Here is a 115,343-nt window from a genome sequence, read left to right on the forward strand (position 1 = left end):
TCAGTCTATTTTTCAGGTGGGTGGTAATGCAGGACAATCACTAGCTCCCCTGCTCACTTCACTGATCTTTGTACCGTATGGTCAATTCGGAGCTATCGGATTTACCGGAGTTGCAGCGGCAGGAATTATTGTTCAAATCTTTATCGCACGCTGGTATGGACGAACGATTCGTAGTGAAAGTTTTGCCAAAAAGCATCGCAATGCTGGAAAAATTCGCCCTGAACTGAAAAATCGAATTGCATTTGCAATGATTATTTTAATTTCACTTGTTTTTGTGCGCTCTTGGTATTCGTCTTCGATTGCAAGTTATTATAGTTTTAATTTAATCGAGGGTTTTGGACTAAGTGTAGGCGATGCACAGATTTACATTTTTCTATTTTTAGCTGCTGGGGCTTTAGGTACTTTTTTCGGTGGTACACTAGCAGATCGTTTTGGAAAACGAAATCTTATTTTTGCATCGATGGCAGGTTCAGCACCTTTAGCTTTGATTTTGCCGTATGCTAATTTATTTTGGAGCGGCGTATTGTTAACGATTATCGGATTTATTCTTATTTCTAGCTTTTCAGTCACTGTCGTCTATGCTCAAATGCTTATCCCTGGCAAAATTGGTACTGTATCTGGATTGATTACAGGATTGGCTTTTGGATTAGGCGGACTTGGAGCCTTAGTCGTAGGTAACTGGATTGATAAAATAGGGATCTCGCCTGTGATGCAGTTATGTAGCTTTTTGCCATTACTTGGAGTCATCACGTTCTTACTTCCTTCTGATCGCAAATTAAGTGAATGGACAGAAGGTGCTTCTGAAGCGTAATCACTATATAATCGTGCTTTTAGTAAAATCATATATATAGAAAAAAGCCCACCCTTTATACAAAGGATAGGCTTTTTTTGTTGAATAGATAATACTTAACCTGCGCTAGAAGCAGATGAAGCACCGGAAGCAGCAGCACTAGAAGAAGCTGCAATATATCCGTTTTCCATAGCTTGTACTTTAGCTTGTTGTACATAAAATTGTAGTTTAGCCAAGTCTTGTTTCACTTGATCTACATGTACTTGATATTGGAATTTATCAAAATCGTATTTTGTTACTACGCCAGCGTTGTAACGAATCTGCATATTGGTATTATCCAGAGTCACATCACTTACTGTACGTTGCGCTGTTACAACACTTTTATATGCTGTATCTGCATCAGTGTAACTTGATTCGATAGATTTAGCCAAATCAATTTTACCTTGAGTCAATTGTTGTCTAGCAATTTCAGTATTTGCTTTGGTTGCTTGCTCATCAAAGCTGTTGGCTGCATTTTTATCTTGGTTATCTTCTTCCCATTGAGCTTGAACAATGCCATTAGCAAGCGTCTGTACTTGGTATGAAGAAGACAAGATTGTATCTACATTTTTCTTTGTAACCGGTTCTACAGTTACATCAATATCTGTTAATTGAATATTTGGATTGTATTCAATACCTAGATCAAATGAAATAGTAATCAATGCTTTTTGGTAAGCATCTTCAAGATTAGTTAAGTTATCTTTTTCTGCTAACAAAGCACGATTTGCTTTATCGATATCTTCTTGTGTACCTGATCCTAGAGACTGTAATGTTTGAGCACGTTGTACATCACGAGTCAATACATCGATATAGTCTTTAGACAATTGAACTTGTTTTTGACTTGCCAACAGTTGTACATATTGACCTGTCATACCAAGTTTGATACCTTCTTTAGCTTCATTGATTTGAAGTTCTGTATTTTCTTTTTGAGTATCCAAGCTGTTAATATTTTTTTCTAGTGTTTTACGAGAAGTTTCAAGTTGTGTGTTTTGAGCGGCTGCACTTTTATTTAGTCCATCCGAAATTTTACCTACAGCATCTTGAAGTTCTTTTAATTGTTGCTCGTAAGCATCACTTGGATCTGGCTTTGATGGTTCAGGAGTAGGTGCTGGTGTAGGATCAGCAGCATCTGTAGCACTAGCAGATCCAGAACCACTATTGTCTGTTGTTGCAGCTGGCGTAGCATCTTCTGCTTGAGCGCTCACTGTATTAGCAGCTTTTAGTGAAGGACTTACTGTAGTTACAGAACCACTTTGTGAATCATCACCGTTAACACCTGAATCTGTACCACTATTATTATCAGATGGAACATGCAATACAGGAGAACCATTACCTGCTTGAATATTAAAGCTATTATTCAAGTCAACTAGATTTACACCTAGACTCGCATTTTGTTGATCTAACACTTTATATTTTAATTGAAGAAGTGCAAGGTTATAAGAATCATTTAGTGCTAGATTGATAACTGTATTTAGATCCAAAGTATCAAGCTTTTTCAATTCGCCTGCTCCAGAGATCGTTAATTGTGATGCTGGGGTAGCTGTTGTGTCTGTTACAACTGGAGTCGGTATTGCATCCGCAGCATGAGCCATAGTTAGTGGTTGAGATGCTACAAGTACCATAGCCAGAAGAGAAGCGCCGACCATTCCTTTTTTCATATCCATATTACCTCTTTTCATATATTCAAAAAAATACTTTCACTCGCAAATGAATGCTTCTGCCAAAAACATTTAGTATAGCTAATAAAATTAATTTAGCATTACTAACAAAATAAATCAACTACAATTCAATAAATCATTTATAATTAAAAATAAGTTTGATTTAAAAAATCGTTTCTTCTACTTATATAAATGTATGAATACCCTACCTCTATATTATATACCTTAAATGACATATACGTAATCCTTGTTCAAACATTATTTTAAAATAAAATCATACCTTGAGATATCCCTTTCCTTAAGTCCACTCTAATAAAATAACCACCAGTGCTACCAAAATAGACGCAGCAAGTAAAAGATGTATTTTTTCTCGCACCATAGCAGGCTTTGTATTTATATAATGAAGTTTGTGATTTGGCGTATTATTGTTCCTCTGATCTGGATCATAATGATCTGTCGGTCTCACAATGAATCACCTTCTCTTCCATATATTGTATATATTATGATACTACAATCTTACCATTCGTCACACAATATTCACAATCTTATTCTGCATAAATGAAGCATCCACTTTTAGATTTAATTTATCTTATCCAAATCTACATCCAGAGGTTGAGGTCGGTTCAAATTTAGTTTGATACAATTGACAAGCACCGTAAAAACAATCTATAATTCAGCCATGAACTATAGAGTATAAATTAAACTGGTGAGTTCAGAGGAGGATACTGTAACTATGAAAAAAAGCTGGCCAACGGCCTTTACAGCAATTCTGTTAGCTGTTAGTTTGACAGCATGTTCAACAGAGAAAGCTGCAGTGGAGCCGGCAAGTAGTAGTGTCGAAGTCACAGCCGTCAAAGAAGTAACATTAGATGCGGTCTATGACTTATCAGGCACCCTACAAGCATATGATGAAACCCCTGTTTCTTTTAAAATCGGTGGAACAGTCACTTCAGTGAATGCCGATATTGGAGATCAGGTTACAAAAGGGAAAAGTTTAGCCCAACTAGATAGCGCAGATTTACAACTTGATCTCGACAATGCCAACCAAAGTGTTGCCGCAGCTCAAGCATCCCTCAGCAACGCACAAGCTTCTCTTACCAGCGCACAAGCTTCTCTTAGCAATGCGCAAGCCGCCAAACAAGCAGCTCAAGCAGGTATCGCATCTGCGGATGCACAAATTCAAAGTGCGAAAGTTCGTGAGCAAGGCGTAGCCGCTGGAGCTCGTACACAAGAAAAAGCACAATCACAAAATGCAGTGAACAAAGCACAAACTGCTTACAATCAAGCCAAAACAGCAGCTGATCGTGCCAAAACACTATTTCAAAATGGTCTATTAACGCAACAAGAAAATGAACAAGCTCAAACGACTCTTGCTACAGCGCAAGACAGTCTGAATGATGCCAAAGAACAACTTTCTCTTCTATTAGAAGGAGCAAGCGCATCAGATCGTGCAGCAGCTGCTTCTACGGTTAAAGAAGCTGAAGTTGGTCGTCAAAGTGCTGTTGCTAGTGTAGAACAAGCCAACTCAGGAATTGAGCAAGCAAATGCAGGTATCGAACAAGCGAATGCAGGTATTAGCCAGGCACAAGCAAGTTACGAACAAGCTGTTATTGCTAAAGAAACCGCTCAATTGAATTTATCTAGAGTAGGACTTGCTGCTCCTGTATCCGGTGTCGTATTAGAAAAAACGATTTCTAATGGACAAACGGTAACTGCGGGTACAGCTATGTTTACACTGGGTGAAATTAATAAACTTAAAGTGTTGCTTCCTATTGCAGATAGTGAAATCAGTAAGTGGAAAGTTGGACAACAAGTTAGCTTAAACCTTTATGATGAAGCACGTACAGGCAAAGTCACAAAGCTTTATCCTGCCACCAATGAAAATACAGGTTCTATCAATGCAGAAGTAACGATTGATAACCCTAAATTAGATTGGAAACCAGGTCAGGTTGTCAAAGCTTCTCGTCAAGCTGCTTCATTAAAAGGAATCGCCATTCCTGTAGAAGCGGTTGTAAGTACAGGCTCTGAACCGTATGTATTCAAAAATGTAAATGGTAAAGCTGTCCAAACCCCTGTTGAAATTGGTAATCTATACGACAATCGTTATCAGATTACTAAAGGCTTAAAAGTAGGCGATCAGGTGGTGACTCAAGGAGCCGACCGTTTATTTAATGGAGATGCCCTTACAGTAAGTGAGGCGACCACTAAATGATCAAATATATCGTCAAAAAGCGTAAAATTACGCTTGTCTTCTTTATCATGCTTATCCTTTTCGGTATCGTAAGTGCATTGCAGTTGCCTAAACAATTAATGCCAGATATCGTTGTAAAAACAGCAACAGTTACCACTACTTATCCTGGTGCAACTCCAGAGTTAATGGAACAAACGGTCACCAAAGTGTTAGAGCAGAAGATTAAAGAAGTTACCAATCTGGATACGATCTCTTCTACTTCCAGTAACGGAGTATCCAGTATCGTGATTCAAGCTCTTCCCTCAGCAAACGCTAAAGACACATGGAGTGAGTTACGCCGTAAAGTGCAAGATGCTGAAGGCGAACTTCCTTCTGATGCTAACACGCCTGTCGTTAATGACAATTTAACACAGACATTTGTTCAATCATTTGCTGTATATGGCAAAACCAAAGAAGATATTTATGCTTTAAGTGATCTTATGAATACATGGCGTGACCAACTTCGCTCTGTACCGGGTATTACCGATGTAGCGATTAAAGGTATCCCGGATCAGCAAGTTCGAGTAGACGCTGATATGGCGAAGTTAAAACAGTACAATATTTCGTGGGAATCGGTTATGCAAGCGATCCAGTCTGAAAATAACCGCGTACCTACAGGTGATATTGCCTACCAATCACGTACTTATCAATTAACTGTTGATGAATCTCATAATGTAGATTCCCTCAAAAATATTGTTGTTTTTCAAACAGAAGCCGGTATTCCTGTTTATGTTAAAGACATAGCTAATGTGCAATTGGTAACGGATAAAGAAACGTACTTAGGATATTACAACGGTGTACCTGCAATTTCACTCGATATCAGTAGTGAAACAGGTTCTGATGTACCTACAATGCATGAGCGTGTAGCAGAAAAAATGTCTTCACTTGAAAAAACATTGCCTGCTAACATCAAGATTACTTCCCTGTTTGCTCAAAAAAATGAAGTGGATCGTATTTTCAATGATTTGATTCGTGAAATGTTAATTGCGATTTTGGCGGTTATTATTATCTGTATGCTTGGATTGAACTGGTTAACAGCTTCTTTTGTAGCTTTGGCTATTCCAGTCTCAATCGCACTCGGTCTGATCCTTTTGCCTACTCTGGGAATATCGCTGAATCAGATTACGATTGTAGGATTGATTATCGTACTGGGGATACTGGTCGATGATGCGGTTGTTGTGAATGATAACATTGAACGACGATTAACCGTACTCAAAGAAAGCCCAACCGATGCAGCTATAAACGGTACCAAAGAAGTATCGATCTCTATTATTACTGCTACATTAGCAACAATCGCAGCTTTTGCTCCATTAATGTTGCTTGAAGGCGATATGGGATCATTTATTCGTCCGATTCCAACCATTATCTCGTTATGTATGTTAGCTTCGATGATTATGGCATTAACGATCATTCCTATTTTCCGTGAATGGTATGAAGAGCGTCGTAATGAACAAGGTAAAACACATGGCACAGAAAAACCTGCTGGACTATTAGGTAAACAAATCCAATCGTTAACGAATGGCTATGCTAAAAAATTAATGCCTAAAGTGTTAAAACGTCCATTAATTGTCGCTTTAACAGGACTTATTGTGAGTACACTTGCTTACGGGTTAGCTGCTTTTACACCAATCGAGCTATTCCCAAGTTCATCTGATCCTCAGTTAACGATCAATGTATCGTTGCCTACAGGTACTTCTTTACAGAAAACAGATGAAGTCGTACAAGGCGTTGCGAAATGGGTCAAAAAACAGCCAGGTGTTGAAAATATAGCTTATGCTTCTGGTGGCGGTGCACCTCAGTTATTTACCAACCTTAGTCTAGGTGGCGGTGGTGTAACGACTGGACAGATTCTAGTCACCGGTGAAGAACATAAGCTCGATGTAGCTACAGCGTCAGAACAGTGGTCTGATCAACTTAAAAAAGATTATCCAGGTATCAGTATCTCTGTAAAAGCTACAGATTTGGGTGTCTCTGTAGGTAAAGCAGTATCGATCCGTATTCTAGGTGATGATCTAGAAGAAATTCGTAGTTTGACAGATAAAGTGAAACTTGCGATTGCTGATACACCAGGAACATATGGTATTACTGATAGTATCGGTGTCGAAAATTATGCTTTGAACTTTGTCGTTAATAAACAAGCGATGGATCAATATAAAGTGAGTTATGAGAACTTAACACGTACACTATTGATGATGGGTAGCGGTATTAGTGTAGGTGACTTTGATAACGGTGAAGACCTGATCGATATCAAGCTTTATATGAAAGATTCTACAAACGCTAGTCCAACAGCACTATTCCAACAAGTCAGTATTACTAACTCTGCTGGAACTCAGATTCCATTATCACAAGTGGTTGAAATGAAACCATCATTTGCGATTCAACAAATCGATCGTTACAACTTAACACGAGTGAATACGATTGAGGCAGATGCGAATGGACGTACAGCTACAGAAGTTATGCAGGAATTAGAACCTAAAATACAACAAATTAATTTCCCTGAAGGATACACATGGGATGTCGGTGGAGCAACGTCCAGTCAAACAGATACCTTTACTGATTTGGGGCAACTGTTTGTAGTCGTTATCTTCCTGATCATTATCTTAATTATGATTCAGTTCTACTCGCTTTCGATTCCGATGATTATTATGACTACAGTCTATCTAGCGGCTGCGGGCGGTATATTAGGATTATTTATTACTCGTACACCAATCGGATTTATGTCAGTCATGGGGATTATAGCACTCGCCGGAATTGTTGTAAGGAACGGTATCGTATTGATCGAATTTATAGAAGATGCAAGGCATGAAGGTATGGAACTAACCGATGCTATTATCTCTGCGGCATCTGCTCGTTTCCGCCCTATTCTTCTTACCTCGTTGACAGCGATTGTGGGTATGATTCCTATCGCTACTGTCGGTGAACTATTGTTCCGACCGCTTGGGGTTACTATTATTTTCGGTCTTGTATTCTCGACGATTTTGACATTGTTTGTAGTGCCTTCCTTATACATGGTTGTTGCTAGACGGAAAGATAAAAAAGCAGCCCGTAAATTAGAACGCAAGCAACAACGTCGTGAAAAGTTGAATTTAAGTAAAAAAGTGTAATCGAATTATTCTGTAGATATGAATGTGTACTGGATAAGAACAGGCTTCTTTTCAAAGAGCCTGTTCTTATTTTATAATGACGTGATGACGTAGCGGTAAAGGAGATGTGCACTTGAAAAACAAAGAAGATGAAATTATTGAAGTAGCACTTCAACTCTTTTCCGTAAAAGGGTATACAGCTACTTCCGTAGATGAGATTGCGAAGGAAAGCGGAATAGCCAAAGCTTCTTTTTATAAATTTTTTCAAAGTAAAGAAGATGTGCTAGTGGCTACCGTAATGATGCATGGACGCAAAATCGATGATGCGATTCGTATCATGTATTCTGATACTCAGCTAGCTTCCGAGCAAAAAATTGCTGAATTTGTCCGTATTTATTTACAAAATTCGTTAGATACCAAATTCCATACGATGATGATGTCGATGCATGATAAAAGTTTATTTCATAGCGAAAAGCTAATCGAAGCTTTTTTGATTGTAGAATTCAAACTAAGCAAATGGACTACCGATTGTCTGGTAGATATCTATGGTGAACAGGTTGAACCTTTTGCTTATGATGTTATTTTTATGATTCGTGGCATGATGATGCAGTACTTGATTTTACCGATGATGGGTCTCAAACCGAATACTACAGATGAAGAATTTGCTGCCCTTCTGGGGAATACAATCGATATATGGATCAAAGGCATGATAAAATATGATTATGTACCGATCTGGGATTGGAAGCAGCTTAAAGTAGATCCTGAACATATTAAAGAAAGCCCTGTTTTTAAAGGGATTATTATTCATGATGCCCTGCTAGACCTCAAAAGATTACTGCATCATCTGCAAGTCTCTGATGAGCAAAAAGAAGATTATCGTCAGGTTCTACACGAGCTAGAACAAGAAATATTAAGTACTCATCAACGAAAAGGAATGCTCAAAGCGATGTTCTCTTTTCTTTCGCAAGAATCTTCGCTTGTAGAAAAATGTACTCTTTTGCAATCTGTACTGGATATCTAATCGTATGGATACCAAAAAGCTGCTTCCTGTTATGATGACAGAAAGCAGCTTTTTGTTTTATATTTTAGTAATGTGTTAGATCATTTTTTTGTTATCACTATCACGCAAGCGAACTTTGAGCTGATCAATCGTTCTCTCCAGTGTTCCAATAGCATCGGTTACAATACTGCGATCTACTGAATCTTCAACCTCTTTCATACGTGCAGAAGCTCGCTCACTTTCATACGTCTGACGACGTTGAAGTTCATTATATTTATCAAGCAAGTCTGTAATGACTTTGTAAAAACGCTCATAATCTAAAATAACATCATCTAGAAAAAAGTCGACTTCTTCTTGAGAATAGCCACGCATTTTGGTCGCAAAATCTTTTTCATGAATCGTAAGTGCATCGAACTTAATCCCCAACTGTTTAAATAAACGCTTTTGATCTTCTAGCTTACGCTGATAATTCTCATCTACAGCCATGATGATGATCCCCCTATTCCCGTAAGAACTTATACTCACATACAGTTCTTTTTTATAAATGTACCATAAACATAGCATAGGGGAAAACAATCTGCTCAAAGATATTTCGCCTGAGGATACAGATGATATCGAACTTGTCAGAAGATACGTTATAACATCAGGGCATAGATGATGTTGACGATTGTGCTGCTCTCCACAAATCCAGTTGTTTTTGCTCTTCTGCTATTAAGCGTTCGACGCCTGCTGATTGTAATTTTTGCAAAAAAACAGGCAGTACTTTTTGCGGATTAACAGTTCCATTGATAAGCGGACGATAATACTCTGCCAGTACATTATTAATTGCTGCTACTTCTGTAGATACCGGCGCAATATTCATATTAAATCCGAGTGCTGGTGCTGGAATATTGCCACTATTAAATGCTTCGTATTGTTCATACGTATCTTGAGGATACGATTTATCAAAATAAGAAATAAAAATATTGCCCCACATCCAACCATATCCATAATCATACTTGGGATTCAGCGGATCGATTCCAGGAGCAGGCTCAATATGCTTATCGTCTACTTTGACATAATGAACTCCTTCAATACCATGCTTCAATAAATTAGCAAGATACGGATCAGTGTATAACAATTCCAAAAACATCATCGCACGTTCAGGCTGCTCAGAAGATCGAGGAATGGCAAAGGCGCCACTTTGTACATCGCCTGTCTCAATCACACCCTGCCCGATATTAACATAATCCAGATCATAACCCAATTGACTGCTACGCTCATATACATAGTTAGGTGCATAAGATAGGGCTCCTGCGAATATTTGACCTGTTTTCCAATCATTTTCCGCATCATACATCGGATCTTTTGGCAAATAGCCTGCTTGATTCCAGCGATACATCGTTTCTACAAAATGTTTAAATTCGGGGGTAGCATACTGATTGAATACGTTCGTATCATCACGCTTAAAAGCAGGCGATTCTCCGATATTGATCGCACCTGGCAAATACCAATCTCCTGCAATATGATTCATTGGAATAGAGCGGTACAACATTTCAGGTGTATCAAGCGGTCGTAATTGAGGTTCATGTTGATGAACGATCTGCAAGAATGGCTCTATATCTTGCCATGTTCGAATATGATTGATCTTCAAATGGTATTTATCTACAATGTCTTTGCGCATCAGTATACCGTATTGATGTCCGATTTCTTTGTTAAGAGGTACAGCATACGTCTGATTATCAACCAGCATCCCTTTCCACAAAATAGACGGAATCGATTTTTGCATACCTACACCATATTCCTTTAACAAATGATCCAGCGGCAAAAAAGCTCCTTTAGACACATTGGCCAAATAATTATTTGTCCAAGAGCTGGTGAATACTAGATCGGCTGGCTGACCGGAAGCTAGAATAGCCGGTATTTTCGCTTCAAATTCGGTTGGATTTAATGTAATAATTCGAATCGTGGCATTGATTTTGCGCTTTAGATATTTATTCACTTCGTCCATCACTTTGGCTTGATCTGGCATTGGATTCGCATAATTGTAAAATACCAGTTCCGCAGGTGGAAGATTGCTTTGCGTGACCTCTTGCCCTGTCTGTGATGATTGTGAAGTCGCTGAATATAAAGTGATATCTGGCTTACCCTGCTTCTGACAACCTGCTCCAATAAACAACAATACAGATACCACCAGAATCAAAATAATTCGGTGATACCTGTATCTGGAATGATTCATAAAATCCTCCTTACCTTGTGTTAGCCTTTGATACCACCAATCGTTAATCCTTTAACAAAGTACTTCTGGAAAAACGGGTATGCACAAAGAATCGGTGTTAACACAATGACCAGAATAGCCATTCGTGCGCCTTCTGCTGGAATCTGTGCCATCAGCATATTGTTGGTGGCTGAAGTCGCGTTACTGGTCACAAAATCAATATTAGACTGCAATTTCATTAACATGTATTGTAGGCTGACTAATTTGGGATTGGTGATATACAGTTGTCCAAGAAACCAATCGTTCCAATACGTCACTAAAGTGAACAAACCAACTGTAGCGAGACCTGGCTTGGACAATGGCAGTACGATACGGGCAAAAATATACCACTCTCCTGCGCCATCTATCCTTGCCGCTTCTAAAATCGCTGTTTCGATAGACTGCTGCATAAACGTTCTCAAAATAATAACATTAAAAGCACTCAGTGAATACGGTAAAATCAAAATCCAAAACGTATCTGCTAGATGTAGTACATTTGTATTTACAATATAAGATGGAACCAACCCACCGTTAAATAACATTGTGAAAAATAAGAAAAATGCCATCACATTACGATAACGAAAATCACGTCGTGACAATACATACGAGAATAACGCAGTGACCAGTAAGCTGAATAATGTTCCAATAGCGGTAACTCCGATCGTAACATATGCTGATTGTAGAATCTGATCTCCGTTGCGGAACACATAACGGTACGCATCCAGACTCCATTCAGATGGTAAAAACTGATAACCTTTTGCCGATAAGCTAGCTTCACTGGTGAATGAGATCGCATAAACCAGAATAATTGGAATAATACAGACTACACACAGCACAATCAAAATCAGGTTAAATACAAGATTCCAACTTTTTGGAAGCTGATTGAATTTACTAGATGTTTGCTCCATCGAAATTCCCCCTTTTCTAGAACAGCGCGCTGTCTTTGTCCATTTTTTTGACGATCCAGTTGGTAATAATCACAAGTACGAATCCGACAAACGATTGATATAAGCCTGCTGCTGCCGTCATACCGTAGTTCCCCATCGAAGTTAGACCGTTGTAGACATACGTATCAATAACCTGTGTAACAGGGTACAGAGCGCCCGAGTTATATGTCACCTGATAGAATAGTCCAAAGTCAGCGTAGAAAATTTTACCGATACTTAGAATGGTCATAATAATAATGATAGGCTTTAGACAAGGAATGGTGATAAAGCGAATTTGTTGCCATTTACTAGCGCCATCAATCGTAGCGGCTTCATAATACTCCGGTGAAATACCTGTGATCGAAGCAAGATAGATAATACTGCTGTACCCTACACTTTTCCAGAAAAAAACGAAGATCAAAATGTACGGCCAGTATGTCGTCTCGGAATAGAAATTAATCGGGTGCATCCCCATGTAGGTGAGTGCTTGATTGATAATACCTTTGTCTGCGCTAAGAAAAGCGTAAAAGATCAAGGCTACAATCGTCCATGATAAAAAGTAAGGCATAATGAGGATCGTCTGATAGGTTTTGGAAAGGAATCGGTTACGAATCTCATCGAGTACAATCGCTAGGGCGACTGCGAGAATCAGTCCGAAAATAATAAAAACGAAGTTATATAACAATGTATTACGGGTAATCAGCCAGGCATCGCCTTTGAACAAATATTCAAAGTTTTTGAATCCAATCCATGGACTGCCTAGAATCCCATCGTAGAAATTATAATTTTTGAAAGCAAGGATGACTCCGAACATCGGCAAGTAGTTAAACAAAACTAGCAAAATTAATGCAGGTAATGCCATCAAAAAAAGAACTTTGTTTTTACGCAATTCATACAAAAAGGTCATGATTGAAGTCCCCTTTCTCTCCGGTATCTCTCTTATATGCTTATACTTTTATTATGAGCAAGAGACGGTAAGGAAACTACGCTAAGTTCTTTAGGTTATGTGTACTTTTTTTAGGTAAGCGTTATCAAAATAGAATTGTGGGATCAAGAGCAACTTCACTATGTCAGTTATAGTTACATATTTAATGAAATTGAAGATAACAAGAAATAGAAATGTCGTAGCGATAGACCGCTCCGATAAAGGATTACCCTGTCGATCGCTGGTAAGACTTGGATATCTTGATTTGACCGCTTAACGGTCGATATCCAAATCTTAAAGGCGAACGCTTCGCTTCTATCGGGCAATTCCTTTATCTCCGCTCTGTGCTAGGATCATATTTGGGAGACGATTAATTTAAAAACTTTTGAATAAAGTTAAGCATAATAATGATATGAAAGTAAATGTAGTATGTTTGGAAATGGACACAGCATGGGGTTGAAAGTTTGAGGTAAAGAAAAAGGATACTATTTGTAGTAAATAGCATCCTTTTTCTTTATTCTTTATTCTTTATTCTTTATTTAACTCTGACCAGAGTAGATAACCTATACCTATGATCACAAAAATGATAGGTATAGCTAAGTTGTATGGTGTAAGCGTCCAAGTTAGCATCTCTTGTATAGCTGTATTAGACATGCCATTACTATGAAAAGTCATTGCGGTTACCACTATAAAACGTAAACTTTGTTGCTCGATGATAATGATTAATCCTAATGATAAAAATATAGTTCCTGTAGCTCTTTTATTCAAAATAATTCATCATGTCTTATAATCTACTTCCTTAGCAGATTATAATTTAGAACCACTTTCAAATTGTTACTTTATGCTGTTCATAAAACTTTGCAAATCATCTGCGATAGCTTTGGATTGAGTGTAATGCAGATAATGAGTACCGTCTAATAGAACCACTTTGCCATGTACTGAATTTTTGATCTGTTCTTCATGTTGAGTTGTCCAGTTTTTAATATCAGGATCATTTTGGACTAGAAAGAAAATAACAGGCAAGTTTTTAGGGAATTGTAAGCCTTGTACCGCTTTGAAATTTGTAGGTAATAACTGTGCTTCGCTGACAATATCAGGATTCATCAAGTTTTTGAGCGTGATCATTTTAATTTGTTGTTTGGTATTGTCATCGACATCCGGTGTCATGATCTGAGACGGATTCAATTTGACTAATAAACGGTAAAAGCCTGATTTTTGCAATAAACTTACCGATTCGGTATCCATCACTTCTGTCGGCTGCGTAGGGAAACTAGAATCAATTCCGGCAAAAGCAGTCACTTCATTAGGATATTTATTGACATAATCTAATCCATAGATGCCTGAAATCGAGTGACCCATCAGAATGTATTTATTGATTTTCAATTGTTGCAATGCTTCATGAATCTCGTTCGTAATATTGTCTACCGTACGCGGTTTGTCGGTGACATCACTTAATCCATAACCGAATGGTTCCACAACGACCACTTTGTAATGTGGAGATAGTTGTTCGATTAATGGTTTGAAATCAAGTGCTGGCGATGCTGTACCGAAGCCTGGCAATAACACAATCGTTTGCTTGCCTTCTCCTTGAATCATAACATTCATGTTTTTCCCATCGACCACAACAGATTGTCCGTATGGTTGAATTTTGCTTTGTTCTGACTTGCTAGCTACTACGTTAACAACATAGACTGTCGCTAGAAAAATAACAATTAACAACACAATCACTGCGACAGCTTTGAGCATAAACTTAAATACCTTTTTCATAAATTCATTCCTTTAATTCTAATTTGATACATATGTATATCATTATTTAATTATAAAGCATTGTATAATGTTTATCCAACTTCGTGTTATACGAAGCTATTGACATATACTATATACAAAAAGAGATTACCTTTACAGGTAACCTCTTTGCAATCGATATCATCATTATCCTTGTTGATGATTCCTATAGCTTATTTCGTCACATCAATATTAACTTCTTCCGGGCGATAGATCGTAGTAATCGTCCCTTCAATATCAGTGGCAAACATCACCGTACGTTCTGCATCCAATAGGAAATTATAGATTTTGGCGCTGATCGGATCTTTCACTTGAATCTGAGCATTAGCTCCGTATTCAGATACAAAGATATACAGATTGCCTTTTTCGAAAGATAATTTGCGTCCATACACTCCAGATAATTCATCACCTTGTATCCATTCCAATTCAGACGATACGTCTGCTTCAGCTAATGCATATTCGTAGAGGGCAATCTGTGTTTCTGTACGATCGCTTAATTCTATCGGCAATGGACTCCAAATGATTTTACCTTTACCGATATTAACATTTTTCACTTGAGAAATACCTGTTAACGGTGCTTGTTTGACCAATTCAGCAATACGCTTACGACTGAACGATACAGGTAAAATCTCTTCACCTAACTGCAACGCTTCTTCGCGGCGTACATTAGATAAAGGAGCGCTCTCAGTCACTTCACTAAGGCGATCGGTATGTTGCCAGTATTCATCCAATGCTAGTGGACCTGTAAATAGTAAAGTACTGCCATACTCTTCTACATAATCTAACAGTTGTTGGAGCGCTGCGCTCTGGAAGTTATGAGGACTGGATACGATAATTAATTTGGGTACATCACCTGTCGTTAATTCATGTAAATGATATTCGCCAAAAGCACGTGCATGTACATTTAATTCATAAGATAAAGTACGAATCAATTTGGTAGTCGCATCATGAGCGAATTTACGATTAGACAGATCATTAGAATAAGGGAAAACAACAGCCACTTCTTCCAATTGACGATTTTCAAATAGATCACGAGTCGCCGCCATAAAGCGTCCAAAATCATAAGATACATCGGCTTCTGGTTTTTCTGTGCCATCGGCTCGCACTGCTCCGATATGAGATTCATTGACATTGTGCATATAGAAATTAATATTCCAGATCCACTGTACAGCCCCTGCTCCGCCTGTTGAAAAAGCATACGCATATTTGCGTTCTAAAATATATTTCAATTCATTTTCGCTACGTTTGGCTTTACCTTCCGGTGTCTCAATATACATAATGCCTGTTTCTTGAATCAGATTCGGCTTTTGCGGTGTCTTGGTGAAAATGCCGTCCCACACCAGATCGTCCATTTCCCACCATGAATGTACCGTTGTATAATCGACTGTCTCTGCATACAGCAATGGCGATGGTCGTTGTCCGGCTAGACCTTCATCTTGTCCAACAGTAACTAATTGCTTGGGCTGAATACTTTGGATCATACGGGTAAGATCCGTCGCCCAGCGGTTATGCATATCCATCGTAAACAGATTATAATCCAGCCAACGAGTACCTTTTTTCGGATGAATCGATGTAGGATTGTAGCTAATATCATTCACATGAACTGGATATACTGCATCAAAGTTTGGTAATTCTTCCGGTGTCATATTCCAGCGCTCTTGCACTTTAGTAATATCGCTATCATAACGCTTTTCGACCCATTCTTTGTAAGCGGCAATCTCAAATTCATCGTATACCGGTTGTGGACCTGAAAATGGAATATCTGGATTGAACATCGATGGTTCATTGATCAGATCCCAATGGATATTAGATGTGTGACGATGACGGGTCACAATTGCTGAAATAAAACGCTTCTGCGCTTCTACACTACGTGGATCAAGATACGGGTTAACCCCTTCCCAGGCTTCCGGTGTAAATGCAAAAAAGTTAAATGTCAGTTCATGACCATGCTTTTTACTTGTCAAAATAAACGCATCGATCGCACGCATCACTTCTTCATACGGATGACCATCGACAAACATCACATGACGCCAAGCGCTCCATACGCCTGTGCGCAGATAGTTAATCCCTGCATGCTTCATCTGTGCCATATCTTTATCCCAGACCGCCGCATTCGGTAAAAATAAAAATTTACGCGCTACATCTGAAGTCATATATGTCATGCCCACAATAGGTAATGGGCGACCTTCTTTGCGGAAATAATCACGATCGGCTGTTAACATTTCCCCTGTTGCCAAAAAGTCTGCATCAAATCCCCAGAATCCTTGATGAATATTACGAATCTCATCAGACGGAGACGTGATCGTTCCTTCCAGACGGTAATATCCAGCTTCAATTGTGATCTCAACAGGCAAGCGTACAATATCCAGTTCACGCGAAGATGAGATATTGAATTCTTTTGCCCAGACATCTGTAAATTGACCGGATAAATCCTGATCTTCTTTAGCCACTTGTAGCTTAAATGTCCATTCTCCACTAATATCTGCACTTGTAGAATGACGTTGTAAAGATTGTAATTGAATCGTTAGTGTTGGACGTTCTCCTGGTTCATAACTGGCATAGTTAGGCTTTACCCAGATTTCTGTCACGCCTTTAGCAGCGAATTCTCCCCACTTAGAAATAGCTTCTACTCCTTTTTCCCAGAACGAAGCTCCTGCTAGTTGATTGACAAATATCCAGCGTCCACCTGCATAAGCGCCTTTTGTATTTTCGAGCAAAATAGCAGGCGCAGCTACTTCACGTCCGTCTTTGGAGATTCCTTTGAGCAGTGGATAAATATGAGCATCCATCGGTCCACTAGATCCACCCTGTGCAGGATGATCGTTGGCTTTGGTTACATGAAGTGCGAATCCCCATGTGCTCTGACGCTCAAATAAAGATTCTTGTCCTGCAAATAACGGAAAATCTGTACTTGCTTTATAATGATCAATCGGTGTTACTTCTACAGGCAACACTTCATTTATATTCAAAATTTGATGATACGCTGTTTGTTCATGTTCAGCTTGCCATCCATCTGCGGTTTCATTTACAGGATTGCGGAAAGGAATACCGCCCATATGTACAAACCCTTTACTGTCATTCAAATGATTATGAATAGCTGTCCATGCTTGTTTGGGAAAATAACTGCCATGCAGATGAATAAACAAATCTGCTTGCGTAAGCGCTTTAGCAAGTTCGTTCGCATTAACAACCGTACCTTGTTTTTGTAAATGAGTCAGTTGTTGCTCATTCGGACGTTGCCCATCAAATGGAAAAGCAGGATCATAAAAAATAACAGTATGGAGCTTAGAAATTAGAGTCATAACAATCTCCTTCATATACATTGGATTGGAATACAACTGGATTGGAAAGTTTCGGACACTTGGAGTTAGACCGCTATGAGAAGATGAATGTTCTTGTCGCCGCTGTTGGACATGAATCCTATGTATCACTGCTTTGCAGTAAAGATTCATGTCCAAAGGCGATCGTAGTCTATGCTTCCGAAGTACCTTGTTTACGAAAGCTTGTAACTCTTTCAGAACAATCATATTCCCTTCGCTCTATGCTCTTGCATCCTCATTTCTAAATCATTTTGTTCGTAATGAGGGTGAGTAAAGGGAAGCCTTTTACAGATAACTTTAGTTGAACATGCATACATGATAAAGATTGGTTAGTTATAGCTAAGTGTTGTTATATTCTTTTACTATAACTTTCTTTTACTATAACTGATTTTATTAAGTTACGCATTAAGTAATTTTTGAAATAATTAATTTCAACTTTATTCAACTTTTTAATATGTTTTAAGATAATGAATTTGTCAGTAAACCTTTTTGCATCGCTTTATAGATCAATTGTGAAAATAAGCTATTCGACCATGCAAACCACGGACGGGTAAAAACAGTTGGATCGTCTGAATGGAATCCTTCGTGCATATAACCTGTATTGGCATCCGTACTTTCTAATAGATGGATCATCTCTAACATTTCAGCATCATTGTTGGCTGTTAATCCTTGCATCGACAATCCCATATGCCAGATATACCCTGCTGGTGTATGAGGACTACCCATTCCTTTAGCCGCTTTCCCTTCAAAATAATACGGATTTTCAGTACTTAAAATAAATTTGCGTGTATTCAGATACATCGGATCGTTCACATCACAATATCCTAGATAAGGCATCGATAATAAGCTTGGTGTACCTGCATCATCAACCAGACAGTAATTGCCAAACCCATCCGTTTCATACGCATACATATTGCCATGTACCGGATGTCGATAAATGCCATACAATTCGATTCCATGCTGAATTTCTTCTTCCATTTCGGCTAATTCTGCGCAAAAAGCTTCATCCCGATAAACAGCTCGCACCATTTCTTGCATTTGGCGTAACGACACGACCGCGAACATATTGGAAGGAATACTATAATGAAATTCGCACGCATCATCACTTGGACGGAATGCTGACCAGATCATCCCTGTATAGTTCACCGGCATCCCTAATCCTTTGTTCCGAATCGTATCAATAGCCGGACAATTGCGTCTGGTAAAACGGTACGATGATTCTTCCATATGACGTTGTTCTGTTCGCCATAATTGGAAAATTGTACGCAACCCCTGCTTAAATCCTGCATCAAAAATATCGGTATTCCCGCTTGTTTTCCAATAGTGATACGCTAGCCGAATCGTAAAACAAAGTGAATCTAACTCGAACTTGCGCTCCCATACCCACGGACTCATCTCTGTTTCATCTGCCGGGTCCCAGTGCCAATCATTCGCTGTTTCGTTAAAAGAATTCGCGTACGGATCAATTTCCAGATAGAACATATGTCGCTTTATCAATCCGCTAATCATACGTTGCAAATCTTTATCTTCTTTACAAAGCGGAACATAGTGTATCAACTGTTCTACTGAATCTCGCAACCACATCGCTGGAATATCTCCTGTAATCACAAAAGTAGTCCCATCATCCATCAATTTGGTAGTCGTCTCTAACGTATTGGGAAAGCAATTGCGGAACAGTTCAGCTAACTTGGGACGGTGAGCTAATGTTTGCTCTGCTTCTGCTAGCACATCCTGAACTGCCTGTGGCAGCTCGAATGTGGACATTTGAACATGTTCTAACTTTTCTAGCATGATGATTCCCCCTTATTCCATTTCAACGTTTTGATCTCATACGGTTTGAATGATAGTTCTAGTTGATTATCTATCACAGGTAATGTTCCAACATGATCTTCCAGTATATTGACCAGTGTGATTGCATGATCGTCTGTTATATTGGTCTGTACAGGCCATTGAATACGAGCGGTGCCACGACTACCTGAAGATTCATACAGACGGATAATCGTACCTTGTCCATCTTCTGCTGGCTTGATCGTATCGAGAATAATATGCTCACTATGATAGGAAAATAGCGATGTAGATAGCTGATGATCTACAACTGTCGATATTTTTTTATCCATAGTGGATGTGGTTTCAATGATTCTATAAGATACAGGTTGATTGAGCTCTGCTGCTGCACGTACAATGTGCGCTTCACGCCAATCTCCACCATGTGGTAATAGTGAATAAGTGAACTCATGATGACCTAGATCGGCACCTTTATCAGGCCATTTGGGCGCCCGTAGTAACGAAAGACGCATATTGCAATCTTTGATATCATAGCCATATTTACAATCATTAAGCAGACTTACTCCATAATTACCTTCTGAAATATCTGCCCAGCGATGTCCACAGACTTCGTATTGAGCTTTGTCCCAACTGGTATTGGTATTCATTGTGCGTTGCAAAGCACCAAATGGAATCTCATATGTCGCTTGCTCTGCTATCAGATCTACAGGGAACGATACTTTTAGCAACTTATGACTTTCATTCCACTCTATTTCTGTTTTAAAATCGATTCGGCGATTGTCATTATACAGATATATATGTTGGGCAATGATCGACTGTCCGATCTGCCAGCGGAATTGTAATATATCTCCTGTCTGTCCACTCATAATTACCTGAGAAGAAATACACACAGCTGTATCAGCTATCTGCTCGGCAAAATGAGGATCAATATCCCACGCATCCCATAGCAACGGACGATCATGATAAAAGCCAAATACATTACCATGCTGATTTTCTTTTAATACGTTGCGTTCATATTGCTTATCATACAAAGCAGCAATCTCGCCTTGCTCGCTAAACTGAATACGATAAAAAGGAGTTTCCCAAACTGAAGGCACTGCTTTTCCAATTTTTACTTGAGATTGGAATCGTTTATCAGTCTCCAGACTGCTAGCAGATGCAACACTATGATTACTTTCTGAACGCAACCAGATCACGGTATAACCGAATGCAGGAATCGATGGTATATAGACTCTTAAAGTGTATTTATTTTCCAATTTAGACTCGTTTTCTGTGGATAACTTTGTTGCATTTTGCGCTGTAGATAGATCGGTATTGGTTGTATGTCCTGGTAAAACAGGCTTGGCTGATGTAAATAATAACTGTGGTACTTCAGTTGTTGTAGACGGAATCGATGTGGGTACAGTCTGCTCAACAGTAGCTTGTGAGACCACATCACTGCGTAACAATGTTCCTGCTTGATCATATACATGAACATCGGCTAGCTCGGCGCCACCTTCAATCTCGATCCATTCTCCACGTTCCCAACTTAGACTATTGAACACAGCATACGCTGTACCTTGTTGATCAGACTGTGCTAACTGCTGTCCAATCCATGCTGTCCACGGAGTAAGCGCTTGATCCAGAGCACTTGATCCAATCTGTAAAATCTGAGCATATTCGACTTCAGACGTATCGTACACTTCTGGAATCGCCGAACCCGGGACAATATCATGAAACTGATTAAGCATAATACCAAGCCATCCATTTTTGAATTGTTGTCTGGTAATTGCTCCATCTTGTTGTTGTTCAAAAAGAGCAGGATGTACTGATAAACCCTTATCTGCAGATTGTTTCGCTAGTACTTTTATACTTTCAGATATGGATGTATCTTCTTGTCCTATAGATATTTCGGTAGGTTCACTATTCGATAGACTGCTTTGATTGAAATAGATCGTGGTGAGTCGTTCCCATACTTCAGCTTCACGATACAGTAATTCTGCTTTGCGGTTATGACGTTTATTCCATGCTTGCGTCGTATACGTTCCGCGATGTAATTCTAAATACAGATCACCACGCCATACAGGTAGCTCGTCTGCTGATTCCAAAGTTTGTTCAAAAAACTGCTTGGCTGTTCCAAATTCTGCTTGAGGTAATCCCACCATTAAGTCGGCATGTTCTACATATTCAATCATCTCATGGGTGACTCCGCCGCCGCCATCTCCATGTCCGTAGAGTAGCATCTGCTGAGGATGGATATCTTTTTGACGGAAATATTCCCAGTGTTCTGCGATGTCTTTAGGTGTAGTCGATTCATTCACACCATGATTCAGATAAGAAAGGATCGGCGTACCATCAATGCCTACCCAGTGGAACAGATCATACGGGAAAATATTGGTGTCATTCCAATTCAGCTTGGTCGTCATAAAATAATCGATTCCGGCTTGACGCAATAATTGTGGCAATGAAGCACAATAGCCAAATGTATCAGGTAACCATTCGATCGTAGAAGTGATACCAAATTCTTCACGGTAAAAGTGCTGTCCATACAATAGCTGACGAGCTAATGACTCCCCACTTGGAATATTCAGATCAGGCTCGACCCACATTCCTCCAACTAATTCCCAGCGACCTTCCGCGATTCGTTCTTTCACTTTGGCATATAGCTCTGGATAATGATCTTTCACATAAGCAAACAATTGCGGTTGACTCTGAGAGTAAATAAAGTCAGGATATTGCTCCATTAACGTACACATGGTTGAAAATGTACGACTGGACTTACGAACAGTCTCCCGCACAGGCCATAACCATGCGATATCAATATGCGATTGTCCGATCATGTACATATAGCCACTTTCGGATGCATCGGGAGCAAATACGACTACCTGTTCTCGTAGTATTTCTTCCAGTTGTTGCCACGGTTCTTCCAGTTGCCATGATTCTTCCGGAAGTGCATATGCAGCATGCATCGTTTGTTCTAACGCTTTTTGGATTTCGATTCGGCGCAATTCATTTTCAGGCAAACGGCGCATACTATGTAGCAATATCCGTACACTATACATCAGACTACGCAGTCCACTGTTGATACTGACCAGACTAGCCTGATACCCTCTCAATGGAGCTACATATTCGGGTTGTCCATTTAACGGATCATGAGGTTCAGGAATCGGATCGTATAATTCAATATCAAGCATTATGTCTGTACCGATATATGACTCTCGCAAAGGAATAAATGTATGATTTTTATCCAGCCCATGATAGAACTCGCCATTGATTTTCAGTAATCCTTCTCCACCGCCTGCGTTAAAAACCAAGCCGACAGAATGGGCTGACCATGAAGCTGGAATCTGGATATTGGTTTGTAAAAAGTAGGTGATCCCATACTCTTCTTTCAATCTCATATCACTGTTCTGACGTGGCACTAAAATCTCATAATGATCAGGTGTAATATAACGAGCTTCTTCTACCGTCCATTGATTCAGTTCTTGCGTATCCAACCATTGTTTTGTAGATAAAAGTTTGATAAATCGTTCGATCCGGTACATATACAGCCTCCTCGAATAATCATTGTTTTGAGATACAATAATACATGTTGATATCAATACTCAGATAACCTATTCCAGACTAGCGTACAGTCAACGTTACAACCTGACCTTCTACTGAATTACTGCCTACTTGTATATGGAAATCACCAGGCTCTACAATACGGTCTAATTGAGAAGTGACTAATTCTAAATGTTCTGGTGTCAAAGTGAATGTAACAGTTGTAGTCTCTCCCGGTTGTAAAAAGACTTTTTGAAATCCTTTGAGTTCTTTTTCCGGACGAGTGACAGAAGCGAACAGATCGGTCAAATACAATTGAGCGACTTCCCATCCAGCTACTTCTCCTGTATTAGTAATCTGTACACTGACTTGAGCATGTTCATCTGGTGCAATAACCGCAGGAGTAACAACAGGTGCATCATAAGCAAATGTGGTATAACTTAGCCCATGTCCAAAAGCATAAGCAGGTTGCAAATCCATTTCAAGATAACGCTTACCACGTGTACGCTTGCTATTGTAATACACAGGCAATTGTCCCACATGTCTAGGCACAGAGATTGTCAGACGACCGGATGGATTCACATCTCCATACAAAATTTCTGCCAGTGCATGACCACCTTCTTGTCCCGGATACCATGCTTCTATAATCGCATCCGCATGTTCATCAATCCACGGTTCTGCTACAGGTCGTCCATTGATATAGATAACAATCAGCTTTTTGCCAAGCGCATAAATCTGCTGACACAATTCGAGTTGTACCCCTGTCAGATTCAGATTAGAGCGGTCAATCCCTTCACCACATTCCATATCACTTTCCTCTGAATCATGCACTAATGATTGACCTGTGCGCAAATCAATCGTTCCTTCGCCAAAATCACGAGCACTTGATCCACCGAGTACGAGAATAACTGTATCTGCTTGCTTGGCGGTATCTAAAGCAAGATCAAATCCTTCGCGGGAGTCGTCTTTGATCCGGCAACCCGGTGCATATAGTAGTTGATCACTATCCGCTCCTAACTTTTGACGTAATCCTTCTAACACGGTTATCACTTTGCCAGCCGGTTGTGGAGAAGTATAATCACCTAATTGGTTATATGGTTTATTCGCATTTGGGCCAATAACTGCTATTTTTCCAGTAGATGATGGTTGTAATGGTAATGCAGATGCTTCGTTTTTGAGCAAAATAATTCCTTGTCTAGCGACTTCACGAGCCAATTCAATATGTTCTGGACTATGGATCACCCGAGCAGCACGTTCTGGATCGACATAAGGTTGATCAAATAATCCTAACTGAAATTTCACTTTCAGCAGACGACTGACGGCTTGATCCAAATGAGCCTCTTGAGCAATTCCTTGCTCCAAAGCAGATTTGAGGTATTTGCCAAACATATACCCTGACATTTCCAGATCGATTCCTGCTTGGAGCGACAGTGCTGTCGCTTTTTCTCCTGTCTCTGCCACATTGTAACCATGCACCAGCATATTCATAGCGCTTGCATCGGTAATAATAAAGCCATCAAATCCCCACTGTTGGCGAAGCACATCATCCAATAAATATTCACTGGATGTACAAGGTACACCATCAATTTCGTTATACGCAGTCATGACCGAGATGGCTCCGGCTTCAATTGCTTTGCGAAACGGAACTAGATCGATCTCATGCAATTCTTTCATTCCCATATGTACAGGTGCGGCATTGCGTCCACCTTCTGAAGCTCCATAACCGACAAAGTGTTTTAAGGTGGCAATCACTGTATCCGGTGAATCTAATCCTTTGCCTTGTAGACCGATCACAGCAGCAGCGGCAAGTTCTCCTGCGAGGTATGGATCTTCTCCATACGTTTCTTCTGTTCTTCCCCAGCGTGGATCACGCACAATATCGAGTACCGGTGAATAGGTAGCCACGCCACCTTGACTGCGGGTTTCTATCGCTACCGCTTCACACATTTGTTGATACAAAGCTGGATTCCATGTGCTTGCTGCAAGTAGTGGAACAGGATAGACTGTTGCACCGATGGCCATATGTCCATGTGAACATTCTTCGCCAAACATCAGCGGAATCCCTAATCTGGAATGTTCGATCACAAATCGCTGAATATCATTTAATGCAGCAGCGCCTTCGGCTGGGGATAAGCCCGTTTCCAATGTGACTTCTGTCCATGGATCAGCACGTAAAGTGGCATATAAGGAACCGATTTTACCTTGACGAATATCTTCTTTAAATTCTTCAGTCAGGGTAACTGTTCCATCTTCATTTTTGGTAAAAGTGCGCCAGCCAAACAATTGGATCAGTTGCCCTACTTTTTCATCCAGTGTCATTTGAGCAAGCAGGTCTTGCACGCGTTCTTCGGTAGAAAGTGCTGGATTTTTATAACTAGTCATAGTGATCATCCTTTCGATTGGAGTTGCAGGGTAGGAATAAAGTGGAAAGTTTCTGCACGTCTAGGGACACCGCTGCGGGGGAAGAGAGGCTATTATCGTCGCTGTTGTAAAGCAATCCCTGAATAAACCGCTTAGCGGTAGGGATTTCTTTACAAAGGCGAGCGCTTCGCTCTTTCATAGCCTCTCTTCCCCCTCCGCTCTGTGCTAGGTGCGAATTCCTCACGTTTATTTCTAGCAACTTGGGTGGGCAGTGTAGGGACATGGTAAAGATAGAATAGTAGTGATGATAGGGAAATATGAGTTTTGGTTTGATGTTTTGATTTAGAGTTCATTTTAGGTTTGTTTTATTTTTTTAATTGTTTTGGTTTGGGTGCAACGTTTTTATTTTTATTGGTTAGTGTATTGGTAGTTTGATTTTTTATTTTTTTACTTTTAGTTATTTATTAGTAATTGGATATGGATGGTTTGATTAGTTTTAGAATGGTTCTTTTGGAATGATTATAGGGTTTTAATTTTTTAAAATAGGAATGATTATTTTTTGATATTTTAGGTTTTAGTTTTTTGAAAAAAATGGGCTATAGTAATTACTTCTGTTCTTGAGGTGGGATACCTGTATGAATTTGTTTATTATTTGATTTGTTTAAAAAGAAAAGGACGGAATTGGGGTTCCGTCCTTTGGTGTTGATATGGAATTGCTGATGGTGCTTTTGGAAATTAGGAACCGGTTTGTTGGGATTTCCATGTATCGTATTGAGTTTGCATTTCAGCGAGCATGTTGTCTACACCAGCGTCTTTTAATTTCTGAATAAATTTAGGTAAATATTCATCTGGATTGACGGTTCCGGTGACAAGTGGTTTGTAGTATTCGCTAATCACATTATTGATTGCAGCAATCTCGGTCTGTACCGGTGTAGTATCAAAGTTAAATCCTAGTGCCGGAGCAGGGGTATTGTTGTCTTCGAATTTTTTGAATTGTTCTAATGTATCTTTAGGATACGATTGATCATAGTAGAATATATTCACATTTCCCCACATCCAACCATAACCGTAGTCATAATCAGGATTTGCAGCGTCTACACCTTCAGCAGGTTTGATAAATTGATCGTCTACTTTGGTGTAATCTTGTCCTTCGATTCCATGTACAAATAAGTTAGCTAAAGTTGGATCAGTGTATAACAAGTTCAAGAACATCATCGCGCGTTCTGGATTTTTGGATGAACGTGGGATTGCATAAGCTCCACCTTGCACATCACTTGTTTCTACTACACCTTTGCCAAGATTTTGATAATCCAGTTCATAGCCTAATTGAGCGCTACGTTTGTATACATAGTTCGGTGCGTATAGTAGGGAACCGGCAAATACTTTACCTGCTTTCCAATCATTTTCACTTTGGTAATCGACATCTTTAGGCGTATAGCCTGCTTGATTCCATTTGTATGCTGTTTCTACGAACTCTTTAAATTCAGGTGTATCGTATTGGTTGAAAATTTTATCGTCAGAACGTGCATAATAAGGCTTGTCGCCTACATTGATAATCCCTGGTAAATTCCAGTCACCTGACATATGTTGTACAGGGAATGAGCGATACATTCCTTCGGTTCCATCTAATGCTAGAATACTTGGATCTTTTTCATGCAAAGTTTTTAAAATAGGCTCCATATCTTTCCATGATTGAATGCCTGCTACATTTAATTTGTATTTATCCACCAAGTCTTTACGGAACAACACGCCTACCTGATGACCAATTTCTTTGTAGATCGGTACAGCGTACAACTCTTTGTTGACTGTCATCCCTTTCCAAAGCGTATCAGGCACTGTCTTTTTCAAATCCTGTCCGTATTGATCAAGTAATGAAGTTAATGGTGTAAAAGCTTGCTTGGAGACATTGGATAAGTAGTTATTTGTCCATGAACTAGTAAACACGATATCCATCGGCTGACCTGAAGCCAACATCACAGGTACTTTGGTTTCAAAGTCACTGCCTTCCATCGTAACTACTTTGATCGTAGCATTGATTTTTTTCTTCAAGTATTCGTTTACTTTCTCCATCACTCGATCTTGACCTTTCATCGGTGTTGCATAGTTATAAAAGACCAATTCGACTGGAGCGAGCTGACCATCGGCTGTGGTTCCGTTACTTTCTTTGGAACCGCCACATGCAGACAACACAATAGACAACATCATAATAACAGCTAGACTTAAAGACCATGCTTTTGGTTTACGTAACATAGACCCATCCCCTTTTTCGTTCATGATTCATCTTTACCGACAAATTAGTATTGTCTACACGTTGTTTAAAGAATAATATGTACTATTTTCTAATGATAGTGTACAGAGATTATTCTTTAGCCACTCCGTAGATTGTATCTTTTGGAATGGCTTAGACTTTGTATCCTTATTATCCGTCAGGCTGTCAGAAAGGTGTACCGTATTTTCTTTAGATTAGGTGGATATTTTTTCGGTAAGCGTTTTCTTACTTACTTTATACGGAATAGTGATGACAGATTTCATTACACTATCTGTATAATAAAACCGTAAACCAAACATCTCATCTGCATAATGTAACTTAATTCGTTGATGAATATTACTAATTCCGATTCCATCTGAACTGTGTAATACTTCTTGCTCGCGATCCAAATAATCATTTAATAATTCGGTATCTGCTCCTGGTCCGTTATCTTCTACAATAATTCGTACTACAATTCCATCGGTATACGCACGCAATACAATGTTGCCATGATCGGCAATCTGTTCAGTTCCATGCAAAATCGCATTTTCAATTAAAGGCTGAATAATAAATTTTGGCAATAGATAATCATATAATTCAGGTTCGATATCATAACTAATGTCAAAGTTATCTCCATAACGAAGCGATTGAATATTAACGTAATTCTGTACATGTTCAATCTCTTGTCGTAACGGCACTTGTTCATTGGGTTGCTTGATACTGTATCTCAAAATATGAGCCAGTGACGATACCATAGTCACAATGTCTTCTTCATTTTTACTAAGTGCCATCCAATTGATCGAATCCAGTGTATTATAGATAAAATGAGGATTAATCTGCGCTTGCAAAGCTTTCATTTCTGCTTGTCGTTCTCGTTCACCGCTTTCGATCACATCGTCTACCAATCCGTTGATACGTTTCATTAGATTGTTGAACTGACGATACAATACTCCGACTTCATCTTGCTCTGGTGGTTCGATAAATACATCCATCGTCGAACCGTCTTTTATATTTCTCATCACATTGGCTAATGTAATCACCGGCTTGGCTATGCTGTTGGACAATAATAACGTAAAGCTGATTCCTGCTACAATCACTGCGACGGTAATTCCAACGATAATATCGAAAATAATCGACAAACGATCTGTAATATCACTGTATGGAATAAGAGCAATCAGATTCCATCCCCATTTTAAAGGATACGTATCGGCAATATACTGTGTCTGGTTGTACTTCAGATCACTGGTTCCACCAATATCAGTATATTGTAATACAGGAGCTAAGTCGGGTGTATGACTGATATCTACCCCTTTGAGTGCAGGATTGTTACTATATAACACTTGATTATTCTGATCTGCTAACAATAATTGTGTTCCCTGTGTAAGCCTTGAGGCTTCGATTTGCTTTCCAAATTCAGCCGTATCAATCGCAATAACTATAACGCCCATTTCATTCGTCGTATTCAGAATTAAAGGATTGCGAACTTGCTTGGCAAAATAGACACGATCACGATTTTGATCCGCATAAAAGATATTCAATGTTCCACTTAATTCGACTGTTCGCTTGAACCATTCTTCATTTTCCGCTTCATTGGAATTGAAAAAGCGATTTGATCCTGTGCCACCAGGCAATTTATTTAATTGCTCCAATTGAATAGTAGGCAATTCAGCAGCAACTGGAAATGTATTTTTGACAAAAAAGGTAGCCGAATACGTACTGACTACATTGCTTAGTGGCACATCCAGATATTTAATAAACTGCTGATTGATCGTATTAAGATCACGATAACTTTCAATATCGTCAAATGTAGTTTTGTTCAGAATATCGGCTATCGTTTTGTCTGTCGAAAAATAATAAGTCGCCTGATCGATGCTATTCTCTACATTTTGCACATTACTACGACTTTGAAGCATAATATTCTGCTGATCTTCCAGCAATTGTTCTCGCATAATGTTCATAAATACAAAGTACAGTATTCCATTAGACAACAGCGCCGATAAAGTAATCAGCACAATAAAAAGAACAGCAATTTTCACTTTTATACTCGCTTTGGGGATCAAAGAAATCGATTTGTTTTTGAACAATATTATTTCACCTCAGCATCCGCGCGTACACTATGGTTCAGATACAAGTTACGGTATTCTGAAGGTGTAATACTTTCGACTTTTTTGAATACACGGGCAAAGTAATGTGGATCTTGAAATCCTAATTTTTCTGAAATGCTATAGATCGGTAGTGACGGATCAAGTAACAATTGTCTGGCTTGGTCAATACGCTTCTGCGTGATATATACATTTAATTTCACCCCGGTATTCTGGCTAAATACAGCACTTAGATATGCAGGCGAACGCTCCATATGATAAGCAATATCAGCGAGGGATAGATTCACATTGTAAATATTATCATGCACATATTGCTTCACATACTGTACTAATGAATGTTGGCGATCTTCCTTTTTCTCTGTTGCCAGTTCATTCACCTGACGGAACAGATCATACGTAAAAGCAATCGCTTCATGACGGGTCTTGAGACTGAATAGATCATCCAGACGGGCAGATTTGGATTGCAACAATGTAGAAGCTCGATCCCCACCTACACCTTGATAAAAATCAAACAAAATAGTAAGTAGACGCATACATAATTCTTTGATCTCATTAGCATTGGCTGTCGATAAAGCTAACTCGTGTTCAAATAGCTCTTCGAAAAAAAGCCTATTGCCTGTTTTGAGCGCTTCATAACAATTGATTTCAAGCTGACGGTTAAAAAGCGAAGAATAATGATGAAGCTTTTCATTTTTACGACGAGAGACTTCTTGAATATACGTGGTTAATTGACTGATTTCTTTACGTGCCATCGGCTTGACAATATAAGTATCGACACCGTATTGCATCGCTTGACGAGCATAATCGAATTCTTCATGAGCACTAAGTAATACGATCGCTGTATCTGTCATCAATTCACGAATACGACAACATAATTCAAGACCATCCATAATAGGCATTTTGATATCGGTAATGATTAGATCAGGATGTAGACGCAGTGCAATCTCCAACGCATCTTTGCCATTACGTGCTTCTCCAATCACTTCTGCTCCTAATTCCTGCCATGGAATAATATTGCGAAGTCCGCGGGATACTATGACATCATCATCAACAAGTAATACTTTCATGATCCAGCCACCCTCTGTCGAAAATTGTGAAATTGTGTCGTGAGTTATTATGCTTATCTTACCGTTATTCTTTACTTCATGACAAGTCTTCTTACATGTTATTCTCATTTATTTATTTTCATATTTTACCTTTTTAAAATGATAGCGTTACCAAAATTAGGTATTCTAAAAAAATGAAAAAGAAAAAAGGGCTTAAAAAGCCCAATTTCCTTGACGGAATACAGGTTCTATCGTTCCATCTTCCAATTCTCCATCAATATCCAGTTGATCTGAACCAACCATGAAGTCTACGTGAGTTAAGCTTACATTTGCACCTTTAGCTTTCAATTCTTCTTTGGTCATTTGTGTACCGCCTTCAAGATTGGTCGGATACGCACTACCAAGAGCGAAATGACAAGAAGCATTTTCATCTATGCCTGTATTGTAAAAAACACGTTTTAAATGCGAAATAGGTGAATCATATGGTACGAGAGCAATTTCTCCTAAATAAGAAGCCCCTTCATCTGTTTCTAACAATGACGTTAAATGTTCACGTCCAGATGTTGCTTGATAATCTACAACTTTGCCATCTTTAAATGTAAGTTCGATTCCTTCTACCAGACGACCGTTCAAGTTCAGCGGTAATGTACTTCTCACTGTTCCATTCACGCCTGTACGGTGAGGCATGCTATATACTTCTTCGGTCGGCATATTTGCTACAAAGTACACCCCTTTTTCATTTTCTCCACCGCCACCACGCCATAGGTGACCTTCTGGTAATTGGACGTGTAGATCAGTTCCCGGGGCGCGATAATGAAAACTTTTGTATCGTTTATTATTCAGAAGATCCTGTCTTTTTTTCAAATGATCGATATGTTCTCTCCAAGCAGCTACCGGATTATCTGAACCTACACGATTCATCTGGAATACCGCTTCCCACATCGCAGGTACACGTTCTTCTTCTGGCAGATCAGCAAATACTTTATTTGCCCATGCTTGCGTTGGTGCTTTGATTAATGACCAGCTAATCCGGCTATTACGGGTATACCCTTGATAATTTTCGCGAGCTATAGCTGCGGCTTTGACAGCTGTAGACACTTTCCACGAGTCAATGCCTTTGAATAATTCAGGATCAGGCACTTTGATATGTAAAATCGCTCCGCCTTCTTCAGCGAATTTTTCCAACATATCAGCATGCCATTGTGGATAATAGCCAAACGAATCATCGGTCGCTTTTTCATAACGAATACGAGTTATCTGTTCATCATCCCAATCGACCTGTACATATTTAGCTCCTGCTTCATAAGCTTTGCCTACAATAAGACGGGTCAAATCTACTGTTTCTAGTGGTGCTTGTACAATCAATACTTGACCAGGTTGAATATTTACACCGACTTTGACTACAAGTTCTGCATATTTTTCTAACATCAATTTGAATTCGCTCAATTTCTTCGCCCCTTATGTGATCTATTTTGAGTAAAGTTACGAACAAGTAATGCCAGAATCAATTAAAACAATTATTTTGTGCTCAATATAATTAAATCTTAATTAATTCTTCATGTTTAAATGTTACAAAATGTGTTGAAATAGACGATATATTACTTAGCTACTTAGCAAGCATGATCCTTTCATCTTGAATCAACGCTATCTATTATACTCTTTATCATTACAAACCACACTATTTTCACCTAATTGATCTTTCGATTACCCATCTTATCTGAATTTAGAGGAGCCCCACACATGTACGCGAAAAATAAAGTTATGAATATGTTATGTTTGATTACTGTTCTTTTATCTTTTATTGTATTTGCTCTACATCAATACACCCATCTTATCCCTGTAGACCGTATGGCAGGTATGGATCACTCTGCAATGAGTCATTCTTCGATGGAACATATCACTATTTTTCGCTATATTTTGTTAGCGGTTCCACTTATCCTTTTAATATGGTCAGCTTCGCTATTTCGTAGTCGGTCAGATCATGCTTATCTTCCTGTCATCAATACGTTGGTACTTACTTTAGGAAGTATTGGCTTGATCGCAGCAGGTAATGGATTGGTTGAATATCACTTTTCTGTTTTCATGGTAGTTGCTTTTGTCGCTTTTTATGATTCAATCGCTTTGGTTTTACTCAGTACTGCTATTTTTGCTTTTCATCATTTAGCTGGCTTTTTCTTATTCCCTGAACTGCTGTGTGGCGAACATGCTTATTCTTTTTCGTTACTTCTGATCCATGCTATCTTTTTGTTATTAACAAGTGGAGCCGCTATCCTGATTATTGTTGCCAAAAAGAATACCACTCAAGCGTTACAATCCCAAAATGACGAAGCTTCCGCACGTAACCAGCAATCATTAATTAATTTACAGCATACTGAACAATATATGGAACAATCTGCTGGGTCGTTACGACTTCATTCACAATCGTTGGTCTCATTATCTGAACATATTGCTGATGCTGTTCAACTACTACGTACACAAGCAAGCGATGAATTGTTACCTTCGCAACAGGTGAGTGAACAACAGCTCACACAAGTCGCCGATGCTATCTATCAAATAGCCGCTTCTCTGGAACAATTACATCAATCTTCTACGATTACACTTGAACGTGCGCAATTAGGGCAACAATCTCTGACTCAAATAACCGATCAAGTGTCTTCATTACAAGTCGATGTAGACGATATGGCTTCAGGTATTCATGCAATGTCTGATCAATCTTACGAAATCGCTCGCTTTGTCGATATTATTGCTAATTTGGCTGAACAGACCAATTTGCTCGCATTAAATGCTTCTATTGAAGCGGCTCGTGCCGGACAACATGGACAAAGCTTCGCTGTTGTTGCTCAAGAAGTCAAAAAGTTATCCCTGGAGACCAGCTCTGCTCTCAAAATGATCTCAGGTATTATTGCACAATTTAGCTTGTCGACTGCTTCTGCTATTCAATCGTCTGAACGTGGAGCCGCTAAAATGCAAGATACTTTACAAACCGCTACACAGACACATTCAACATTCGGAGTTATTTTGACAGCCACAGGAAGAAACCAGTCTTCAGATCGCACATATGTCCAGTCAGGCACAATCTCTTAATGGTTCTGCTGAAAAAATCAGTCAATCTATGAGCTATGTCACCCATATTATTCAAGATTCGATGAAAAGTCATGAAACGGTAAATCATACCGTTCAACAGCAATTAGAAAAAACACGTCTGGTTAATGAAGAAGCAGATCTTCTCAATCAAATGAGCGATAAATTGGGTCAACTGGTTCACGATCTTGAGCCTGTGGCTGCTAATTTATCTGCTGATTATACACAAGATTCATTCTCTTCTTCAAACCGTACTGTACCTGCTATAAGTTAATATAACTGTATACAACAAAAAGCACGATCTGCGACTCTTTTATCAAGTCATATGATCGTGCTTTTGAATATTTCAGAACCGCTGAGAAGATAGTATAAATTATTGCTTAACCTGTATCAAGAATATCATTATCGTTAGCTGTGGCTGGTTAACTGGCTTGACGTGCTGTTTTGGTCACACTATGACTTAACCAGCTTGTCCGCCATTTCATTTGCATCACAACAAGCAAGCTCAAGCAACATAATACAATAATACTTAACATGATAAATCCAATCGTATAAGAACCTGTAGCTTTGTACAGATTGCCTAGAATAAGGGGTAACGCGTATCCACCCAATCCACCGGCTGCACCTACAATCCCTGTCATTAATCCAATCTCATTACCAAATCGTTGCGGTACTAATTGGAATACCGATCCGTTCCCTGCTCCCAGACACATCATTCCGACGAACAGCAAGCTTACAACAACCGGAAGTGGTGGCAAAAAGGAAACACATGCCAACATAATTCCTGCGCCCGAGTATAAATACATTAACATTTTGGTTCCCCCAATACGGTCTGCCAGAAATCCACCAACCGGACGGAAAAAGCTTCCTGCGATAACACAGATGGTAGCAATATCCGCCGCTTGTACTGCTGTTAATCCATATTGAGTATTAAAGAAAATCGTTAAGTAATTGGCAAGCCCTACAAACCCGCCAAATGTCACACAATAAAATGCACAGAATACCCACGCATCTCTTTGTTTAAGTACGGTAGCATATTGCGATAATTTTTTAGGTTCAGGACGATTAGGGCTATTTTTGGCAAAAATCGTAAAGAAAATAAATACCAGAATAATCGGAATCATCGCTATTCCAAATACAATTTCCCAGCTACCAAAATGTTGAGCTAACCGATTCGCAAATAAGGTCGCTATTACGGTTCCGCTATTACCTGCTCCTGCAATCCCCATCGCTAGACCTTGATGTTCTTTGGGATACCATTGTCCTGCAAGTGGCAAAGCCGCCGCAAAAGATGCTCCTGCAATACCTAGCAAGATAGCTACCACATATAACTGCTCTAACGATTGTACCCATTGCCAGCCCAGCAGTAGAGGAATTAGAGTAAGAATCATGCCAATCTGCGCGGTTAACTTGGGCCCTATATAATCAGATAAGAACCCTAACACCAATCGCAAAATCGAACCGCCCAATACAGGTAAAGCAACCAGTTGTGCTTTTTGTACAGGGTCCATAGGATAATCCAGTGCAATAATGACACTAAGTGGTCCAATCATTCCCCAGATCATAAAGCTGATATCAAAGTATAAAAAAGAACCGAGTAATGTAGGCTTATGCCCGCTTTGCCAAAAACTTTTTTTGTCCATCATTGTGTATCATCCTCTCCACAGTTGGTTTATTTTTGTCTATAGTTATAATAAAAAGCCGCAATTTGCCCGTATATTACATTCGGGACAAGTTGCGGCTTCATTGCCGTTAGGAAATGGTACACGTCATTGTGTGCCATCTTATAAATGTATGATATTGTTGTGCAGTTGGTTGCCATCACAAATATGAATTTGATTCAAATTATATGAACGACAGACTAATATGTCAATATAATTAACTCAAATTCTAAATATTTTTATTTTATGTTAATTATATTGACATTAAAAGCATCATCTATTAATGTTATTGATAAGATTTCACACAATGGAGTGTGATTACGTAACGGCAATGATGCCCTTTTCCTGAATATGGAGAAGGGCTTTTTCTGTGCAAATGACGATACACCTTTGAAATAACACCAAAGGAGGAACTTGTTATGCGACAACAATTAGTCATTATCGGTAACGGCATGGCAGGTGTACGCTGTGTCGAAGAGATCATAAAGTTAGCACCTGATATATTTGAGATTACGATTTTTGGTACAGAAAAGCATCCAAATTATAACCGCATTTTGCTATCTAAAATGTTACAAGGTGAACATACATTTGAACATATTATTCTGCATGATTGGTCATGGTATGAACAGCAACAGATCCAATTATATACGACAGAAACAGTGACTCATGTTGATCCAGATACTCGAATATTAACTACTGCTTCAGGTCTACAACACACCTATGATATCCTGATTTTTGCTACCGGTTCGGTTCCTTTTATTCCTCCTATTCAAGGTGCGGATAAAAAAGGAGTAATTTCTTTTCGTACTGTAGAAGATTGCGAACAGATGAAAAGATATGCTCAGCATTATCAACAGGCGGCTGTTATCGGCGGAGGATTGCTCGGACTGGAAGCGGCTCGTGGTCTGCTTCATTTAGGAATGGACACTCATGTGATTCATAATGCACCTTACTTGATGAATCGTCAGTTAGATCTACTATCTGCGCAATTGTTACAACAAGAACTGGAGCAACAAGGAATGACCTTTCATCTCAATGAGAATACGACTCGCATTACAGGCGCTACTCGTGCTCAAGGGTTACGTTTTGCAAGTGGAGCCAAATTAGCAGTCGATCTTGTAGTATTCGCTGTCGGAATACGACCTCATATTCGTCTAGCAGAGTATGCAGGATTGCATGTTCAGCGCGGGATTGTTGTGAATGATTATATGCAGACCAGTATAGAGGGCATCTATGCGGTGGGAGAATGTGCAGAACATCAAGGTATTACATACGGTCTGGTCGCTCCACTTTACGAACAAGGCAAAGTGCTTGCACAGCATCTTTGTCAGCAAAATCCTTTACCTTATCAAGGCTCTATCCCTTATTCACAGTTAAAAATATCCGGTGTATCGGTATTTTCAGTAGGCGATACCAATGCTTCTGATTGTCAGCAAATCGTACAGCAATATGATGGTGTACGCAAAACGTACAAAAAAGTCAGTGCTGTTGGAGATAGAATTACAGGTGCTATTTTGTACGGGGATACCGCCGAAGGCATTTCATTATTAGAAATGATCAAGCAAGGCACTTCTGCCCATTCTTATCTTCAACAGTTACAAGCGGTAGATACTTCAAGTGCCAAATCAATAAACAATCCTACAGATATAGCCGCCGCCAAACTAGAACATACTTCTACCGTTTGCGCTTGTAATGCAGTTACCAAAGCGACCATTTTGCAATCTATACAGACACATGGATTACAGACCGCAGACGAAGTTCAGCAACATACCCAAGCATCCGGCTCATGTGGAGGTTGTCGCCCAATCGTTGAAGCGCTTGTTCGTTATAGCTTATCTGGCACCATCGAGGAAGATCAAGATCATATTCTCGATACTCCTCTTCATGCTTCGCTTGCTACACATCCTGATCATATCCCTGTCTGTTCATCGATATCTTTAACGCATACGGCTCTAAAGCAACAAATTCAACAACATTCATGGAGAACAGTTACAGAAGTGCTAACTCAATTGTCATCTACTGATATACCTATTGCATACAGTCCTCTCGATATCAAAGATGAAGATAGCTTTCATGTAGATGATTTGTCTATCTCCGATCAATCAGAGCATTATGGTTGTGACACCTGTATCACAGCAATTCGTTATTATCTACAATTGTATTTAGACAGTTCTTTGGCAATAGATCAGGCAAATCTGTTACCTCATCTACAGATATTGTTAGATCGTGAATGGCTAGCAGGGTATCCTGACCATCTTCATACTGTAAATGGAGCAAATGTGATCGAGCAGATACAACAATGGCAGTCTACAGTACAACATCTGATATTCCCTTATCCTACACGTATAGCTGTAGCGCAGAATATCTATTCTCCTATTAGTGTTCGTGTGCAAGATATCGGCATATTATATTCACCGGCTGGTTGGGAAATTTATATTGGAGGATGTGCTACAGATCGTATTCAAGAAGCGCATTTGTTAACTACAGTAGATCATTTGCCAGACGCGCTATATCTAATCTTTCTGTGTCTGGAATTGTATCGTTATCAAGCATATTACAGTGAACCGATATGGAAGTGGGTACAACGGACAGAAGTATTGCCTTTGCGGGAACAGGTATTATCTTTATTTTACAACAATGCGATAGCAGATGCTTATGATCGAGATCGTAAAGGAGACGGAACTTATGATGCAGACGCAATGTCCTTTTTGCAGCGTACAATGTAAAATCACTCTTCATTCTTCTGAATCTTCAACGTTGCACCCTACTCTACCTCTCGTGACTTATCAGGCAGAAGGTACACCAAATGAGGCTTCACAAGGTCGTCTATGTATCAAAGGTATGAACGCTCATCAACATGTATTTAACCGGGAACGCTTGAAATATCCTTTACTTCGTCGTCACGGAAAGCTTGTACGTGCTTCTTGGCAAGAAGTTACCGATTATATCGCAGAACATCTACAACAATCTATTGATCAATCAGGGCGTGACTCTATTGGCATCTATGGCGGCGGTTCGCTTACAAATGAGACCGCTTATCTATTGGGCAAATTTGCACGAGTCGCTATCGGTACCAAGTATATTGATTATAATGGACGCTTTTGTATGTCAGCCGCGGCGTCTGCTGGAAGCAAAACATTCGGAATTGATCGCGGACTCACCTGTCAGTTATCCGATATTCCATTAGCCAAATGTATTATTCTGGCTGGCACTAATATTGCAGAATGTCAGCCTACATTGATGCCTTATTTGAATCAAGCCAAACAAAATGGCGCTCAGATTATAGTCATTGATCCTAGAGTTACCGCTACTGCGGCAATCGCAGATATTCATTTACAGATTCGTCCAGGTACCGATGCTTTGTTAGCCAATACGATGCTCAAGATTATGTTAGATCAAGATTGGATCGATCACGACTTTATTGAGCAACGAACCAATGGATACGAGCAATTAGGTGAGCTGGTGCAGGATATCGATATCGAACAATCAGCAGTTATCTGTGGTATTCCTGTTGAATTGATCTATCAAGCCGCTCAGGTGTACAGTCAGGCAAGTACTGGTATTATTTTTACTGCTCGTGGCGTTGAACAGCAGACCGATGGACATTTGGCTGTACGCTATTTTCTTAATCTGGTATTAGCGACTGGTAAAATTGGCAGAACCGGTTGTGGATATGGAGCAGTAACCGGACAGGGCAACGGACAAGGTGGACGCGAACACGGGCAAAAAGCAGATCAATTACCCGGCTATCGCTCAATCGAAAATCCAGCAGATCGGGCGTATATCTCTTCGATCTGGAATATCGATCCCGAAGATTTACCAGATAAAGGCGTGTCTGCTTATGAAATGATGGAACTGATTGATCAACAACAAATCTCCACGTTATTCGTTATGGGTTCTAATCCTGTCGTATCCAATCCAAATATCCCTCTAGTGCGTGCCGGATTAGAAAAGTTAGACATGCTTATTGTTGCAGATTTATTTTTGTCCGAGACCGCGCAATTAGCTGATGTTGTTCTGCCAGTCACAGCTTATTTAGAAAATACAGGCACATTGACCAATCTGGAAGGCCGAGTATTATTGCGAGAAGCAGCCCGTCCGATTCCATATGAAAGTAAACACGATTGGCAGATTCTATGTGAATTAGCACAAGCTCTTGGCAAAAAAACTGGATTTGATTTTGCACAGGCAGAAGATATTTTCAACGAATTGCGGATCGCTAGTCGCGGCGGATTGGCTGATTATTATGGGATTACATATGATCGACTACGCAACGAAGAAGGCATCTACTGGCCTTGTCCATCTATTGATCATGCAGGTGTGCCGACGATGTTTGAACAATCTTTCGCTCATCCTGATGGTCGTGCGGTATTTACTTCGATTACAAATATAGCGATCAAAGATACTATTTCTTCTGCTTATCCACTGATTATGACCAATGGACGTGTGCTTGCTCATTATCTAACAGGTGTACAGACTCGTCGCAGTGCTACACTTACCGCACGTGAACCAGAGAACTTTATGGAAATTCATTCTCAGACTGCTAAGCAGTATCATATTGAAGATAACGATTGGGTCGAAGTCGCTTCTGCTCGCGGTTCATTTACGATTCGTTGTAGGATCAAAGATCATATTCGTACCGATACGATATTTGTCCCGATGCATTGGGGCGGTGAGCAAAATGTAAATCAAGCTACTGATCCTACACTGGATGCTTATTGTAAAATGCCCGGCTTCAAAGTATCTGCTGTACGTATTCAACCTGCGACGATGCACTCGTCATTAGCAACAACTTCTTCTGCTTCACTACATTATCTATAAACGCTAACCTTCTCTAAATCTGATACATTCAGGTTTAGAGATTTTTGCATATATACATCTAATCTTGCCCTTATGAACCATCGTATTTGCTCTATAACTAATGTATGCTAGAACTATTCAACGATACTTGATAGGTTGCAGATGATTTTACATTTGACTTTATTATTCTCAATAGGAGGACTACATATGCAAATTAGACGTGTGCTTACCGATGAACTGAAACAAGCTGCTTTATTAGCCGAAGATGTATTTTGCGCAGATGGGGATCGATATATGGAATCTTCTTTTCCCGCTCTTTTTCAAGCAGGTATTAGTCATTCGTACGGTGCTTTTACACCGGAAGGTACACTGGTTTCTTTTATGGGAATGGTTCCGGTACAAGTTCAATCAGGCACATTTACTATATCAGCTTATTCAATCGGCGCAGTATGTACACATCCTGATTATCGGGGACAAGGATTGGCAGGACAGCTATTAGAATTATGTAGACAACATGCACGTTCAGCAGGAGCTTCTGTGTTATTTATTTCAGGAGATCGTTCATTATATACACGAGCAGGCAGTGTGCCCTTTGGACAAGTCAGTACGTTTAAATTATCTTCAGATATCGCCAAAACATTGCATGATGACAATACGCATCTCACATATCGGGATCTATTACCACAGGATATTTTTGCTATAGCTCATCATATCCAAAATCAATATGCTCATATTCAGTGGGGACTTGGAGATCTTCAACAATTTATCGCTTCTCAACCCATCGCTAACATCAACAAACAGCAACAACAGATTCGAGTAGCCGAAAATGCCGATCATCAAGTGGTCGGATTTGTAGCTCTTTCTATACCATACGCTGAAGATTCGTCTGCTGAGCCAATCGGTAGTGTTATTGAGTATGGCGGCGATCCTGAAGTTATTCAGCATTTATGTGTAGAGGCTATGACTCATTATGCCCTATATTCACTTACTGTACGTGTTCCATGGCAAGATAAAGCGTTGAGCGATTTACTGGTTGAAGAAGACGTTCCTGTAACGATCGAACCAAATAGCGGTACTTTACTTGTATTGGATGATCAGCTTTTATTAGAGCAAACAGGTGTAGCGTGTTTTCTAGCTTCTTATGATATAAAGTTCCAATTAGAAGAGGATTACGTGCTACATACACCATCTGGTTCGTATCCACTGAAAGATGCTTCGGAATTGTATACGCTATTATTCGATCCCGATGCTAAGCTTGCAGACCGTCTAGATTTTTCATTCCCGACTGTTCCTTTACCTTATATGTATGGATTATATTTTATCTGAACTGTTTAACAATCGGAATTCAAGGGTTGTAAAAAGATATACCGTTTAAGAAAGAAGGAACATATAAATATGAAAGATCGGAGTATTCTAACTGATTATGTCCAAAAGCATTGGCGATATTATTTACTCGCTGTCAGTTTGATCATTCTGTCTAATATCGGGCAAGCTGCTATCCCCCGTGTACTGGGACAATTTACAGATGCTCTGCTGAATGGTGGAATACAATATCAAATGATTATTGAATATAGCGTAATTCTGGCTGTGATCGGGATTATGTATAATCTCTTTTTCGGTGCAGGGCAATTCACAGTCATGCGATTAGGACGCAAGTTCGAATTTGAAATGCGTCAAAGTCTTTTTAGCAAATTCTCTACACTCAGTGAATATTACTTCTCCAAGCAAGGAACAGGTAAATTACTAAGTTCGATGACCAATGATGTCAATTCTGTTCGTGAATCGATTTCAAATGGGGTCACGATGACCACCAATGCTATTTTTTTGTTTTTATCGTGTATTGTAATGATGTTACTCAGTCATATTCCATTGTATTTGATACTGGTAAGTGTTATTCCGATGGTAGGGATTCCTTTTCTAGTTATTTACTTTGGCCCACGAATCCGCAAACGTTCGCAAAATGTACAGGAATCATTAGCCGTTATGACTGAATCAGCAGAAGAACAATTGAGTGGTATTCGAGTGACCAAAACATTTGCGATTGAACCTACAGCACGTCAACGTTTTGGCACAACAGTCAATCATATTCGTGATAACCAGTTACACCTTGTTCGCATGTCCTCTTTATTTCAAGCGGCTGTTCCGTTTTTAGGCGCATTATCGCTTGTGATTTCGCTACTATATGGAGGATACTTAACGATTCAAGGTACGATTACGATCGGTAATTTTATCGCATTAACGTTGTACTTGCGAATTATGTCAGGCCCTCTACAGCAAATTGGTAACGTGATCAATATGATGCAACGTTCAGGAGCTTCGCTGGATCGCGTGAATCGTTTACTTGCTGAAAAGCCAGATATCGAAGATCATCCTAATGCACAACCGTTAGCTTCAACACCTGATCTCAAAATAAAACATTTATCATTTGCTTACCCTGGTAGTGAGCGTTACGCGCTGTCTGATATTAATCTGCATATTGAAGCCGGACAAACTGTCGGGATCGTTGGCAAAACAGGTTCTGGCAAAAGCACGTTGGTGAAGCTGTTACTCCGTCTATACGATCCACCTGAAAATACAGTCTGGTTAGGCGGTACAGATATTCGTCAGATCTCATTGCAAAGTCTACGCTCACGTATCGCTTATGTGCCTCAAGATGGATTTTTATTTAGCACGACGATTCGTGACAATATTGCTTTTAGCGATCGAGATACACCGCTTGAAAAAGTAGAAGATCATGCACGTCAGGCGATGATCTATGATCCTATTTCTAATTTTCCAGAAGGATTCGATACGAAATTAGGTGAGCGTGGTATTACTCTATCCGGTGGACAACGTCAGCGTACCAGTCTTGCACGTGGATTGGTGAAAAAAGGGCCCATCTTGATTCTGGACGATAGTATGAGCGCTGTCGATGCAGTCACCGAGACAGGGATACTAAATAACCTGATTCGTGAACGGAATAATTATACGAACTTGATTATTTCGCATAGGATCAGTGCAGTAAAACATGCTGATCTTATTATTGTGCTGGACGAAGGTACGATCGTACAACAAGGAACCCATCAACAATTGTTGCAACAACAAGGCATCTATTCATCCTTGTATCAATTACAGGAAGAAGGGTTGCGCGCATGAGCAAACTATCATCGACTACCAAATCCAGTACGCCTATCCGCTACGAAGCATTGCGTGCAATCTTAGCTTATGCTCGTCCTCATCGTTGGACATTTGTCGGTATTTTCTTTGCAACAATGCTTGCTATCGCTGCGGATCTATTACAGCCATATCTGGTCAAAATTGTGATTGATGATCATATTGCTGCCGGACAAAATGGATTACCTTTTTTAACAGGAATGGCGGCTATTTATCTAGGGTTAGCCGTAGTCAGCTTTCTATTCTCTTATTTACAAAGCAATCTGTTGCAATATGTCGGTCAACATATTGTCGCCAGTATTCGTAATGATCTATTCGCTCATATTACCAAGCTACCGATGAGCTTTTTTGATCGCTCTAGCAGTGGCGGATTGGTAACAAATGTATCCAGTGATACTGAAACGATCAGCCAATTTTTTACACAGGTGTTATTAAGTCTGATTCGTGATGGTATGATGCTTGTATTTATTATTTACTTTATGTTCCGTCTGGATACTACATTAGCATGGTATTCGATGATCACTTTACCTGTTATTGCTACACTAGCCATTTTATTTCGCGGTAAATTGCGACAGGTCTATCAGTATACACGCAGTCGCTTATCCAAATTAGTTGGATTTACAGCAGAGAACTTATCTGGTATGGGCTTAATCCAGATTTTCCATCAGGAACAAGAACAGAAAAAACGATTCAATGAATACAATGCGGATTACTGGCAAGCCAATGTCGAGCAATTAAAATCGAATGTATTTTTCAATCGTACTTTTGATATTTTAGGCAATATTGCTCTGGTCTTGATGGTCTGGCTTGGAGGCGTAGCTGTATTTAACAAACAGATTGAAGTTGGTGTACTGTATGCTTTTATCAGTTATATCCGTCAATTTTTTCAACCGATTAATCAGATTACGATGCAATGGAATACGTTTCAATCTACCACTGTCTCTATGGATCGAATCTGGCGTATTCTCAAACTCCAACCAGAGATTCAAGATCCGACACCTGATCAAGCGGTAACGATAGATCTAGACAAAGTAAAAGGAAAAGTAGACTTTAACCATATTTCATTCGGATATAATCCAGATCAGACAGTAATTCCGCATCTGGATCTGCATATTGAACCTGGTGAAATGATCGGTGTAGTAGGTACAACCGGAGCAGGCAAAAGTACATTGATTGCTCTACTCAATCGTTTCTATGATGTCGGTCAAGGTTCTGTCGCTATTGATGATATTGATCTACGACAGATGCCCCAAGAAACACTTCATCGTATTGTAGGACTGATTCAGCAAGAACCTTTTTTATTTTCCGGTTCGATTATCGACAATGTACGAATATTCCAGCCGAACATCACTGATGAGCAAGTCATCGAAGCTTGCCGATTTGTAGGTGCCCATGAGATGATTACACGCTTACCGCAAAAATACGATACTCGTCTATCAGAGCGAGGAAGCGGATTGTCTGCTGGTGAACGTCAATTGATTTCATTTGCCCGTATCGTCGTCTTCCGCCCTAAAGTATTAATACTTGATGAAGCTACCGCTAATCTGGATTCGCATACTGAACAACTGGTGCAACAAGCTCTTGATACGGTATCCGAAGGACGTACAGCGATTGTGATCGCTCATCGTCTCTCGACCATTATGCATGCAGATCGTATTCTCGTTATGGAACATGGTGAAATTATAGAACAAGGTACGCATGCTCAGTTAATTGCTCATCATGGTACGTATGCCAAGTTATATCTTCATGCTAGGCAATCCAATCAACACGTTATTCAAGCATAGAACAAAAAATCCCTTTGGTGCATACTCCTACAGGATGATGGTCGATATTGACCTAATCCAGTATGCATCAAAGGGATTTTTACATCGTTCTATCATATAATACCTATTACTTCAAAAGTCCAAGTACATTTTTAGTAGATGTACTTGTTGTAGAAGTTGTAGTCGGAGCGGTAGTCGTTGTTGGCGCTGTTGCTGTTGTAGTTGTTGGAACAACAGTAGATGTAGATTTTGGCGTTAACAACGGACTTGTCACTGATACTAAAGGTGCTGACGTTGTTGATGTTGGTGTAGAAGTGGATGATACCGGAATAGATGTGCTTACGGTAATAACGTTAGGAACAGTGACCGGAATATTAACTGAAGTAGAACTGGTTGTTGTATTGTTACTAGTAGAATTTGTTGTAGTGCTCACCGGTGTACTAATCGTGTTTGTTGTGGATGGTGCTGGTGTCGGCGTACTTGTTGGCACTGGTGTTGGTGTTGTCGCTACTGGCTCTGGTGCTGGCGTACTTGTTGGTGCTGGTGTTGGTGTCGGCGTTGTTGCTACTGGCTCTGGTGCTGGCATACTTGTTGGTGCTGGTGTTGGTGTCGGCGTTGTCGCTACCGGCTCTGGTGCTGGCGTACTTGTTGGCGCTGGTGTCGGTGTCGGCGTTGTTGCTACCGGCTCTGGTGCTGGCTTAGTTACTTCAGATCCTGGTACAGATGGATTCACTGTTGAAGGGATCGAATCTGTAGCTGTACCTACTGGAGTCAATATCGGCTTCACCATAGAAGCTGGCGGTGAATATACACCTGTTTTGATCATAGATGGATCAGTTTTTGGTTTAGAAATCTGATCTGATACAGGATTCAATTGTCCATAGACAGCTTCTACATATTTATCATATGCATTTTTGCTAATTTCCATTTTCATCTGATGTACTTTGGAAGTCAGCGTCATTTTATTCTCATTGGAATCCACTTGAAATCCTTTGTTAAATAAACTCTTGATCGTCTCATCTACATTTTCTTTTGTAAGCGCCATTCCGTTTTGTGCACCAATTTGATAAAAGCCATTGTCTGTTAATGTCTCAATCACTTGCTTATGAATTTCTTGTTTACGTTGCTGTTGATTATCAAAAAGTTCATCTAAATCTTTATCTCTGGTTTCCTTTTTTTGTAGTTCTTTTTTGTATTCTTTATTGCTTTCTATTTTTTGTTCAGCTGGTGTTTTGTCTGTACCATTTTGGTCAGTTGTTGTAGTCGTATTGGTAGAAACAGGGCTTTTTACAGTGCTAGCTGTAGATCTAGTAGTAGAATCATTAGAATATATAGAGTAGTATGAATTCTGGCTAGCCGTCGAAGAGTAACTCGCATTAGGTGTAATATTCATAGGGCAGTCTCCTTCATAATATTGATATTTAATATCGATCGAATGGCAAATATTCTCTTTCCATCAAAGAAACATAATAGTAATATTTATCCAAATTAGTATAGTAATAATTTACTGTTTAACAACTTAGTTAGCAAGGGTAATTTGAACTATAATTTTTAAAAAATACCATAAAATGTAATCACATTTTGTCGAATATATGTACTTCTACAAAAAAAACTCTTATTCGACATTTCTATCGCATAAGAGTAAATAAAGATATTTATTTCACTAATCCGCCAGTCAAAATAGAGCCGATACCATTTCCATTATTTGATGAGTTATTGCCAGAAGATGAGGTGTTATTTCCAGATGATCCACTTGTAGAAGTTGTAGAACTGCTAGATTGATTCGTACTGGATTGATTAGTTACGCCTGTAGTAGAGCTGTTATTATTGCTATTGGTTGTTGGCGTAGTCTGCGTTGGTGTAGCTGCTGGAGAAGGCTGTGAGGTTGATGAGCTATTGTTGGTTGTCGTGGCTGAAGTTGGTTCATTAGCCGATGATTCTGTTTGTGTTGTCTGTGTTGAAGGTGCAGTCGCTGGAGATGAATGAGTTGCACTTACTGGTTCGGATTGTGGCGTAGCTGATGGTGCAGATTGATGTGTTGTCGAGGATGGTGATGTTGTTGTAGCACTTCCTGTTATCGTATTGCCGGAATGGGCTGGAGCAGGAAATGATGACTGATCTGTATCTGTATACTCATCCGCAATTTCTTTACCATATACTGTTTTGACATATTGATCGTATGATTCTTTGCTAATTTCTAATTTCAGTTGATGTAGCTTAGAACTAATCGTTAATTTTTGCTCATCTGTATCAATTTGAAATCCTTTGGCAACTAGACTTTTAACAGTATCCCCGTAATTGTCTTTGTTCAATGCTAGCTGGTTGTCTATCCCAATTTGAGCAATTCCTTGATTGGCTAACATCTCATAAGCGATTTTGTCGATCTCTTCTTTATGCTTTTGTTGTTCTTCAAAAAATTGATCAGCTTCTTTCTTTTTTAATTCTTTTTGCTGATCTTCTTTTTTGTATTGCTTGGCTTCTTCCAATTGCTGTTCCTGTGGACTTTTTTCGTTAGGCGATATTGTTGCTGGTCTAGCGTCACGATCTTGAGCAGATAATGAATCGGTTGATGCGCTTTTGGCGATTGGATCATTGCTAGCTGATGAATGATATCCCAGATTACTTGTTCCGGCATAGCTTGCAGATGAAGAAATGTTCATACACTGTACCCCTTTTTTGAAATAAATACCCATTTTTTAGTAAGTTAGTTAGCTTTAATAATAGTTCAAATTTACTATTAAATTAAATATTACTCAAGGGTATTAAGACCTAAACGAAAAAAAAGATACTTCCACTAAGGAAAGTATCTTTTTAAGATTTTCATTTATGTTGTAAAATAATCGATCTGCGTTTTGCCTAGCCAGTGTTCGATACGAAGCAATACTTGCTGCATTTCTAGTGGCTTGCTCATATAGTCAGAAGCTCCCGCTTGAATAGCTTTCTCGCGGTCTTCTTTCATCGCTTTGGCAGTTAAGACGATAATCGGAACTTGAGCATATCCATACAGATTACGAATTGTACGCATCGTCTCATATCCGTCTAATTGGGGCATCATAATATCCATAAGAATCAGATCAATATCCTGTGTCATATGCAAAATTTCTAAAGCATCCCGTCCATTTTGCGAAATTAGAATATTCACACTATGACGCTCCAACAGACTGGTCAATGCATATACATTTCGAATATCGTCATCTACGATTAGAATTTTTTTGCCGTCTAGACCTTCGTACTGCTCTTCTGTCATCACCTGCTTTACCACATCGGCTACTTGTTCATTGCTAGCTGTTGTCATACGATCCATCTCTGAATACGATGTAGCTAGACGTGAAGATTGAATCGATGTGTTGGTATGAAGCTCCGACTCGGTATTTGTTGATGTGAGTTGATCTTTTTCAAAAAAGACAGTATGACTGATCGGTTGCTGAACAGTAAATAGTTCACTTTCATCATTCGGATCTGATTCCAGACAAGGAATATAGAATGTAAATGTACTGCCTTCGCCTACTGTACTTTCTAGCGTAATTTCTCCACCTAACAAATGAGCCAATTGGGAGGAGATCGATAAGCCTAATCCTGTACCGCCGTATTTGCGAGCTGTCGCTCCATCCGCTTGTCGGAACGCTTCAAAGATCAAGCGGCTATTTTCAGGTGAGATTCCTATACCTGTATCACGAACAGTAAAAGCAATCATCGGTTGATCGGATTGATACTCTTGTGTCTGTACCTGATCTAACTTCTCGATCGTTAACGTGACACCACCGGCTTCAGTAAATTTGAACGCATTCGATAATAAGTTACGCAAGACTTGCTGTAGACGCATATCATCGGAATAAATCATATCCGGCACATTATCATTGACCTCAATATTGAAATAAAGATCACGTAATGCTGCACCTTCTTTGAAGTAACGTTCCATTTGTTCAGGAATCGCTTGTGTACTAACCGGATCAATCTCGATATGCATTTTGCCTGCTTCTACTTTGGATAGATCTAGAATATCGTTGATTAGATTCAGTAAGTCTTTACCGGAATGATGAATAATAGAAGCATATTCTTGCTCTTTTTCTGTCAACGTATTGGCACTATTTTCAGATAGGATTTGTGAAAGAATCAACATACTATTGAGCGGTGTACGTAATTCATGAGACATATTTGCCAAAAATTCTGATTTGTAACGTGAACTGACTTGTAGCTGTTGAGCATATTTATCAAGTTCAATCGCTGTACTTTCAGCCGCCATCTTGCCTTGTTCCAGACGTTCGTTCAGCATTTGCAATTCTTCTGTCTGCATATGCAGTTCATCAGCTTGTGTCTGAAGTTCTTCCGATTGAACTTGTAATTCCTCGGATTGAACTTGCAACTCATAATTCATATTTTGAGAATCATGATACATTTGCTCAATCTTTTTACGAATCAATAACGAGTTCATCGTAACCGCAAAAATATTTAATAAATGCTCAAACAAATCCGATTGTTCTATTGTCATCGGTTCGATAAAAGCAATTTCAACAACAGCTAATACTTTACCTTCAAACATAATCGGAGCCGCTACTAATGCTTTGGCTTCTGCACTACCTAATCCTGAAGTGATCTGCACATAACCTTTAGGAAGCGGGCTGTACGTTAACATTCTTTTTTCTACAATACATTGTCCGGCTAATCCTTCGCCTTCAGTAATATAAGCTGCCCCTAATTCAATATCTTTGGTATGAGCGGCAAAAGAAGCAGATTTGAGCCAGCCGTCTTCTTCATTTTCGCTATCATAATAGACAACACCATATGAAGCGTCGAACCATTTATTCATTTTAGTTAATAATGCAGAGGACAGCGATTCAATACGATCCGCTTCTTGAAAACGAGTCGATGCAATCGCGATCTGGTCTTTGATCCAATTCTCATGCTGTACATGATCTAACAATTGGTTAGTTGCTGTACCTAACTCTGCAATCTCATCGCGCGTACGAATAACGATCCGTTTGTTCAGATCGCCACCTTCTCCAATATCATGAATCGTATCGGTTACATCACGCAATGTTCTTACAATTTGACGCGCAATCACCCATGCTGTAATCAAAGAGACAATCGCTACTACAATCCATAATGCAACCATAGCTATAAATAGACGCTCATTACTAGCGGCGATACTTTCAATACGTGCATCAGTTAATGCTTTTTCAGTCACACGAAAAGCTTCAAGTTCGCTACGCAAACGATCAATCTGTTCTTTACCAGGATCGACTTTGAAAAATTGTGTAATCCCTGCTTCATTGTTATTACGTCGCATGGAGATAACCGGATCGCCCGCATCTTGAATCCATTTGTCTATGCCTGTCTTGATCGTACCCAAATTGCTACGTTGCAATTCGTTATCTTCAACCAGAGTTACTAATTTGTTATAATCCGCTTCCCATTGCAGAACTCCGTTGTTATAAGGAACCAGATAACTATCATCGCCAGTCAAAGCAAATCCGCGCTGCCCTGTTTCCATATCAAGCACATGCTTTTCGATCAGATTGGTTAGATTATGAACTTCCAGATCATGATCGTTAATATATCTATTTTCTTGTTCTAATTGATTCACACGTCCAGACATCATCAGTAACACAACGCCTACGCATAAAATAATGACCACATACCCAGAAATAATTTTGGTGCGAATACTCCAATTTGCACGCTTGGGCAATCATAAAACCTCCAATACCTACTCCATATTCCGTAATTTCATCGGTACTTGCTTCATTATTTTACTGCAAACTTTAATGAAAAGGAATCTATTTCTTGCATATGCAATTATTTTTTATTATTTGCTTTCATAATTAGATCAAAGAGCGCACATTCATTTTGGAACGATACTCCTGCGGGGTAATTCCTTCTAGTTCCCGGAACACTTTTGAAAAGTGACGACTGCTCTCAAATCCTACCTGTTGACTGATTTCGTTTAATCGGTAAGAGCTTTCGGTTAGCAGTAATTTGGCTTTGGCAATACGTACTTTTTTGAGATAGATAACAAAGCTCTCACCTGTATATGCTTTGAAAGCTTCACTAAAATAAGAGTAATTGAGTGAGACATGATTGCTTACGATTGCCATATTTAAAGGACGATCATAATGAGCATGAATAAATTGCACCGCTTCTTTGAGATGTTGAGGCTCGGTATGAATAATACGCAATTGCCGGATATAATCATCAAGACAGATCAGTACATTTTCTAGGTCACGGAAATAGTCTTGAAAATAACGGTAATGATTCAGATTGCCTACACGCCGATACAGACGCAACACTTCTACTGAAGCTTCGCCGTAATGTCTAAAAATCTCATCCAACACCTGTTCATTGATACACTGAGCCACTTGCTCAATATAAACGATTGGCAGATAGATCAATTCATGAATTCTAAAAATCTGATACAATCGCTGCTCAATCTCTGGATCACGATCACTTCCCAGTGTATTGCCTAGCAAGCGAATCTCTTCTTCTGGAATACTCCATGTCGTATATATCTGCTCTACAACACGATAATGGATAAGATGAATACCAGGATGAAGAAATCCATAATGAAGTGCCTGACAAGCTTCTTGATAATGTTTAGCAATACTTTGCAACTGACTGCCTTGTTCGCTAATTCCGATAAGAAGTCCTTCTACTTCTCGCTGTGCTGCTATCTCTGCTAGGTGTTCTAAATGATGTAATTCAGTCGCAGGTATAATCCAGACCAGCCGATCTTCTTTGTCATACAATTGTGCAGTACACTGAATATTCATCCCTGCACATAATCGCTTCATTAAGACGGTAAGCTCCTGCTGATCAATCAAGATGCCTTCTTTATTTTTGTACTGAAATACACCGATCACATAATGTTCTGGCAACCGTAGACCGTCTATTTGTTCCGATAATGCAGTGAGCTCTAATGGATCTGCATACAATAGACTTTGTAATTGCTCTTGATCTTTTTGCAACCGATATTGTTCGACTTCAGCAAGACTACGAGAAACATGATCACGCTTTTGCAATTCTTCTTCTAACCGACGCAAAGCATCAAATAAATCTTCACGTCGAATCGGCTTGAGCAAGTATTCGCTCACCTGATAACGAATAGCTGCTTTGGCATATTCAAAATCATCATATCCACTTAATACGATGACATAGGGTTGGACAGCTAACGTCTTGAGACCACGCATCTGTTCTAAAAACTGCACACCATCCATTACAGGCATCCGTATATCGGTAATCACAATATCAATAGCAGTATTCATCATCTGATCTAAAGCTTCTTGTCCATGACGTGCATGTATATATTGATAATGCGCAGGAAATTCTCGCTCAATCATCACTTGTAATCCTTGTCTGATATTACGTTCATCATCTACGATCATTATTTGAGTCATCTGATCATTCTCCTCCTGTCAGCAGTACTTTCGGAAATCGTAAAGTTACAATCGTTCCTTCTCCCAAAGTACTGGTAATATGTAGCCCGTAATCTTCTCCATAAAATAAAGCAAGTCGTCTCTGTACATTGCGTAGACCTATTCCACCTTTACGTGACTGTTGCTCTTCAGACGCATGGGCAGGATAGCTATTGCTCATATGAGAATGATGAGGTTCATCTGGCATATGAATCCATTGTTGTAACGCTTCTAATTGCGCCTGACTCATTCCACTACCGTTGTCTTGAACCGTTACAGTAATCACTCGATCCGGTTCGGCAACAACCTGAATCATTAAGCATCGTTCTATATATTCATCTTCATTCCAAGCATGTTTAAATGCATTTTCAACTAATGGTTGTAAAGACATTTTTAGGATTTCTAGCTCTAATAATAACGCTGGAATATCAATATGAAGTTGAACCGGCTCTTCAAAACGGATATTCATAACATCGATATAATTATGAATATGACGTATTTCTTCGCTCAATTTCACATATTCACCCGACCATTTGAAGTTATAACGCATCATTCCGCCAAGTGAAGTTAACGCATCCGAGATGTGGCGCTGATCTTCAATCTCCGCTAACATTTTGATATTTTCAAGCGTATTATAGAGAAAATGAGCATCAATCTGACTATATAACGTACGCAGTTCAGCTTCTTTCATCAAAGCTTGCTTGCTGACAGCTTGGGCTATTAATTCATTAATCGTGAGTGTCATCCGATTAAAATGATACGCCAGTTCTCCAATCTCTCCTCCACCATCCACTTTGACCCCATGATGAAGTTCACCACGACGTACTTTTTTCATAGCGGCTGTTAATCGGCGTAGATTTTTAAGAATAATCGTATTTGCGAGATACGTAATAAGAGATACCAACAAAATAAATCCGATATTCAACAGCACAATACCATTACGAGCACGCTTCGTATCTTGTAGTACTTTTTCTAATGAAACGATATGAACCAACTGCGCCCCTAATCGATCGATCCGGGTAGATGTCGCTAAATAAGCATTGCCTTGATCGGTATACCGAATTGAAGACATGTTTTCGTCTGTTGTGTAGTTGTCTACCGACTGGTGTTCTACTTGATATGATGGGTTCTTGGCTTGTACTTGATTCTCTTTCAACCATTGTTGTAAAGGAGCGGTATACTTCTTATCCTGAGGAGAAGAAGGGATATATCCACCGCCTGCATCTAACAGCAACATTTGCGATTCATCTTCCTGTAAAGTTCCATACGTACGTGGAGCAAAATTGGATAACAACATATCGACCTGTACAATACCGGCATGATGTCCTTTAGGTAACTGAATTTCGCGTAACAATGATATTTTCGGTGGATCAAGTTCAGGCACTCTGGTACGGTCAGAAGGTCGTGATAAATCTTGCTGTTGCACATACCATCCTTCAAGATCACCTAACATACGCGCAAGCTTGTACCATGGCTGATCCTGTACTCGCTTTTCCTGAAAAAAAATCGGCCAAATCTCATAAGTGTATTCACTAGCACTATATAAACGAAGATGTAAAATAGTCGGGTTATTAATCTCAATTTGTGCCAGATTGGTATAAAAACTGTTGTTAAACTCTATTAAATCTGAGGTAGGTGCACTTTCATTGCCAGCAAGATATTGAATCACTTCTTTGTCTGATAAAGCTAGCTGGGCTGCACGTTCCATCGTTTCAATCTGTGTTAACAAAACCTGTTTCTCATTTTGCAACGCATCTATACTTTTAAGCCGTGTATCTTCAATATACGTTTCATTGACCTGATTATAAAAATATAATGATACTGCTGTAGTCGGTAACAAAATCACAATAATATAGGTGCCGATCAATCGACTTTGTAAAGAAAGAGTGTTCAGCCAATGCAGAAAAGGCTGTATAATTTGACGAAACGTAATCTATTCCTCCCTATCCAACAACTTCAATGATGATCACAACTTATAAATGTAAGCGGTTAAACTATGTATTCTATTGTAACTCAATTAACTGGAAAATTGTGTACAAAAAGGGACTTTTACAGAATAGGCTTCTGCTCAAGTCCCTTTTTATACTATTGTATGCAATTTGGATCGCTATCTGCTCTTTTATTGTGCTTCTAGTTTGGCTTTATTTTTCTCATATTCTGTTTGTTGATATGCTTGTACTTTGGCTAATCCATCTGCTTCACGTTTACTCAAGTATTCGTTAAAGATCTGATCAAACTCACTATCAGAAGAAGCTAACAACAATTTAGGTAATGTTTTACCCCATAGTTGTGAGATCTTAGTGTTAATAATTCCTTCTGGTGAATTACCTGTTGGATTCAATTGATCAAATTCAGACGCACTAACTGTTTTGCCTTTCGTCCATTCTTCCATTTGTTTGAATGGTTCTACACTCTCTGGTTTCCATTGATCGGTGATATTCGTATTCATTTGCATCCAGTATTTATGAGAAGCACCATACTTGGTATCAAATTCTGAACGATCACTGTTTAGTGATTTCAATACTTCTGGCTTGAATTGGTCTTTGCCATCTACAGTATCATATGTGACTCCTTTTTCACCTAAATAGAAGTCTTTTTGTCCTTCTTCACTAATCATATATTCAAGGAAACGGATCGCACGTGCTTTGTCTTTGACATTTTTGGAAATTAAGGTTACTGTCCATCCTGAGATGACCGGCCCTGATAAGATAGGTTGATCTAATTTGGAATCAGAAGGACCGTCGACTGCAATATAGACTGAATTAGGATCTTTAGCATATAACGCATTTTGTTGGGTATTAAAGTCACTACGTTGATACAACATTGCAAAGTAACGCCCTTGTGCTATTTTCTCTTCCATTTGCGAACGCTTGTCGATAAAGATATCTTTGGATAATAATCCATTTTGATTTGCTTGACGGAACGTTTTGAGCCAGCGTAGATATTCTGGATCGGTTGTACGATCATACAACTTGCCGTCTTTTTCCATCGGGATTGCTAAGAAATTCTGCAAATATCCTTCTAATGAATAGTTCCCGTTTTCCGTAAATTCGTGTAATCCTAGTGGAATTAGTGGCTGTCCATTCACTTCAGGGAATTTCTCTTTTGCCATGTTGAGCGCTTTCAAAAATCCTTCCGGTGTACGCATATCTGGTTTACCTAGTGCTTCATACATGTCTTTGCGTACAACAAACACCTGATTGGACAAATAATTTTTGCCGTATTTTGCAAAATCCGCAGGAGAAGAAGACGCATTCGGATATCCATATACATTACCATCTGGCTGAGTATACCATGCTAATTTGGCTGGATCGGTTACTTTGTAGAAATAAGGATCATACTGGTCTGCTAATTCATTCAGTGGCAAAACCAATTTACCTTCGATCATTTTTTTGACTGCATCTTCACCCCATGCGAGTGTGATAAAGTCAGGCAATTTGCCAGAAGCAATCATTGTGTTCAGCTTTTCATTTTCATTACCAGCAGGCACGATAAAGTTTAAGCTAACCCCTGTTTTCTTTGTTACATATTGGCTTGTTGGATCAGTTCCCCAATCACTTCCAGTATACCAGGAGAAGTTCATATACCAGTCAAATGTAATCGGTGATGTATCTACTTTCCAACCCGGTTCATTAGCAGAAGCTGCTTTGACCGGTGTATTATTTTGTTCAGATGCACTTTTACTTCCTCCACCAAAGTAAGAACAAGCTGTAGTGAACATCATCAAGCTAGCTAGCGTTAGCATCAATGCAGGTTTGTGCCATTTGCGATGATTTATATTTCGTTTCATCAGATCAATACCCCTTTTCTATTTGTCATCATTAGTTATTCATATCGAGTGAACAAGCTGTTACCGCTTTGACTATCAAACGAATCAAACTTAGCCTTTAATCGAACCAATCATCATGCCTTTCACAAAGTATTTTTGTAAAAATGGATAAACGAATACGATTGGCATCGTTGTAACGACCATTGTAGCTAATTTGATCGACTGCGATGTCACTGAGCGGGTAATTCCTCCCGGTACCGCAGAAAGCATCTGGTTAGAGCTAGATTCAGCAACAACCCGGTAAAGATACGTCTGGATCGGTTGTAGGCTGGTATCATTCATATAGATCATACCTGTAAAATAATCGTTCCACTGGAACACTCCATGAAAGAGAGCAATCGTGGCGATAACAGGCATAGACACTGGCAATACAACCCGTAGGAAAATCGACCAATCATTCGCACCATCAATCCGCGCGGCTTCTTCTAGTCCTTCCGGTATTTCACGGAAAAAGGTCATAAAAATAATAAGATCAAAAAAGCTAAACATCGCTGGAATAATATATACCAAAAAGTTATCTAACAACTGTAAATCCTTCATCAATAAAAAGGTAGGAATCAAGCCACCACTAAAAAATAAAGTGATCGTTCCGATCCAGATATAGACTTTGCCACCGATCAACCCTTTTCGAGACAAGGCGTAAGCTACCATTGCTGTAAAAAATACATGTATGACTGTACCAATCAACGTCTTGGCTACAGTAATCCACATCGCTTGCATAATACCCGGGCTTTGAAATACCGCTTTGAAACTTTCTAGACTAAATATTCGTGGCCACCAATAAATCCCACCACGCATCGCATCGGTTCCTTCATTCAGTGCATTTACAAGCACATACCAGATCGGATACAGCGTAATAAAACAAATCAAGATCATCAATACTGTATTCAACGTATCAAAAATCGCTTCACCACGCGTCTTACGATCTGCCTTCATACTAATCATCGTCATTCTCCTTTACCATTAGAGTGAGGGGTCTTTCAGGCGCACTTTCTTTTAAAGCATTTTTAGATTAAAGATTAAGAGATTTAAAGATGAATTGCTTTATTTAAGTACAGTGATCTAAGTACAGAGAATTAAACACAAAAATTTAAAAGCAATAGATCAAATTCGGTAGGTCAAGAGATTATGCTTCTTGCAAGAGCTTGGTTGGGGAGTTAACAGCTCAAAGTAACTAAAAGACTTATAAATGTATATTTAGTATATTTTAAAGTCTTTATCTTTCCTGCCCCTCCCCCACCCAGGGTAGCTTTAGCGGCGAGAATAGAGTGTTCTGAAAGAGCGAAGCGCTCGCCTTTAAGGATTAATATTTACTGCTAAAAGCAGTGATCAAAATATTCATCCTTAACAGCGACGACAAGAACACTCTATTCTCAAAGCGGCTAACGCTCACCCCCCACCCCCTTTTAAAAGAGTGAAGTGTTGTTTAGCTTCTTCGTCACCTGATTAGCAATCACCAGTAAAATCAAAGCGATAATCGATTTGATAAGACCGATAGCTGTTGAGTACGAGAAGCGTCCGGATAATAGACCCGTTTGATAAACATAGATATCGATAACGTTACTAGCACTCTCGTTGAGCGAGTTCCGTAAGACGAGAATTTGGTCAAAGTTAGAGTTTAGTACACCGCTGACTGCTAGAATAAATAGAATCGCAATCGTGGCTTGAATACCGGGCAACGTAATGTACCACATTTTTTGAAAACGTCCTGCACCATCGATTGTAGCTGCTTCATACATTTCTGGAGATACACCTGCCATCGCAGCCAGATAGATAATCGCTGACCATCCAAGTTCTTTCCAAATATCAGATGTGATCACAATCGTCCAGAAGTATTGCGGTTCCGCTAAGTAAGAGATGGGTTCTTTGATCAAATGCAGTGCCATTAAGACATTGTTGATAATCCCGACATCGGCTAACCATGTCGTCAAAATACCGCCGAGAATAACCCATGAGAGAAAATGCGGTAAGTAAGAGATCGTTTGAACTGCTTTTTTGAAACGTACTGACCGTAATTCATTCAGAAAAAGAGCAAAAATAATCGGTAGTGGAAATCCGATAAATAGCTTGATTAAGCTGATTCCTAGCGTATTACGGATCACATCGGGTAGATTTTCATCATCCATAAATGCTTTAAAGTGCTCCCACCCGACCCACGGTGCATCGGCAATACTTTCAACAATATTAAATTCTTTGAACGCAATAATAATGCCGTACATAGGAATATAGTTGAAAATCAACATCCAGACGACACCAAGCAATGCCATCACCTGCAAATGTCGCTGAGTATACAATCGGCGGAACCAGCGTTTGGTAGGTGAAGTGGTAATTTTATCTTTTGTTTTTCGTGTGGTTTTGGATTCTCTTTTGATATCTGTATCCATAAATAAATCCTCCTTTACGTTCTCTATCGATGTCTGTGTCGCTGTAGTCTCCTATCCTCCGTTTATGGAATCAATGTTATCCATCTTCTTTCTTTTTATGTAAGCGATTACATTTAATAAATTAATTATATCTCGCTGATGTTAGAACGGTAATGCTTCATATTTCGTATCAGGTGTATCATTTTTCGGGTGAACACAACTAAAAACCGCCAGAACGTATTGTCCTGACGGTTTGGGATAGTTATTTTGTTAGAATGAATGATTTTAATTCGGTATCATAACCATCTGATTTACATGCTACGTTTACGTTATCGCAGAACTTTTTTATACAGACGATGTACCTTTGTTTTTGTTGTAAATATCAAACGCAACCGCAAGTAGTAATACCAGACCTTTGATTCCTTGTTGCCAGTCGATACCTAGTCCTACAAGAGACATACCGTTATTCAGTACACCCATAACCAGACCACCGATAATCGCTCCGAATACTGTTCCGATACCACCTGAAGCGGAAGCACCACCGATAAAACAAGCTGCAATCGCATCTAGCTCAAAGTTGGTTCCTGCTCTTGGTGTAGCTGCATTTAGACGAGCTGCGAAGATCAACCCTGATACAGCAGCCAATACGCCCATATTCACAAATACCCAGAATGTTACTTTTTTCGTTTTAACACCGGATAATCCAGCTGCTTTTTCATTACCACCGATCGCATATACATGACGACCCATGACTGTTTTGTTCATTACAAAAGAGTAGATAATAATAAGCAAGAATAACAGTACTAGAATCGTTGGAATCCCTGCATAACTAGCCAGTACAATAGTGAAAGCATTGATAACAGCAACTACCAGAATCATTTTCACAAGGAAGATCGCTTGTGATCCCGTATCAAAGTTATATTTGCGTTGCGCTGAACGATTACGCAGTTCAGTTACAATATAGAGAATCGATAAGGCAATTCCGGCAAGCACAGCTACAATATTCGTAGCCATATTCGAAAAGTCAGGGATAAAGCCTGAACTAATCTTCTGGAAACCATTCGGGAATGGCGAAATGGACTGCCCTTCCAACACGATCATCGTTAATCCACGGAATAATAACATCCCGGCAAGGGTTACGATAAAGGCGGGTATGCGTACATAAGCAACCCAGAATCCTTGCCATGCACCGATCAATCCACCGATTACGATCGATAACACAACCGCTAAGATTGGGTTCATTTGCCATTGCACCATAAAGATTGCCGATACCGCACCAACAAACGCTGCGATAGAACCAACCGACAGATCAATATGCCCGGTGATAATAACAAGTACCATCCCGATCGCAAGTACCAGTATGTAACTATTTTGCAAAATCAGGTTGGTAATATTGATCGGTTTGAGTAGCAAACCTCCTGTTAAAACTTCAAATAGTAACATAATAAATAGTAATGCGATAATCATGCCGTACTGACGAATATTTCCTTTAAACATTTTGCCAAGTGTCGATTCTTTTTTTGCCTCTGGCTTGGTTAATGTAGACATACGTTATGCTAACCCCTTTCGTTTGTTAAATAGATTGTATTTAGCTCACCCGATGATCATGATTAATTTATGAGGAACTGCGTGTCATATAAGTCATCAGCTTTTCTTGAGTCGCTTCCTGACGGTTGACTTCCCCTGTAATACGTCCTGCATTCATCACATAAATCCGATCACAAATGCCTAGAATTTCTGGCAATTCTGATGAAATGACAAGCACTGTTTTGCCTTCGTCTGCCAGTCGATTAATAATCGTATAAATTTCATACTTGGCGCCTACATCAATACCACGTGTAGGTTCATCCAGAATTAGAATATCCGGACCGGAAAAGATCCATTTGCCAAGTACGACTTTTTGCTGATTCCCACCGCTGAGATTACCTGTTTTCTGCAAAATATTCGGTGTTTTGATTTTCATTTGTTTACGCATATCTTCAGCAACCATCACTTCTTCTTGCTCATTGACGACGGTATTTTTGGTGATTTTGCCAAGTCCGGTTAATGAAATATTGCGCTTAATATCATCCATTAGAATCAGACCGTAGTTTTTGCGATCTTCGGTCACATAAGCGAATCCATTATCGATAGCCTGAGTAACGGTATTATTGGTGATCGGCTTACCATTTTTGATCAATGTACCATTGATTTTTTTGCCATAGGATTTGCCGAAAATACTCATGACGAGCTCGGTACGACCGGAGCCCATCAATCCAGCAATCCCTACAATCTCACCACGACGTAGATTTAAGTTAGCATTGTGAATCATCTGGCGGTCTGCATGTTGCTCATGGAATACATTCCAATCTTTGACCTCAAGCACCACTTCACCGATCTTCGGTTCACGCTGTGGATAACGATGAGTCAGATCGCGTCCTACCATTCCACTAATAATCCGGTCTTCGGTAATCTCGTCTTTGTGCATATCCAGCGTCTCAATCGTTTGTCCATCTCGCAAAATAGTCACTGAATCAGCGACTTTGGAGATTTCATTTAACTTGTGAGAGATCAGAATACAGGAGATACCTTGACGTTTAAATTCAAGCATCAGTTGAAGCAAGTTCTCGCTATCATTTTCATTCAAAGCTGCTGTCGGTTCATCCAAAATCAGCAATTTTACTTCTTTGGATAGTGCTTTGGCGATCTCTACCAATTGCTGTTTACCGACTCCGATATTGGTAATTAGCGTATTCGGTGATTCGTTCAAGCCTACTTTGGTCAGCAATTCTTGTGTGCGTTGAAGCGTCTCGTTCCAATCGATAATGCCACCTTTTTTACGTTCATTACCGAGAAAAATATTTTCAGCAATCGATAGATAAGGAATCAAAGCCAGTTCTTGATGGATAATAACGATGCCTAGTTCTTCACTTTGCTTAATATCGCGAAATTCGCAGGTTTTACCTTGAAAAATAATATCGCCTTCGTAGGTTCCATATCCGTAGACGCCACTGAGTACTTTCATGAGCGTGGATTTGCCAGCGCCATTTTCGCCACACAGTGCATGAATTTCACCTTGTTTAACTTGCAGGTTTACATTTTCCAATGCTTTTACACCGGGGAATGTTTTGGTGATATTTTTCATTTCTAAAATGATGTTGTTGGACATGGTGGTGCTCCTTTCATAGTGGTGGGAGTGGAAAAACACTCTTGAGTTGGTGGTGAGGGCGTACGGTGATGGGGAGACGCTACGGGAGGGGAATCTTCTTGCAGTCGCGGTAAGGATGAGATCCTTACAAGGCGACTTTCAGAATGATTCCTCTCCTTCGCTCCGTTGGCACGTACGCTGTCCTTTTAAAGATGGGAAAGATTTAGGGATTAGAGATTAATAATTAAAGATTTAGAGATTAAGGGCATGTTTTGTCCACTTGTTGGGTGGGGTTGGCAGTTTTTTTAAAGAGTAGAGCATTAGTTTGTTTTGAGATTAGGGCTTGGTGAATGGATTCAAGAAGGTACTTTGTATACACATTTCGCTTCAGAATCTTTGCTATTAAAACACCGTATTCTGTTTTAAAGGATAAAATTCTGCGAAGTGAGGTCTTGATTAGTTACCTTTCACTTCTGCTTCGGTATAGTATCCGCTGTCGATGATGATTTTTTGGACGTTGGATTTGTCTACTGAGATTGGGTCTAGCAGGTATGCTGGCACGACCATAATGTTATTGTTGTATGATTTGGTATCGTTGACTTCGGCTTTTTTGCCTTGCAAGATGCTGTCTACCATATCTGCTGTTTTTTCAGCAAGTTGGCGTGTATCTTTGAAAATCGTTTGTGTTTGTTCGCCAGCAACGATCGATTTGATCGATGCTAATTCACCATCTTGTCCGGTGATTACAGGTAACGGTTTCTCTGCTGATCCGTAACCTACACCTTTTAGTGATGAAATAATACCGATACTGATACCATCATAAGGCGAAAGAACAGCATCCAGATTGGCATCGGCGTAATAAGCGCTGACTAGATTATCCATACGAGATTGGGCTAAAGCGCCATCCCAGCGTAGGGTTGAAATCTGTGCCATCGTTTTCTGATTACTACGAACGACTAACTTGCCTGAATCGATGTACGGTTGCAGGATAGACATAGCTCCATTGAAAAAGAAGTACGCATTATTATCATCCGGTGAACCGCCAAAAAGCTCGATATTGAAAGGGCCTTTGCCTTTTTTCAGTCCTAACTTATCTTCAATGTACGATGCTTGTAGCACCCCGACTTTGAAATTATCAAAAGTCGCGTAGTAACTTAAGTATCCTGTATTCATAATCAGGCGATCATACGCGATAACTTGAATACCCTGTGCATGTGCTTTGCTAATGACATCGGTCAACGTATTGCCATCTACAGAAGCAATAACGATCACATCGACTTGCTTGGTGATCATATTTTCAATCTGAGAAATCTGATTCTCGACTACATCTTCTGCATATTGCAGATCGGTTTTGTATCCTTTGGATTGGAAAAGCTTCACCATATTGCTACCATCCGCTACCCAGCGTGCCGATGACTTGGTTGGCATCGATATGCCGATATATCCCTTTTCCTTACTTCCTGCACTGCTCTCTGCAAGATTACAGGCAGATAAGGTAAACATCATGAGGATGATCAAGGTTAATAACGATCCTCTTTTCATCAGTTATTCTCCTTTCGAGTAGGTGTTCAGTGAACGTCTTTTATTTTGGTAACGCTTTCTTTTATGTATAATAACATGGTAAAGATTGGGAGTCTTTTTGATAAACCGACCTTTTTTATAAAAATCGGACATAATTATTAGTTGGGGGAAATGAGGTAGTTCGCTACGGGGAGCGAATCTTCTTGCAGTCGCGGTAAGGATGGGATCCTTACAAGGCGACTTTCAGAATGATTCTCTCCCCTTCGCTTGATGCACCTGCATTTCATGGGGTGGGGTGAGCAGGGAAAGATTTATGATTTTAAAAGCTTTTGTAGTTTGATTGATCAATGGGTATTCAACAAGAAGAGCAACTCTGATTTTATTTATCAGGGTTGCTCTTTTGAAAGCTGTATAGGTTGTGATTGGGGGGCTTTAGATAGTTATTGTGGTTGCTTCTCTCCTCTTACCTTCTCAATCAACTCCAAATACTGACGATCGCCAAGTCCGTAGCGTTGGAATAATTTCAGCATATTGTGCATGACCTCTTCTTTGCTTTCTTTGGGATGACTCCAAATGTAGCGGGTTAGTTCATTATCGTCTTGGTGCAGGTCTAGGTACAATGAAATGCCTTGGTACATCACAGGCATCAACTGAACATCTGGCATTTTCTTGTCTAACAACACTTCACGATACACTGACGTATATCCGCCTAATGGTATCTCCGTTTGTTGTACATCGTAAGTCTGCTCCTGTACGGAATTAAAATATACGATTCCTTTGTATCCTTGTTGCTCCAGATAAGCGAGTATGGTCAACAGGTTGATCTGGCAGAACATATCTTCTCCGAACCAAAGAACGATACACCGATAGTCTTTGGTTAATAATGGAGTCAATGGTTCAACTACAATCTGTTCATATCCTGTTAATGAGCTACGATGTCCGTCTGCACGAATTTGGTTGAAGGCGTGGCTGAAAATATCAGCGGTTGATTCATGGACACACATCGCTTCGTTAAAAGGTACATATTCACTTTTACCCATTAATTCCTGTGTGCGGAATTGTTCAAACATCACTTGCCCGTTCAATACATTAAGAATATCTTGATCGGCAAAAGTGTTTAATTGATTTTGTAATTCGGTAATCACTAATTTTTGAGAAATGTCTATCATCGTGATATCCTCTCCTTGTTCGATATTGAGTTTGAAATACGATTGCCACGGCTTCTGTTGCTTGCGAAAAGTCATAGGGGTTACACCAAATACATCTTTGAACGCTCTAGCAAATGCTTCTTGAGAAGAATAACCATGTTCGATCGCAATATCGAGTATGCGCTTTTGGCTGTTTATCAGAGAAACCGATGCTACGTATAATCTCCGAAAGGTACGATAACTTTTAATACTGACTCCTGTGTGATGGCGGAATTTGAATGAACAATAATACGGAGAATAGCCCATTTTCTCGCTCAACCGAAGCAATGAAAAATCTTCAAATAGATGGGCTTCAATCCAATCGATCATCTCTTGAATCCAATCGTTCATGATCACTTCTCCTTTCTGATCTTATTATGTAAGAAGATAAAGATTATTTTTTGATACTGGTTGTGTTCTATGTTTTTGCTTAATGGTGGGATATACTACTTTTTTTCTGTACTTTACCTATCTAGTCAAAGTAAAACCTACAGCATCCTTATACTGTAGGCTAAATGATTCTATAAATTAACGTTAAAATAAATTCATACTCAAATACCGCTCTCCATTATCCGGAGCAATACATAATACTTTGTGACCTGCACCGAGACGCTTCGCTTCTTGTAGTGCTGTCCATACGGTTGCTGCAGAAGAAGGGCCGACGAGAATTCCTTCATATCTCGCCAGATCACGCATCGTCTGAATCGCATCTTCGTCAGACACCTGTACAATTTGATCGTAAATAGACGTATTCAAAATCGCCGGTACAAATCCCGGACTGGTGCCGACAAGCTTATGTGGTCCTGGCTGTCCACCAGACAATACAGGCGATCCTTGCGGTTCGACAACCAGAATACGGACATCCGGCAAATGCTGTCTTAATGTCTCGCCTGTGCCTGTGATCGTACCTCCTGTTCCTGCGGAAGCTACAAATGTATCTAATTGATATTCCATCTGCTCCAAAATTTCAATAGCTGTTGTATTACGGTGAGCATCTGCATTGGCTGGATTATCAAATTGTCTGGGCATATAACTATTTGGAATCTCTGTTAATAACTGCTCTGCTTTGCGAATTGCGCCCGGCATTTTCTCGGCAGCAGGTGTTAATACTACTTCGGCTCCATATGCTTGCAATATCTGGATGCGCTCGCGTGACATATTGTCCGGCATAATCATAATCGCTTTGTAGCCTTTTGCCGCTGCGTTCATTGCTAGCCCTATTCCTGTGTTGCCACTGGTAGGTTCGATAATGGTACTACCTGCTTGCAGTAGCCCCTCTTGCTCTGCACGTACAATCAGGTTTAGTGCCGCTCGATCTTTGACACTCCCACTTGGGTTAAAATATTCTAACTTCACATAGACAGCCGCATCTTCTGTATCAGGTAAATGATGCAAACGTACAACAGGGGTATCGCCAACTAATTCGGATATATTTTGAACAACTTTTAAATTCATAGGGGTGCCTCTCCTTATTCAGAATCTTTGCCAATTGTTGATATATATACTTGTTCTTCTAATTGAGTATAATGGTTTACTTTGTGAGCAATTTTGTTCAAATGCTGTTGCTGTTGGTCGATCTGAGACTGCACCAATTGATAATGACTTTGCAATAATCGCTTTCGTAATGCAACCGTATGATCTCCTTGACTGCGCAGATCAGCAAATGCTTTCATGTCTTGTATCGACATTCCTGTTTCTCTCAAACGCATTAAGAAATCTAACCATAATATATCTGTGTCTGTATATTGTCGATAACCTTTAGAATCTCTTTGAATATCGTGTATCAGATGAATCTTTTCATAATAGCGTAGTGTATGTGCAGATAATCCTGTAATTTCGGTAATTTGTTGAATCGAATATAATTTGTCCATATCTCTATTATACTACGATCTCCAAAAAAAGATTTGCATTAGAGCGCGCTCTAACGTTTACGATTGCTCTTGTACTTCATAATCATGAATATAAAGGAGCTGTCTATATGTCTAATGATCGTTATACTCAAGGTTGGAACAAGCTGGTGGAAGTGGATGGCGAAGCAGGGCAACGGGTGATCGATTCTTTGGCTTCGATCGCACCTGATCTTGGCAAATACATTATTGAATTTGCTTTTGGTGATATTTATTCTCGAGATACTCTTACGTTGCAACAACGCGAACTGATCACTATTTCTTCACTGATTACTCAAGGTGATTGTGCTGCGCAGTTAACTGTTCATCTGAACGCTAGTCTAAATGTAGGGATTACACCTACCGAAATTGTAGAAACGATTATTCATTGCTCCCCTTATATTGGATTTCCACGGGTATTAAATGCAATGAATATAGCTAAAGACGTATTTGCACAACGAGGTATTGAACGGCTGTAACTGTTTTGCTTGTTATCTATACAACTATTAGCAATAATCGCAAAAGCCCACACCTCTACAATAGTATAGAAGGTGTGGGCTTTTGCGATTGAGATATTATTTTGAGCTGTGTTGTCTGGTTAGTTGAAGTATAGTGCGATCATCTTAATGACTTATTCTATACTTAATTTAGCGGTTCTTTTTTCGCTTTTTCGCGGTCTATTCCTTTTTCTTTTAAAGCTGGTTTTAATTCATCTTTTTCCAGCTTCCATAAAGGGACACCTGTCCGATACGCTGCTCTTGCATTCAAATGTCCGGCTACCGGAGCAGTAATAAATACAAATAAGATTCCCAGTAAAATACGTGCACTTGGATAATGATCATATACCCAGAAAAACAAAAAGGCACTGGATAATACACATAACACACCTAACGTTGCACTTTTGGTAGCGGCATGAGAGCGCAAGTACACATCAGGGAAGCGAATAATACCGAATGCACTCAGTACGCTTAATAGCGCTCCAAGCAACACTAGAATCGATATTACGGGTTCACCGATCCACTGGATCATCTCGATCATCTCTGTCTTCGTCTTCATGTTCGATGACCACCCCTCTTTCGATATACTTGGCAAAAGCAACCGTTCCTAGAAATGCTAAAATCCCTACTAACAGCATAACTTCTAAATACGCTTGTGTATCTAACATCATTGATAATACAGCAATAATCGCAATCAGATTGACACCGATCGTATCTAATGCTGTTATTCGGTCTGCCATAGAAGGGCCTTTTAATACCCGGAACATACAACCCATCACAGCCAGCGATAACAAAATCAAAGCAATCAATAAAGAGATTTGTAACATTATCGGGTCACCTCCTTAATTGCTTGTTCAAAGGTTCCACGAATATGAGCAGACAACTCTTCAGCATCTTGAATATCCATAGCATGAATATATACCAGATGCTGATCACGCGAAATCTCAATCAGAATCGTACCCGGCGTTAACGTAACCAGTGTAGACAATAAGGTCAGTTCCCAATCTGAAGTGAGTTCAGTCTGATACGTCAAAATTCCTGGTTTGAACTTAAGGCGTGGACTGATAATATGTTTGAGCACAACAGCACTCGATACAATCAATTCTTTGATAAATAATACCAATAACTTAATAACCGCCCATATTTTGATCCCATAAAATTCTCTTGGGAAAAAACGACGCATAATATAAATCAGCAATAACCCGATCAGATAACCAATCACAAAGTTGAGTGTATCCCAAGTCGTATGCAAGGACATCCAGATCAAAGCTATCAACAGATTAAGAATAATTTGAAAAGCCATAGCTTCACCTACTCCTTCAATACGGCTTGGATATACAATGTCGGATCAATCAGTACATCTGTCGCTTGTGCAACAAATGTCTCGATCCAACCTGCACCCAGTCCGATCAGAATCACAAACGCAAATAATACAGAAGATGCTCCAATCAATCGGCGAGGACGGAAAGGCGACCATTCATGATACACTTCTCGCTTCACTTCAGGGCTATCTTGAAATGCTGCTCGATCATCAATAAGCGGGCGATCTTTGCCCCAGAAGGCTAACATAAAGATACGCATCACTGAATATAACATCAATAGACTGGCTAGCAGACTAATAATCGTCATCGTATACCAACCGCGTTCCATACCGCCTTGAACAATCAATAATTTTCCGACAAATCCGCTCAGCGGTGGTACTCCTGCCAGTGCAAGCCCTGTAATAAAGAACATCCACCCTGTAAACGGATAACGCTTAATCAGTCCACTCATATGTTTTAACTCTGTGGTTCCTAATGCGGCAATCATAATACCTGCTAATAAGAACAATAGTGCTTTGACAATCATATCGTGAAGCATATAAAAGATAGCCCCTTCGATACCTGCACTATTTGCAGTAGCCAATCCAAAAGCGATCAATCCTACACCTGCAACAACATTGTAGACCAGAATTTTATTCACATCTCGATATGCAACCGCTCCAATCACACCAAGTACCATAGAAGCAATTCCCATCCACCCGATCAATGTATATAAAAATCCGGTATCATGATAAAAAATCAATGTAAATGTGCGAATAATAGCGTACAGCCCTACTTTGGTGAGTAGACCTGCAAAAATCGCTGTAATCACAGAAGGTGGAGCAGCATATGAACCCGGTAACCAGAAGAATAAGAATAATCCTGCTTTTAACCCGAATACGATTAAAAATAAAAATGCGATTACACCTAGAATTCCATCTTGTCCGGCTTCAGATACACGCTGTGATAAATGAGCCATATTTAGCGTACCCACAGCCGCATACAAATAAGCCATCGATGCTACAAACAGAGAAGAAGATACAATATTGATCAAAATGTATTTTAACGTCACTTGCAATTGACGCTTCGTTCCACCCAATACAATCAACGCATACGAAGATACCAACATCACTTCAAAACAAACAAATAAGTTAAATAAATCACCTGTTAGAAATGAACCGTATACTCCCACTAGCAAAAATTGAAAAAATGGATAAAAGTGATGCTTTTCACGTTCTTCTCCGATACTAGCGAAGGCGTAAAATAAACATACAGCACCCAGTATCGATGTAGTTAATACTAGTAAAGCGGCAAACATGTCTGCTACAAATACAATCCCGTAAGGAGCCGCCCAGCCACCCATTGCAAGCGTCTGAATACCTTCCATTCGTACACTGATCACAATCCATACGGCTACACCTACATTGGCAATAACAGCAATCCCACCTAACCAGCGCTGGATCGGCACATGACGCATCCCGAATATTTGAAGGACTGCGGCTATCAAAGGAATCAATAGTGGCATAATTAATAAATTATTCGTCACTTTCCATCTTCACCTCCTCCATATCATCGGTCTTCAGCTTAAGATACGAACGATAAGCGAGGACAAAGAAAAATGCAGTTACACCAAAATTAATAACGATCGACGTCAAAATCAAAGCTTGTGGTAAAGGATCTACATAAGACCCTGATTCTTCTCCTAATAATGGTGGTGCGCCTGACTTGAGTCTCGACATCGTAAGCAATAATAAATGCACACCATGTGTCAAAATCGAAGTTCCTAAAATAATGCGTAGCAGACTGCGCGACAAGATCAGGTATACCGCGACTGCAAATAATATCCCAACAGCAATGGACATCCATACTTCCATATCAGCGATCCTCCCCAATCTGTAAAATAATTGTCATCGTCACACCAAGCACTGTCAGAAACACACCTAGATCAAATAGCGTTGCTGTAGCGAGTTCCGTTTTACCCAATAAAGGCAATTCAAAATAACCAAAAGACTGACTTAAAAATGGAGCATCAAAGAAAAATGAACCGATACCTGTCGCATACGCAATACTTAATCCGACTGCGGTGACTGTGCGATAATCGATAGGCAATATCCGTCTTACCGTTTCTGCATTAAACGCTAAAGCCAGTAAAATCAAAGCCGAAGCTGTCATCAATCCACCGACAAATCCACCACCTGGATTGTTATGACCGGCAAAGAATAGATACAACGCAAATGTTAAAATAATAAATACAATCACTTTTGTGCTCGTTTCCAAAATTACATCGTTACTTTTGAACTGTGTCATATTGCGTTGCACAGTTACCGTCTCGCGACGAGTACGACCGACATCAACACGATGCGTCTGTACATCTTTATTGCGCAAATAATGAATACGAGCGCCGGTATCATTTCCTTTGACCTGAAGCTGAATCAAAGAATAGATACCTAACGAAGCAATAGCCAGTACTGTAATTTCAAGCATCGTATCAAATCCACGGAAATCTACCAGAATAACATTGACGATATTATCGCCACCACCCAGATCATGACTACCTTCTACAAAAAAGGTAGCGATCGAATCGAATGTGCTACTACCGCTGGCCGCTAACGCGATAAAGGTCATCACTATACCGACCCCTACAGACACAATAATATTGATAATACGATACCGTTTCGATACAATTTCACGCCGTAATTCAGGCATATGATAAAAGCATAGTAAAAATAAAGATACAGACACAGTCTCCACAATCATCTGAGTCAAAGCCAAATCCGGTGCACGAAATAGAACAAAAAACAAAGTTACCAGATAACCGACAGCTCCGGTCATAATAATCGCTGTAAGACGTTTACCTGCAAATGGAACAGCAATAGCAGTGACCACCAGACCAATTAACAACACAATTTCATAGATGCTAATCGGTGCCGCTCCTGCTGTAAGTAACGACATTCCATCTGCTCGCCAGAATACAGTGACCATCAAAACAATCATAAATATAAAAATATAAATTAAATAGTTATGCACAGAACCGCTCATATATTGATTGGTTATTGCTTTAGATCCTTTTTCGCCCCATTTCAGGGTACTGTCATACAGATGATTCCATGTTAACGTTTGAGGATATTTGCTATAAATCCCTTTCCAGCGTGCTAATAACAGATACATCAGCGTTCCTAACACAATAATACCTATTGTCATTAGCAAAGCAGGTGTAATACCATGCCAGAATGAAATATGCACTTCAAAATGTTCGCCCGGCGCTACCAGACTTGGTAATACTGCTCTCATAGTAGGTTCGATTATGCTATAAGATAACAGATTCGGAAAAAATCCTAACCCTACCACACATAATCCCAAAATAACGGGTGAGATCAACATGCCAATCGGCGCTTCATGCGGAGTACCACCTAATTTGTCCGGTTGAAGTGGTCCTCTGAATGTTTTGAACACCAGAATCATACTGTAGACAAATGTAAATACACTGCCCACAAAAGCAAGAATAGGGAACAAGATGCCCCATGTCTCTAAGTGATATATGTCCATATGGCTTAGTTCTACCATCGCTTCTAGAAATAACTCTTTACTCAAAAAGCCGTTAAACGGCGGAATACCCGCCATTGCAAATGCACTTACACCTGCTACCGTAAATGTAATCGGCATCACATTCATCAATCCACCCAGACGACGCAGATCACGTGTGCCTGTTTCATGATCGACAATGCCAGCTACCATAAATAAAGCACCTTTGAATGTCGCATGATTAATCAGATGGAAAATAGCAGCCATCGTCGCTGTCGTATATAGAAGTGACTCATTGCCATATCCATAATACACAGCAGCAGATCCTGCGCCGAACAAAGACATAATAAGCCCCAATTGCGAGATTGTTGAATAGGCTAGCAATGCTTTGAGATCCGTTTGTTTGACAGCTAATATCGATCCATAACACATCGTGACAATACCTACTATCGATACGATCCAGAACCATTCTGCTTGAACAGCAAAAATTGGACTAAAGCGTGCTACTAGATAGATTCCTGCTTTGACCATCGTAGCTGAATGTAGATACGCACTGACTGGAGTCGGTGCTTCCATCGCATCAGGCAACCAGATATGGAAAGGAAATTGAGCAGATTTGGTAAAAGCGCCCAATAAAATCAGTATCATTGCTGGTAAAAATAAAGATTGTCCTTGAATCTCAGTTAATACAGCGATCGTCTCACGAATACTAAAAGTGCCGGTCATATTATGTAGTAATATAAAACCAGCTAACATCGCAAAGCCACCAAGTACAGTAATTAGCATCGACTTGAGTGCTCCATAACGCGAACGATCACGTTCATACCAAAAAGCAATCAGTAAGAACGAAGAAATACTGGTCAATTCCCAGAATGTATACAACACGATCATATTATCTGAAAGCACAATCCCGAGCATAGCGCCCATAAAGATCATTAGATATAAATAAAATCGATGAATTGCTTCTTTGGCAGGATCAAGATAAAAAATAGAATATAAAACGACTAATGCGCCTATCCCTGTAATCAACAGAGCAAATAATAGACTTAACCCGTCTAAATATACGGTAAAGTTAATCCCTAAAGAAGGAACCCAGGGTACACTAATCGTTTCACTGGTATCTGACTGAATCGCAGGTAAATAACGTAGAAAATTTGCAAATAATAAGGTCGGAATAGCTAAAACGATCCAACCTGTATGTACACGCGGCAATCCTTTACGGATCAGAGGCACGAAGATTGCAAATAAAAATGGAATAATAATAGCAGCATGCAATACATACACTCTTGTTGACACCCCCAATTTCTTTATCTATTACTTCCTGTATTCTTCTTCTAATGAATGTATACAAAAAGCCCTTTACCTTTATAGTACCCAAAAACAGTACCTTCTGCCCGTAATTTCATCATTTCAGGTCAAATTAGCTCAAAATAACCCAAAAAACAGCAAAAAGGAGCCTTGGTGACAGGCTCCTCCGTTTTATATACCGTATGATGTTAATTACGAATCCGATCGCATATGTTTATGAGAACATAGGGAAAATATACTTCACTAAGAACCATAACACAATTGCCAAAATAATAATATAAGCAGCATATTTAATAAAAGTAGAAGCGACCATACTTGAATCTGATTTACGTTCTACACGTACCTCTTTTTTGTCCACATCTACGTTACGATTTTCGTCCATTGTCCGTAATCTCCTTTGAGCGCCCTTTGCGGTACGCATTATCATCTTGTGAGCATTATTACACGGAAATGTGATCAGTGAATCGCTATTGATTTGTACTCTTTAAAATTTTAGGCAACTGAATAGACGACCTCTAATAAAGGATTACTCATACTGAGCTAATATCTTTTTGACATATTGCTGATATTCGGTACGCAAAAGTGGTGGCGATACAATTTCAATATGCTGACCAAATCCCAAAAAGTACTCTACTAGAAAAGAAATTTCATGCTCGCCAAAGGTTCCTACAATATAATGCTCTTTATTTTCGCTATCATTTCCTGTGTCCACCTGTTGCAAAGACATATTGGAATATCTTTTTTTATAAAAGTGTTCGATACCTTTTAGATCTACTTTGACTTGGAAAGATAGTGGACGTTGTATATCAAATTGTTGGTTGACTAACGTATGAATCTGCTCTGCTGTCCACTCGGTGCCTTGCTGATCGGTTATATGTAACTCCTCTATATAATCGCAACGAAAATTCCGAAATTCATTTTTGTTGCGATCCCAGCTCAAACAATACCAGTATCCATCCCATATCGATAAGCGTAGCGGTTGAATAATCCGCTTGTCCTGCTGATACCGATTGTATTGAATTTCGATGACCTGCCTGCCAACAATTGCAGCAAATAGTTCTACAATCCATGGCACTTCTTGTTGCTGTTCTACACCAATCCACTGAATCCATTGTTCCGCTTGCGCCATTTGTTGTTTGTGCTTATCCGGTAATGTAGCTAATAATTTTGTTTTGATCTCTTGATAGTCCTGTTGAAAAGGTGTTTTTACTAATCCTTTTAACAATTGTAGCGAAAAGAAAATGGAGTGTAATTCATTGGTATTAAAATAAATCGGTGGTAATAAGGAGTTCGTTAGTACACGATAACCGCCATGACTTCCTTTTTCTGAATACAATGGAACCCCTAATTGTTCTAACGAAGCGATATCCCGTAAAGCCGTACTTCTAGAAATATCAAATGTTTCGATCAGATCGCTAAGATTAAAATTCTTTTTGGTATTGATATAGATCATCTGCTGAATCAGACGTTCATTTTTGTTCATGCAATACTCCTTTATTTTGCTTTTTTAATAGTGTCATGATTTGACACTATTCTACCATACAATAAAAGTATTCAATCAAAGGAGTGATTACTATGTCTAATTTAACCGTCAGTACTTTTTTATCTCTACATGGTCAAGCCAAAGAAGCGATCTCTTTTTACCAGGCTCATCTTCAAGCTCAACTTGTGTTCTGTATTACTAATCAAGAGATTACAGAGAAATTAGATCCCACCTATACTTTTCCAGCAAGTGAAAAAGATTGGATCGCTCATTCTGTGTTAACTATTGGCAATAGTGAATTAATGATCGCTGATGAATTGATGAGTGATGCTCCCGATTTAGTCAAAGGGACTAATTTCTCGTTGTGTATCACATCATCGCAAGCAGAGATTACTACATTGTACAATCTGCTTTTGGAACATAATCAGACACGTATTATCGTTCCACTTGCACCTAATTTATTTTCCAAAGCATATGCGATTGTAGAAGATCCTTATGGAGTTGTTATCCAGTTAGTAACCGAAAAATAAACATAGTTAGATGATTAATCAATAATAATACTCAAAAAATAAGCAAAAAGACCTTATCGCTATCGTTAAGGTCTTTTTGCTTGTGAAATTGTATTTGTTGTCTAAAAAGTACATCTATTGTGTATGGCGGTGAACATTGTTTTTAGCGTATTGCTTACGATTGCTCTACCGTATCTCGACGATATTGATTGGGTGATACACCGATCATTTTTTTAAAAGCTGTACTAAAATAATGCTGTGAATCATAGCCCACTTGTAGCGCAATCTCAAGAATCGATAGCTCGGTTTCTTTCAGTAGATGCACTGCCTTTTGAATCCGAACCTGTACTAATACATGGATAAAAGAATGCCCTAGCTCTCGTTTCATTAAGCGGCTCAGATAGGTTGGAGAGACTTGTAACACATCTGCCAGCTTTTCCAATGTTAATTCTGGATTATGGTAATGGTTCTGGATATAATCACGCGCCCGTCTTACCAGTGGAGATAACCTAGATTGCCCGTCTAATTGTAATTTGGCATGTCGATAAGCAGTAGTCATCACTTGGCTGTAATCTACCTCTTGTTCTAAAGATAACAAAGGGTCATCAGGCATATCTGTATTGTTGATCTCTTCATCTATACTAGCCACCAATTGCAAATGCACTTGCACATGTAGACCTATACAGTCTTTGACCGCACTCATCATTTTATCAGCCTGTTGCTCATTATCATACATAACAGACGCAGTAGAATGATCGGGCGGACACCATGTACAAATGACTAACAACCCTGATGATCCTCTACAAATCACAAGTGGTGCTGGCTGTAAAAGCTCGGCGGCAATATTACCTATAGCGAACAACATCAATTGCTTATCTTGTTCTTTGAGCATCGGTCGTCCTTCCGCATGACCCGACCAGCGGATTAATGCTAATGTAGATGGCAAGCACACAGGTAAGTGCAAAAACTCTAATTGTTGCTTGATCTCCTCATGATGGAGTCTACCGCTTAACCAATCTAGACAAAATTGTTCTTGTAGTAAAGATGTATTTTTCTGAATTTGATCGGTTGCTAACTTTAAATACTGTTCTTGATGTAGTGTTCCATTCATTTCGGTGCGAATATGGTGCAGTACATCATACAAATGCAGAGGATCGACAGGCTTGAGAATATAATCTTTGACCCCTAATCGAATAGCTTCTTGAGCATATTTGAATTCATCATGTCCGGTAATAATCACAAATCGACAATGCGGTCGCTCAGTACGTAATCGTTTCATCAAAGAAATACCGTCCAAAAAAGGCATATTCATATCGACCAACAAAATATCGATCTGTTGTTCCAATGCAATCTCTAAAGCTTCTTCTCCATCTTCTGCTTCTGCGGTAACGATCATCCCCAGACTATCCCAGTCGACGCAATCTCGAATTCCTTCGCGAATAATCGGCTCATCATCAGCGATTAATACGTTATATACCGCACTCATTGATATTCGTCTCCTTTACGATCTGGTTTTGCAAAAATCATTGTTTCATTCGTTTGGGTCGCGCTTATGGTGCCAAGCGCTTAATGTAAGATATTTTGCTTTGCAAAAATCATTGTTTTATTGAACCTTGTCGCGCTTGTGGTGCCAAGCGCTAGGCATATTCCATAACAATGGTTGGGTGACTTTGATGGTTGTGCCGCCTTCTGGGCGTGGGTGAATACTTACACCGTAGCTTGTGCCGTAGGCTAGGTGGATACGGGCTTGAATATTTAGCAGACCATAGCTTCCTGTTGGTTCAGGGCCTTGTTGTCCGATCCAATCGAGCGGTTCGGCGAGTTGGTGTTGGATTTGAATCAATCGCTCTTCACTAAATCCTGCACCATCATCGCTAATGGTATACACTAATTTGTCGTCTTGTTGTTGTGCTGCAATATAGATATTGCCGGGGCCCCGCCTTGCTTTGATTCCATGATAGATGGCATTTTCTACAATCGGTTGTAATAGTAATTTCATCACATATACATTGCGGATTGCATCATCGATCTGGATATCGTATTGTAGTCGATCCCGATAACGTGTTTTCTGAATTTGCAAATAACTAACGATATGCTGTTCTTCTTCAGCCAGTGTGATCATATCACTGCCACGACTTAGCCCAATACGGAACAGTTTGGATAATGCATCAACCATACTAGACACATCATCTGCTCCTTTTTTCTGCGCCATCCAATGAATTGTATCCAACGTATTGTATAGAAAATGAGGGCGAATATGGGCTTGTAGACTGCGTAATTCAGCTTCTCGTTTTTGCTGTTCTTTTTGCTGATTTAGTGAGATTAGATTACGAATCTCATTCATCATTCGATTAAAGCTACGTCCCAACATCCCTACTTCATCCCGTCTATTGCTAATATAACGAGAAGTCATATCGCCTGATTCTGCTTTTTGCATCAACGAAGATAGTCGGTAGATTGGTCTAGAGATCGAATTGGCTAATCCGTATGAAGCGGTAAGCCCTGTGAAACAGACACAGAATAGAAAAATAACGATATAAAAGCGAATCGTACGCGCTTCAGCTACTGATTCACTAAATTGGAAAACTCCGACTGTTTTCCAGCCTGTATATGACGATGTCCGATAAATAAATTGCAATTGTTGTCCTTGAATCTCTTCGGTAAATACATTCTCTGATTGACGAAGCGAAGCCGTTAATTTGGCAGGAATACTTTGCATAAAGGTATCGGACGGTGCGTAAATAACATGCCCCGTAGGATCTGTTACCATCAGATACCCTGTTTTGCCCAGTGTCACATCTTTAGCAGCTTGAGCAATCACCCGTAACTTGAGATCGATCAAAATCACACCTTTGACTTCACCTGTGGTCGGATCATTGATCGAACGCACGACCGTTACAACCTCATCTTCTCCATAATTCGCATGGCTTGTAATATTGCGACCGGATGGATGACCAATAATCGTAAAGATTCCTTTTTGCTTGATCGCCTGTTGATACCAATCTTCTTTGGTCAGACTTTGATTGTACCTTGCATACAGTTCATTACTGATATAATCGCCTTTGGTATTAACGATTAGGATTCCGGCAATCTCGGAATAAACAGTTGTAAATCCTTGCAAAAATTGCCGAATCTGATACGTCGATGTATCGGAAGCATCATTTTTGTTTAACGATTGACCGGCTAGAAATTGGTCAACATTCCGATCAAAACTGATTAAATACGTGATACTTTGCATATTTTCCATATACGTATCTAGTGTTTGGTTGACCTTGCTAATTAATTGCATCGTATTCGCTGTCACCTGACGCTCAATAATCTGATTGGATGTCCAATTCACCATAATTCCCAGTAAAATTGCAGGCAAAATACCTACCATCAAAAACAACACAATCAATTGATGGCGCAAAGGTAAATTTTCAGGATGCCAGTAACGCCAATCTTTTTGCAAAGAGCGACGTATCCATTTATTTCGCATAATAATCAGCCACATTTTCTTGAGTTACCACAGAGATTCCTGTATCTACACGAACAGGTACAGGCGATACAATACCACTAAGCGAACGAGCAGGAACTGTTAATCCATGATGCAAATGAAACAGATATTGTAGCGACCAGTAACCCATATTCCATGTTCCTTGCGCAATCGTTGCATTGATCGTACCAGACTTGATCATATCTAATGTTTCTTTATTAGTATCAAAGCTAATAATGACAGGCTTACTTGCCCCTGTACGTCCGGATTGTTCTACTGCTCGCCCTACTCCATAACTTCCTGTAGCTTCGGTAATAAAAATACCTTTGAGATCAGGATATTGACGCAATAATCGAGTTGTAATCTGCTCGGCTTTGACTGCATCGCCTTCATGATTTTCGACTGCTACAATATTCATCTGTGGATAACGATTTTTAATTTCTTGTTCAAATCCTTGAGTGCGTTCTTTATGATTTTGCTGATTGGTTAACGTAATAATCGCTATCTTTCCTTGATGCTTGGTTAATGTAGCCATCTGATCTGCCGCGGTTGTACCTGCATTGGTATTATCTGTTGCTAAAAAAGAATACGCTTTGCTACCAGATGCTTCGGCATCGAACATCACGACAGGAATCCCTGCATCTACTGCTTTATTAACCGATTTGACCAATGCTGGTGAATCAATCGCAGATATCGCAATACCGGCTGGCTTTTTAGCAATAATCTGATCTAGCACAAGCGCTTGTTCACGCGCATCATATTGCGTTGCCCCGCGATACTCAACCGATACATTGAGCGCTTCAGCAGCATCTTCGAATCCTTTCAGCCCGCTTTTCCAATATTCCATTCCAGACTGAAAAGTGACCATTACATAATTCTCATCAATATTCCCCTTTAACCCCTGCTCTGTCCAAGCCGCAGATTTCTCATCTAATCGATATTGCATAATATAAATAATCAAAGCGCCGATCAAAATCATATAGATCAACAACATTTTACGCATACTTCTATATTCCCTCCAGATCATGTCACTGACCACTCTTTATATGATCTAATATAACTCAAATCAAGAGTTAAGAAAACGCTTTAATTAGAAGCACTTGTAACGATTAACTCTCTATATAGAAATACAGATATCATTAACAAAAAAAAGATCATAATTTCGCAACGGTAGCGAAACTATGACCTGATCTATCTTACATTATAATTATGGATGTTGAAATCTGATCCGTTCTGATGGATGTTCTGGCAATATCGCATGAACTAATTGTTGAACTGCGGGATGTTTGGATTCCATAATCGAATGATCTCCATAACCTTGATATACCAGTTCACCTTGATCTAATACCATGATTCGATCACAGATTGTCAGTGCCGCTCGAATATCATGGGTGACAAATAAATAAGACAATTGATAATTTTTCTTCAATTCAGCTAACAATGATAAAATCTGTCCCTGATTTACCATATCCAGACTGCTAACTGATTCATCTAATACAATAAGCTTGGGATTCAGTGCAATCGCCCGCGCAATATTAATTCTTTGTAATTGCCCTCCACTGAATTGATGAGGACGCTTGCTACCATCTTCAACACGAAGTCCAACTTGCTCTAAAAGCTCTGCTACCCGTTGCTTATGTTCTACAGGTGTCAGCTTCTCATAATTGTCTAACGGCTCCCCGATAATCTGCGCCGCTGTCATCAATGGATTCACTGCTGAATAACAATCTTGAAACACGACCTGAAGATCACGTCTTATTTGATGCCGTGCTTGTGAATCTAGACGATAGATATCCTGTCCTTCGAACAAAATCTGACCTTCTACAGGCTTTTCCAGACCAAGTATAATATTGCCTAGCGTACTTTTACCTGCTCCACTCATACCAAGTAGACCCAGACAACAACCTTTTTCCAGTGTAAATGAGATCTGTTTTAATACTTGAGTGGGTTGTGTTTTGCGAAACCATTGGTTGCGGTTTTGATACTGATGACTGATATTAGATACTTCAAGCAAGCTGTCTCCTCCTTTATCATTTGCTACGTTATCCATGGTGAAGAAGATCAGCGACCACTCGTTATTGTCGGACGGGATTGAAGCAACATCTGCGTATAGTTATGTTGAGGATGATCAAATATCTGATAGACATCACCCTGCTCTACAATCTGTCCTTGATACATTACAGCTACCTGATCAGCTAACTGAGAGATCACGCCAAGATCATGAGAGACAAGTAAGATCGAAGTGCCACATTCATAACGTAACCGATCTAACTCACGTAACACTTGCAACTGATTGACCACATCGAGGGCTGTGGTCGGTTCATCTGCAATCAGTAGTGAAGGTTTGAGACACATCGAGATCGCAATCATTACTCTTTGCAACATACCTCCACTAAGCTGAAATGGATAACGCTTTAATACTTGGTGAGGATCAGAAAGATTCATATTTGCCAAAGCATCGGTTGCTTGCTGTATCGCTTGTTGCTTGGATATATGAGTATGTGTACGTAATGTCTCTACAAATTGGGCTCCAATAGTATATACCGGTGTAAAAGCATTCATCGGATTTTGCATAATACATCCAATCTCTTTACCTCGTATCTTGCGCATTTCTTGATCAGATAGCGTACCCAGATCATATCCATTGAGACGAATCGTACCCGACCATTCCATATGACGGGGTTGAAGTAAGCGTAGAATAGCATTACAGGTTAAAGATTTGCCACTACCACTTTCACCGACGATACCCAGAATATGCCCTTTTTGCAGCTTAAAATGAAGCGGCTCCAGTAAAGGAATACGACCTGCACGAGATTTCAGTTGTACTTGTAAATGTTCTACTTCTAATACGTTTACGTTGTCTGCTCCCAATTGCTATACGTCCCTCCTTCTGTATGCCGCTATGTTTGATTTAACGTTTTTTGATACCGTACTTTTCCGATAATGCTTCACCCAAAATATTAAAAGTCACTACTACAGCAAGAATCAATATTCCAGGATAAATCATCAATTCAGGATGACTACGAATATAGCTAGTTCCTTCATGAATCATAGCCCCCCATTCTGCATTGGGTGGTTGAATACCCAGACCTAGAAAAGATAAAGCCGAGATATCCATAATAGCCCAACCTATCTCTAACGTACCGACAACAATAATTGGTCGCTGAATATTGGGGATAATGTGTTTATAAATAATTTTCCATGAAGATGATCCACTGATACGTGCCGCTGTAATAAAATGTTGCTGTTTTAAGCTGACAACCATATTTCGGCAGATCCTTGCATAATATACCCATTGAACCAACACAAGAGCTAGCAATATTTGCATAAGACCGGGTCCGAAAATGCCTACTACTCCGAGTACGAGCACCAAATTAGGAAAAGCCATAATACCTTCGCATAAACGCATCAGGATACTATCGATCCAGCCACCAATATAACCAGATACTGCACCGATAATAATACCGATTCCCAAAGAAGTTATAAAAATAACAGTAGCAAATCCAAGAGAGATACGAGCACCATACAACAATCTGGATAATGTATCTCGTCCTAAATGATCGGTACCTAATAGATGTTGTGGAGAAGGATCTTTTAGTTTTTGTAGTAAATTAACATGAACAGGATCATGGGGAGCAATCCATGGTGCTAACAATGCAGCCCCAAAAAATATAACAATAATGATAGAACATATCACTATCGCTTTTTGCCCCAAAAATATCGCTTTATATCTTTTAATCAATGTTTTACCCGTCCTTTCAATGAAATTCGCGGGTCCATATACAATTGCACGATATCAACTAACAAATTGCATACAATAAACAAACAAGCGGCAAAAAAGATATAACATTGAATTACCGGAATATCACGATTAAAGATCGCTTCAACAAAATAACGACCAAATCCAGGCCATGAAAATACCTGTTCTACAATAATCGTGCCAGTCAATAACTTACCTAGATTCATACCCATACCGCTAATGAGAGGCATAATCGCTAATTTGAGCACATGCTTTAACATAATCGCACGTTCACGCAATCCTCTGATCCGAGCATAATGAACGTATGTTTCTTGCAGCTGATCTAACATGCTAGCACGTAATAGTCTGGTATACACCGCTATTAGAACCATTGATAAAGTAGCTGTAGGGAGAATTAGATTTCTCCAATCCCCACGCCCTTCTACAGGTAACCAATCTAACTTAACAGCGAAAAAGAAAATCAAAAGATACCCTAACCAAAACTGTGGAATAGATGCACCCAGATAAGCAATCACACGACTAACCATATCGATCCAGCTATTTTTGTAGACAGCTGCTAATATGCCTAGTGGAATACTAATCAATGCCGAAAATAACATACTCCAAATTGCTAATTCAGCAGTAGCCGGAAATTTAGCAACAATCTCATTCCAGACAGGCTGATTGGTTAGATAGGATTTGCCAAAATCAAGCTTTGCCATATTTCCTAATGTATTAAAATATTGAACAAGTAACGGACGATCCAGTCCGAATTCATGTCTTTTTTGTTGTAACAATTCATCTGTTGGATAGATATGAGCTGCTGTTAGATATGCTTCGGCTGGATCTACAGGTGAAATATGGATCAATGCAAATGTAATCAATGTAGCGATAAAAACAATCGGCACAATTGCGACTATTCGTTTACCGATATAACCGATCATTGTGTATTAAATGTAATACCAGAGAACGGATTCTCATCACGATTCGCAGGGAATACGAACTTGGCAATATTTTTATGATATACTGCTGTTTTCTTAATATACGAAATCGGTACGATCGCTGATTGATCTTGTAGTGTAGTTAGAATCGAGCGGTACAGTTCCTGACGCTTCGTCTCATCGGTAGAAGATAGGGCTGCACGAATCTGCTGATCTAATTCTTTTTTGTTAGAAATAGCGCTAAGTGTTTCCGAGATACCAAATCCTGGACTGGCTACGACATTAATAAACGAATGAGGATCATAAGGAGCACCATAGTTATACCAGAAATACAAATCAAAATCGTTCGCTTTTAAGCGTTTGATCTGCACTGTCAGTTCCAGACCCGACAGATTGACTTTCACACCTAATGCTCCCCATTCGGCTTGAATCGTCTCTGCCATCGCTTTTTGAATAGGATCTGTTTTGTCATAAATCAATTCAAACTCTAGCTTTTCTCCATTTTTCTCACGTACTGTTCCACCTGCTGGCAATGTCCAACCAGCTTCATCTAACAAAGCTTGAGACTTGTTCACATCATAGGTGATAGGTGTAAGGTTAATATTGGTGTATGTGTAATTTTTGGATAGGATCGAATCTGCTGGTTCTTCTAGACCGGAAGTGATTCCTTCGACCATATCTTTTTTATTAAAACCTTGATGCAAAGCCGTACGTACTCGAATATCCGCTAACTTGGGATTAGAAGAGTTGAGAAGTAGACTTCTTGTACCGACAGGTTCAGATAACTGTGTAGTGTACTCGTCATTTTCACGAAGCTGGTTAAATGCATCTAGACTAATTACACCTTCGCCATAGATCAGATCAAGATCACCTTTTTCAAAAGCTGATACTCTTGTTTCTGCATCAGGAATAATTTTGACAGTGACTTGTTTGACATTTGGAAGAGTTCCCCAATAATTCGGATTTTGCTTAAACACCGCATATTCATCTTGCTTGTATTCTGCTAGCATCCATGGGCCTGTTCCTACAGGTTCTTTGATTCCTTCCGCAGTATCTCCATTATCCGGAAAACCCGCTTGTCCTAGAAAACGGAATGGTCGCACTACAGACAAATCTTGTAGCACCGGATAGTAAGGTTCAGTCAGCGTTAGACGAAACGTATGATCGTCGACAACTTTAGTCTGATCGATCACACCAACGATGCCTAACCAGCTATGTGTATCTTTATGCTTCATCACCGCATCAAAGTTTTTCTTCACAATTTCAGCATTAAAATCAGTACCATCCGAGAATTTCACATTTTGACGTAAATAAAATGTATAGACTTTACCGTCTTTGGAAATATCCCATGACTTTGCTAATGCGGGTACTAATTTACCATTGGACTGATAACTGACCAAAGGCTCATAGATCATCGATTGAGCAAACAACTGGGATGGATTATATGTATGAGGATTCATTGTTCCGATATCACGAGGCCATGACATGGTAATCGATTTGGCAACCGTTGATTGATTGGTCGCATTAGATGTAGTACTTGCATTATTGTTACTACACCCTGCTACAACGACAAAAATTGCAATCAGGAAAGTAACAGGTATAGCCCATTTTTTAGGATAAAATGACATAAATAATAAAACCCCTCTTCTCTTTTCTTAGAGCAAAAATGATAATGATTATCATACTCATTTAATAAGAATAGGGATGGTTAATTGTTTTGTCAATCTAATTGTGAACATATGTATAACGATTGACAATTCAACGATAAATAAGTGAAAATACTTACATATCAGCTTGGTTTTTATTTGTATTTTTTATCTATTATATTAGCTCTCTATAATGATCTAGAAATATTAAATTAATTATACAAGCAAGAAATAGTAAAACAAAAAGAACCTGCACTCAACCTAATAATGAGTACAGATTCTTTTTGCTTTATACTATTGATTTCATATCATTTATCCACGTTTTGCAAGTTGTACTGTTGCTTGAATTGCCGCTTCGATCTCACGTTTGACTGCGTTCGCTACAGTATCTGTATTAGGATCGTATTCTTCTGCTAGATCAGCATCAGCATAACCATCCAAAGCTACAATTGCTCCTGCACGAATACCGCGAAGCGAAGCGATAATATACAATGCAGAGATTTCCATTTCTACAGCTAAAGCACCGGCTTGTTTATACTTTTTGTGCGGGAATTCTTCTACCCCGTTGAAAAAGACATCCAATGTAACAGTGATTCCTTTTTGCACAATGCCTTCACTTTGACGTGCCGCTTGATACAACGCTTCGGTGACTTCGCTATCCGCTACTGCCGGGAACGCTTCAGGCACAAGCTGACGAGTTAATCCATCGGTACGTACGGCTGCTGTACTGACGATTAAGCTACCTGCTGGATGATCGGCAGAATACGAACCTGCTGTACCGACACGAATAATCGTTTTGACCCCTGCACGAATCAATTCTTCAAAACAAACGGCTGCTCCAGGCGAACCTACGCCATGACTAACAACAGCCAATTCAATGCCATCACGTGTACCGACAAAACTACGATATTCACGGCTAAATGCTAATTCCCTTGTATTGTCTAACAATGAAGCGATATGAGCCGCACGCTTAGGATCACCGCAGACAATCGCGTATTCAGGTACATCTTCACTATTGATTTGCAAAATAGGCATTAACATTGAATTAATCAAACTCCTTTTTTGTCCATTCATCTTCCGGTATCGGCAAAGCTTCACCAGAGAAACGTTGTTCTGCAAAGGGATCGGCTTCATTATGAAAACCATTTTGTTCCCAGAATCCGGGACGGTCTTCTTTCATAAATTCAAGCCCTGTAATCCACTTCGCACTTTTCCAAAAGTACAGATGTGGTACCACCAGACGTACAGGATATCCATGCTTGGGTGTCAGTGGCTTATGATCATAATGATACGCTAGCAATACATTGTCAGACAATAGGTCCGCCAGTGGAACATTGGTCTCGTAATCATTACCACCATGTACCATCACATATTGTGCTTCTGGCTTCACCTGCAATACGTCTAGCAGATCACGAAAGCGTACACCTTCCCACAGCGTATCAAATTTTGACCAGCGCGTCACACAATGGATATCGCTAGTCATCTGTACTTTAGGCAAATTCAGCAAATCTGCATATGAAAATGTCTGCTCTTGCTCCACCTCACCGAAAATCTTCAACTGCCATGTATCTGTGTCTACATCAGGTACATCGCCTTCATGCAATATCGGAAACGTTTCGGTTAAAAATTGTCCGGGTGGTAAACGATCTGCCTGATCGACTCCTAGATTTTTGGATAATGGTACTTTGGCATTTTTGATGCGTTCTGCTTTATTTTTCACTGAATACCCTCCTTTTGATCAGATTACGTTCTCTATAATAGTTCTGTGCTTACACTCATACATACTTCATGCTTACTATTAACGCGAGCTTCCGTTGGCACGTTGAGCATCTTTAAGATAACTGCGATCTTTGAAAAAGAACATCGCCACCAGTGTCACAATATACGGTAACATCTGTGTGAATTGAGCAGGTAATGCAAAGCCTTGCAGACGAATACTAAATGCATCCATAAAGCCAAATAGCAAGCTAGAAGCAACCACACCAATCGGATTGGATTGCCCTAACATCGTAGCAACTAGAGCGATAAATCCACGCCCTGCGGTCATTCCTTCGGTGAACATCGTGACCTGTCCTAGCGATAATTGTGCTCCTGCCAGACCACATAATACTCCTGACATTAATACCGCTCCATATTGAATACGACGTACAGGAATACCCAGACTTTGCGCAGCTACAGGATTTTCACCTGCGGCACGTAAGCGGAATCCACTGACTGTTTTGAATAGATAGATTTGCATCAGAATTGCTGCAAAAAAAGCTAAATAAACAAGTGGTGAATGACCGGATACGATTCCGCCTAATACCGGAATATCTTTGATAACAGGAATATCCCATTTAGGTAAGCCCATCATATTTTTATCATAATAAGCGCCTTTTACATCGAAGATCGCTCGCAGACAAAATGTCGTTAATCCTGCCGCTAAAAAGTTCATCGAAATCCCGACAACAATTACATTTGCCCTCAAATTAATACTAATATATGCAAAGATCAGCGAGAATAACATCACACATAAAATAGCAAAAATGATCGCCAACCATACATTGCCAAGCAAGTGATTTCCTAAAATAGCAGAAAAGGCGCCAATCAATACCAGACCTTCTAATCCTACATTAAACAGTCCAACTCGGGCACAGATCGCTCCACCTAGAGCAGCGAGAAGAATAGGCGTCACAATACGCAACATGGAATTAAATAAAGACACATCGAATAACTGATCCATTATTTCTTCTCCTTTCTGCGTTTGAGGAACGCATAGCCAAATCGTGCCGATACAAATAGTGTCAACACCGCTTGAATCACACTAGCCACCTCTAGCGGTACATTCGTGTTACGTTCTACACCCATCGCACCTGTTTGTAAGGCGGCTAGTAATATTCCTGCTACAGCTGTTCCTAACGGATTAGACGAAGCTAGCAATGTCGCCATAATACCGCTCCACCCATAATCTGCGGAAGCAAGTGCACCGTCCAAATAACGATGCTGTGTACCCAATACCTCCCCAGCACCTGCAAGCCCGGCGAGTGCACCGCTTGTTAACATCGCTACCACCATCATCCGACCTCTTTTCACACCACCATAAGCCGCGAAAAAAGGGTTGTTCCCCAGCATCCGAATCTCATAACCGGATACACTTTTTTGAATAAAAATGTACAAAGCAATTGCCGCAACAATCGCTAAAATAAAACCAGCATGTAGACTCATACCGGAAAATAATTTGGGTAACCAGATACTTTTATCGATCATAGGTGTCTGTGCCATAGCGGCTGAACCACTCTGATCTTTTAACGGAAAAGCAACCATATAGCCTGCAAATAGCGAAGCGATATAGTTCAATAATAATGTCGATATCAAAAGGTTAATACCGAACTTAGCATCCATATACCCTGCGAATAATGACCATAGACCACCAATCGCCATACCTACGACTAGAGACACGATCAATACCATCCAACCCGGTCCCGGTAAATATAGAGCGGTAATTGCCGCCGCAAGTCCTCCTAATACCATCTGTCCGGTTGAACCCATATTAAAGAATCCTGCACGGAAAGCCAGAGCGACCCCAAGTCCTGTCAAAATAATCGGCGTAGCCCGTGTTAATGTATTGGTTAAAAAGTAAAAGCTTCCGAAAGCGCCATTCCACATTTCACGATACGTATCAATAACAGAATCGCCTAACAATATAATTGCAATTGCGCCTGCTAACAATCCAATGATTACCGCTATAATCGGTTGTAGAAGCGCCAAAAGATTTCGTTTCAGTCTGGTCATAATTTGCGCTTCCCTCCTGCCATCAATAGACTAATCTGTTCTTCAGTTGCTTCTGCCGCAGATAATTCTCCTGCAATGGCACCTTCATACATGACTAGAATCCGATCGGATAATGTAAGAATTTCTGTTAACTCGGAAGAGACTAGCAAAATGCCATCTCCTGCTTTACATTTAGCTAGCAGTTCACCATGAATCGTCTCCATAGCCCCTACATCGACACCACGTGTAGGCTCGGCTGCAATCAGAAATGGTTTATTTTGAGCAAATTCACGAGCTGCAATTAATTTCTGTAAATTACCACCGGATAGGAATTGTGCTTGCGTATCCAGTGATCCTGTTTTGATTGAAAAGCGCTGTACCCATCCATCTACAACTTTGCGAAGCTTGTGACGCTGGATCAGACCGCCTTTTTTGTATTGGTGTTGATGCCCCATCAGTCCATTATCCAGCACAGTGGCTTCACGCGAAGCTCCCCACATATAGCGATCTTCTGGAATATGTGCCATTCCTTGTTCACGAATTGCACGTACAGATTCTCCAGTTACATCTTTGCCGTTCAGTTCGACAATACCACTGTCTGGTTGTACAAGCCCTGATATCACCTGTAGTAATTCAGATTGTCCATTGCCTGAAATGCCAGCAATCCCGACAATCTCACCCTGACGTACGGTTAATGTAATATTGTCCAATAACGGCTTGGCGCCTTTAGCTCCTGCAAGTGTTACATTTTGCACATGCATAACAGAGGCTCCCGGTTCATTGGCAACACGACTCATTGGAATAAGATCACGTCCTACCATCAGACGAGAAATTTGCTCTTCATCAGTTGTATTGGATTCCATATGTCCGGTGACTACACCATCTCGCAATACGGTAATTCGATCTGCCGCTTCCATCACTTCATGGAGCTTATGTGTAATTAAAATAAAGCTTTTGCCCTGCGCCGCTAGACGTTTGATCGACTGTAACAATTCTTTGACTTCACTAGGCGTCAGCACACCTGTAGGCTCATCCAGAATAATCACATCTGCTCCTTGATACAACACTTTCAAAATCTCAGTTCGCTGCTGAATACCTAGCGGACAATCGCCTGCTTTGCGCCACGGATCGACAGGCATTCCATACATTTGCCCCAGTTCGTTCACTTTATCTGCCGCCGCTTTGCGATCAAATAATCCACTTCGCTTTGGCTCTCCACCGATTACGATATTTTCAGCCAGTGTAAAACTTGGAAATAACATAAAATGTTGATGCACCATACCAATGCCTTGACGAATCGCTTCGGATGGATCGTGAAAATGAACTTCTTTTCCATTGATCGTAATGCTACCGGAAGTCGGTTCTTCCATGCCATATAACATGCGCATTAAGGTCGTTTTACCTGCACCATTTTCACCGACTAAAGCATGAATTTCACCTTTACGTACATCAAAATTGATATTATGATTCGCCGTAAAATCTCCATACTTTTTGGTTATATTTTTCATTTCTAATAACAACGTCATCGGTATAAACCTCCATTCCAGATTACAATGTACATCAGATAACAACAAAACCGGCTGCTCGGTATAGCAGCCGGTTGATCAACTTGCCGTGCTTATCAATTGTATGTCTTATTTTTGTTCTAACGGATTTTTGACAACGATTTTGCCAGCGATAATATCGTCGCTGATTTTTTTCACTTTATTCACAACTTCTTCTCCGATAAATGGACTAAGCTTCGATGTGCTGTCTGTGGTTACAAAAGTAAGACCTACACCTTTTTCTTTCAATCCATATGCTGTCGTACCGAATTTGAAGTTACCATCTACAAAGTCTTTTACAGTCTCATAAGCAACTGCATCTGTACCTTTTAATTGAGACAATACGACATGATCTGGATCTTCTACGGTGCGATCTGTATCTTGACCGGATGTGTACAAGTTTTTCTCTTTCGCTGCTTCAAATACACCTAGATCACTTGTTGCTGATGCTCCTGCGACAAAGTCAGCACCTTGACCGTATTGTACCAATGCTAATTCTTTTGCTTTAGCTGGATCGTTAAAGCTACCTACATAACCAATCAAAAATTTCGCTTTAGGGTTCACAGATGCTAATCCTTCTTTGAAGCCTTCACTGTATTTTTTAAGCAAAGGTACATCTTGTGCCGCTACCATACCAACAACATTAGTTTTGGTCGCTAGTCCTGCTGCTGCTCCTAATAAATAAGAAGCTTCATATTCACGGAATCCTACGCTACGTACGTTAGGAAGATCAACCGTTGTATCAATAATGGCAAATGATTTGTCTGGATTTTCTTCTGCAACTTGCTTCAAAACATCTTCAGCTTGGAACGTTGCTGTAATAATCAGATCATAATCTTCGGCTACTGTTGCACGCATATTTTGTTCAAATGCTGTCGGGTCAGAAGACTGGATTGTTTTTGTCTCTACACCAAACTCTTTACCTGCTTTTTGGAAACCTTCGTCCATTTGTACGAAGAACTGATTAACCCCTATTTCTTCTGGAAGAACAAGAGCCATTTTTAACTTTTTACCTGTGCCTTCAGCACTGCTACCATTGGATGCTGATTGTTCGGAATTAGACCCACCAGAACTACATGCTGCTAATAATGCGAACACCATAACCATAGTAATTACGAACATTAAACGCTTCTTCATTCTTTTTTATTCCCCATTCCATCCAAATTTAACGTATGTTTTCACTAATCCTAAGAAATTTGTCGCCTTTTGTCAAACCTTTTTTAGGTGATATGACGAATAAACGATCATTTTATAACAAATTGCTCTTTTATTGCGTCAAATGCGTGCTCAAACTTTTATATTACTTTAATATGGTTAACATCTTTATACAAGGCTTTTTGCTTGTTATTCACTTAAAATCCAATCGAAAAAAAGTCCTGAATATTATCATTCAGGACTTTACGTTATACATTGTGAGCGATTGGGCTTGGCAAAAATTATAGTTTTATTAAATGAAGTCGCGCTTTTCCTACCAAGTATAGATAATATAAATTGCTAATTATTTGGGTACCCAACCATCGTCGCCTGCCAAAATATGTTCGACAGTATAATCTTCTGCTTCTGTACTATCTAATAAGTAACTCCACGATACTCGATCTTTAATAGAAGCACCTGCACCCTCATTATTATACTCTTGATATACAACCGTCGATTGTGCTTCAGGCTTATTCCAGTTATCCCAACCTGTAGGATGAATATGAGCTCCTATATGACATCTGATCCATGCCACTTTAGCATAATTACGCCACGGTCTACCTAAATAAAAGCTATGTGGTGGTGCATCACTGGTTAACTGGCAATCCAAAAATACATATCCGTATTGCACATCTTCTGGTGTGGAAGCCGCTGTTAACCAGCCATGTATCACTGGTTCATGACTACCCTCCGCATCCTGAGATAAGGTAGACAGACTTTCACGTTTTCTAGCAAAAATTTCACACTCATCAAATACAGCAGTCGCTGAGCCGAAAATAAAATCAATATTTCCTTCTATATAACAGTGCTTATAATATTGCCGTTGATAATGGCGAGGTACACCTTCACGCGGTCCACCGAATGTACTACGATCGATCGGCTGAGGTGGTAATGGACCTGTAAACAATGTATCTTGCTGTCCAATAAACCGACAATTATAAAAACCAGCTCGATCACTATCCACATACATCGCCAAAGCTTGCCCTACTTGTTCGCCTGCACCTGCGCTGTTGATAAAAGATAGATGTTCTGCTCTAAAATCATCACTACCTACAAATACAGTATAGGAATAAAAAGTATGATAGAGCGATCCGTCAGGAAATGTTTTGCGTGCATAATCATCATACACAATAACAGTGGGTTGATCAGGATCACCGATCAAATGAACAAACGGCTTTTCAATATGAAGCTTTTCGTAATACGTTCCAGCCTGGATATATATAACAGTAGGATATTCACGCTGATGTGGTATCTCATCAATAGCACGCTGGATGCTAGTGTAGTCACCGCTCCCATCCAAAGCAACGGTTACTTCCAATAATGAAGCTGGAATATCCCGCACAGTTCACCCTCCTCACTTATGTAGCTTTGTATGAAGCAACTGATTGACGATGATATAATTGTGGCTGGATAATTACAGGATATTGAACCTGTTCTCCTCGAATTAAAGCCACAATCAATTCAGCCGCTTGAATAGCTAGCTCATCTAATGGTGGTCCAATCGTAGTCAACGCTACTTCTGCATATTGCATATCAGGAAGATCATCATAACCAATTAACGAAATATCCGATGGTACTTTATAACCCGCTTCCAGCAAAGCACGCAGAGCACCACGTGTGACCATATTGTTCAATCCGATAAAAGCTGTCGGCGATGTGGAAGTCCACTTATAATTCCGAATCGCAAAATACCCATCTTCCCACGAAGAATATGCTGGTAATATATAATCTTCATTCCATTTCAATCCTGTACGTTGTAATGCTTCACGATAGCCTTCTAGCTTGATCGGTTGAGAATTACCGATAAATCCAATCTCTGTATGTCCATTGTTTTTAAGATGCTCTACCGCTTTGTAAATACCTTCTTTACGGTCAATTTTGATATATGGAGAATTAGGTGAATCATCGGTTCCTAGTACAAAACAAGGGATTTGAATATTAGCAAATCGTTGCCAGAATGCTGCTCGATCGGTCATTTCATAATCCCAAAAAATACATCCGTCTACTCGTAAATGATCTAATACGTCCATACCTTCATCAGCCACTACCAGAATCATTTGATACCCTAATTTTTTTAATTCTGCATGAAGATTACCGGATATGTTGGCAAATAACGGATTATTCAGTTCATCCAGTACAAATCCGATAATATTACTTCTACCTGAAGATAACTGTTGTGCCATAATATTTTTGCGATAATGATGCTTTTCCGCTACAGCCAGTACTTTCTCACGTGTCGTGTGTTTGATACGTGGATCATGATTTAATGCTTTGGACACAGTGCTATAGCTAACTCCTGCCAGCTTAGCGATGTCTTTAATAGTAATCATATAACACCTTCTTTTTCGTAAACGATCAGGAGCAGATGGGCAATACTTTGTTATTCTTCTATTATATAGGTTGAATGAAATATTTCCCAAATCTCTACTCTGCAAATAAGATTACATTATTTTTTCTGAGCTGCTAGATAGCGATCATACTGAGCTTGTTTGTTAGCAATAACTTGATCGATATTCATACTTTTGAGAGTACTAAGATAATTATCGAATTGATCTAATCCCAGACTACCACTGACAAATTTGAAATTCATTTCTTCTACATACGTAGTAATATCAGGCATCGCCATACTATCTGTACTCGCTTCTTCTGGAAGAGCATATACAAACGGAAAAGGAGTATGGATATACGGTTCTAATTTTTTATCTAATTGCGAATGCCATGCAGGAACTAATGCGTCAGCAGATTCGGCTGATTGAATATTAGGTAGATTCACAGGCCCAATCCCTAGCTTTTGGATATAATCATTATCTCGACCTTTAGCTGTAAACTGTTTTTTGCCATCTTTGTCGGTATACGTATCATCTTTGATACCCCAAGTGTAATACGTCTGTGCTTCTTCGCTAACAGCATAGTCTAGAAATTTAAAAGCTAATGCAGGATTTTTACTATCTCTTGAAATTCCAAAAATTCCACTAACAGGCGTACGCCCAATATAAAATTGATCTCCATTCGGCCCTTTAAGTGGTAAAATTCCTTTGAATATAGGTTCTTTTGGATTGTAATCTTTAAATAATGGACTATAGACCATCGACATATACCAGCTAAAATTAAATGTAGCTCCGGTTACATTTTGTGAAATTCTTGAAGTCACCTGATCACTGGTTGTACTTGCATAATCGACACCTAATAATCCTTCTTTGTATAGACTGTTCAGGTAAGTTAAGTATTGCTTGTAAGCAGGTTCATTATAACTAAAATGCACTTTTCCTTGATCATCTGCATAAAATTGATTTGACAAATCTAATCCAAACACAGGGCCAAATGCCATTTCTAAAAATTTGGGTTCCATCGACATTGGAATCTCGTCTGCTTTGCCATTTTGATTCGGATCTTTTGTTTTGAATTGACGTAACATCTCTGTAAATTCATCCAGAGTTGTCGGTTCTTGCAGACCTAGAGTTTGTAGCCAGCGTTCATTAACCATAAATACAGGCATATAGTTTTTGGTAAGTGTCTGTTGAGGTACATAATACATTTTACCATTAGGCGTAGTTAGACTGGCTTTGACATCAGGAGATTGCTCATAGATTGTTTTCAAATTCACTCCGTATTTTTCGTACAGTTCATCGATCGGGATCACAATACCACTATTGATATATTTCATTAATTGATCTTGATCAGGCATATAAATAATATCTGGTAAGTCTACTCCTGCGGCAAGTCTTGGATTGACAGCATCAGCATAGTTTTGAGGCGGAATCAGATCCCAATTCACTTTAATACCGGCATTATCTGTAATTTGCTGTACGATCTTAGCATGAGCCAAATCCACATTGGTTGTCCAGGCATTGGTCGCAAGTACAGACAATTCGGCATCTTTGATCGCTGTTACAGGTCCTTTCCCTGTATATGTAAAATTCGGCTCCGCTTTGACCGCTGCACTTGTCTGTGATCCATTGCTTCCACTGTTACAACCTGCCAGACTTGCTGCTAACATTGTGACCAATACCAGTGTGCTTACTTTTTTGGCTTTCATCCTGCTTGCCCCCTTTATGATCATACCCAAATCGCATATTTCATCGAATCTCGCATATCACTAGCCACTTATCCTTTTACTGCACCCAACGTAATTCCTTTGACAAAATAACGTTGAATAAAAGGATAGATCATTACAATTGGCAAAATGCTCACTACAATAGAAACATAACGTACCTGCAATGTAGATACTGCTAATGCACTGGTAGACATTGATCCGCCCATTTTCTGCATCACTTCAGGCGAAGCCATAATTAACACTCTGCGTAAAAACATCTGTAGCGGTTGCAAATCCTGTTGCCCCAGATATAGTAGAGCCGAGAAAAAGTTATTCCAGTGATAGACTGCATAATAAAGTGTCAATACAGCCAGTGTAGGCTTAATGATCGGAATCGCTAATTTAAATAACATCGTAATATCGTTCGCTCCATCAATGTTAGCGCTCTCAAATATTTCATTCGGTATTCCTTCAAAAGCAGATCGACAGATCATGACATTAAATGTAATCACTAGCACAGGTAACACCATAGCCCAGCGTGTATTGTATAACCCTAACGAAGTAATTAACATATACACAGGGATCAATCCACCGGAAAAGTACATTGTAAACGCGATAAAAAAATTCAATTTGCGACGTAAAAAAAATCGAGGTCTGGATAAAGGAAATGCCGCCAAACAGGTAAATAAAATATTCAGTACAGTCCCTACAACCGTATACCAGAGTGTATTGTAAAAGGAGACCCACAGCTCTTGATACTGCAACACCATTTTGTAACCAGACAATGTAAAGCCTACCGGAAATAAAATGACTTTCTGCTGATCAATCGCTTCTACAGAACTAAATGAAATACTCAGTACATACAAGAATGGATACAAAGTCACTATAATCGCCACAATCGTCATAACATAAATCAATCCGTAAAATGTACGATCGCTTAATGATTTTTTAGGTGTAAATGTATCGCTGTTGATCTTCACATACGACCGATGCGGACTTTCGAGCATAGATTTTTTCATGTGCGTCTCCTTTAGGTACTCTGGCTACCATGTACAAAACTACCAGAGAGACATATTAGTCATACGTCTTGTTATCCGGTTCACTGTGAACACAAGCACAAATGTAATGATAGAATTAAACAAACCGACCGCTGTCGCAAATCCGTAATTTTGCCCTTCTATACCCATACGATATACATAGGTGGATAATACGTCTGCTGTCTCATAGGTTGCACCATTGTAGAGTAGATATACTTTTTCAAAACCGACACTCATAATCCCACCCAGAGATAACAGCAACAAAATAACAATCGTAGGCTTAATACTTGGTAATGTCAGATGCCATAATTCTTGAAATTTGCTAACACCATCAATTTTGCCGGAATCATACATTTCAGGATCGATGCTCATAATAGCAGCGATATAGATAATAGAGCTAAACCCAAAACTTTGCCAGATTTCAGAACTGGTAAAAATCGTTCGAAACCAACCTGCTTCCATCATAAAATTCACTTTTTCAAAACCGAATCTTGCTAACAATGTATTCACAATTCCATCAGCTGGGGATAAAAAATTGATTAACATACCGGCAACGACGACTGTGGATATAAAATGAGGTAAATACGTAATCGTTTGAGCAAATCGTTTAAACACTTGATTTTTGATCTCAACAATACATACCGCGAATAAAATAGGAATACCGAATCCAAAAAGTAGAGGTAAAAAAGCGAGTAAAAACGTATTGCGTAACAACCGCCAGAAGTAAATAGAGTGAACAAATTGAGCAAACCATTGCAACCCTACCCAATCTCCACCGAAAATGCCCTGTCCTGGCGTAAAATTTTTGAAAGCAATCAGTACACCGGGCATAGGAATATACATAAAAATCACATAATACACAAAAACAGGTGCAAACATAATCAACAAGTACTTATCCCGCTTGACCAATTTCATAAATGAGATTGCTTTTTGACCCACTATAGACCACTTCCTTTCACTACTTTCATCGGTATAGCTTTGAATAGTTCACTTAATTACAACGTTGTAATTTTGATATAAAAATAAAAAGATAAGCAAAATATAAAGTGATTGTGTTCTATATTCTCATTTAAAAAACAATAGATTCAGCACAATTATTCTTTTTATTTTGCATTATCCTTTTTACCTTTTAAAATTACAACGTTGTAAATTTAGTGTTTATGAATACGCTTACATTCATTTTTGTTTATTCTAGCAGACTCTTCTGTTTTTGACAATCATTCTCTTATGAATTACCTGCTTGTTATTTAGGACCTGCATTAGCTTGGACTAGATTCGGTACATTGGCTGCCGGGTCTAACGAATAACTATACGGGAATGATGTTCCACCTGGAAATGCTGCTCCTATAGCCGATGTTCCTGTAACTGCATTATACACATTGTTGCGTTCATAAAATTTATAAGCATCCCCATTACTGTCTAGACCAATTTGATGGCTGTTATTGGTTTTGTAAAAATAGTTATTTTCCGAAAAAATGTTACCTCCACTACCGATCTGTGCTGCATTATATTGTTGTTGTGAATAACCTTGTGCATTATTGCCTGATGGTGTTGTACTGTTATCAAAGTAGTTATCATACATATGCACATATCCACGTAACAATGGACGTCCTTTTAGATTAGGCCCGAACCAGTTGTGATGCATAGTCACATGTAATTTGCCACCACCATAAGTATACGAATCATTTTTGTTAGAGCCGATAATCAATGCCAACCGTTCAGAAGCCAAATCTTGATTGCTTCCTACCCAGTTCCAGATCGGATTAGGATTCATTTTTAACCAGCTATCTGTAAAATAAAAGTGGCTGTTTGACAAAGTCGCATAATCAGAACCTTGCGAGATAACAAATAGATCATCGCTGATATTATACATAGTGACATGATCTACCAAAATATTGCTTGTACGGCGGAAAGAGACTCCCAAATAGTTGGTACCTATCCCACCGGGCTGTGTATCTGCTCCACTTAAGTTTTGCAAATCTTTAATATTTCCGTAGAACGTAATATTTTTGATCACTACATTTTCAATATTTGTTCCTGCTGGAAGATTTTCGCCACTGAATTTTAACTGAATATTTTGTAATACTGCTCCTCCACCGCTTGCCCCTTCGATCGTTGTATTATTCCAATTGGTTGTAGCAAACGTAAGTGTTAATGGTTTGGCTCCACCATAAATATTGCCTTTGATCACAATATGATGTTTGCCTGCATTAAAGGCATTTTTCAATTCAGCAAGTGTCGTTACTGTTACAGCGGCTTCATTTGAACCTGTTGTAGTAGCATATCCACCTGTTGATGCTGCATGTGTATAACTCATTGTGAGTCCCGGAAACAACAATGTGGATAACATGATTACACTAAGGAAAGACATCGTCATCCCTGCGAAAGATGTTTTACTTCTTTTGGTCATTGTATACCCTCCTGAATGATTATATTGTGATCGCTGTACCCTGTAGACTCCCAAGCCTTTTACTGAACGATACTCCTTTCTATCGCAATCTTTTGTTACTGTTTTGCGATGTATCCAATTATATATTTCTATGTATTTTTATTCCATATACGATTAACGATGTATTTTATGATTCTATTTTCATATCGCATCTAATAAGAAATAGATTATTTAATCTAATAATTACATATAAGAATACCGAAAATTTCATATTTTTCTATTTAGTAGTAAATCATATATATATTACTTTTGCTAAGCACAAAAAAAAGGACTAGAAAAGTAAAAAACTCTACTTTTCCAATCCTTTTATAAAACAATCATTAGAGAACGTTATTACGATCATCATAGGCTACTTAGAAATGAAAACCGACTCGACCTTCACCATTATGAAGCCATACGCCTTTGCGACTTTTATCCAATTCACCGCGAAGTCCTTGAATCAATTCTTTCATATCCAATTGACCATCTTCATGCCAGTGCAATGCTGCCGAGATATATAATTCGCCAAGTTGAGCAAAAGTAAATCCTTCTGTTAACTTGGCTGTTTCCTGCACTATATCGTCTCCTGCAAATTCATGCAGACGTTTGCGATAAAAGAATTCTGCTCGTAATTTCTCATCAGGCAAAATAATCTCATAAGCACGATCAAAACGTCCGGCACGATTCATCAAACCAGGATCGATTTTTTCAGGATAGTTAGTCGTTCCGATCAAAAATACACCTTCTTTGGACGTTGCTCCATCCAATGTATTCAAAAAGAACGAACGTGCATCTTTGGGCATCGAATCGATATCTTCGATCACAAGCACCATCGGGGTCATACGCACAGCCGCATCGAACACTTCTTCGATCGATTCACTGCTTGTATACTCTGTAATCTGCCAGTACGCGACAGGTCCCGGTACACTACCAGCAATCGATTTTACCAGTGTTGTTTTACCATTACCGGGATGCCCGTATAGTAAAATACCACGTTTATACGGAATATCATACGTTTTGTAAAAAGAACGATCTTCTGCAAAAAAGCGATCTAATGAACGATAAATATCTTGTTTGATCTCTGGAGCCATAATCACATCATCGCGTGAAACCGCACGACTCACCGGTTCCATTTGACGATTGATGCCATGACGTGTATCTGTAAACACCGTCACACGACGCAAACTTTGCTCCCGCTGACGTACACGTACATCCCCCAGAAATTTCAATAACGATTCATCACTTGTTGCAAAAACAAGATCTTCACTGCTGACTCCATGCGGACGGAATACCGGCATACGTGCTAATGCTACACCTGCTTGCGCATACGCAAATACATTATTCATCACTGAAGGATGTACACAATAATCAGGTTCTGTACGATCTCCGTCATAGACAAAAGTACGTTCTTCCAAGCGATCATAGATACGAATAACATGCTCTACATCGGTGCTATTATGACGCAAATCTTCGTCAAGTAATTCCCAATATTCAGTATTCGGATCACTGCTTGAATATAATTTATAAGTCACTCCATAACGCGCTGTTAACGATTCTTCAATTCCTTTAATCACCCGAGCATAATCTGCATATTCAGTAGGTAATTTCTGTTCATCTTTTGTATAAATCACAATCGCTTCAGGAGTGTTTTCACTATCGATCGGTTCCACGTTAGTATGACTTGTCTGAAAAAGTGAATCCATTCATTTAGCCCCCTTGATTGCCGCAAGCGGCTTACATTTAGCGACTACAGAAGCAAGTCCTGCTCCTGTAACACTTTCAATAATCTGATCTACATCTTTATATGCTTGTGGTGACTCATCTAATATTGATTCCAGTGAACGCTGATTAACGACGATCTCATCGGCTGTACCGACTTGAAGTGAACTGGCAAATTGATCGACAGTCACTAATTTTTTGGTCGCTGACCGAGAACGTGCACGTCCTGCACCATGACAGATCGAATAATAATTATCATATCCACCGGGCTGACCCACCATAATATACGATGAAGTGCCCATCGAACCTGGGATCAATGCGGGATGACCTGTAGCGAGATAAGGCTTCGGATTACCTGCATGACCGGCTGGAAGAGCACGAGTGGCTCCTTTACGATGAATAAATACAGCTCCTTCGTCACGCTCTTCTGCCCACGCATAATTGTGCATTAGATCATACAGTGTACGCATTTCACAGGAACGACCGAATACATCACGGAACGCTTCACGAATACTATAAGCGATCAGATGACGATTCACTGTAGCATAGTTCAGCGCCGAATACATCATATTCACATAATACTGACCTTCAGGATGAGATAAAGGTAGAAAAGCCAGTCTAGGATCGGCTGTTCCTAATCCCAATCGTTGCATCTGAGAAAGCATCACACGATTGCTTTCCTGACTAACACTTCCGCCCCATGAACGTGAGCCAGAATGAATCATCACAACAATTTGTCCGTCACTCATGCCCCATGCTTCAGCGATATGACGGTTTTCTTCATCAATTTCAAGCGCCTGAATCTCTGCAAAGTGATTGCCACCACCAAGTGTGCCTAGTTGACGATGCGCTCTACCCCATGTCTGATCTCGAACACCATTTAACACTTCTTCATCAAAAGAAAAACGGCTTTCTTCTACATGAGTCAGCGATGTCGATTTTTTCGGTGTATAGCTATCCGGTACATATTTGCCCGGTAGACCATGTAATCCTTTGCGTACGACATGTTCTAATCGTAAATCTGCAAAATGTCCTCGTTGCTGGGATTCCATCGGTAAATATTTTTCGATAGCTTTGACTAATTTACGGCGTAATTTTACATCTTGCAGATCATCCCGATGCAAATTCGTTAGATGAACACGCATACCACAGCCGATATCGCTACCTACAATCGAAGGTGATACATAACCAGCACTTGCATCCCAGACCGCAGTTGTGCCAATACATGTGCCGATGCCCACATGCACATCAGGTGTATATCCCATATACTGAATACCCGGGATTTGTAAATTATTATTAGCCATATTAAATACTTTATAATCCAATCCTGCAAATAATTCTGGATTGGCATAGACATGTACACTTCCCGCAGGAAGTTTTACTTCATGAATATAAGAAGATGATATTGGAGTGCTCATAATCGGTAAAACCTCTTTCAATTCAGCCCCTCTATGTTTACAGAGGCTTCTTTATTATTGTAAACGAGTCTGCTTACAAAAGCGAAACTTCGTTTGGATACGCATATTGCAGTGTTTCCCGAAACAACTGATCTAATAGCTCATCTTGCAGTTGTTCAGAAGTAGGCATATGCACGACTTGTTGTTCTAAAATATCGATCATATCGGTCAAAAAGTTCTGGATCGATGGAATCTGTTGTTCTAAATGAAATTCTTCGCCTGCTTTTTTACGAGTCAGTAGTTGATCGATATCACTACGAAGTTGCCCCGGTGGCAACATTTCATCAATTAACTCATCAAAGCTTACCGGTGGCATCGTTCCTTTTTCATCGATCCACAGACAAGCCAGTATCGGACGCAAAACGTAAAAATACTTTTTGATTTTGACGGTATCGCCTTGCAAGTACCCACGGAAGTTCCCTTTCGCCATATGCAGGTAATGATACATGCACGAACGAGGAGAAAAATGGTTTGGTGATACGTTTCGAATTCGCTCAGCAAGTGAACCATTTTCGGCATATGGGATAGGGGAATGCAACCATTCCAATAATGGTGGATTGGATTTGCGGAACAAATTCAATGCTTTACGCAAGTCCCAACCGTTAATATCTAACTGCTCATTAATTGGATATTCGATAACGTCGCGCCTGTTGAAAATCGACAAATACCATTCTGGAGGATGAACATAAATAAAGCGCACATCATAGTCGCTATCTTGAGAAGGAAATCCCCATGCGCGACTACCGGATTCGCAAGCATATAAAATACGAACTTGTTGTTCTTGTTCAATACGTTTTAATTCAGTCTGAATGATAGAAGTCATGGCTTGAGTAACGGGCATGATCGATCACTCCTTTCATATGAAGGGGATGGGTGAAAATTCACTTTACGTTTTTTTGGATTAGAAACCGCTACAGAAATAAAATGGTTCTTGTCGTCGCTGTTGAAATGGAATCCCTTGATAAGACTGCAAGCAGTCGGGATTCCATTTCAAATGCGAGCGCTGCGCTCTTTCAGAATCCATTTTATTTCTTTCGCTCTGTGCTGGGTGGTAATTTTCCTTTTCGATAAAAAACGATGAGTTAGAGCGTTATTTATTTTCTCCTTTTGGAGGAGATGCAGCAATTAGATTACTGCTTTGATGGGTGGTTATTTTGATTTTGTGATTTGTATTTGTGTTTTATCTTTTCATTTTTATTGATGCTCGGTGTTTGGATATTAGTGTTGTGTTGATGAATATCAGTGAGCTACAGATATCCTTTTTTTATAATTGCTTGTTCTATAATTTCTTGCTTATGATATTTTTTGACGATCTTATTTTTAATTTATTTGCTGATATGGAATAGTTCATTTTAAGCTTGTTATTCGATTTATAGTTATCGTCTATAGCTATTAGTTCTATATGTTGAAAAGGTTCATTTGAATTGAATATGTCTGTTAGAGATATATTTCATTAGTAAGACGTATTCAATATTGAAATGGTTTTATTTCATGATTTTGATTTATTTGGGTTACATTAATATGTTGTACTTAGTGATTTACACTGATTAGAAAAAGGTATTAAAATCCTTTTTATAAACTTTATGGATGTTAAAGACATAAAAAAGCCGCGGACCCCTGTATACGGTCTGCGGCTGGTGGTTTATGAGGCAAATAGGTGTAACGGCACTATTTGCTATCCAATAAACCCTGCATATTTAATTCGATGCCTAATTGGATCATGGCACAGATTGAACTGGAAATTATTTAGCTAGTTAGCATTGAATATACACAATTATGTATAAAGTAACTGTTCCAATATAAACTAAGCTTTTATTTCCGTATTGCAGTTTATGTCGTCCGTAAGAGATTGAAGAACATGAAGCAAGTGTATGAAGTTTTCAAGCAGCAGTTGATATTACGTTCATCTTGTAATCCTAGATCAATATGCTGATCCGGCTGATACGGGTTCTGAATATTCATATCATTGCGTAAAATCATGTCCTTCAACCTCCTTCCTTGTTTATAATATAGCCATCATACTCGGTATATTTTGACATTGTCAATTCCATATTTGGAAAATAGGTCTATAGACACAATCTTTTCAGGGTTATATAAAGACCTATTTTGGTGCAAAAATAACGCATTTCAACATATTTATATGACATATCATTATAGTCAGAAATGGTTATAATTCCATAAAATGACTGGTATAATCGGGTCAGTGTACAGCACACTAATCCCATTATTCAAGGAGGACATTTATGATTACTCAATGGATTCGTCATCGTCTAGGGTCTCGTTTTTTGGTATTCACGGTGGTATTATCGTTGGTTATGGTTTTACCGCTTCAGGCTTCAGCCGCTTCCTCATCTACAGCCTATGATAAGCTCAATTTTGCTAACAATAAGTACTATGTATTTAACAATGTGTGGGGTCAGGATACGGTTCAAGGATGGTGGCAAACAGTCTATCATAACAGTGATACCGATCTAGGCTGGGTATGGCACTGGCCAAGCACTACATCTTCTGTCAAAGCGTATCCATCGCTTGTTAGCGGATGGCATTGGACAGAAGGATATACACCGGGTAGTGGTTTCCCTACTCGACTTTCCGACAATAAAAATATCAATACCAATGTAGCGTATTCTATCAAAGCAGACGGAACGTACAATGCGGCTTATGATATCTGGTTCCACAATACGAACAAAGCTAGTTGGGATTCTACCCCTACCGATGAAGTAATGATCTGGTTAAATAATACGAATGCAGGGCCACTTGGTTCTTATGTTGAGACCGTCACGATCGGCGGCAGTAGCTGGAAAGTGCACAAAGGTTGGCTTGATGCTGGTAATGGTAAAGGATGGAATGTGTTCTCTTTTGTACGTACTTCTAATGTCTCTAGCGCTTCATTGAATGTGAAAAACTTTACCGATTATCTGGTGAACAGCAAAAAATGGATGGCAAATACGAAATATGTAAGTAGTGTGGAATTTGGTACAGAAATATTTGGTGGTGATGGTCAAATTAATTTTTCGAAATGGAATGTAGCGGTACAATAACATTCGATTACCATATACTTCAAAGACCTTCCTTTTCTTTCAAGGAAGTTCTTTTTTTAGTCGACATCTGTTGATAATAAAACAAATATAATTCATCTTCTATTAACAATTGTCTGATATACTGCTTTACTAGTGTAAAGAATGGTTATGGATGATTGAGGTGAATATATGTCTAGAGAACGGATCAATGAATGGGCATTGCTACGTGGGTTTGCCTTTTTGGCGGTCGTGATGCAACATTCGATTGGTGAATATATTTATCGAAGTGGCAGTATACAAGCTGATTCGATAATGTTAGGTATGCTTTATCATTTTACACGATTTGGTACGTTAACGTTTGTCTTTTTAGCCGGAGCTATTTTATTTTATCAATATGGAGATGGACGCAAATACCGTTCGGTTATCTTTAGACGGATTGGCGATATCTATATTCCTTTTGTTGTATGGACAATCATTTATTGGATCGTCATGCAGTGGATATTTAACGCGCCATTGCTTCGAGCAGATAGTTTGCAAGATATTGTACAGCAATTATTCGCACCTACCAATGGATATCATCTCTGGTTTGTAATTATGATTTTTCAATTTTATCTGTTATTCCCGCTTTTCCGCTGGCTCGGTAAGCAATTTCAAACACGATTATTGGAAAATCGCTCACCACACGAGCAAAAGCGACATATCGTTATTATGTTAATCGTCATCGGAATCATCTATGGCTGGTTAATGTGGTTATGCTATTATGCTATGCCTACGTGGAATGTACAGGGGATCTGGAAAATTATTTTAGATCATCGTACTAGCGAATTTATCTTTTACTTTTTTTATTTTGTACTGGGTGGAATCTGTGGTTCTGCAATTCAACGTTGGAGAGCGATGATCATCAAAATACTGCCCTGGACGGCTGTATCGTTTTTGATTATGTATATCTGGTTAGGTTATGATCTGTTACGCTTTGATCCTGTAGCTATTAATCTAAATGTATCGACATATCTCAAGCCGACTACCTTTTTGGCGGTCGTGAGTCATATGTTGTTGATGTACGGATTAGCTTTATACCTTGTAGAACGAAAAAGTGTAATGGTTCGCTTTCTTCAGTGGTGTGGACGCTACTCCTTTGGTGGTTATCTATCTCATGCCCTAATATTGATGGGCGTGTCTTACTTTACCCGCCAGATCACAGCTCCTGGACTGAATCTTGTGCTCACAATCCTTACCTTTATGATTGTAGCTCCTACAGCTATCGCACTAACGAGCGGACTCTCTCGCTTACCGGGAGGACAATGGTTAACCGGATCAGCAGGCAAAAAAGGGAATCATTCGATACGGACTCATGCTTCCAGACCACAATCCACATTGCCTCAAGATTCTTAAAATAAATAAAACCGCTATGTTCTCTTGTGACAGAGAATGTAGCGGTTTTATTTGTGCTGTTATCAGCTTATCTCCATATGTTACGAACATATAGAGTATGATTATAAAGATTCACTTGATCCATGTCTTGCATGGCATACTTTAGAATTAAAGTGGTAAACGAACAGAGAACTCTGTCCATTCTTCATCACTTTCAACCCGAATGATACCCCGATGTTTGGACAAAATTTTCTGTACTATTGCCAGACCTAATCCTGAATTTTTGCGGTTAAGCGGCTTGGTACTGAATCCTGCTTCGAAAATTTGTTGTTTTAATTTTTCGGGAATCGGATTGCCATTATTTCCAACTGTGAAGGTTAACTGTTCTCCGCGAACACGTCCGGTCACTTTGACCATTTTATCCGGTTTGTCGGTTTCGCTCACAGCATCAAAAGCGTTATCAATTAGATTACTAACAATCTTAACCAGTTCTGTCGATTTCACTGTCCCAAATTGAACCGATTTGAGATTACTGATATCATATTCGAACTTGATTCGACGGTCATACGCTTGTGTGGTTTTGGCTTGAATCAATGCAGACAATGCAGGCAGATTGATATTGATAATCTGATTCATCGCAATCGATTCCCCTACCAGCTCAGCGGTATACGTCGATAAGTCGTCATATTTTTTCATTTTGACCAATAATTGAATCGTATTCACATGATTGTTGAAATCATGACGTTGTTCTTTGATCGAGTTAAAGAGTGCGTCTATATTTTCCAAATAGACATTTTGCACACTTTGCGCTGCTGCTTCGGTGCGACGATTCAGAATAGTGATCAATCCCAATACCAACGCAATAATAGCGATTGAACAAGCAGAAATCGTCAGTGTTAATCGGATCAGTTGTTCATTGAGTGTCTGCTGAACTTCTGTCAAATCCGATACGACCGTTATAATAGCAGGATACGTTAACTCTACCGGTATAAATGTTTTGAGCACAGGGACATTATCAAATTCATCTGTAATAGATATGGTATTCCCTGATTTATTAACTTGCTTAATATTTGTTTTGTCGGTAGCACTCTTATAAGAGTAATCGTTATATAATGTCTCATTATCAGAGTACCAGATCACACCATGCGAATTGAATTGATTCGCTTGATCGAGAAAGATAGGCGGATTAAAAATAGCAATTCCTAATGTCTGACGACTACGCTCACCATTCAGGATTTCACGAATAATCGCTTCTACGCCTGTTTTTTCTTGAAATTCTCGTACAGACTTATCATTCGTATAGACATTTATCACATAATTCGTTTTGCCATCGTAGTAATAACCCCACTTTTCACCAGCAGAGTTAGCATTATCTACTTTGGAGATCATAGGCGCTCCCCAATAATCAGGTAGCTTCTGTCCAATATCGACAGTAGGCGTTTTGCGAGCAAGCAATTCTTGAACCGCTTTGAGCCAATCTGCTCGCCATTCTTCTTTCACCGATAATTCATTAGGGTCTGAAGAACGTATAGGAACAATATTATTACCTGAAGGAGCTAACAGTGTAATCCGATCTACACCTACTTCTTTGCTCACTTCAGCAAGTTGTTGATTGGTAACTTCATTCATGTCTGACCCAATCTTAGACTGTGCAGCTTGAGCTGCCATTCTCAGGTTCTCGCCTATCAAGTCCTCTACAAAAGCTTCTCCACTTTGAGATAATTTGATAGATGATCTAATCTGATCAGTGATTGCACGCATATTTTGTTCTTGGACCGAAATCAATGCTTTTCGTGTTGTTACATAATAGGTAGTATTCACAATAATCAACACAACTGTCATAACAGCCAAAATATATACAGTCACCGGAAAAGGTTTGGGTACCAGGCTCTTACGTTGTTTCATTTTAGGAAATTAACCCCCATCTATATCAGCCGCACTTGCTCCATGCCTTTTAGCCGTATTAAAAATCTAAATGCCCGAATATCGACAAAATTCGATTCTTTTTTTAGTATCATACCATGAACCGCATAGGACTACACCTTATTTCCATAAAATCGGACTATTAATTTATGGAAAAGATACCTTTATTTATTGTAACGTAGCGGACTGAATAAATCTATAAATAAAGGTCCTGTCAGCACTGTAAATGCTATTCAGGACCTTTTTTTGGATAACATAGACTATACAATTTATAGAAATAGCTTACTTTAAGGACTGTTTACGTTCAGTCCACCATTCCACATATTGATTTTCGATCATTTCGTATTCATGCTGTTCATACTGCTCACGCTCGGAAGAAGAGATCAATCCTTCTTCATCTTCGTACATATGCCATAAGTCTGAAAATAAATAATCTTTGATTTGGACGTATTGTCCTTGCTCTCTACCATTGAACCAAATGATGCCTTTGGTTGTACGCATGATAATACGTGCTCCATCCATAGTACTGGCTTTTTGACCCACACGAATACTAGCGATCATTTGTCCAAACGTATACCATTTCATCTCATTTGGTCCTAGCGTTCAATCAATTTGAAATCATCGTAATGGAATCCCGGCGCCACCACACATGATACAAATACAGGATCATTCCCAAGTGGTCTAGCCATTTGCCATTCTCCTGCTGGAATCAATACTTGTGGTGTCTGTCCAGCTTCGATATCCATACCCAAAATCATTTTTTTGCCTTCTATCGGTTGATCGCCTTTACCACCTAGCGTTAATTCTAGCGGGCTACCGGAATGAATCAACCACAATTCATCAGAGTGAACAACATGCCAATCTGAGATTTCATCACCATGCAGTATAAAATAGATTGATGTTGCTGAAAAACGCGGTCCTGAATATTGTTCTGGTAAAATATCTTTTGGAATTTCAAAAGAAGCTTTCCACATTTCTTTATACCAACCGCCTTCGCGGTGTTCATTCATATCTAGCAATTTAACTAACGGTGATAAAGGTAATTTGGTTCCCATGTATCATGACCTTCTTTCCTCAGAGTTTGGAGTATTTTACTTAGTCAGCAATACTAATTAACGGTTGGGTCGTGATCGTCACATTACCAGCAATCGCACGTGAGATCATACAAGACTGCTCTGCTTTGTGTGCAAGTACAGTTGCTTTTTCAACTTGATCGGCTGATTCGGCACTTAATACAATTTCAGGTCGATGAATCAATTGTTCGTACGTAAAAATATTATTGGTCACATCTACAATACCTTCAGACTTCATTGTCAGACGTGCAACAGTAATATTGGAACGTTCAAGCATCGCTGCAAGTGTAATAATATAACAAGTTGCGGCTGCCCCTAACAACATCTCATCAGGATTAGTACCTATACCTGGTCCGCCCATAGGTTGCGGAATCGAGATCGCTGTTTTGAGATTGCCTGATTCGATCGTTCCTTCGCTATTACGTCCACCCTGCCAATTAGCATCCAATACAAATTGGTGTTTCATAATACATTCATCTCCTTGCTCTACTTACACATTTCATCTTGAACATTTTACCATATTCTATGGTTAGTATCATTTCCAAAATAAAAACGTTCTTACTAAACGCGTAATTGCGTATAGAAGAACGCTCTGTAAGCAATAGAATCTTCTGTCATATCGTTTAAAAATCTTTTTTATAAAAGCGACGCATTCCCCAGAAGAAGAAAATAACTGTATAAATACCAGCATAAAAAATAAATGTAGCAGATGGTACTTGACCAACTCCCATACCGGCACGCATTTGCTCATCAATATTAAACATCCCTGCTAATTGATCTACATTTAGTATAACCGCTAACATTTTACGCTGGATTGCATCGGCTGGCATCACTAATGAAATCATGCCTGTAATATTATACAGAGAACGAGCCATTTCTGGCTTCAATTCAGCACTACTGGATAATTTCTCTACCATACCACCTAACCAACCTGCTCCATATAACATGGTCATAAATACACCATTTCCCAATGCCGAAAAAAAGGTGGCTCCCAGTAAAGTCACAGTAACCAGTAGAGGTACGGTAAGTGCAAATAATAAAAACGATTGTATATGTACAACAAGACTTTGCGGTACAGTCGCATAGATGTTCGCAATAACAACAATCGCAATATACAAAACTAAAGCATAAGCGATACCAAATAACGTATATCCTAGCCAACGTCCTAGATACCATTTCCAACGCTGAATCGGACGGGTTAACATCGATTGCATCATACTCACTTCAGCTTCTCCAGATATGGAAGAAAACGAGCTGAAAATAATTAAAAAAGCTAAAATAAAACTGCCAAAAAAGAAACCTAATGTCAAAATAGAAGCTCCTGTCATAAACTGGGCTACTAACTGCTGACTTGGTTCTATACCAGATGTTTTTCCAAGAATTCGAGCAATAAATGAAAAAACGATAATAAATAATACGGTCATAATCAGTGTCATTAAAACCACTTTTTTACGCATTAATTCTTTCCAGGTCATGCCAATCACTGTTGTCATTATTGCTCCCCCCTGTGACTTAGCCCGGATACGGCATCCATAAACCATTCTTCTAATTTTTCTTTGACCGGTTCTACATTGTATAAGGTCATCCCTTGATTCACGATTAATGTGTTCAACCAACCAATCTGCTCTTCATTATCTATCGTTGCTTCTAACCAGACAGTCTCTTGTCCTACAGGCAGTGTGGCCGTTGCAGATAATATCGTTGGTGTAGCATATCGCTCTATCGAAATACCGCTAGTCTCGCTTAACCACGGTAGAATCTCAGGTGTGAATCCACCCACTTTGAATCTCCATTTGGTCTGGGTGTATAAGACCTGACTGACTTGTCCATGACGCAAAATCTGTCCATTATTCAGTAGCGCTATGCGTTCACATAGACTTTCTACTTCTTCTAACAAATGAGAATTTAAAAAGATCGTTTTACCTTCATTTTTTAAATTTTTAAGCAGTTCACGTACTTCTAAGCGACCGATTGGATCTAAAGCTGAAGAAGGTTCATCGAGAAATAAAATAGGTGGATCATTGACTAATGCGCAAGCCATCCCTAGACGTTGTTGCATCCCTTTAGAATAATGTTTGACTCTGTCTGTTCCACGCTTACCGATACCTACTTGATCTAACAATTGCTTGATTCGCGGCTTAATTGTACTCTGATCCATTCCACACAGACGACTATGCAACCGAACGACTTCTTCACCGGTTAACCATTCTTGGTAACGATATAGCTCGGGTAAATAACCGATATGTCGCTTGGCTTCTAAAGAACCAATAGGATCACCAAATAATGTAGCACTTCCTGAAGTGGGGGCTGTTAATCCAACTAACATTTTGACTAGTGTACTTTTCCCTGCGCCATTGGGACCGAGGAAGCCAAAGGCTTCCCCTTCTCCCACACTAATCGTTACATTGCGACAACCACGACCATTATCATATTCTTTTGTTAACTGCTGAATATCGATCGCCATTGTACTCATGATTGAATCAACTTCTCGATTTCTTTTGTAAATGATTCGTATGTGGTATAGGCACTCCCACCATCAAATGTAAACAATTCTCCATTGTGAAGCCATGTTGCACTATAAGTTATTCCATCATCATTAACTTTATAGAATGAGATCAAAACAGGTTCTCCTGCGATAGTCAGACGTTCCGTTTTACCTCCTGATTCAACAGGTAATGGCAGTGAACCGTTAATAACTTTATCACTTTGCAATTCGTCTTTAAGCGATTGTGGCAAGAATGGCAGATCAGCAATCGCTTTAAATACTTCATCTGTCGAAACAGAAGCATCAAATTGGACTGTTGGAACTTTAGTTTGAGTCAAAGATGCTACATTTTCACCTTTAAACATCGTGTAATAAATGCTTTCCGGGAAATGTATACTTATCGGAGTATTGTTAAGGGATTGAGGTAACAATTCTTTTCCGCCTAGACTTTGGATCGCTTTGTTAACCTCATCTATATTCATAATTAATGTCCTTGTTCTTGAACTTTGTACATTTACCGTTTCTTTATTATCTTGGGCAGCTTCTTTAACTAATGTGTAATTTAATAACTCTGCTGCTTTGGAAGGACTAAAGTCTCCTTCTATATTGCCATACGTCGAACTAAATATTCCAAATCGATTTTCTTGTTCATCAAATTCAGCGTCACCTCTGTATTGATCGAACATGTCAGACAATTGCTGACTATCTACAGCTGTTAATGTCTGTACACGAAATTGATCCAATAAGGCAGCCATCGCATTATTGCCAAATGGAGTAGCGATTACTGCTCCAGCGACTACACACGCAGCAATACCTGTTGTCCATCTTTTGCGAGTGAAACTCATTTTACGACGACGCTTAACGGTTGGTTCTGTTTCTGTTGATGAAGTATATGATTGTTCTTCATTAGATTTTTTCATAGTAATTACACTCCTTTGAGATTGTTGTGGTTGAGATGATGGATCATCGATTTGAAATAAATGCGGTTCATTAGCCCATTTTTCCCAGTTAGAATGTGGCGTTTCATTAACAAGCTGGCTTTTTAATTTTGCCCATGCTTCATCTGTGGCATTGGATGAATCTACTGGCTCTGTAGGCTGGATGTTATTAGGGTCTTGTGGAAACTTGCTCACGTCTATTCCTCCTTTTGCTCTTTATTTACGTAGAACGTAGCATCTTTTTACGTAATTTATTGGTTGCCCGATGTAGTAATGTACCGACAATAGGTTGCTTTAATTGAAGTTCTTCAGCGATCTCTGCGTAACTGTAACCCGAGTATTTCATGAGTAAAGCTTGCCTATCCCGTTGAGGTAATTGTTCCAGCCATTCTTGTACCTCTTCTTGTTCCATTTGCTGTATCACGATATCCTCACCCGAAGGTGGAGAGTGTTGAAGATCATAGTATTGTTCTTGTTTATTTTGCAGTCGGCGTTCTCTTGCCTTTTTATCCATATAATCATAAGCAATCCGGGTCAGAACTCTGTGTAGCCAAGCCCCTATCGCTTGCGGATCATCGGGTGGATTGCGATATAGACGGAGAAAGACTTCCTGTGCCAGATCATCGGCTATAGCTTCGTCACGTAACAATGCATGAAGTTTACGTTTGACGATTGGATAATGTTCATAAAATATCTGTTGAAATTGTTCCGGTTCCGGAATGTCCATGTTTTCATGCTCCTTTCCGCTGCAGCTATAAGAAAGACGAGCGGTATTCACTTTTTGTATCTATTCCCTAGTAATTTATTTTTTATCTTTATGAATATGTCTATCTACTCAGGCTATATGTATGATTTTCGACAATATCATACATGTATTATTGATAATTTTGTTAGTCAACGTGTATAAAGTTCGATATAATAGCACATGAACATCCAATATATTCAAATGATGTCGTATACTACCTGTAAAAAGTTCTTTGCTTATATAAGAATTTGAGGAGTGGAAGCTAATGCTTTGGTTAAAACCATTTGAACTTCAATTAGATGCTGTCTTTGAGGAAGCGAAGCAAAAAGTAGCCCATTTTCCAAAGCCACTACATGAATTAGGATTAGCCTATCTAGCCAAATTTGATATCCGGCAAAAACATAGCACCAAAAATTATGTCTGTTATTTGTTACCTTTCTGGATAGCCGAAACGATTCAAGCTCATACGGCTAAAGCAGTCAGTCATCCCTCTTCAGCTACTGTTTCTTCCCTTCATCTGCAATCGTTACCTGAATTATCGCATCGTATGGGTGTTGCTAATATTTTTTGTATGCTTCATTTTTTTATTCAAGATGATCTTATGGATACACCTAATTTATCAACAGATCAATTACATGATCTGATCCCGCTTAGTCAGTTGTTCTGGAATGAATTTGTAAGTATCTGTGGAGAAAATCTAGGTAACGACTCTTCGTTCTGGCAATACTATAAGCAGTTTTTAGCCGAGTGGGCAAGCGCTGTATACAATGAAGCCGATGCCGATTATTTGTTTGAACAACCACAACAAATTGCAAGTAAAGTGAGTCCATTGAAGATTTCTTTAATTGCGATGTTGCTTCAATTGGACTGTATGTATATGTTACCTGATCTATTACAACAATTGGATCAAGCTTTGATTGTATTACAAATGAATGATGATCTTAGCGATTGGCAAGAAGATATGATCGAACGCAATTACAATTGCTTGCTCGCTTTTATTCGCTATGAGGCAGTCGAGCATCATCAAGCTTTATTTTCAGATAAAGTTACTGCGGTACAAGTGCAGCAAGCGATCTATGATCAAGAAGTTATTCGTCGGTATGCTCAGTATGCACAATCTTCTTTTACCAGTGATCCTTCATTATTTGTATCCGACTCTTTAATTGCATTTCGGAATTATTTAATTGAGCAATTGCATGAAGCAGCCACCTCTATCCATGAAGCTCGAAATACCCTTTTACAGGGAAGCTTACTATACTTTATTCAAAAAGACCTTACATCTTCATAGATTTTTAGAATTAGACATGATACACTGAATAGGTAATTATAACCATTTAAGGGAGGAAGATTAATATGTCCAGCCAAGCTATTT

88 protein-coding genes (2 of these 88 only partly in view) are annotated in these 115,343 nt (G+C 39.4%); 17 read left to right on the forward strand and 71 right to left on the reverse strand.

Annotated features, from left to right (window positions below; genetic code table 11):
• Positions 1-811 carry the 3' portion of an MFS transporter gene (locus PQ460_RS18455; RefSeq protein ID WP_273615218.1) on the forward strand. 446 nt of this gene lie to the left of the window's left edge, so only the last 811 of its 1,257 coding nucleotides appear in the window; its start codon lies beyond the left edge, outside the window; it ends in the stop codon at positions 809-811.
• A gap of 95 nt (positions 812-906) precedes the next feature.
• On the opposite strand, the gene PQ460_RS18460 is transcribed toward PQ460_RS18455, so the two are convergent.
• Both PQ460_RS18460 and PQ460_RS18465 read right to left on the reverse strand, forming a co-directional pair.
• The gene (locus PQ460_RS18460) at positions 907-2,508 is read right to left on the reverse strand and encodes a TolC family protein (protein WP_274170698.1); all 1,602 of its coding nucleotides are present in this window, start codon (positions 2,506-2,508) and stop codon (positions 907-909) included.
• A gap of 277 nt (positions 2,509-2,785) precedes the next feature.
• Positions 2,786-2,953 (reverse strand): hypothetical protein, encoded by a 168-nt coding sequence (locus PQ460_RS18465; RefSeq protein ID WP_273615216.1) that lies wholly within the window; start codon positions 2,951-2,953, stop codon positions 2,786-2,788.
• 267 nt (positions 2,954-3,220) lie between these two features.
• On the opposite strand from PQ460_RS18465, the gene PQ460_RS18470 reads away from it, so the two are divergent.
• From PQ460_RS18470 to PQ460_RS18480, 3 genes are all read left to right on the forward strand, one after another.
• Positions 3,221-4,699, forward strand: coding sequence for an efflux RND transporter periplasmic adaptor subunit (locus PQ460_RS18470; protein ID WP_273615215.1), 1,479 nt, complete (start codon positions 3,221-3,223; stop codon positions 4,697-4,699).
• Entirely contained in the window at positions 4,696-7,821 is a 3,126-nt protein-coding gene (locus PQ460_RS18475) for an efflux RND transporter permease subunit (RefSeq protein WP_274170699.1), read from the forward strand. Before PQ460_RS18470 ends, PQ460_RS18475 begins: the two co-directional genes overlap by 4 nt.
• Before the next feature lie 112 nt (positions 7,822-7,933).
• Complete coding sequence (locus tag PQ460_RS18480; protein ID WP_274170700.1) at positions 7,934-8,821, forward strand: TetR/AcrR family transcriptional regulator; 888 nt, start codon at positions 7,934-7,936, stop codon at positions 8,819-8,821.
• Positions 8,822-8,896: 75 nt separating this feature from the next.
• Here PQ460_RS18480 and PQ460_RS18485 read toward each other — a convergent pair whose 3' ends face one another.
• The 14 genes from PQ460_RS18485 to PQ460_RS18550 form a co-directional block, all read right to left on the reverse strand.
• Positions 8,897-9,286 carry a DivIVA domain-containing protein gene (locus tag PQ460_RS18485; RefSeq protein ID WP_204825309.1) on the reverse strand — a complete coding sequence of 130 codons (390 nt, stop codon included), beginning with the start codon at positions 9,284-9,286 and terminating at the stop codon, positions 8,897-8,899.
• Between the two features lie 157 nt (positions 9,287-9,443).
• Positions 9,444-11,018, reverse strand: coding sequence for an ABC transporter substrate-binding protein (locus tag PQ460_RS18490; protein ID WP_274170701.1), 1,575 nt, complete (start codon positions 11,016-11,018; stop codon positions 9,444-9,446).
• A 20-nt stretch (positions 11,019-11,038) separates the two neighbouring features.
• Positions 11,039-11,944: a carbohydrate ABC transporter permease gene (locus PQ460_RS18495; RefSeq protein WP_273615211.1), complete on the reverse strand. Its 906-nt coding sequence runs from the start codon at positions 11,942-11,944 to the stop codon at positions 11,039-11,041.
• A 16-nt stretch (positions 11,945-11,960) separates the two neighbouring features.
• Positions 11,961-12,869 carry an ABC transporter permease gene (locus PQ460_RS18500; protein ID WP_204825312.1) on the reverse strand — a complete coding sequence of 303 codons (909 nt, stop codon included), beginning with the start codon at positions 12,867-12,869 and terminating at the stop codon, positions 11,961-11,963.
• Positions 12,870-13,415: 546 nt separating this feature from the next.
• The gene (locus PQ460_RS18505) at positions 13,416-13,655 is read right to left on the reverse strand and encodes a hypothetical protein (protein WP_273615210.1); all 240 of its coding nucleotides are present in this window, start codon (positions 13,653-13,655) and stop codon (positions 13,416-13,418) included.
• 66 nt (positions 13,656-13,721) lie between these two features.
• Positions 13,722-14,654: an alpha/beta hydrolase gene (locus PQ460_RS18510; protein WP_274170702.1), complete on the reverse strand. Its 933-nt coding sequence runs from the start codon at positions 14,652-14,654 to the stop codon at positions 13,722-13,724.
• Between the two features lie 191 nt (positions 14,655-14,845).
• Positions 14,846-17,974, reverse strand: coding sequence for a glycoside hydrolase 5 family protein (locus tag PQ460_RS18515; RefSeq protein WP_274170703.1), 3,129 nt, complete (start codon positions 17,972-17,974; stop codon positions 14,846-14,848).
• A gap of 477 nt (positions 17,975-18,451) precedes the next feature.
• Positions 18,452-19,783, reverse strand: a complete 1,332-nt coding sequence (locus PQ460_RS18520; protein WP_274170704.1) for a glycoside hydrolase family 125 protein — start codon at positions 19,781-19,783, stop codon at positions 18,452-18,454.
• A complete protein-coding gene (locus tag PQ460_RS18525; protein WP_274170705.1) occupies positions 19,777-23,301 on the reverse strand; it encodes an alpha-mannosidase in 3,525 nt (1,174 codons plus the stop codon). Before PQ460_RS18525 ends, PQ460_RS18520 begins: the two co-directional genes overlap by 7 nt.
• A gap of 79 nt (positions 23,302-23,380) precedes the next feature.
• The gene (locus PQ460_RS18530) at positions 23,381-25,681 is read right to left on the reverse strand and encodes a glycoside hydrolase family 3 N-terminal domain-containing protein (protein ID WP_274170706.1); all 2,301 of its coding nucleotides are present in this window, start codon (positions 25,679-25,681) and stop codon (positions 23,381-23,383) included.
• 714 nt (positions 25,682-26,395) lie between these two features.
• The gene (locus tag PQ460_RS18535; protein ID WP_274170707.1) at positions 26,396-27,910 is read right to left on the reverse strand and encodes an ABC transporter substrate-binding protein; all 1,515 of its coding nucleotides are present in this window, start codon (positions 27,908-27,910) and stop codon (positions 26,396-26,398) included.
• A 213-nt stretch (positions 27,911-28,123) separates the two neighbouring features.
• Positions 28,124-29,992, reverse strand: coding sequence for a cache domain-containing sensor histidine kinase (locus PQ460_RS18540; RefSeq protein ID WP_274170708.1), 1,869 nt, complete (start codon positions 29,990-29,992; stop codon positions 28,124-28,126).
• 2 nt (positions 29,993-29,994) lie between these two features.
• Entirely contained in the window at positions 29,995-31,077 is a 1,083-nt protein-coding gene (locus PQ460_RS18545; RefSeq protein ID WP_274170709.1) for a response regulator, read from the reverse strand.
• Between the two features lie 192 nt (positions 31,078-31,269).
• Complete coding sequence (locus PQ460_RS18550) at positions 31,270-32,484, reverse strand: aminopeptidase (RefSeq protein ID WP_443147220.1); 1,215 nt, start codon at positions 32,482-32,484, stop codon at positions 31,270-31,272.
• 312 nt (positions 32,485-32,796) lie between these two features.
• Here PQ460_RS18550 and PQ460_RS18555 point away from each other — a divergent pair, with 312 nt between their 5' ends.
• Positions 32,797-34,140, forward strand: coding sequence for a methyl-accepting chemotaxis protein (locus PQ460_RS18555; protein ID WP_274170711.1), 1,344 nt, complete (start codon positions 32,797-32,799; stop codon positions 34,138-34,140).
• Complete coding sequence (locus PQ460_RS18560; protein WP_274170712.1) at positions 34,115-34,411, forward strand: hypothetical protein; 297 nt, start codon at positions 34,115-34,117, stop codon at positions 34,409-34,411. Before PQ460_RS18555 ends, PQ460_RS18560 begins: the two co-directional genes overlap by 26 nt.
• Positions 34,412-34,559: 148 nt before the next feature.
• Here the strand turns inward: PQ460_RS18560 and PQ460_RS18565 are convergent, their stop codons facing one another.
• The gene (locus PQ460_RS18565) at positions 34,560-35,780 is read right to left on the reverse strand and encodes a nitrate/nitrite transporter (protein WP_274172967.1); all 1,221 of its coding nucleotides are present in this window, start codon (positions 35,778-35,780) and stop codon (positions 34,560-34,562) included.
• A gap of 437 nt (positions 35,781-36,217) precedes the next feature.
• Here PQ460_RS18565 and PQ460_RS18570 point away from each other — a divergent pair, with 437 nt between their 5' ends.
• The 5 genes from PQ460_RS18570 (at position 36,218) to PQ460_RS18590 (ending at position 45,535) form a co-directional block, all read left to right on the forward strand.
• The gene (locus PQ460_RS18570) at positions 36,218-38,524 is read left to right on the forward strand and encodes an FAD-dependent oxidoreductase (RefSeq protein ID WP_274170713.1); all 2,307 of its coding nucleotides are present in this window, start codon (positions 36,218-36,220) and stop codon (positions 38,522-38,524) included.
• Positions 38,484-40,619 carry an assimilatory nitrate reductase catalytic subunit NasC gene (nasC, locus tag PQ460_RS18575; RefSeq protein WP_274170714.1) on the forward strand — a complete coding sequence of 712 codons (2,136 nt, stop codon included), beginning with the start codon at positions 38,484-38,486 and terminating at the stop codon, positions 40,617-40,619. The genes PQ460_RS18570 and nasC overlap by 41 nt, the downstream gene beginning before the upstream one ends.
• A 186-nt stretch (positions 40,620-40,805) precedes the next feature.
• On the forward strand, positions 40,806-41,924 hold the full coding sequence (locus PQ460_RS18580) for a GNAT family N-acetyltransferase (RefSeq protein ID WP_274170715.1): 1,119 nt from the start codon (positions 40,806-40,808) through the stop codon (positions 41,922-41,924).
• Between the two features lie 69 nt (positions 41,925-41,993).
• Positions 41,994-43,733 (forward strand): ABC transporter ATP-binding protein, encoded by a 1,740-nt coding sequence (locus tag PQ460_RS18585; RefSeq protein WP_274170716.1) that lies wholly within the window; start codon positions 41,994-41,996, stop codon positions 43,731-43,733.
• Positions 43,730-45,535 carry an ABC transporter ATP-binding protein gene (locus tag PQ460_RS18590; protein WP_274170717.1) on the forward strand — a complete coding sequence of 602 codons (1,806 nt, stop codon included), beginning with the start codon at positions 43,730-43,732 and terminating at the stop codon, positions 45,533-45,535. The genes PQ460_RS18585 and PQ460_RS18590 overlap by 4 nt, the downstream gene beginning before the upstream one ends.
• Before the next feature lie 106 nt (positions 45,536-45,641).
• On the opposite strand, the gene PQ460_RS18595 is transcribed toward PQ460_RS18590, so the two are convergent.
• From PQ460_RS18595 to PQ460_RS18660, 14 genes are all read right to left on the reverse strand, one after another.
• Positions 45,642-46,907: a hypothetical protein gene (locus tag PQ460_RS18595; protein ID WP_274170718.1), complete on the reverse strand. Its 1,266-nt coding sequence runs from the start codon at positions 46,905-46,907 to the stop codon at positions 45,642-45,644.
• A gap of 262 nt (positions 46,908-47,169) precedes the next feature.
• Positions 47,170-48,174 carry a hypothetical protein gene (locus PQ460_RS18600; protein ID WP_274170719.1) on the reverse strand — a complete coding sequence of 335 codons (1,005 nt, stop codon included), beginning with the start codon at positions 48,172-48,174 and terminating at the stop codon, positions 47,170-47,172.
• Positions 48,175-48,338: 164 nt separating this feature from the next.
• Positions 48,339-51,200, reverse strand: coding sequence for a CHASE3 domain-containing protein (locus PQ460_RS18605; protein WP_274170720.1), 2,862 nt, complete (start codon positions 51,198-51,200; stop codon positions 48,339-48,341).
• Positions 51,201-51,333: 133 nt separating this feature from the next.
• Positions 51,334-52,902 carry a response regulator gene (locus PQ460_RS18610; RefSeq protein WP_274170721.1) on the reverse strand — a complete coding sequence of 523 codons (1,569 nt, stop codon included), beginning with the start codon at positions 52,900-52,902 and terminating at the stop codon, positions 51,334-51,336.
• 4 nt (positions 52,903-52,906) lie between these two features.
• Positions 52,907-54,787: a sensor histidine kinase gene (locus tag PQ460_RS18615; RefSeq protein ID WP_274170722.1), complete on the reverse strand. Its 1,881-nt coding sequence runs from the start codon at positions 54,785-54,787 to the stop codon at positions 52,907-52,909.
• A 252-nt stretch (positions 54,788-55,039) separates the two neighbouring features.
• Positions 55,040-56,710: an extracellular solute-binding protein gene (locus PQ460_RS18620; RefSeq protein WP_274170723.1), complete on the reverse strand. Its 1,671-nt coding sequence runs from the start codon at positions 56,708-56,710 to the stop codon at positions 55,040-55,042.
• Positions 56,711-56,800: 90 nt separating this feature from the next.
• Positions 56,801-57,685: a carbohydrate ABC transporter permease gene (locus tag PQ460_RS18625; protein WP_373462034.1), complete on the reverse strand. Its 885-nt coding sequence runs from the start codon at positions 57,683-57,685 to the stop codon at positions 56,801-56,803.
• A gap of 470 nt (positions 57,686-58,155) precedes the next feature.
• Positions 58,156-59,133 carry an ABC transporter permease gene (locus tag PQ460_RS18630; RefSeq protein WP_273615186.1) on the reverse strand — a complete coding sequence of 326 codons (978 nt, stop codon included), beginning with the start codon at positions 59,131-59,133 and terminating at the stop codon, positions 58,156-58,158.
• Positions 59,134-59,457: 324 nt separating this feature from the next.
• A complete protein-coding gene (mmsB, locus tag PQ460_RS18635) occupies positions 59,458-60,660 on the reverse strand; it encodes a multiple monosaccharide ABC transporter permease (RefSeq protein WP_273615185.1) in 1,203 nt (400 codons plus the stop codon).
• 67 nt (positions 60,661-60,727) lie between these two features.
• On the reverse strand, positions 60,728-62,260 hold the full coding sequence (gene mmsA / locus PQ460_RS18640; protein ID WP_274170724.1) for a multiple monosaccharide ABC transporter ATP-binding protein: 1,533 nt from the start codon (positions 62,258-62,260) through the stop codon (positions 60,728-60,730).
• Between the two features lie 435 nt (positions 62,261-62,695).
• A complete protein-coding gene (gene chvE / locus PQ460_RS18645; protein ID WP_273615183.1) occupies positions 62,696-63,781 on the reverse strand; it encodes a multiple monosaccharide ABC transporter substrate-binding protein in 1,086 nt (361 codons plus the stop codon).
• A gap of 419 nt (positions 63,782-64,200) precedes the next feature.
• Positions 64,201-65,298: a helix-turn-helix domain-containing protein gene (locus PQ460_RS18650; protein WP_274170725.1), complete on the reverse strand. Its 1,098-nt coding sequence runs from the start codon at positions 65,296-65,298 to the stop codon at positions 64,201-64,203.
• 183 nt (positions 65,299-65,481) lie between these two features.
• Positions 65,482-66,402 carry a cysteine synthase A gene (gene cysK, locus PQ460_RS18655; protein ID WP_274170726.1) on the reverse strand — a complete coding sequence of 307 codons (921 nt, stop codon included), beginning with the start codon at positions 66,400-66,402 and terminating at the stop codon, positions 65,482-65,484.
• 14 nt (positions 66,403-66,416) lie between these two features.
• Positions 66,417-66,818: a MerR family transcriptional regulator gene (locus PQ460_RS18660; protein WP_274170727.1), complete on the reverse strand. Its 402-nt coding sequence runs from the start codon at positions 66,816-66,818 to the stop codon at positions 66,417-66,419.
• Between the two features lie 107 nt (positions 66,819-66,925).
• On the opposite strand from PQ460_RS18660, the gene PQ460_RS18665 reads away from it, so the two are divergent.
• Positions 66,926-67,312 carry a carboxymuconolactone decarboxylase family protein gene (locus PQ460_RS18665; protein ID WP_274170728.1) on the forward strand — a complete coding sequence of 129 codons (387 nt, stop codon included), beginning with the start codon at positions 66,926-66,928 and terminating at the stop codon, positions 67,310-67,312.
• 163 nt (positions 67,313-67,475) lie between these two features.
• Here PQ460_RS18665 and mnhG read toward each other — a convergent pair whose 3' ends face one another.
• The 8 genes from mnhG to PQ460_RS18705 form a co-directional block, all read right to left on the reverse strand.
• Complete coding sequence (gene mnhG, locus PQ460_RS18670; protein ID WP_373461903.1) at positions 67,476-67,889, reverse strand: monovalent cation/H(+) antiporter subunit G; 414 nt, start codon at positions 67,887-67,889, stop codon at positions 67,476-67,478.
• Positions 67,843-68,157 carry a Na(+)/H(+) antiporter subunit F1 gene (locus tag PQ460_RS18675; RefSeq protein ID WP_274170729.1) on the reverse strand — a complete coding sequence of 105 codons (315 nt, stop codon included), beginning with the start codon at positions 68,155-68,157 and terminating at the stop codon, positions 67,843-67,845. Before PQ460_RS18675 ends, mnhG begins: the two co-directional genes overlap by 47 nt.
• Positions 68,157-68,633, reverse strand: coding sequence for a Na+/H+ antiporter subunit E (locus PQ460_RS18680; RefSeq protein ID WP_273615175.1), 477 nt, complete (start codon positions 68,631-68,633; stop codon positions 68,157-68,159). Before PQ460_RS18680 ends, PQ460_RS18675 begins: the two co-directional genes overlap by 1 nt.
• 8 nt (positions 68,634-68,641) lie before the next feature.
• Positions 68,642-70,156, reverse strand: coding sequence for a Na+/H+ antiporter subunit D (locus PQ460_RS18685; RefSeq protein WP_274172968.1), 1,515 nt, complete (start codon positions 70,154-70,156; stop codon positions 68,642-68,644).
• Between the two features lie 10 nt (positions 70,157-70,166).
• Positions 70,167-70,505: a Na(+)/H(+) antiporter subunit C gene (locus PQ460_RS18690; protein WP_069326639.1), complete on the reverse strand. Its 339-nt coding sequence runs from the start codon at positions 70,503-70,505 to the stop codon at positions 70,167-70,169.
• 1 nt (position 70,506) lies between these two features.
• The gene (locus tag PQ460_RS18695) at positions 70,507-73,437 is read right to left on the reverse strand and encodes a Na+/H+ antiporter subunit A (protein ID WP_274172969.1); all 2,931 of its coding nucleotides are present in this window, start codon (positions 73,435-73,437) and stop codon (positions 70,507-70,509) included.
• A 238-nt stretch (positions 73,438-73,675) separates the two neighbouring features.
• Positions 73,676-73,843, reverse strand: coding sequence for a hypothetical protein (locus tag PQ460_RS18700; protein WP_175425127.1), 168 nt, complete (start codon positions 73,841-73,843; stop codon positions 73,676-73,678).
• 144 nt (positions 73,844-73,987) lie between these two features.
• The gene (locus tag PQ460_RS18705) at positions 73,988-74,944 is read right to left on the reverse strand and encodes a helix-turn-helix transcriptional regulator (protein ID WP_274170730.1); all 957 of its coding nucleotides are present in this window, start codon (positions 74,942-74,944) and stop codon (positions 73,988-73,990) included.
• A gap of 92 nt (positions 74,945-75,036) precedes the next feature.
• On the opposite strand from PQ460_RS18705, the gene PQ460_RS18710 reads away from it, so the two are divergent.
• Entirely contained in the window at positions 75,037-75,474 is a 438-nt protein-coding gene (locus PQ460_RS18710; RefSeq protein ID WP_274170731.1) for a VOC family protein, read from the forward strand.
• A 154-nt stretch (positions 75,475-75,628) separates the two neighbouring features.
• On the opposite strand, the gene PQ460_RS18715 is transcribed toward PQ460_RS18710, so the two are convergent.
• The 24 genes from PQ460_RS18715 to PQ460_RS18830 form a co-directional block, all read right to left on the reverse strand.
• On the reverse strand, positions 75,629-76,939 hold the full coding sequence (locus PQ460_RS18715) for a response regulator transcription factor (RefSeq protein WP_274170732.1): 1,311 nt from the start codon (positions 76,937-76,939) through the stop codon (positions 75,629-75,631).
• A gap of 117 nt (positions 76,940-77,056) precedes the next feature.
• Positions 77,057-78,931: a cache domain-containing sensor histidine kinase gene (locus tag PQ460_RS18720; protein WP_274170733.1), complete on the reverse strand. Its 1,875-nt coding sequence runs from the start codon at positions 78,929-78,931 to the stop codon at positions 77,057-77,059.
• Positions 78,921-79,931 (reverse strand): substrate-binding domain-containing protein, encoded by a 1,011-nt coding sequence (locus tag PQ460_RS18725; RefSeq protein WP_273615169.1) that lies wholly within the window; start codon positions 79,929-79,931, stop codon positions 78,921-78,923. Before PQ460_RS18725 ends, PQ460_RS18720 begins: the two co-directional genes overlap by 11 nt.
• Before the next feature lie 204 nt (positions 79,932-80,135).
• Positions 80,136-80,978, reverse strand: coding sequence for a nickel import ATP-binding protein NikE (gene nikE, locus PQ460_RS18730; RefSeq protein WP_274170734.1), 843 nt, complete (start codon positions 80,976-80,978; stop codon positions 80,136-80,138).
• A gap of 11 nt (positions 80,979-80,989) precedes the next feature.
• Positions 80,990-81,799, reverse strand: coding sequence for an ABC transporter ATP-binding protein (locus PQ460_RS18735; protein ID WP_274170735.1), 810 nt, complete (start codon positions 81,797-81,799; stop codon positions 80,990-80,992).
• Positions 81,800-81,839: 40 nt separating this feature from the next.
• Positions 81,840-82,670: a nickel ABC transporter permease subunit NikC gene (gene nikC / locus PQ460_RS18740; protein WP_274170736.1), complete on the reverse strand. Its 831-nt coding sequence runs from the start codon at positions 82,668-82,670 to the stop codon at positions 81,840-81,842.
• Positions 82,667-83,611 (reverse strand): nickel ABC transporter permease subunit NikB, encoded by a 945-nt coding sequence (gene nikB, locus PQ460_RS18745; protein WP_274170737.1) that lies wholly within the window; start codon positions 83,609-83,611, stop codon positions 82,667-82,669. Before nikB ends, nikC begins: the two co-directional genes overlap by 4 nt.
• Positions 83,608-85,236 carry a nickel ABC transporter substrate-binding protein gene (gene nikA, locus PQ460_RS18750; RefSeq protein ID WP_274170738.1) on the reverse strand — a complete coding sequence of 543 codons (1,629 nt, stop codon included), beginning with the start codon at positions 85,234-85,236 and terminating at the stop codon, positions 83,608-83,610. Before nikA ends, nikB begins: the two co-directional genes overlap by 4 nt.
• A gap of 330 nt (positions 85,237-85,566) precedes the next feature.
• Entirely contained in the window at positions 85,567-86,295 is a 729-nt protein-coding gene (locus tag PQ460_RS18755; protein ID WP_273615166.1) for a nucleoside phosphorylase, read from the reverse strand.
• Positions 86,296-86,299: 4 nt separating this feature from the next.
• Positions 86,300-86,974: a sulfite oxidase-like oxidoreductase gene (locus PQ460_RS18760; RefSeq protein ID WP_274170739.1), complete on the reverse strand. Its 675-nt coding sequence runs from the start codon at positions 86,972-86,974 to the stop codon at positions 86,300-86,302.
• 78 nt (positions 86,975-87,052) lie between these two features.
• Complete coding sequence (locus PQ460_RS18765; RefSeq protein ID WP_204825357.1) at positions 87,053-87,976, reverse strand: ABC transporter permease; 924 nt, start codon at positions 87,974-87,976, stop codon at positions 87,053-87,055.
• Positions 87,976-89,025, reverse strand: coding sequence for an ABC transporter permease (locus PQ460_RS18770; RefSeq protein ID WP_273615163.1), 1,050 nt, complete (start codon positions 89,023-89,025; stop codon positions 87,976-87,978). The genes PQ460_RS18765 and PQ460_RS18770 overlap by 1 nt, the downstream gene beginning before the upstream one ends.
• Positions 89,022-90,530: an ABC transporter ATP-binding protein gene (locus tag PQ460_RS18775; protein ID WP_273615162.1), complete on the reverse strand. Its 1,509-nt coding sequence runs from the start codon at positions 90,528-90,530 to the stop codon at positions 89,022-89,024. The genes PQ460_RS18770 and PQ460_RS18775 overlap by 4 nt, the downstream gene beginning before the upstream one ends.
• A 108-nt stretch (positions 90,531-90,638) precedes the next feature.
• On the reverse strand, positions 90,639-91,685 hold the full coding sequence (locus PQ460_RS18780) for a BMP family lipoprotein (protein WP_274170740.1): 1,047 nt from the start codon (positions 91,683-91,685) through the stop codon (positions 90,639-90,641).
• A gap of 361 nt (positions 91,686-92,046) precedes the next feature.
• Entirely contained in the window at positions 92,047-93,084 is a 1,038-nt protein-coding gene (locus PQ460_RS18785; protein ID WP_274170741.1) for a pectinesterase family protein, read from the reverse strand.
• A 16-nt stretch (positions 93,085-93,100) separates the two neighbouring features.
• Positions 93,101-94,072 (reverse strand): LacI family DNA-binding transcriptional regulator, encoded by a 972-nt coding sequence (locus PQ460_RS18790; RefSeq protein ID WP_274170742.1) that lies wholly within the window; start codon positions 94,070-94,072, stop codon positions 93,101-93,103.
• 116 nt (positions 94,073-94,188) lie between these two features.
• Complete coding sequence (locus PQ460_RS18795) at positions 94,189-95,778, reverse strand: extracellular solute-binding protein (protein WP_274170743.1); 1,590 nt, start codon at positions 95,776-95,778, stop codon at positions 94,189-94,191.
• A 68-nt stretch (positions 95,779-95,846) separates the two neighbouring features.
• Positions 95,847-96,794 (reverse strand): carbohydrate ABC transporter permease, encoded by a 948-nt coding sequence (locus PQ460_RS18800; RefSeq protein WP_274170744.1) that lies wholly within the window; start codon positions 96,792-96,794, stop codon positions 95,847-95,849.
• A gap of 39 nt (positions 96,795-96,833) precedes the next feature.
• Positions 96,834-97,727, reverse strand: a complete 894-nt coding sequence (locus PQ460_RS18805; protein ID WP_274170745.1) for an ABC transporter permease — start codon at positions 97,725-97,727, stop codon at positions 96,834-96,836.
• Between the two features lie 328 nt (positions 97,728-98,055).
• The gene (locus PQ460_RS18810) at positions 98,056-99,222 is read right to left on the reverse strand and encodes a pectate lyase family protein (protein WP_274170746.1); all 1,167 of its coding nucleotides are present in this window, start codon (positions 99,220-99,222) and stop codon (positions 98,056-98,058) included.
• 392 nt (positions 99,223-99,614) lie between these two features.
• Positions 99,615-100,943 (reverse strand): AAA family ATPase, encoded by a 1,329-nt coding sequence (locus PQ460_RS18815; RefSeq protein WP_274170747.1) that lies wholly within the window; start codon positions 100,941-100,943, stop codon positions 99,615-99,617.
• Positions 100,944-102,377, reverse strand: coding sequence for an RtcB family protein (locus PQ460_RS18820; RefSeq protein ID WP_204825365.1), 1,434 nt, complete (start codon positions 102,375-102,377; stop codon positions 100,944-100,946).
• A 73-nt stretch (positions 102,378-102,450) separates the two neighbouring features.
• Positions 102,451-103,257: a nucleotidyltransferase domain-containing protein gene (locus PQ460_RS18825; RefSeq protein ID WP_274170748.1), complete on the reverse strand. Its 807-nt coding sequence runs from the start codon at positions 103,255-103,257 to the stop codon at positions 102,451-102,453.
• A 989-nt stretch (positions 103,258-104,246) separates the two neighbouring features.
• Entirely contained in the window at positions 104,247-104,396 is a 150-nt protein-coding gene (locus tag PQ460_RS18830; protein WP_273615151.1) for a hypothetical protein, read from the reverse strand.
• A gap of 335 nt (positions 104,397-104,731) precedes the next feature.
• On the opposite strand from PQ460_RS18830, the gene PQ460_RS18835 reads away from it, so the two are divergent.
• Complete coding sequence (locus tag PQ460_RS18835) at positions 104,732-105,457, forward strand: GH12 family glycosyl hydrolase domain-containing protein (protein WP_420540660.1); 726 nt, start codon at positions 104,732-104,734, stop codon at positions 105,455-105,457.
• A gap of 168 nt (positions 105,458-105,625) precedes the next feature.
• Positions 105,626-106,828, forward strand: a complete 1,203-nt coding sequence (locus tag PQ460_RS18840; protein ID WP_274170750.1) for an acyltransferase — start codon at positions 105,626-105,628, stop codon at positions 106,826-106,828.
• A 147-nt stretch (positions 106,829-106,975) separates the two neighbouring features.
• Here the strand turns inward: PQ460_RS18840 and PQ460_RS18845 are convergent, their stop codons facing one another.
• The 8 genes from PQ460_RS18845 to PQ460_RS18880 form a co-directional block, all read right to left on the reverse strand.
• The gene (locus tag PQ460_RS18845; protein WP_273615148.1) at positions 106,976-108,712 is read right to left on the reverse strand and encodes a sensor histidine kinase; all 1,737 of its coding nucleotides are present in this window, start codon (positions 108,710-108,712) and stop codon (positions 106,976-106,978) included.
• 300 nt (positions 108,713-109,012) lie between these two features.
• Positions 109,013-109,315 carry a hypothetical protein gene (locus PQ460_RS18850; protein WP_274170751.1) on the reverse strand — a complete coding sequence of 101 codons (303 nt, stop codon included), beginning with the start codon at positions 109,313-109,315 and terminating at the stop codon, positions 109,013-109,015.
• A gap of 11 nt (positions 109,316-109,326) precedes the next feature.
• Positions 109,327-109,785: a cupin domain-containing protein gene (locus PQ460_RS18855; protein ID WP_274170752.1), complete on the reverse strand. Its 459-nt coding sequence runs from the start codon at positions 109,783-109,785 to the stop codon at positions 109,327-109,329.
• A 40-nt stretch (positions 109,786-109,825) separates the two neighbouring features.
• Positions 109,826-110,269 carry an OsmC family protein gene (locus PQ460_RS18860; RefSeq protein ID WP_273615146.1) on the reverse strand — a complete coding sequence of 148 codons (444 nt, stop codon included), beginning with the start codon at positions 110,267-110,269 and terminating at the stop codon, positions 109,826-109,828.
• 157 nt (positions 110,270-110,426) lie between these two features.
• Positions 110,427-111,296, reverse strand: coding sequence for an ABC transporter permease subunit (locus tag PQ460_RS18865; RefSeq protein ID WP_274170753.1), 870 nt, complete (start codon positions 111,294-111,296; stop codon positions 110,427-110,429).
• Complete coding sequence (locus PQ460_RS18870) at positions 111,296-112,276, reverse strand: ABC transporter ATP-binding protein (protein WP_274170754.1); 981 nt, start codon at positions 112,274-112,276, stop codon at positions 111,296-111,298. Before PQ460_RS18870 ends, PQ460_RS18865 begins: the two co-directional genes overlap by 1 nt.
• On the reverse strand, positions 112,273-113,421 hold the full coding sequence (locus tag PQ460_RS18875) for a hypothetical protein (RefSeq protein ID WP_274170755.1): 1,149 nt from the start codon (positions 113,419-113,421) through the stop codon (positions 112,273-112,275). Before PQ460_RS18875 ends, PQ460_RS18870 begins: the two co-directional genes overlap by 4 nt.
• Positions 113,422-113,446: 25 nt before the next feature.
• The gene (locus PQ460_RS18880) at positions 113,447-113,953 is read right to left on the reverse strand and encodes a sigma-70 family RNA polymerase sigma factor (protein ID WP_273615142.1); all 507 of its coding nucleotides are present in this window, start codon (positions 113,951-113,953) and stop codon (positions 113,447-113,449) included.
• A gap of 283 nt (positions 113,954-114,236) precedes the next feature.
• On the opposite strand from PQ460_RS18880, the gene PQ460_RS18885 reads away from it, so the two are divergent.
• Positions 114,237-115,259 carry a hypothetical protein gene (locus PQ460_RS18885; RefSeq protein WP_274170756.1) on the forward strand — a complete coding sequence of 341 codons (1,023 nt, stop codon included), beginning with the start codon at positions 114,237-114,239 and terminating at the stop codon, positions 115,257-115,259.
• Positions 115,260-115,324: 65 nt separating this feature from the next.
• On the forward strand, positions 115,325-115,343 hold the 5' end (the start) of the coding sequence (locus tag PQ460_RS18890; protein WP_204825378.1) for an NHLP leader peptide family RiPP precursor. The gene runs 224 nt beyond the window's last position; 19 of the gene's 243 nt are visible here — the first part of the coding sequence; the start codon lies at positions 115,325-115,327; the stop codon falls past the right edge of the window.

Source organism: Paenibacillus sp. KACC 21273 (assembly GCF_028736095.1).
GTDB lineage: Bacteria > Bacillota > Bacilli > Paenibacillales > Paenibacillaceae > Saccharibacillus > Saccharibacillus kyungheensis.

What these genes read in the sequence shown, in the direction of transcription:
- PQ460_RS18460 (WP_274170698.1), bottom strand. Translation starts at nt 2,508, where the DNA reads ATGAAAAGAGGTAATATGGATATGAAAAAAGGAATGGTCGGCGCTTCT.
- PQ460_RS18470 (WP_273615215.1), top strand. Translation starts at nt 3,221, where the DNA reads ATGAAAAAAAGCTGGCCAACGGCCTTTACAGCAATTCTGTTAGCTGTT.
- PQ460_RS18475 (WP_274170699.1), top strand. Translation starts at nt 4,696, where the DNA reads ATGATCAAATATATCGTCAAAAAGCGTAAAATTACGCTTGTCTTCTTT.
- PQ460_RS18485 (WP_204825309.1), bottom strand. Translation starts at nt 9,286, where the DNA reads ATGGCTGTAGATGAGAATTATCAGCGTAAGCTAGAAGATCAAAAGCGT.
- PQ460_RS18490 (WP_274170701.1), bottom strand. Translation starts at nt 11,018, where the DNA reads ATGAATCATTCCAGATACAGGTATCACCGAATTATTTTGATTCTGGTG.
- PQ460_RS18495 (WP_273615211.1), bottom strand. Translation starts at nt 11,944, where the DNA reads ATGGAGCAAACATCTAGTAAATTCAATCAGCTTCCAAAAAGTTGGAAT.
- PQ460_RS18500 (WP_204825312.1), bottom strand. Translation starts at nt 12,869, where the DNA reads ATGACCTTTTTGTATGAATTGCGTAAAAACAAAGTTCTTTTTTTGATG.
- PQ460_RS18510 (WP_274170702.1), bottom strand. Translation starts at nt 14,654, where the DNA reads ATGAAAAAGGTATTTAAGTTTATGCTCAAAGCTGTCGCAGTGATTGTG.
- PQ460_RS18515 (WP_274170703.1), bottom strand. Translation starts at nt 17,974, where the DNA reads ATGACTCTAATTTCTAAGCTCCATACTGTTATTTTTTATGATCCTGCT.
- PQ460_RS18520 (WP_274170704.1), bottom strand. Translation starts at nt 19,783, where the DNA reads ATGCTAGAAAAGTTAGAACATGTTCAAATGTCCACATTCGAGCTGCCA.
- PQ460_RS18525 (WP_274170705.1), bottom strand. Translation starts at nt 23,301, where the DNA reads ATGTACCGGATCGAACGATTTATCAAACTTTTATCTACAAAACAATGG.
- PQ460_RS18530 (WP_274170706.1), bottom strand. Translation starts at nt 25,681, where the DNA reads ATGACTAGTTATAAAAATCCAGCACTTTCTACCGAAGAACGCGTGCAA.
- PQ460_RS18535 (WP_274170707.1), bottom strand. Translation starts at nt 27,910, where the DNA reads ATGTTACGTAAACCAAAAGCATGGTCTTTAAGTCTAGCTGTTATTATG.
- PQ460_RS18545 (WP_274170709.1), bottom strand. Translation starts at nt 31,077, where the DNA reads ATGAAAGTATTACTTGTTGATGATGATGTCATAGTATCCCGCGGACTT.
- PQ460_RS18550 (WP_443147220.1), bottom strand. Translation starts at nt 32,484, where the DNA reads ATGTTAGAAAAATATGCAGAACTTGTAGTCAAAGTCGGTGTAAATATT.
- PQ460_RS18555 (WP_274170711.1), top strand. Translation starts at nt 32,797, where the DNA reads ATGTACGCGAAAAATAAAGTTATGAATATGTTATGTTTGATTACTGTT.
- PQ460_RS18560 (WP_274170712.1), top strand. Translation starts at nt 34,115, where the DNA reads ATGTCCAGTCAGGCACAATCTCTTAATGGTTCTGCTGAAAAAATCAGT.
- PQ460_RS18565 (WP_274172967.1), bottom strand. Translation starts at nt 35,780, where the DNA reads ATGGACAAAAAAAGTTTTTGGCAAAGCGGGCATAAGCCTACATTACTC.
- PQ460_RS18570 (WP_274170713.1), top strand. Translation starts at nt 36,218, where the DNA reads ATGCGACAACAATTAGTCATTATCGGTAACGGCATGGCAGGTGTACGC.
- nasC (WP_274170714.1), top strand. Translation starts at nt 38,484, where the DNA reads ATGATGCAGACGCAATGTCCTTTTTGCAGCGTACAATGTAAAATCACT.
- PQ460_RS18580 (WP_274170715.1), top strand. Translation starts at nt 40,806, where the DNA reads ATGCAAATTAGACGTGTGCTTACCGATGAACTGAAACAAGCTGCTTTA.
- PQ460_RS18585 (WP_274170716.1), top strand. Translation starts at nt 41,994, where the DNA reads ATGAAAGATCGGAGTATTCTAACTGATTATGTCCAAAAGCATTGGCGA.
- PQ460_RS18590 (WP_274170717.1), top strand. Translation starts at nt 43,730, where the DNA reads ATGAGCAAACTATCATCGACTACCAAATCCAGTACGCCTATCCGCTAC.
- PQ460_RS18595 (WP_274170718.1), bottom strand. Translation starts at nt 46,907, where the DNA reads ATGAATATTACACCTAATGCGAGTTACTCTTCGACGGCTAGCCAGAAT.
- PQ460_RS18600 (WP_274170719.1), bottom strand. Translation starts at nt 48,174, where the DNA reads ATGAACATTTCTTCATCTGCAAGCTATGCCGGAACAAGTAATCTGGGA.
- PQ460_RS18610 (WP_274170721.1), bottom strand. Translation starts at nt 52,902, where the DNA reads ATGACTCAAATAATGATCGTAGATGATGAACGTAATATCAGACAAGGA.
- PQ460_RS18620 (WP_274170723.1), bottom strand. Translation starts at nt 56,710, where the DNA reads ATGAAACGAAATATAAATCATCGCAAATGGCACAAACCTGCATTGATG.
- PQ460_RS18625 (WP_373462034.1), bottom strand. Translation starts at nt 57,685, where the DNA reads ATGAAGGCAGATCGTAAGACGCGTGGTGAAGCGATTTTTGATACGTTG.
- PQ460_RS18630 (WP_273615186.1), bottom strand. Translation starts at nt 59,133, where the DNA reads ATGGATACAGATATCAAAAGAGAATCCAAAACCACACGAAAAACAAAA.
- mmsB (WP_273615185.1), bottom strand. Translation starts at nt 60,660, where the DNA reads ATGTCTACATTAACCAAGCCAGAGGCAAAAAAAGAATCGACACTTGGC.
- mmsA (WP_274170724.1), bottom strand. Translation starts at nt 62,260, where the DNA reads ATGTCCAACAACATCATTTTAGAAATGAAAAATATCACCAAAACATTC.
- chvE (WP_273615183.1), bottom strand. Translation starts at nt 63,781, where the DNA reads ATGAAAAGAGGATCGTTATTAACCTTGATCATCCTCATGATGTTTACC.
- PQ460_RS18650 (WP_274170725.1), bottom strand. Translation starts at nt 65,298, where the DNA reads ATGAACGATTGGATTCAAGAGATGATCGATTGGATTGAAGCCCATCTA.
- cysK (WP_274170726.1), bottom strand. Translation starts at nt 66,402, where the DNA reads ATGAATTTAAAAGTTGTTCAAAATATATCCGAATTAGTTGGCGATACC.
- PQ460_RS18660 (WP_274170727.1), bottom strand. Translation starts at nt 66,818, where the DNA reads ATGGACAAATTATATTCGATTCAACAAATTACCGAAATTACAGGATTA.
- PQ460_RS18665 (WP_274170728.1), top strand. Translation starts at nt 66,926, where the DNA reads ATGTCTAATGATCGTTATACTCAAGGTTGGAACAAGCTGGTGGAAGTG.
- mnhG (WP_373461903.1), bottom strand. Translation starts at nt 67,889, where the DNA reads ATGAAGACGAAGACAGAGATGATCGAGATGATCCAGTGGATCGGTGAA.
- PQ460_RS18675 (WP_274170729.1), bottom strand. Translation starts at nt 68,157, where the DNA reads ATGTTACAAATCTCTTTATTGATTGCTTTGATTTTGTTATCGCTGGCT.
- PQ460_RS18680 (WP_273615175.1), bottom strand. Translation starts at nt 68,633, where the DNA reads ATGGCTTTTCAAATTATTCTTAATCTGTTGATAGCTTTGATCTGGATG.
- PQ460_RS18685 (WP_274172968.1), bottom strand. Translation starts at nt 70,156, where the DNA reads ATGCCACTATTGATTCCTTTGATAGCCGCAGTCCTTCAAATATTCGGG.
- PQ460_RS18690 (WP_069326639.1), bottom strand. Translation starts at nt 70,505, where the DNA reads ATGGAAGTATGGATGTCCATTGCTGTTGGGATATTATTTGCAGTCGCG.
- PQ460_RS18700 (WP_175425127.1), bottom strand. Translation starts at nt 73,843, where the DNA reads ATGGACGAAAATCGTAACGTAGATGTGGACAAAAAAGAGGTACGTGTA.
- PQ460_RS18705 (WP_274170730.1), bottom strand. Translation starts at nt 74,944, where the DNA reads ATGAACAAAAATGAACGTCTGATTCAGCAGATGATCTATATCAATACC.
- PQ460_RS18710 (WP_274170731.1), top strand. Translation starts at nt 75,037, where the DNA reads ATGTCTAATTTAACCGTCAGTACTTTTTTATCTCTACATGGTCAAGCC.
- PQ460_RS18715 (WP_274170732.1), bottom strand. Translation starts at nt 76,939, where the DNA reads ATGAGTGCGGTATATAACGTATTAATCGCTGATGATGAGCCGATTATT.
- PQ460_RS18720 (WP_274170733.1), bottom strand. Translation starts at nt 78,931, where the DNA reads ATGCGAAATAAATGGATACGTCGCTCTTTGCAAAAAGATTGGCGTTAC.
- PQ460_RS18725 (WP_273615169.1), bottom strand. Translation starts at nt 79,931, where the DNA reads ATGCGTAAAATGTTGTTGATCTATATGATTTTGATCGGCGCTTTGATT.
- nikE (WP_274170734.1), bottom strand. Translation starts at nt 80,978, where the DNA reads ATGGATAACGTAGCAAATGATAAAGGAGGAGACAGCTTGCTTGAAGTA.
- nikB (WP_274170737.1), bottom strand. Translation starts at nt 83,611, where the DNA reads ATGATCGGTTATATCGGTAAACGAATAGTCGCAATTGTGCCGATTGTT.
- nikA (WP_274170738.1), bottom strand. Translation starts at nt 85,236, where the DNA reads ATGTCATTTTATCCTAAAAAATGGGCTATACCTGTTACTTTCCTGATT.
- PQ460_RS18755 (WP_273615166.1), bottom strand. Translation starts at nt 86,295, where the DNA reads ATGTTAATGCCTATTTTGCAAATCAATAGTGAAGATGTACCTGAATAC.
- PQ460_RS18765 (WP_204825357.1), bottom strand. Translation starts at nt 87,976, where the DNA reads ATGGATCAGTTATTCGATGTGTCTTTATTTAATTCCATGTTGCGTATT.
- PQ460_RS18770 (WP_273615163.1), bottom strand. Translation starts at nt 89,025, where the DNA reads ATGACCAGACTGAAACGAAATCTTTTGGCGCTTCTACAACCGATTATA.
- PQ460_RS18775 (WP_273615162.1), bottom strand. Translation starts at nt 90,530, where the DNA reads ATGACGTTGTTATTAGAAATGAAAAATATAACCAAAAAGTATGGAGAT.
- PQ460_RS18780 (WP_274170740.1), bottom strand. Translation starts at nt 91,685, where the DNA reads ATGAAGAAGCGTTTAATGTTCGTAATTACTATGGTTATGGTGTTCGCA.
- PQ460_RS18790 (WP_274170742.1), bottom strand. Translation starts at nt 94,072, where the DNA reads ATGATTACTATTAAAGACATCGCTAAGCTGGCAGGAGTTAGCTATAGC.
- PQ460_RS18795 (WP_274170743.1), bottom strand. Translation starts at nt 95,778, where the DNA reads ATGAAAGCCAAAAAAGTAAGCACACTGGTATTGGTCACAATGTTAGCA.
- PQ460_RS18800 (WP_274170744.1), bottom strand. Translation starts at nt 96,794, where the DNA reads ATGAAAAAATCTATGCTCGAAAGTCCGCATCGGTCGTATGTGAAGATC.
- PQ460_RS18805 (WP_274170745.1), bottom strand. Translation starts at nt 97,727, where the DNA reads ATGAAATTGGTCAAGCGGGATAAGTACTTGTTGATTATGTTTGCACCT.
- PQ460_RS18810 (WP_274170746.1), bottom strand. Translation starts at nt 99,222, where the DNA reads ATGACCAAAAGAAGTAAAACATCTTTCGCAGGGATGACGATGTCTTTC.
- PQ460_RS18815 (WP_274170747.1), bottom strand. Translation starts at nt 100,943, where the DNA reads ATGGATTCACTTTTTCAGACAAGTCATACTAACGTGGAACCGATCGAT.
- PQ460_RS18820 (WP_204825365.1), bottom strand. Translation starts at nt 102,377, where the DNA reads ATGAGCACTCCAATATCATCTTCTTATATTCATGAAGTAAAACTTCCT.
- PQ460_RS18825 (WP_274170748.1), bottom strand. Translation starts at nt 103,257, where the DNA reads ATGCCCGTTACTCAAGCCATGACTTCTATCATTCAGACTGAATTAAAA.
- PQ460_RS18830 (WP_273615151.1), bottom strand. Translation starts at nt 104,396, where the DNA reads ATGATTTTACGCAATGATATGAATATTCAGAACCCGTATCAGCCGGAT.
- PQ460_RS18835 (WP_420540660.1), top strand. Translation starts at nt 104,732, where the DNA reads ATGGTTTTACCGCTTCAGGCTTCAGCCGCTTCCTCATCTACAGCCTAT.
- PQ460_RS18840 (WP_274170750.1), top strand. Translation starts at nt 105,626, where the DNA reads ATGTCTAGAGAACGGATCAATGAATGGGCATTGCTACGTGGGTTTGCC.
- PQ460_RS18845 (WP_273615148.1), bottom strand. Translation starts at nt 108,712, where the DNA reads ATGAAACAACGTAAGAGCCTGGTACCCAAACCTTTTCCGGTGACTGTA.
- PQ460_RS18850 (WP_274170751.1), bottom strand. Translation starts at nt 109,315, where the DNA reads ATGAAATGGTATACGTTTGGACAAATGATCGCTAGTATTCGTGTGGGT.
- PQ460_RS18855 (WP_274170752.1), bottom strand. Translation starts at nt 109,785, where the DNA reads ATGGGAACCAAATTACCTTTATCACCGTTAGTTAAATTGCTAGATATG.
- PQ460_RS18860 (WP_273615146.1), bottom strand. Translation starts at nt 110,269, where the DNA reads ATGAAACACCAATTTGTATTGGATGCTAATTGGCAGGGTGGACGTAAT.
- PQ460_RS18865 (WP_274170753.1), bottom strand. Translation starts at nt 111,296, where the DNA reads ATGACAACAGTGATTGGCATGACCTGGAAAGAATTAATGCGTAAAAAA.
- PQ460_RS18870 (WP_274170754.1), bottom strand. Translation starts at nt 112,276, where the DNA reads ATGAGTACAATGGCGATCGATATTCAGCAGTTAACAAAAGAATATGAT.
- PQ460_RS18880 (WP_273615142.1), bottom strand. Translation starts at nt 113,953, where the DNA reads ATGGACATTCCGGAACCGGAACAATTTCAACAGATATTTTATGAACAT.
- PQ460_RS18885 (WP_274170756.1), top strand. Translation starts at nt 114,237, where the DNA reads ATGCTTTGGTTAAAACCATTTGAACTTCAATTAGATGCTGTCTTTGAG.